We start from the raw sequence: 115,343 nt of genomic DNA, 5'->3' as shown, positions 1-115,343 counted from the left end.
CGTTGAGCGATGGCCCTTCCATACAGAACCACCGGATCACTAAGACCTACTTTCGTACCTGCTCGACGTGTCTGTCTCGCAGTCAAGCGCGCTTTTGCCTTTATACTCTACGACCGATTTCCGACCGGCCTGAGCGCACCTTCGTACTCCTCCGTTACTCTTTAGGAGGAGACCGCCCCAGTCAAACTACCCACCATACACTGTCCTCGATCCGGATAACGGACCAGAGTTAGAACCTCAAAGTTGCCAGGGTGGTATTTCAAGATTGGCTCCACGCGAACTGGCGTCCACGCTTCAAAGCCTCCCACCTATCCTACACAAGCAAATTCAAAGTCCAGTGCAAAGCTATAGTAAAGGTTCACGGGGTCTTTCCGTCTAGCCGCGGATACACTGCATCTTCACAGCGATTTCAATTTCACTGAGTCTCGGGTGGAGACAGCGCCGCCATCGTTACGCCATTCGTGCAGGTCGGAACTTACCCGACAAGGAATTTCGCTACCTTAGGACCGTTATAGTTACGGCCGCCGTTTACCGGGGCTTCGATCAAGAGCTTCGCGTTAGCTAACCCCATCAATTAACCTTCCGGCACCGGGCAGGCGTCACACCCTATACGTCCACTTTCGTGTTTGCAGAGTGCTGTGTTTTTAATAAACAGTCGCAGCGGCCTGGTATCTTCGACCGGCATGAGCTTACGCAGTAAATGCTTCACCCTCACCGGCGCACCTTCTCCCGAAGTTACGGTGCCATTTTGCCTAGTTCCTTCACCCGAGTTCTCTCAAGCGCCTTGGTATTCTCTACCCAACCACCTGTGTCGGTTTGGGGTACGGTTCCTAGTTATCTGAAGCTTAGAGGCTTTTCTTGGAAGCATGGCATCAACCACTTCGCGCTCTAATGAGCACTCGTCATCAGTTCTCAGCCTTAACCGCCCGGATTTACCTAAGCAGTCAGCCTACAACCTTAAACTTGGACAACCAACGCCAAGCTGGCCTAGCCTTCTCCGTCCCCCCATCGCAATAACTAGAAGTACAGGAATATTAACCTGTTTTCCATCGACTACGCTTTTCAGCCTCGCCTTAGGGACCGACTAACCCTGCGTCGATTAACGTTGCGCAGGAAACCTTGGTCTTTCGGCGTGGGTGTTTTTCACACCCATTGTCGTTACTCATGTCAGCATTCGCACTTCTGATACCTCCAGCAAGCTTCTCAACTCACCTTCACAGGCTTACAGAACGCTCCTCTACCGCATCACCTAAGTGATACCCGTAGCTTCGGTGCATGGTTTGAGCCCCGTTACATCTTCCGCGCAGGCCGACTCGACTAGTGAGCTATTACGCTTTCTTTAAAGGGTGGCTGCTTCTAAGCCAACCTCCTAGCTGTCTAAGCCTTCCCACATCGTTTCCCACTTAACCATGACTTTGGGACCTTAGCTGACGGTCTGGGTTGTTTCCCTTTTCACGACGGACGTTAGCACCCGCCGTGTGTCTCCCGTGCTCGCACTTGCTGGTATTCGGAGTTTGCATCGGTTTGGTAAGTCGGGATGACCCCCTAGCCGAAACAGTGCTCTACCCCCAGCAGTGATACACGAGGCGCTACCTAAATAGCTTTCGAGGAGAACCAGCTATCTCCGAGCTTGATTAGCCTTTCACTCCGATCCACAGGTCATCCGCTAACTTTTCAACGGTAGTCGGTTCGGTCCTCCAGTTAGTGTTACCCAACCTTCAACCTGCCCATGGATAGATCGCCCGGTTTCGGGTCTATACCCAGCGACTAAACGCCCTATTAAGACTCGCTTTCGCTACGCCTCCCCTATTCGGTTAAGCTCGCCACTGAATATAAGTCGCTGACCCATTATACAAAAGGTACGCAGTCACCCAACAAAGTGGGCTCCCACTGCTTGTACGCATACGGTTTCAGGATCTATTTCACTCCCCTCTCCGGGGTTCTTTTCGCCTTTCCCTCACGGTACTAGTTCACTATCGGTCAGTCAGTAGTATTTAGCCTTGGAGGATGGTCCCCCCATATTCAGACAAAGTTTCTCGTGCTCCGTCCTACTCGATTTCATTGATAAGAGATTTTCGCGTACAGGGCTATCACCCACTATGGCCGCACTTTCCAGAGCGTTCCGCTAATCTCAAATCAACTTAAGGGCTAGTCCCCGTTCGCTCGCCACTACTAAGGGAATCTCGGTTGATTTCTTTTCCTCAGGGTACTTAGATGTTTCAGTTCCCCTGGTTCGCTTCTTACACCTATGTATTCAGTGCAAGATACTTAACTTATGTTAAGTGGGTTCCCCCATTCAGACATCTCCGGATCAAAGTCTGTTTGCCGACTCCCCGAAGCTTTTCGCAGGCTACCACGTCTTTCATCGCCTCTGACTGCCAAGGCATCCACCGTATGCGCTTCTTCACTTGACCATATAACCCCAAGCAATCTGGTTATACTATGAAGACGACATTCGCCGAAAATTCGAAATACTCTTGATCTCTCAAGAGAACTCACAAATTTTACCTTAGCCTGAATAAACACCAGTGAAAGTGCTATCCAGTCTATCTTTCTATCACATACCCAAATTTTTAAAGAACGATAATACTTTCTAGTCAAAGACCAGAATTCAATATTCAACCAACAGGCGAATACTCAATTCTGAACTCTACATGTCGTCGTGGTGGAGCCAAACGGGATCGAACCGTTGACCTCCTGCGTGCAAGGCAGGCGCTCTCCCAGCTGAGCTATGGCCCCGTATCTGAGGCTTCTTCCACAACAATTGGTGGGTCTGGGCAGATTCGAACTGCCGACCTCACCCTTATCAGGGGTGCGCTCTAACCAACTGAGCTACAGACCCAATTGTTCGGGCTACTAGGCTGACAACTCGTCACTGATCCTCCTAAAACCTCTAGGACGACCCTATCGTCTTTCGCAATGAATCAAGCAATTCGTGTGGGAGCTTATAAGGAAGCTGATGTCGTCGATTAAGGAGGTGATCCAGCCGCAGGTTCCCCTACGGCTACCTTGTTACGACTTCACCCCAGTCATGAATCACACCGTGGTAACCGTCCTCCCGAAGGTTAGACTAGCTACTTCTGGTGCAACCCACTCCCATGGTGTGACGGGCGGTGTGTACAAGGCCCGGGAACGTATTCACCGTGACGTTCTGATTCACGATTACTAGCGATTCCGACTTCACGCAGTCGAGTTGCAGACTGCGATCCGGACTACGATCGGTTTTATGGGATTAGCTCCACCTCGCGGCTTGGCAACCCTTTGTACCGACCATTGTAGCACGTGTGTAGCCCTGGCCGTAAGGGCCATGATGACTTGACGTCATCCCCACCTTCCTCCGGTTTGTCACCGGCAGTCTCCTTAGAGTGCCCACCATAACGTGCTGGTAACTAAGGACAAGGGTTGCGCTCGTTACGGGACTTAACCCAACATCTCACGACACGAGCTGACGACAGCCATGCAGCACCTGTGTCTGAGTTCCCGAAGGCACCAATCCATCTCTGGAAAGTTCTCAGCATGTCAAGGCCAGGTAAGGTTCTTCGCGTTGCTTCGAATTAAACCACATGCTCCACCGCTTGTGCGGGCCCCCGTCAATTCATTTGAGTTTTAACCTTGCGGCCGTACTCCCCAGGCGGTCGACTTAATGCGTTAGCTGCGCCACTAAAGTCTCAAGGACCCCAACGGCTAGTCGACATCGTTTACGGCGTGGACTACCAGGGTATCTAATCCTGTTTGCTCCCCACGCTTTCGCACCTCAGTGTCAGTATCAGTCCAGGTGGTCGCCTTCGCCACTGGTGTTCCTTCCTATATCTACGCATTTCACCGCTACACAGGAAATTCCACCACCCTCTACCATACTCTAGCTCGACAGTTTTGAATGCAGTTCCCAGGTTGAGCCCGGGGATTTCACATCCAACTTAACGAACCACCTACGCGCGCTTTACGCCCAGTAATTCCGATTAACGCTTGCACCCTCTGTATTACCGCGGCTGCTGGCACAGAGTTAGCCGGTGCTTATTCTGTCGGTAACGTCAAAATTGCAGAGTATTAATCTACAACCCTTCCTCCCAACTTAAAGTGCTTTACAATCCGAAGACCTTCTTCACACACGCGGCATGGCTGGATCAGGCTTTCGCCCATTGTCCAATATTCCCCACTGCTGCCTCCCGTAGGAGTCTGGACCGTGTCTCAGTTCCAGTGTGACTGATCATCCTCTCAGACCAGTTACGGATCGTCGCCTTGGTGAGCCATTACCTCACCAACTAGCTAATCCGACCTAGGCTCATCTATTAGCGCAAGGCCCGAAGGTCCCCTGCTTTCTCCCGTAGGACGTATGCGGTATTAGCGTTCCTTTCGAAACGTTGTCCCCCACTAATAGGCAGATTCCTAGGCATTACTCACCCGTCCGCCGCTGAATCAAGGAGCAAGCTCCTCTCATCCGCTCGACTTGCATGTGTTAGGCCTGCCGCCAGCGTTCAATCTGAGCCATGATCAAACTCTTCAGTTCAAACATATCTGGGTTTTGTGAAAACCCTAAACTTGGCTCAGCAATCGCAAAAAACTCTCAAATTAACGAGTGTTACTTGTGATGCTGATAATCTGGTGACTATCAGTCTTACCTCACAAGCACCCACACGAATTGCTTGATTCAGTTGTTAAAGAACAGTTGGTTAAGCCTTTCGTCTCAACCGAGGCGCGCATTCTACAGCAGCCTCTTATTCCGTCAAGCGATTTCGAAAATTTCTTTTCAAACTCAACCGCTTGCGCTTCAGATCAACTTCAGTCTCTCGTCAGCGGGAGGCGAATTCTACAGCGTTTCAAACCGCTGTCAACCACCTCATTTACCGCTTTTCGATCAACTTACTCGACCGACCAACAAGACCAACCTTCAACCTTGTCAGCCCGGCGCATTCTACGCAGATCGCTCTGCTTTGCAACCTTCAATTTCAACCTAACCTATTGATTAGAAATAACTTTTAGAAGCCTTCCGCGCCGGAAGAGGTGCGAATTATAAGCACCTGGGAAACGCCGTCAAGGCATTAATTGACCTTTTACTCAGCTTTTAACGTAACCCGCGCAAAAGCCTTCTTACCGGCCTGACAAACATGGGCACTGCCGAGCTTGTATATAAAGGTGCGATCCACAACCTCACCATCTATACGTACGCTGCCAGCGCTCAGCAAATCACGCGCACCCGCAGCGTTCTTTACCAGCCCTGCTCTATTAAGTAGAGAAGCAATTGGTAAGTCCTCGGCCGATAACACCTCAACCTCAGGCAAATCGTCTGGCAGCTCACCTTCTTTCATGCGATTGCCGGCAGAGCGATGCGCACTCGCAGCTGCCTCGTCACCGTGAAAACGCGCAACGATCTCTTCCGCAAGCTTGATCTTGATGTCACGCGGATTCGCACCCGCAGCAACATCCGCCTTAAAGACCTCAATCTCCGCCATAGACCAGAAGCTCAGCAGCTCGAAATAACGCCACATCAGCGCGTCAGGAATGGATACCAGCTTATTGTACATAACCCCCGGCGCTTCCTGGATGCCGACGTAGTTGCCCAGCGATTTGGACATCTTCTTCACGCCATCCAACCCTTCCAGCAACGGCATGGTCAGGATGGTTTGCGCTTCTTGCCCATAAGCACGTTGCAGCTCGCGCCCCATGAGCAGGTTGAATTTCTGATCAGTACCGCCGAGCTCAACGTCTGCTTTCAGCGCAACCGAGTCATACCCCTGCACAAGGGGGTAGAGAAATTCATGAATAGCAATCGGCTGATTGGTGGAATAGCGCTTACTGAAGTCATCACGCTCAAGCATCCGCGCCACGGTGTATTGCGAAGCAAGGCGGATGAAGTCGGCCGGGGTCAACTGATCCATCCAGGTGGAATTGAACGCCACCTCGGTTTTCGCCGGATCGAGAATTTTGAAGACCTGAGTCTTGTAGGTTTCAGCGTTATCCAGCACTTGCGCACGGGTGAGCGGTGGACGAGTGGCGCTCTTGCCGCTGGGGTCACCGATCATGCCGGTGAAGTCGCCAATGAGGAAAACGACCTGATGCCCCAACTCCTGAAACTGACGCAGCTTATTAATAAGCACGGTATGGCCAAGGTGCAGGTCCGGGGCGGTCGGGTCGAAACCAGCCTTAATGCGTAGCGGCTGGCCGCGCTTGAGTTTCTCGACCAACTCGGCCTCGACCAATACCTCTTCTGCGCCGCGCTTGATCAGCGCCAGCTGCTCTTCAACCGACTTCATACCCGCCCCGCTACCACCTGATTTTCGAAGGGAACCAACCATACAAGATCACCAACTAATTACAAGTTTGTGCCTGCCGCTTGTCCCTACGCTAAAACCCGGAAAACCATAGGCTTGCCTCGGGGTGATTTTGGTTATATTTTATACAGTTATTTCATATTCATGATTTTCTTCATCTCATCTTTTCATCTTTTCAAAGTCAAAATCACCTTATGACCTCTATTTCTAAAGCGCCTCCGCCGTATCCGAAAAGTCATCTGCTTGCGGCCAGCGGCATTGCCGCCCTTCTAAGCCTGGCGTTGCTGGTGTTTCCGTCTCGAGAAGTTGAAGCAAAAAAGACCACGCTCAATCTCGACCTCAACGCTAGTGAACAACTTCAAACCAATCCAAGCGAACAGCAGCCACGCTTGCCAGGCGAGACGTCGGCGTCGCCTTTTGCTCAAGTAGATCCACAGAACTCCGAGACACAACAAGCCGAGCAGCCTGCAGAAAAACTGCAAGCTCCAGTTGCGGAGGCCGCGCCGGTAGATCCCTACACCAAGCTCATCACCGTGGCGAACGGGGACACACTATCGACCGTTTTCCAGAAAGCCGGTCTGACACCCGCTCACCTCCACGAAGCGCTGAGCAGCAGCAACGACGCCAAGCGTTTCGGTCAGCTGAAGATCGGCCAAGTGCTTGAGGTCAAGCTCACCCAAGACGGCGGCTTGCAGCACCTGCAAAGCAAACTCAGCGACCTGGAAACAATCACGCTGGCAAAAACAGACAATGGCTTTGAGTTCAAACGCGAGCTGACCAAGCCGACCATCCGCACCGCCTACGCGCATGGCGTCATCGACAGCTCTCTTTTCGTATCGGCCAAGCGCGCCGGTCTGTCGCATAACATGACGATGGATTTGGCGAACGTGTTCGGCTACGACATCGATTTCGCGCAGGACCTTCGTGAAGGCGACGAATTCGAAGTGATCTACGAGCAGAAGGTGGTGAATGACAAGAAGGTCGGCGACGGCAACATCCTCGCTGCTCGCTTCGTCAACCGTGGCAAACCCTTCACCGCGGTCCGTTACACCAGCAAACAAGGCTCCACCAGCTACTACACCGCTGACGGCAACAGCATGCGCAAAGCGTTTATCCGCACGCCGGTGGACTTCGCGCGCATCAGCTCACGTTTTTCGATGGGTCGGTTCCATCCGATTCTGAACAAGATTCGCGCACACAAAGGCGTGGATTACGCCGCTCCGCGAGGCACGCCGATCAAAGCAGCCGGCGACGGTCGCGTGCAGCTGGCGGGCCGCCGTGGTGGTTACGGCAACACCATAATCATTCAGCACAACAAAACCTACACCACGCTGTACGGCCATATGCAGGGCTTCGCCAAAGGCATCAAAACCGGAAGCATGGTCAAACAGGGTCAAGTGATCGGTTACATCGGCACCACTGGCCTGTCGACCGGCCCGCACCTGCACTATGAGTTTCAGGTGAATGGCCAACATGTCGATCCGCTGAGCCAGAAGCTGGCCATGGCAGACCCGATTTCCGGCCCAGACAAAGCGCGCTTCATGCAAATGAGCAAACCGCTAATGGCGCAGATGGATCAAGAAAAGGCCACCATGCTGGCCTTGAACAAGCGTTAAGCCGTGCCGCGCTATATAGGAGTGATGTCCGGCACCAGCCTTGATGGGCTGGACATCGCTCTAATCGACCAAAGCGACACCACTACCCTTCTCGCCACTCGCTACCTGCCCATGCCGGACAACCTACGCGCCGACTTGCTAGCGCTTTGCAGCGCCGGCCCGGACGAGTTGGCCCGAAGCGCGGTCGCCGAAAACCAGTGGGCGAATCTCGCAGCTGACGGCATCCACGCGATGCTTAACGAACAGCAATTCACACCAAACGATATCCGCGCCATCGGGAGCCACGGCCAAACAGTTCGGCATGAACCCGCGCGCGGCTTCACCATTCAAATCGGCAACCCGCCACTTCTCACCGAACTGACCGGCATTACCGTCGTCGCCGATTTCCGCCGGCGCGACGTCGCCGCCGGCGGCCAGGGCGCACCATTGGTTCCCGCGTTCCACGATGCGCTGTTCAGTGACGGGTTCAGCCGTCAGGCCATCCTCAATATCGGTGGCTTCAGCAACCTCAGCCTGCTCGATCCGCAGCAGCCGGTGCACGGTTTCGACTCTGGCCCTGGAAACGTGCTGATGGACGCCTGGATTAGTCGTCACCAGGGCGTAAGTTACGACCGCAATGGCGATTGGGCAGCAAGCGGCACGGTGTCTGACGCGCTACTCGGTGCGCTCTTGAGTGACCCGTTCTTCACGACCAAAGGCCCAAAGAGCACCGGCCGTGAGCTATTCAACCTGCCCTGGCTGGACCAACACCTGAACGAGCGCCCAACGATCAACCCAGCGGATGTGCAGGCCACGCTGCTAGAGATGACGGCACAGAGCATCATCGGCGCGCTGACCAATGCCCAGCAGAATACGGAACGGCTTCTGGTCTGCGGCGGCGGTGCCCGCAACCTTACCTTGATGAAACGCCTCGGCGAATTGCTGCCCGGCTGCAGCGTGCAGAGCACTGATGAACACGGCGTGCCAGCCGACTGGGTAGAGGCCATGGCATTCGCCTGGCTTGCACATTGCTGCCTGGAAAACATTCCCAGCAATCGCCCAAGCGTCACCGGAGCCAAAGGACTGCGGGTGCTAGGCGCCATTTACCCGGCCTGATTGCAGAAACGAAAACGCCGCGCAATCGCGCGGCGTCGTTGTAACTACCATCACTCAGATCGAGAAGGACGACCCGCAGCCGCACGTGGTCGTTGCGTTCGGGTTTTTGATCACGAAACGCGAACCTTCCAGGCCTTCCTGATAATCAACTTCCGCACCTGCCAGGTACTGAAAGCTCATCGGGTCGACCACCAGGCTTACGCCTTCGCGCTCAACGATGGTGTCGTCATCGGCAACTTCTTCATCGAAGGTGAAGCCGTATTGGAAGCCGGAGCAACCGCCACCGGTGACGAACACACGCAATTTCAGACGTGGATTGCCTTCCTCATCGACCAGGTTTTTGACCTTGTTCGCCGCGCCGTGCGTGAATTGCAGCGGAGTGGGGGTGAAGGATTCGACGCTCATGCTGTCTTTCTCCCGGCCAGTGGCCGACGTGTTACTTGGGGACAGCGGCATTATCCGCTTCCCCTACCAAAATGGTCAACTATTGAACGGCGACCGCCAGCTGCATGCCGTGCGGTCGCTTGGTCTATTACGGCAGCAACGCAGCGTGGGACAGGCCCAAACGCTCGTCCAGCCCAAACAGAATGTTCATGTTCTGTACGGCCTGGCCCGACGCACCTTTGACCAGGTTGTCGATCACCGACAGCACCACCACCAAATCACCGCCTTGTGGGCGGTGCACTGCGATACGGCAGACGTTAGCGCCGCGTACGCTGCGCGTTTCCGGATGACTACCGGCCGGCATCACATCCACAAACGGCTCGTTGGCGTAACGTTTTTCAAACAATTCCTGCAGATTGACGGACTTATCCGTCACCGTGGCGTACAGCGTGGAGTGGATGCCGCGAATCATCGGCGTCAGGTGCGGCACGAAGGTCAGACCCACTTCACCGCCCGCAGCGCGACGCAAGCCTTGGCTGATTTCCGGCAAATGGCGATGACCTTTCACCGAATACGCCATCATACTTTCGCCGGCTTCGCAGAAGAGTGAGCCCACTTTCGCGCCGCGTCCGGCACCGCTAACACCCGATTTGCAGTCAGCGATCAAGCGGCTGTTATCGGCCAAACCGGCTTCCAGCAAGGGAAGAAAACCCAGCTGTGTGGCGGTCGGGTAGCAGCCGGGCACTGCAATCAGGCGAGCTGTTTTGATTTGCTCACGGTTCACTTCCGGCAGCCCGTACACCGCTTCGCCTAACAGATCCGGCGCGCCGTGGGGCTGGCCGTACCACTTGGCCCATTCCTCGGCATCTTGCAAACGGAAGTCGGCCGAGAGGTCGATCACCTTGGTGCCTGCCGCCAGCAATTCGCCGGCCAGGACATGCGCGACGCCGTGCGGGGTGGCGAAGAACACCACATCGCAAGCGCCCAGAGTAGCGGTGTCCGGAACGGTAAAGCTGAGGTTGTCGTAATGGCCGCGCAGGTTCGGGTACATCTCATCGACGCGGGTGCCCGCTTCCGAGCGCGAGGTGATGACCACCACCTCAGCCTGTGGATGCTGTGCCAACAGGCGCAACAACTCGACCCCGGTGTAGCCTGTGCCGCCGACGATACCGACCTTGACCATCACGAACCCCCTGTAAAACTGAATGCCCACTGCGCAACAGCGCTGCAGTCCTCCCCGAGTCGGGGAAAGCTGCCGATGATACGGCTGCATCCGTCAACGGCCAACCGCCTTGGTGACGTATGACCGGGATAACCTGTTTAATACGGCCACTTCAGGCGCTCAACCGCCGCTTCATTCCGCCGCTTAGGAAACCCCGAATGCTCTACCTTTGGGTCAAGGCCTTTCACATCATCGCCATGGTTTGTTGGTTCGCCGGGCTGTTCTACCTTCCCCGTCTGTTCGTCTATCACGCCATGAGCGAAGACAACGTCAGCAAAGAACGCTTCTGCGTGATGGAGCGCAAGCTCTATCGCGGCATCATGACACCCTCGATGCTCGCCACCGTTGGCCTTGGCATCTGGCTGCTGTGGCTCAACCCCGGCCTGCTCAGCCAAGGTTGGATGCACGCCAAGCTGACCTTGGTGGTGCTGCTGATTGGTTACCACCATATGTGCGGCGCCATGCGCAAACGCTTCGCCGCCGAGCAGCAAAGCCGCAGCCACGTGTTTTATCGCTGGTTTAACGAAGCGCCGGTACTGGCCTTGCTGGCCATCGTAATTCTGGTGGTCGTGCGTCCGTTCTAACTGCCTCCGTTGTAACTGTTACTGCTGCTGCCGCAGCATCCATGCGACCGATTTGGAGAACGCCCATGTCTTTGCCCGCCCTGCTCGACCAACGCCTGCGTTTACCGGTAGTTGCTGCACCGATGTTTCTGGTCTCCAACCCGCAACTGGTATTGGCGTGCTGTAACAACGGCATCGTTGGCAGCTTCCCCGCACTGAATCAACGCGAAAGCAGCGGTTTCAAAGCCTGGCTGGACGAGATTAACGCAGGCTTGAGCAGCGACGCCGCGCCTTACGCCGTCAACCTCATCGTGCACAACACCAACCCGCGCCTGCAGGCCGACTTGGCCATCTGCGTGAAGCAGCGCGTGCCCATCGTCATCACCAGCCTCGGTGCAGTAAAAGAAGTGGTCGACGCGGTGCACAGCTACGGCGGTCTGGTATTCCACGACGTCACCACCCGCCGCCATGCCGAGAAAGCCGCCGAGGCCGGCGTCGATGGTCTGATTGCCGTCGCGGCTGGCGCCGGCGGTCATGCCGGAACGTGGAGTCCCTTTGCCCTGGTCGCAGAAATTCGCCAGTTCTTCGACAAAACCGTGCTGCTGGCCGGCTGCCTCAACCACGGCCATGAAATTCTGGCCGCGCAAATGCTCGGGGCCGACCTCGCTTACCTCGGCACCCGCATGATCGCCGTTAAGGAAAACGACGCGCCGCAGGCCTACAAAGACATGATCCTCGGCGCCAAAGCTGCCGACATCGTGCACACGCCCGCTGTCTCTGGCGTGCCCGCCAGCTTTATGCGCCAGAGCCTGGAGCAAGGCGGCTTTGACCTGGCCAAGCTGCAAGACAAGGGCGCGGTGAACTACGGCGAAAAGCTCAAACCCATCAACGACGAAGCCAAAGCCTGGAAAACCGTGTGGTCGGCCGGCCAAGGCGTGGGCGACATCAACGACCTGCCCAGCGTCGCTGAGCTGATTCAGCGCCTGGACAGCGAATACCGCGCCGCCCAGCAACGCACCGTGCAACTGGGTCAGCGCTGGCCGCGATGAACCGTCGCCACCTGCTGGGCCTGGGCGCACTGGGCCTGCTGGGGGCCTGGGCCGCGCGTCCAGGCGACAACGGCCGCCCTTACGACGACTACTTCGCCACGCTCAACCGCCTGCTGAAACAGGACGGCGGCGGCGTGCCGCAGCTGGTAGTCGACATGCAACGCCTGGACGTCAACGCCGAGTTGCTGGCCCAGCGGTTAGGCCCGACGCTGCCATTGCGACTGGTCGCCAAGTCACTGGCCAGCGACGGTTTGCTCGGCTATCTCGCGCAAAAACTCGCCACGCGGCGCTTTATGGTCTTCCACCAGCCGCAGCTCAATGGCCTGGCGCGGCTGTTTGCGGATGCCGATTTGCTCGTCGGCAAACCGCTGCCGATAAACGCCGCCCTGAGTTTTTATCAGCAACTGGGCGCGGCCTCCTCGTTCGACCCGGCCCGCCAAGTCACCTGGCTTATCGACACGCCGCAGCGCCTGCAGCAATACGCGGACCTGGCCGCAGCCCTGAAACAACCCGTGCAGATTGCTTTGGAAATTGACCTTGGCCTGGCCCGCGGCGGCTTCTCGACCCCGCAAGCCCTTGGCGAGGCGCTCGCCGCGCTGCGGACCCGCAACACTGATGTACGCCTGCGCGGCCTGATGGGCTATGACGCCCACGTCGCTCATTCGCCGCCGTGGGTCGGCCGCGACCGCGCGTTCGCCGACAGCAATGCCCGCTACCGCGCCTTTCTCGCCGCCGCGCAAACCTTCACCGACCTCTGGCCCGCACAACCCCTGCTCAACGGCGGCGGCAGCCTGACGTATGCCCTGCACGCACGCGGCGACACGCCGCTCAACGAGGTGGCCGTTGGTTCAGCCCTGCTGAAACCCAGCGAGTTCGACACCGACTTGCTCAGCGGTCACACGCCCGCCCTGTGGATCGCCACCCCGGTGCTCAAAGCGCAGACCGGCGAATTGCCCTATTTGAGCGGTATGCAAACTGCGTTGCAGACCTGGGACCGCAACCGCCAACAGGCCTACTACTTATACGGCGGTCGGTGGCCGGCCGAACCGGTCGCCCCCGCCGGGCTGAGCTACGACAGCCTGTTCGGTCGCAGCGCCAACCAGGAGCGGGTGAACGGCTCGCGCGCCACAGATCTGCACGTCGACGACTGGGTGTTCCTGCGTCCGCAACTCAGCGAAGGCCTGTTGGACGACTTCAGCGCCCTGCGCCTGCTGCGCAATAACCGCTTCGTGGGGCGCTGGCTGCCAGAAAACATGGGCTGAAGCGTGATGCGCATCACGCCCGCGCTTGTCTGAACCTCACTCGGGCCAGTACGCTGTGCCCACTTCATCTCTAGTGCTGACAGGGACGTACGAATGACCGATCCACGCTTCAAAATCGTGTTCACCGGCGAACTGATGCCGGCGGCGGCATTGGATGCCGTCAAAGACAACCTGGCCCGCCTGTTCAAGAGCGACCGCGACAAAATTGACGCGCTATTCACCGGCAACCCGGTGGCGCTCAAACGCGACCTCACCGAGGCCGAAGCGGACAAATACGTCACGGCGCTGCAGAACGCAGGCGCCAAGGTTTACAAAGAGGCTGACTTGGCTTCCAGCCTCAGCCTGGTGGAAACCGACGACCACCGCACCACGCCTGCCGAGCCCACCGAAGAAACCACGCGCATGACCTGCCCCAAGTGTGGCCATGAGCAAGCCAAGGCCATCGAGTGCAGCGCGTGCGGCATCGTCATCGACAAATACGCTGCCCGTCAGACCCAACTGGCCGAAACCGCTCCCGTCGCGCCAGCGCCGAGCGTGGGCGCAGCAGCCGTTGCCACCGCGTCGCCTTACGCCACGCCGCAGGCTCAGGTGGGCGAAACCCTGCCGGAGTATTGCGAGCTGAACCTGTTCGGCATCGAAGGGCGAATCGGCCGCGTGCGCTATCTGGGCTGGAGCATGGGCCTGACCTTGCTGGCTCTGCCGGTGCTCGGCCTCGTCTTCGCCGGCGCCATGATGATCTCGCAAGTGCTCGCCATCGGCCTGATGGTGATCGGCTGGATCGCCTTGATGGTGGTCAGCGTCGGTTTCGGCGCCAAACGTTTGCACGACCTGGGCTGGTCGGCCTGGTTGCTCTTGCTGCTGCTGGTCCCGATTGTCGGCAGCGTTTTCCCGTTGCTCATGCTTATTTTACCGGGCACTCCTGGCGCCAACCGCTACGGTTCCCCGCCTCCGCCTAACAGCAAAGGCGTGGTGGTTATGGCGTGGTCAATGCTGATACTGCCAGTGGTGATCGGCATCCTGGCCGCGATTGCCATTCCGCAGTACCAGAGCTATATCCAGGGCACTGAGGACTCCAGCTACGCGCAGCCTTACTCCGACGAAGACAGCGAAGAAAGCGCCGAACCGTCTGCGGAGTACGCCGAACCTGCCGAGCCCGTCGAAGTGCCGGTCGAGCCAGCCGAAGACGCTGAATCTGACGAAGAGTAAGCACGCACCGTTGCACATCCCACTCGCCGCACGGAGAACGTTATGCCCCGTTATGCATTGGTAACCGGGGCCTCCAGCGGCATCGGTCTGGCCTTGGCGGAAGCCCTGGCCAGACGCGGTCGGAACCTGATTCTGGTAGCCCGCCAGCGCGACGTACTTGAAAGCGTCGCCTGCGAGTTCACCCAGCGCTTTGGCGTCGAGGTGCTATTTCGCACCTGCAACCTGGCCCACCCCACCCAACTCACCGGCCTGATCCTTGAGCTGGAACAGGGCGAGCTGCCTATCGACCTCTTGGTCAACAACGCCGGCCTCGGCACGTCCGGTCCTTTTCTGGACAGCGACTGGGGACGCGAACAGCAGCAGCTAGAAGTTAACGTGCTGGCCCTCACCCGCCTCAGCCACGCCCTCGGCAACAGCATGGCCGCGCTGGGCGGCGGGCAAATTCTCAACGTAGCGTCGATCGCCGCATTTCAGCCTGGCCCCTGGATGAGCAGCTACTACGCCAGCAAGGCGTTCGTGCTGCATTTTTCCGAGGGCCTGCGTGAGGAAATGAAAGGACGCGGCATCAAGGTGTCGGTGGTCTGCCCCGGTCCCACGCGCACTGCGTTTTTTCGCGGCGCCGACATGGAGGTGAGCAAGCTGGCCAACAGCAAGCTGATGATGAACCCAGAGGAACTGGCGCTCTACACCGTGCGGGCGCTGGAGAAAAACCGCGCGCTGATCATTCCCGGCTGGCGCAACCGACTGATCGCCAGAAGCTCACGGTTCGCCCCGCGCTGGCTGGTGCGCAAGCTGGCCGGCGTGGTCAACAAGCGCTTCAGTCGCCAGCCTTAACCCGCTGAAACCGTACGCCCCGCCGCCCACGCGCGAAGCGCCGCCAGGTCTTCGGCCATCACCACCGACAGCGGCGCCGTGCTGCTGATATTGCGCAGCAGCAAGCTCTGGTCGACCGCCTGTTGCTGTGCCTGGCCGGCGTACAGCGCACTGACCACCACTTGCTCGATTTCCGCGCCAGTAAACCCGTCGCTTACGGTCGCCAGTTGCGGCAAGTCGAAGGCGTTAGGGTCCAGCTCGCGACGCAGCAGGTGGATGCGGAAAATGTCGGCACGGGTCTCGGCGTCGGGCAGGTCGACGAAAAATAGCTCGTCGAAACGCCCCTTGCGCACCAGCTCCGGCGGCAGGCGGTCGATGGCATTGGCGGTCGCGACCATAAACACAGGCGCTTTGCGTTCGGCCATCCAGGTCAGCAAGGTGCCGAGCACGCGTTGGCTGACGCCGCCGTCGTGATCGCCGCTGGCCAGGCCTTTTTCCACTTCATCCATCCACAGCACGCATGGCGCCATCTGCTCGGCCAGGCGCAGCGCTTCGCGCAGGTTGCGCTCGGTTTCCCCGAAGAATTTGTTGTACAGGCAGGCGAAGTCCAACCGCAGCAACGGCAACCCCCACAGCCCGGCAACCGCTTTGGCCGCCAGGCTTTTACCGCCGCCTTGAACGCCGACCAGCAGCATGCCTTTGGGCAAATCGGCGGCTTTGCCGGCGAGAAAAATGTCTTGCCGCTCAGCCAGCCAACGCTTGAGGTTGAGCAAGCCGCCGACCTCGGCGAAGCGTGCCGTGTCGTGTTCGAAACTGAGTACGCCTTCGAGGTCGAGCAGTTTGAATTTGGTTTTGTTCAGCTCGGGCAAATCTTCCTGGGTGATGGCGCCGTCGTTGCAAATCACCCCGCGCGCCAGCACTCGCGCCTCGGCGTGACTCATGCCGCGAAGGTTTTTCACCACCTGCTGCAACGTGCGGTTGTCGGTACGCACGCGGGCGCCGCGGTTGCGCTCGCTCCAGCGGCCCGCTTCTTCGCGCACGATGGCCAGCAACTCATCTTCAGAAGGCAACGCCAGACTGAAGCGCGCGGCGTAGCGCTGAACTTCCGGTGGCAGCTTCAAGGCGTGAGACACCAACACCACCGTGGGTTTGTGCGCGCCCTCGGCCATGGCAATTTCTTTAAGCAGCCGCACCAGCTTGGGGTTGTCTTCCATAAACGGATGCAGATCGCACAGCACATACAGATTCGGCATAGGGTCGTGCTTGATCAGGCGCAGGGCCGCTTCCGGCTCGAAGCTCGGCGCGTCACCCTGCGGGTCGCCGCCAAAGCCAAGCTTCTGCATGCCCTCGGTAACCGCCCAGGTGAACAAGCCCAGCCCGCGTTTCACCGCCAGGCTGGTGAGGGTTTCCATCACCCGCTGCTCGTCCCAGGACTCGATCACCACCAGCTTCACCTTGGAATCGAGCACCAGCCCCAAGTCATGGATATCGTTCTTCACACCTGCTCCCTATCGTTGCCCGCCGCACGCGCACTCGCGGTGCCGCACCCGCCTGGTTAAACTCCGGCTTCCTATCGCCAGCTGGAGACCTGTCCGTGGACTGTCTGTTCTGCAAGATCGTCGCCGGGGACATTCCCGCGCGCAAGCTCTATGAAGACGACCATGTTGTCGCGTTTCACGATATCGGCCCACAAGCGCCCGTGCACTTTCTGGTGATTCCGAAAAACCACATCGCCACGCTCAATCACCTCACCGAAGACGACAGCGCCCTGACCGGCCACATGCTGTTCACCGCCCAGCGCCTGGCGAAAGAACAGGGCTGCGAGCAAGGCTTTCGCGTGGTGATGAATTGCAATGAGGATGGCGGGCAAACAGTCTTTCACATCCACATGCATGTGTTGGGTAAACGCCAACTGGCCTGGCCGCCGGGCTGATGCGGGGTTTTCTATTTGTGCTGGCGGCTCTGTTCGCCGGTCACGCTCATGCCGTTGAAGCGTTTCACGACACCCTTGCCAACAACGAACCCGGGCCAGAGCTGGTTGTGGTGCCGGCGGGCCAATTCGTATTCGGCGACAGTAGTGGGCGCGGCAACTACAACGAGCACCCCGCGCAGTCGATCACCATTGAGAAACCCTTCGCCATCGGCCGCTTCGAGCTGACCTTTGCTGACTGGCAGCGCTACGCCAGCGCGACCGGCAAAGCGTTGCCGGATAACGAGGGCTGGGGCTTGTCTGAGCAGCGGCCAGTAATTCACGTGTCCTGGTTTGATGTGCAGAGTTACCTGCAGTGGCTGTCGAAAAGTACCGGCCACCGCTATCGCTTGCCCACCGAAGCCGAATGGGAATACGCGGCCCGGGGCGGCAGCAGCACGTTTTACTGGTGGGGCGAGCAGCTCGACAGCCCGGAAGACCAACCGCGCGCCCATTGCCGCGGCTGCGGTTCGCCGCGTTCTGAGCAATACAAAACCAGCCAGGTCGGCCAGTTCGCGCCGAACGCCTTTGGCCTGTACGACACGGCCGGCAATGTGTGGGAATGGACCGCCTCGCGGTTTGTCACACCTTTTGATGGCAGCGAGCAACAGGCTGCCGGGCCGCTGGACCAAAGCCCTCGCGTGGTCCGCGGCGGCGCGTGGAACAGCGGGCCCACGTACCTGCGCAGCAGCTTCCGTGACCTGAAGCAGCCGGGCACCGACGACTATGCTTTAGGTTTTCGCGTGCTCCGCGAACTGCCCTAAGTACAACGGCGCGCCTTGCCAGCCGCCGTCTAGCAGATGAATTGGAGTAAACTGCCCTCAGACTTTTCCGGAGGTAATCCTATGACTACCGAACGCCACTACTCCCCTGTCGACCGCCTGTTGCTGCAAGCCGACGCCGCCCTGCGCACCTTGCTGCCGTTTAGCGGCCATCCGTATCGCCCCTCGCCAGGCCTCACCCAGCCGGACACCGAACTGAGCCGCGACGACACCCGCCACGTTGCCGGCCTGATGCGCGTCAACCACACCGGCGAGGTATGCGCCCAGGCGCTGTACCAAGGCCAGGCGCTGACCGCCAAGTTGCCCCACGTGCGCAAAGCCATGGAGCACGCCGCCGAAGAAGAAATCGACCACCTCGCCTGGTGCGAACAACGCATCCGCGAACTCGGCAGCCACACCAGCATTCTCAATCCAGTGTTCTACGGCTTGTCGTTTGGTGTTGGCGCGGTTGCCGGCTTGATCAGCGACAAAGTCAGCCTCGGCTTTGTCGCCGCCACTGAAGATCAGGTGTGCAAGCATCTGGACGAGCACCTGACGCAGATTCCCGCCGAAGACGAAAAGTCGCGGGCGATTCTGGAGCAAATGCTCACCGACGAAGCCCAACACTCCGCCAGCGCACTTGATGCCGGTGGCTTCCGTTTTCCGGCGCCGGTGAAGTTCGGGATGAGCTTGTTGTCGAAAGTGATGACCAAAAGTACGTATCGGATCTAGGTTTTGCCGAGCAATAAAAAGGCGCCTCCAGGGGCGCCTTTTTATTGCGTTGAAAAGCATCGCGGCTAAAGCCGCTCCCACAGGTTCACAGGTTCTGTGGGAGCGGCTTCAGCCGCGATCGGTCTTCAGACCGGAACATTCCTTGCGTAAAAGATTTCCAGCATCTCGTGCTTCACGCGCTTGGTAACGGTCTCACGCTGTTCGGCCGACAAGTTCTGCGTGGCGTCGCCAAACAGGTAGTTATCCAGCTCGAACTCTTTGAGCAGCATCTTGGTGTGGAACAGGTTCTCTTGGTACACGTTCACGTCGGTCATTTGATAGGCCGCTTGCGTGTCGTCCGAGAGGTAGTTCTGGATCGAGTTGATCTCGTGGTCGATGAAGTGCTTTTTGCCCTGCACGTCGCGGGTAAAACCGCGCACGCGGTAGTCGACGGTGACGATGTCGGAGTCGAACTGGTGGATCAGGTAGTTGAGCGCCTTGAGCGGTGAAATTACGCCGCAGGTCGACACGTCAATGTCCACACGGAAAGTCGCGATGCCATCTACCGGATGAATTTCCGGGTAGGTGTGCACGGTGATGTGGCTTTTATCCAAGTGCGCAAGGATGGTATCGGGCAGCGGGCCGGGGGATTCTTCGATCTGGCTGTCAGTCGGTGTGACCGGTTGCTCGGAGATCAGAATGGTCACGCTCGCGCCTTGCGGATCGTAATCCTGGCGGGCGATGTTGAGGATATTGGCACCAATAATGTCGACAACATCCGTGAGAATCTGCGTCAGCCGCGCTGCGTCGTACTCGGTATTGATGTACTGAACGTAGGCCTGCTGGTCTTCCGGCGTTTCCGCGTAGCAGATGTCATAAATGTTGAAGCTCAAGGTCTTCGTCAGGTTATTGAACCCGTGGAGCTTGAGTTTGCTTTTCACCGTTAGGAACTCTCTTTTTAACGATGCGGCGTGGCCGCGTGATCGAGCATGCCCGTCAGTTGTGAACAACACAGCTGCGTAGGACGGTTAACACCTCTTCGCTTTGGCGATTTTGGGTATGGGTGCGCGGCGCCGTGTCCAATAGACGACGCCCCGGAAAAAGGGGCGCCATTATGCAGAGGTCGGTTACCGGCTGCCAGCACCGTGTGACCCGCGCAATGCGGACCAGTGTGCGCTGGTTGTGTGAACGCTCGGTGTCGGGTTTCAGCCCAGTTCGATGATTTCGTAGTCGTGGGTAATTTCCACGCCACCGCGGCTGAGCATGATCGAGGCCGAGCAGTATTTTTCAGCGGAGAGTTCAACCGCGCGCTTGACCTGCGCTTCCTTCAAACCGCGGCCCTTCACCACAAAGTGCACGTGAATCTTGGTGAACACTTTTGGCTCTTCGCTCGCGCGTTCGGCTTCAAGAAACGCCTCGCAGCTTTCAACCGGTTGTCGGGATTTCTTCAGGATGCTGACGACGTCGTAGTTGGTGCAGCCGCCTAAGCCGATGAGCACCATCTCCATGGGACGCACGCCCAGGTTGCGTCCGCCGCTCTCGGGCGGGCCGTCCATGACAACAACATGGCCGCTGCCAGACTCACCGAGGAAAAGAGCTTCGCCAGCCCACTGAATCCGCGCTTTCATTGCCACGCCTCCGCTGTTAAAAGGGACGGGAGCTTATCACAAGCTCATAGACCAACTAGTTCAAGCCAGAAACGCTGATAGATAGCTGCCACTGTTAGCCACGTCTCAAAACCGATCAACGGCCATGAGTGTCTGTTAAGCTGGCGACAATTTACTGGCACACTTGCTCGAATAACTTATAAAAAAATTGCTGCTAGACAAAGGGTTGCATCTTATTTTTCTTCGGGGCTAGGGCATGGTAGCTATAACTCTCACACCAAAAATCAAGAACATCGACAAACTGCTCGCGCATTGTCATCGCCGTCGTTACACCGCCAAAAGCACCATCATCTACGCAGGCGATCGCGGCGAGACGTTGTTCTTTATTGTTAAAGGCTCGGTCACCATTCTTATCGAGGATGATGACGGTCGCGAAATGATCATCGCCTATCTCAACTCAGGCGACTTCTTCGGCGAAATGGGCCTGTTTGAAAAAGACGGCATCGAGAAAGAACGCAGCGCCTGGGTGCGGGCGAAAACCGAATGCGAAGTGGCTGAACTGAGCTACGCCAAATTCCGCGAACTGACCCAGCAAGACCCAGACATCCTCTACGCCCTCGGCAGCCAAATGGCGGAGCGTCTGCGCAACACCACCCGTAAAGTGGGCGACCTGGCGTTTCTTGATGTCACTGGCCGCGTTGCACGCACCTTGTTGGACCTGTGCAAACAGCCTGACGCCATGACTCACCCCGACGGTATGCAGATTAAAATCACTCGTCAGGAAATCGGCCGCATCGTCGGTTGCTCCCGTGAGATGGTCGGACGTGTCCTCAAGGCGCTTGAAGAACAAGGCCTGGTCAACGTCAAAGGTAAAACCATGGTGGTGTTCGGCACCCGCTAAGCCCATAAGGCTCGGATAAAAAACCGGACAATAAAAAGGCCAGCTGCGAGCTGGCCTTTTTATTGTCCGGTTTTTTATGTCTGTGGGAGCGGCTTTAGCCGCGATGCTTTTGACTTCAAGAGCATCGCGGCTAAAGCCGCTCCTACAAAGGCGCCACGATCAATCGATGCTGACCGGCCCCTTACGCTCCGGGAAGAACAAGCGCTGCAATTCCTGCCCCGGATTGGCCGCGCGCATAAACGCCTCGCCTACCAGGAAGCCGTACACGTTGCTGATTTCCATCAGTTCCACGTCGGCGCGATTGAGGATGCCGCTCTCGGTAATCACCATGCGGTCACGGGGAATACGCGGCAGTAAATCCAGCGTGGTTTCCAGGCTCACTTCAAAGGTGTGCAGGTTGCGGTTGTTCACGCCCACCAGTGGCGTGTCGAGCACCTTCAAGGCGCGGTCGAGTTCTTCGCCGTCGTGCACTTCCACCAGAACGTCGAGGTTGACCGACTTGGCCACCGCCGCCAGCTCGGCCATGCGCACGTCGTCCAGCGCCGAAACGATCAGCAGAATGCAATCCGCCCCCAGCGCGCGCGCTTCGACAACCTGATACGGGTCGATCATGAAATCTTTGCGAATCACCGGCAGGCCACAGGCCGCGCGGGCTTGCTGCAGGTAATGATCGGCGCCTTGGAAGAAGTCGATATCGGTGAGCACCGACAAGCACGCCGCGCCGCCGGCTTCGTAACTTTGGGCGATCGCCACCGGGTCGAAGTCTTCGCGCAGCACGCCTTTGCTAGGCGACGCCTTTTTGATTTCGGCAATCACGCCCGGCTCTTTGCGTTTGGCCGATTCCAGCAACGCCGCCGCAAAACCGCGCGGTGCATCGGCCGTACGGGCCTGTTGCTCCAGCTCGGCCAGGCTCACCACCGCACGGCGGGCGGCGACTTCTTCGACTTTACGGGCCAGAATTTTTTCCAGGACGGTAGGCACACTCACGCTTGATTCTCCTGGCGGAACACCGCCGTAAAGGACGCCAACTCTTCCATTTTTTCCCGCGCCAAACCGGTGTGCAGCGCGTCGTGGGCCAACTGCACCCCTTCATGCAGGCTAGTCGCTAAATCGGCGGCATACAGGGCCGCGCCGGCATTGAGCACAATCAAGTCGCCGGCTTTCCTGCCAGCCTCGGTTTTGCGACGACCCAGTGCGTCGCGGATCAGCTCCAGCGACGCCGCCGGGCTGGCGACTTCCAGCCCCATCAGCGTTTGGCTGGTAATGCCGAAATCTTCCGGACGTACATCGTATTCGCTGATCTGACCGTCTTTAAGTTCCGCCACATGGGTGGGCGCGGCCAGGCTGAATTCGTCCAGCCCATCACGCGAATGCACCACCAGAATGTGCTCACTGCCCAGACGCTTGAGCACCTCCGCGAGCGGACGGCACAGTTCCTGACTGAACACGCCGACCACCTGATGCTTCACCCCGGCAGGATTGGTCAGTGGGCCGAGCATGTTGAACAAGGTACGCAGCCCCATTTCACGGCGCGGGCCGGCGGCGTATTTCATCGCCTTGTGGTGCACCTGCGCGAACATAAAGCCAACACCCACGCTGTCGATGCAGCGCGCCACTTGTACCGGCGTCAATTCCAAAAAGATGCCGGCCGCTTCGAGCAGATCGGCGCTGCCGCTTTTCCCCGATACCGCGCGGTTGCCATGCTTGGCCACCTTGCCGCCGGCCGCCGCCACGACAAAAGCCGCTGCCGTGGAGACGTTGAAAATGTTGGCGCCATCGCCGCCGGTGCCGACCACGTCGACCACATGTTTGAGCGTCGGCAACTCAACGTGCGCCGCCAGCTCGCGCATGACCGCGACGGCGCCGACGATCTCGTCGATGGTTTCGCTCTTCATGCGCATGCCCATCAGAAAGGCACCGATCTGCGCGTCGGTGCACTGCCCGGTCATGATTTCACGCATGACGTCCTGCATTTCCTCGGTGGTCAGGTCGAGCTGAGCGACCACACGGTTGAGCGCTTCTTTGATGTTCATGCGCGCACGCCCCCGCTTTGTTTGAGGAAGTTGGCAAACAGTTCGTGGCCTTGTTCCGACAGAATCGACTCAGGGTGGAACTGCACGCCTTCGATATTCAGGGTCTTGTGACGCAGGCCCATGATTTCGTCCACCGTGCCGTCCTCGTGCTGAGTCCAGGCCGTCACTTCCAGGCAGTCGGGCAAGGTGTCCAGCTTGACCACCAACGAGTGGTAGCGGGTGACGGTCAGTGGGTTTTTCAAGCCTTCGAACACGCCGGTGTTGTTGTGGTACACCGCGCTGGTTTTGCCGTGCATCACCTGGCGGGCGCGCACTACGTCGCCGCCGAAGGCCTGACCAATGCTTTGGTGGCCCAGGCACACGCCGAGAATCGGCAGTTTGCCGCCGAAGTCCTCGATGGCTTCGATGGAAATACCCGCTTCGCTCGGCGTGCACGGGCCGGGCGATACCACGATGCGTTCCGGCTTCAACGCTTCGACGTCAGCCATGCTGAGCTCATCGTTGCGCACCACTTTCACGTCCGCGCCCAACTCGCCCAGGTACTGCACGACGTTGTAGGTAAAGGAGTCGTAGTTGTCGATCATTAACAGCATGGCAAGTGCTCCTTAGGCGTCGGTGGCGGTGGAAGAAGTGGGGACGGTCTGTTCAGCCAGGGCGACCGCGCGGAACATGGCGCGGCGCTTGTTCAGGGTTTCTTCCCACTCCAGCGCCGGCACCGAATCGGCGACGATGCCGCCACCGGCTTGCACATGCAGCTCACCGTTTTTGATCACGGCGGTACGAATGGCAATGGCGGTGTCCATGTTGCCGTTCCAGGCCAGGTAACCCACCGCGCCGCCGTACACGCCGCGCTTGACTGGCTCCAGCTCGTCGATGATTTCCATGGCGCGAATCTTCGGCGCACCAGACAACGTGCCCGCCGGCAGAATCGCCCGCAGCGCGTCCATGGCCGTCAGCCCGCTTTTCAATTGGCCGGTGACGTTGGAGACGATGTGCATCACGTTGGAATAGCGCTCGATCACCATTTTTTCGGTGAGCTTTACCGTGCCAATTTCCGAAACCCGACCGGTGTCGTTGCGACCCAGGTCGATCAGCATCAAGTGCTCGGCAATTTCCTTGGCGTCGGCCAGCAGGTCTTCTTCCAACGCGCGATCGGCCTCTTCGGTGGCGCCGCGCGGACGCGTGCCGGCAATGGGGCGCACGGTAATCAGGTTGTCTTCAACGCGCACCAGCACTTCCGGCGAACTGCCGACGACATGGAAATCGCCGAAGTTGAAGAAATACATGTAGGGCGTCGGGTTGAAGCAGCGCAGCGCCCGGTACAGGTCGATGGGCGCGGCTTTGAAGTCGATAGACATGCGCTGCGACGGCACCACCTGCATGCAGTCGCCCGCCAGGATGTATTCCTTGATGGTGTCGACCGAGCGCTCGTAATCCTCGCGGGTAAAGCTGGAGCGGAAATTCGGCTCGATGCCCGACTCTTTGGTGAAGTCCAGACCACGACGCGGGGTGATCGGCTGGCGCAGTTTTTCCAGCAGTTCTTCGAGACGCGCCAGGCCGTTTTCGTAAGCGTCGGCTTGCGCCGGGTCGGCCAGCACAATCGCGTGCATCTTGCCGGCCAGGTTGTCGAACACCACCACGGCGTCGGAGACCATCAGCAGAATGTCCGGCACGCCAATCGGGTCCGGATTCGGGCAGGCGCCCAGGCGTTTTTCCACATAGCGCACGCAGTCGTAGCCGAAGTAACCGACGAGGCCGCCGTTGAAGCGCGGCAGGCCAGCGATGGTCGGCACGTTGTAGCGGGCTTTAAAGGTTTCGACAAAGGCCAGCGGGTCTTCACTTTCCAGGCTTTCGATTTCGACGCCGTCGTGGGTCACGCTGATGTGATGGCCATGCACACGCAGCACCGTGCGGCACGGCAGGCCGATGATCGAGTAACGGCCCCACTTCTCGCCGCCCTGTACGGACTCAAGCAAATAGGAGTTGGGTTGGTCGGCCAGCTTGAGGTAGATCGACAGCGGTGTGTCGAAGTCGGCCAGGGTTTCACAGGCAAGGGGAATGCGGTTGTAGCCGTCAGCGGCCAGGCGCAGGAATTCTTCGCGGATCATGTAAACAGCCTCATGGCTTGAGGGTAAAAACCTGGCCGGGATCGCGAGCCGCTCGGGCTATTGGCAGTTACTCACTGCGCGCCCTGTAGGGGGTACTCGCGTCCGTCTTGCTCAGGTTTAGGGTCGTAATGGCAAACACGCAGGCCTTGCGGCCAGGCTCGGATCAGGCGCGCCAACGCCAGCGGGCCAGGGCCTTGAGGATTTTCATCCCGGATTTGACGAACCAGTGTTTGCGGGTGACCACCACGATGGCATCTCTTTGGCGGGGGGATTTGACGGCGTCGGGCAACATTATCTCAGCGGCCGATTCGGCGCAATCGGGCAGCAGTTCGCGCAGATCGTCGATCACCAGTGCCGGTTCTTCCTCGGCAATCGGCCGACCATGGTTATAGCCATAACTCAGCGCCACGCACAGCACACCGGCGGCTTTGGCGGCTTGCACATCGCTGCGCGAGTCGCCGACAAACACCGCTTCGCCCGGCGACACTTCGGCCATTTGCATCACCACATTCAGCGCAGCCGGATCGGGCTTTTGCTGAGGCAGCGTGTCGCCGCCAATGATCCAGCGGAAGTAACGGCCTATGCGCATTTCATCCAGCAGCGGACCGACAAAGCGCTCCGGCTTGTTGGTGATCAGCGCCATCTCGATGCCTTGGCTTTTCAGCCATTTCAGCGTTTCGCGCACGCCTGGGTAGAGCTTGGACAGCGAGTGGTTGTCGGCGTACAGCTCCATGAAAATCGCCAGCGCCTGCTCGGTGTCTTCATCGCTCACCGCTGCGTGGTCGATGCTGCCGGCCAGGGCGCGACGCACCAGCACACGCACGCCGTTGCCGACCCAAGTACGAACCTGCTCGGCACCCGCTGTCGGGCGGTTGAGCTGAATAAGCATGTGGTCAACGGCGGCGGCCAGGTCGGGCACCGAGTCGATCAGGGTGCCGTCCAGGTCGAACATCACCAGGCGCGGCAAGCGCCCGCCGAGCACCTGCGCAAAGCCACTCATGGGCGCGCGAGCGCCAGTTCGGCGCGCATCTGGGCGATGACGGCCGCGTAATCCGGTGTGTTGAAAATGGCCGAACCGGCTACAAAGGTGTCGGCACCTGCCGCTGCGATTTCGCGAATGTTCTGAACGTTCACGCCACCGTCGATTTCCAGGCGAATGTCGCGGCCAGAGGCTTCGATCAGGGCGCGGGCTTCGCGCAGTTTATCCAGCGTGCCGGGGATGAACTTCTGCCCACCAAAGCCTGGGTTCACGCTCATGAGCAGGATCATGTCGACCTTGTCCATCACGTACTTGAGGCTGTCCAGCGAGGTGGCAGGGTTGAACACCAGGCCCGCCTTGCAGCCGCCCGCCTTGATCAACTGCAACGAGCGGTCGATGTGCTGACTGGCTTCAGGGTGAAAGGTGATGTACGTGGCGCCGGCTTCGATAAAGTCGCCAATGATGCGATCAACCGGCGAGACCATCAGGTGCACATCGATAGGAGCTGTAACGCCGTACTTGCGCAGCGCCGAGCAGACCATCGGGCCGATGGTGAGGTTGGGCACGTAGTGGTTGTCCATGACATCGAAGTGCACGATGTCGGCGCCAGCGGCTAGAACGTTGTCCACCTCCTCGCCCAGGCGGGCGAAGTCGGCGGAGAGAATGGATGGGGCAATAGCGAAAGGTTGCATGGCGCACCTCGGACAAAATCAAGGCGCGCATTGTACCCGAGGTTTTACCAACCGACCTCCTGGGCGTCGGCCATGCAGGCTTAACAGGCAACCTCAACAGCATCGCGGCTGAAGCCGCTCCTACAGCTTTCAGTTTTCAGTTTTCAGTTTCCCCACGGCGAACGACCGCCCCCTGTGGGAGAGGCTTTAGCCTCGATTTCCTGGAACAGGCAAACCCAACCTTCCTACTCACTAGCCGAAGTCCGCAACTTCTCACTCCGCCCCCGCAACCACTCCAACGTCAGCAACAACACAATCGAAAACCCAATCAGCAACGTCGCCGCCGCCGCAATGGTGGGGCTGAGGTTTTCGCGGATGCCGCTGAACATCTGCCGAGGCAAGGTCGCCTGGCCAGGCCCGGCGAGGAACAGCGTCACCACCACTTCGTCAAACGAGGTGGCAAAGGCGAACAACGCACCGGAGATCACGCCCGGCGCAATCAGCGGCAAGGTCACACGACGAAACGCGGTAATCGGCGACGCACCGAGGCTGGCCGCCGCACGCACCAGGTTGTAGTTGAAACCCTGCAAGGTGGCCGACACGGTGATGATCACGAACGGCACACCCAACACCGCGTGCACCACGATCAGCGACAGGTAGCTGTTGCCCAAGCCCAGCGGCGCGAAGAACAAATAACTGGCCACGCCGACAATCACCACCGGCACCACCATCGGCGAAATCACCAGGCTCATCACCAGCGCCTTGCCGCGAAACTCGCCACGGGTCAGGCCGATGGCGGCGAGTGTGCCGAACACCATGGCCAGCACCGTGGCGGCGGGCGCTACGATCAGGCTGTTTTTCAGCGAGCGCATCCAGTCGGCCGAGGCGAAGAAGTCCTGGTACCAGTGCAGCGAGAACCCTTGCAGCGGGTACACCAGAAAGCTGCCCGAGTTAAACGACAACGGCACGATCACCAGCACCGGCAGAATCAGAAACAACAACACCAGCGCACACAGACCACGCAGCGTGTAGTACCAAACGCGCTCAATTGGAGACATATAAGGGCTTTGCATCAGAGGTTCTCCTAATCAGCTCAAGCGCAGGCGACTTGCGCCCACCAGCCAGCTGTACACCACGTAAAGGGCCAGGGTCGCGAACAGCAGCAGGCCGCCGAGCGCCGTGGCCATGCCCCAGTTGATGCTGGTGTTGGTGTAGAAGGCGACGAAGTAGCTGACCATCTGATCGCTCGGGCTGCCCAGCAGCGCCGGGGTGATGTAGTAGCCAATGGCGAGAATGAACACCAGCAGGCAACCGGCGCCGACACCGGCCAGGGTTTGCGGGAAGTACACGCGCCAGAAGCTGGCGAAGGGGTGGCAGCCGAGGGAAATTGCCGCACGCATGTAGGTGGGCGAGATGCCCTTCATCACGCTGTAGATCGGCAAAATCATAAACGGCAGCATGATATGCACCATGGCGATGTACACACCGGAACGGTTGAACACCAACTCCAACGGCTTATCAATAATGCCGACCGCCATCAGCGCGCTGTTGATCAGGCCGCCCGATTGCAGCAGCACAATCCACGCAGCCACGCGCACCAGAATCGACGTCCAGAACGGCAGCAGCACCAGAATCATCAACAGGTTGCTCTGGCGCGACGGCAGGTTGGCCAACAGATACGCCAGCGGATAGGCCAGCACCAGGCAGATGGCGGTGATCACCAGGCCCATCCAGAAGGTGCGGGCAAAAATATCGAGGTAAATAGCTTGGTCCGGCGTGGCGGGAGCCACTTCGCCGACGTCGTCGATACGGTGATCGACCGCCGCCAGCAAGTAGTACGGCGTGACGTTTGAGGTGTTGCGGCGAATCACCTGCCAGTAAGCCGGATCGCCCCAGCGCTCATCCAATCCTTCCAGCGCTTCTTTGTAAGAAGCCGGCGCTTCGGCGAACGGCAGCGCGCGGGCAGTTTTCATCAGCAGGCTGCGGTAGCCGGCCGATTCCATATTCAGACGCTTGGACAAATCGCCCAAGACTTGGTTTTTTCGGGCTTCGCCCAGGTCTTCGCTGATGGCCTTGTACACCGGCTCAGCTGGCAAACCTTTGCCATCCCAATCAGCCACCGCCACCACGGTGCGCGGCAGGCCGTTAACCACCTCGGGGTTGGCGACGCTTTTGTAGAGCAGCGCAACAATCGGCACCAGAAACACCAGGAGCAGAAACAGCACCAGCGGCGCGATCAGCGCTTGCGCCTTGAGGCGATTGACCCGCTCGGCACGCGCGAGGCGTTGCTTTAAGGTGGTTTCAGGAATGGCGACGGCCATATGGGCTACTCCAGAGAAATGAAACTACTGCGCTCGGCTATGCGGCGTTAAAAACAGACTCGCAATGCTCATTGGCTACAGCCAACTCCGCTTACTCGCCTGTTTTTGCCTTGCCTATCCTTCGCTCGCTACGTTTCGCGAGCATCGCTTAAGCGCCACCTGCATAAATGCAGGCGGCGTGCTTGCTAATACCCAGCAGATTACTTGGCAGCCCACGAGTTGAAGCGCTGCTCCAACTGCTCGCCGTTGTCGGCCCAGAAGGTCACGTCGATCTGCACTTGATCGGCGATGTTTTCCGGGGTGGTCGGCATGTCTTTCAGGATGCCTTTGTCCAGCAGGGCGACGGCTTTGGAGTTGGCCGGGCCGTAGGCGATGTTTTCCGAGTAGATTTTCTGTTGCTCAGGCTGCACGGAGTAGGCGATGAATTTCTTCGCTTCTTCGACGTTCTTCGAACCCTTCGGAATGGCCCAGGCGTCGAAGTCGTAGATGCCGCCGGTCCAGACCACTTTCAGGTTGCTCTCTTTCTGCACGGCGGCGATGCGACCGTTGTAGGCCGAGCTCATTACCACGTCACCGGAGGCGAGGTATTGCGGCGGCTGAGCGCCGGCTTCCCACCACTGAATGCTCGGTTTCAGCTCGTCGAGTTTTTTGAAGGCGCGGTTCTGGCCGTCTTTGCTGGCCAGTACTTTGTAGACGTCTTTCGGCGCAACGCCGTCGGCCATCAGGGCGAATTCCAGGGTGTACTTCGCGCCTTTACGCAGGCCACGTTTGCCGGGGAATTTTGTGGTGTCCCAGAAATCGGCCCAGCTGGTAGGTGCGGTTTTCAGTTTGTCGGCGTTGTAGGCCAGCACGGTGGACCATACGAAGAAGCCCACGCCGCAGCTTTGAATGGCGCCCGGCACGTAGTCGGCCTTGTTGCCGAACAGCGCAGGGTCGAGGGTTTCGAACATGTCTTCATCGCAGCCGCGCGACAGTTCCGGCGACTCCACTTCTACCAGGTCCCACGACACGCTGTTGGTGTCGACCATGGCTTTGACCTTGGCCATTTCGCCGTTGTACTCACCGGCCACGATCTTGCCTTTGCCGGCCGCTTCCCACGGCTCATAGAACGCTTTGACCTGCGCGGCCTTGTTCGCTCCCCCGAACGAGATCACGGTCAGATCGGCCGCCATGGCCTGGCTGGCAACGGCCAACCCGAGTGCCACGCTGACGAGTTTCAGTGCTTGTTTCATTGTTGTTTTCTCCACAGTGCTGGGTTGAATGACGCGTTATCAAACTGCGAACTTCAAAGCGGTCAGGCTGTTTCCAACAACGGATCCAACGCCCTGACGTGCTCCACCTGCCAACCGAGCGGAACCACGTCGCCCACCGCCAGCGCCGGATCGAGATCGGCGATGGGTTGCTTGACGTAGAAGTCGGCCTTGCCACACACCTCCAGGCGCACACGCACGTGGTCGCCCAGGTAGATAAATTCGGCCACGCGGCCGGAGAATCGGTTGCTGCACACGTCGCTGGCGCTGTTGATCAGCACGCGCTCGGGGCGCACCGACAAGGTCACCGGCTCGCCCGGCTGGCCCACATTGACGGCCAATGCATTGACCTTTTCGCCACGGCCCAGCTCGACCACGCAACGGTCGCCGTCGCGGCTGACCAGGCGGCCATTGAGGCGGTTGTTCTCGCCGATGAAGTTGGCGACAAAGGTGTTCTTCGGCTCTTCGTAGAGTTCACGCGGCGGCGCGATCTGCTGGATTTCGCCCTGGTGAAAGACCGCCACGCGGTCGGACATGGTCAGCGCTTCGCCCTGGTCGTGGGTCACGTACACCACGGTGACGCCCAGGCGCTGGTGCAGGTGTTTGATCTCCATCTGCATGTGCTCGCGCAGCTGTTTATCCAGCGCGCCTAGCGGTTCATCCATCAGCACCAGCTGCGGCTCGAACACCAGCGCGCGGGCCAATGCCACGCGTTGCTGCTGGCCGCCGGACAATTGGCCGGGGTAGCGATTGCGGAAGGTGTCGAGCTGCACCATCGACAACGCACGCTTCACGCGCTCGCTGACATCGGTTTTGTTCATGCCACGCACGGTCAGCGGAAACGCCAGGTTTTCCGCCACGGTCATGTGCGGGAACAAGGCGTAGTTCTGGAACACCATGCCAATGTCGCGCTTGTGCGGCGGCACGTTATTGATGGCGCGGCCCGCCAAAAGAATTTCGCCACTGGTAGGCGTTTCAAAGCCGGCGAGCATCATCAGGCTGGTGGTTTTGCCCGAGCCGGACGGCCCCAGCAGGGTGAGAAATTCGCCTTTGCGAATGTCCAGGTTGAGGTCTTTGACGATGAGGTTTTCGCCGTCGTAGCTTTTCTGAACGCCACGAAAGCTGACCAGCACATCGTTCACTTGCGACTCGCCCATGACCCCACCTTTTTTGATTTTGTACGTCGTGCCTTAAGGCTAGAGAAGCCTGGCGCGCGCGCAAATCGGCGGCTATGAGAGATTGCTATAAGCGCAGCGGAAGTCTGAGGGTAAGGATTGCCCTACCCCCGTGGCGCGTTTGAGTATTGCCAAACGCACGCGCCAGGAGCCAGAGCGGCGGCGCTGTTTGCTGAGGTCGCAAACAGGTAAACCGTGCGAAAAACGCGCCCTACCCCACCCGTTCCAATTCGGCGCGCAGCACGTGCAGGTGGTCGTCCAGCACATCGCGCAGCACCTCGAGCGCAATGTCGCCGCGCTGCGCGGCCAGGCTCTGACGCGCCAAACCGTGCAAGCCGAAGTTTGCCGCGCTGCCCTGCAAACGGTGCAGCAATGCACTGCGCCGCGCCTGCACCGCCTCGCTGCTCGGCGCAGTTAATAACTCCTGCACGCCTTCACGCACTTCCTCCAGCGAGGCCAGGAACGAGGGCAACAAGCGGTCGAACAAATTGGCGCCCAGCCACTGGCGCAACTGTTCGAAGCGCGGCGCGGCCAGGGCGCGTTCGTCGCCACTGGCGAGGTCGGCGGCCGACGGCGCGAACATGTCTTCGCCGCTCAGCAGCGCCTGCAAATGACGGCGTTGCAGCGGCTTGGCCAGCACGCCATCGAGCCCGGCCTGCAGGCAAGCCTGGCGGTCGAGATCTGTGGCGTTGGCGGTGAGCGCCACCATCAGCGGGCCAACGTCGCCTTGTTGCTGGCGGATCATGCGACTGGCTTCCAAGCCGTCCATGTCGGGCAAGCGCATGTCCATCAAAACCAGGTCGTAGTCATGCTCCTGGCAGCTGGCGATGGCGCCTTCGCCGTCGACCGCGGTGTCGACCAAACAGCCCCAACTGAGCAGCAGTTCGCGGGTTACTTCGCGGCTGACCGGCACGTCTTCCACCAGCAACACGTACAGGCCGTCCAGCGGCACGTCCAGATTCAGCTCCGGCTGGTGGCGCAGCAACGGCGGCCACGGCAACGCCAAACGGAAACACGAGCCGACGCCGACGCTGCTTTGCAGGCTGATTTCGCCACCGAGCAGCTGCACCAGCCGCCGCACGATGTACAAACCCAACCCCACGCCCGGCTGGTGGCTGTGCTGGTCAAGCCGGGTGAAGGCGGCGAACACTTGCGACTGCAAGTCATCGGGAATGCCCATGCCAGTGTCGGTGACCACCAGAATAAAACCTTCGCCTTGGGCGTCGGCCTGCACCCGCACATTGATGCCGCCCTGCTGGGTGAACTTGATCGCGTTACCGAGCAGGTTGTAGAGCACCTGCCGCACGCCCACCGGGCTGCCTTCCACCCAGCAGCGCTCCCCCAGGTCCATGTGCAAACTGAGCGCCAGCTGCTTGGCCCCGGCTTGCAGGCGCATCACCTCTACACACTCGCGCACCAGCGCGGCCAGGTCGAACGGCACGCGCAGCGGCAATTTCGCGGTTTCGCTGCGGGCCAGCGCCAGCAGGCCGTCGAGCACATCGGTGAGGTTGCGCGAGGCGTTCTGCACCGTGTCGAGCCGTCGGCGCATCGCCGCCTGCAGTTCATGCTGATCGAGCAGCAGGGAAATGTGTCCCTGAATCGCCACCAGCGGCGTGCGCAGTTCGTGGCTCAGCGTGGCGAGCAGTTCTTCGTTCTGCCGCGCCTCGCGCACGGCCTGGTCGCGCGCCTGTTCCAAGGCGAGCTGCGCGCACACCTCGCGGTCGATGTCTTCAATCACGCCAATCCAGTAACGCGGCCGCTGCGCACGGTCGAGAATGCAGCGCCCGCGCAGCGACACCCACAGCCAGTCGCCGTTGCTGTGGGCCAGGCGCAAGGTGCATTGCAGCTCGCCTTTACCGCGCCTCGCGCGCAGCACTTCGCTCAGTAACCGGCTGCGATCTTGCGGGTGGCTGAGGCTGAGCAAGTTGGGCATGCCGATGGCTTCGCTGTGATACCCCAGCATGCTCCAGCAGCGTTCCGTGCCCTCCAACTGGCGCTTGTGCACATCAAATTTCCAATGGCCAATGTCGCCGCCCTGCACGCCGAGTTCGGCCAAGCGCTGGCTAGTGACATCTTCAAAGGTTGACACCCAGCCGCCGTCCGCCAGCGAGCGCCGGCGCACATCGATAATCAGCCGATTAGCCAGCGGCAGGTCTTCACGGGCGCGCAACTCCTGACCAATCGCCGGCAACAGCAACGCGCATTCGCACGGGTCCAGCGCCAGCTCGGCTTGCTGCAAGCGCTCCAGCAACTGCTCGCGCGTGGTGACCTCGGCCGACATACCGAACAGCCGCCGAAAGCGCTGGTTGATTGCCAGAATGGTGCCCTGGCCGTCCACCGACAGCAGCGCGGCGTCCATGTGTTCGAGGGTGCGGTCGAGCAAGTCGCGGTTCTGTCGCAGCACGGCGGTGCGCTGTTCCACGCGTTGTTCCAGCGATGTGTTCAGGCGCTGCAAGTGGTCCGACAGCTCCACGTTGTGCCGCAGCGCCGCCAGCATCCGCTGCCCCAGCACCACGCCGTGGGACAACAGCAAACCGAGCACGCCCAGGGGAAATACGCTAACCGTCACCAGGCCTTCGGTGTACAGCAGCACGTCGTTGCACACCGCTGCGGTGACCACCAACATGCCCAGCAAAATGCTCTGCGCACCGTCGCGATGGCGCAGCACGGCGTGAATGATGTTGCTGAGAAAGTAGATACACGAGCCCACCACCAACACCGCCGCCAACTCGCGCGTGCCGGTGAACAGCGCGGGCGGCGTGAGCAGAATCAGCAGGGTGATCACCACCGCAATTGCCAACAGCGCGCGCGCCACAATCAGGCTCGACTCTTCCGGAAACAGCCGGCGCAGCAGCAGCGCGTAAATGGCGGGATAGAGAATCTGGCAGATGTATTTGATGTGATAGATCAGGCTGGTCGGCAGGTCGAGGCTGTCCATCAGGCTGCTGTTGGCCGCCGCGCTCATCGCCGCCAAACCGAGCATCAAGCTGAACGGGCCGCTGAGCATCTGCTGGCTGTTCCAACTGCCCAGCAGCAACAGATAGAACGCCATCAGAATGCAGCCGCCCAGCGTGAACAACTGCACGCCTTGGCCGATGGCGGCGCGGTGTTCGAGGTAATTGCGGGCGCCCACCAGAATCGGCATATCGATGCCGCCTTCACGATGGAAATGGTTCGACACCTCGATGCGCACCAACACGCTGTCGGCCCCGATGGGCAGAGGAATGAGCAACGGGCGGATGCGCGCCTGCTCGACATCGGCCTCACCGACACGGCCGGCGGTGGCCACCAGCTGACCGTCCACCCAAACGCGCCCGGCGGACTTCAGCGCATCGATATACAACGCCAGCGGTTCGTTGGAGACCGGCAGCAACAACTGCGTGCTGAACTCCACCCGGCCGAACCCAACCTCGCCCCACCACTTCGGCGTGCCGTTGTGCCAGGTAAACGGCAACGTCACCCGCTGCGGCGCGTGGGCACCGTCGCGCCAGGTCAGCAGCCATTGGCCATTCATAATGCGCATCGGCTCGGTGTCCGGCGACCAGGCGCGCAAATCCACCGACCCCGGATACCCCGCCCACGCAGAGGCAGAACACGCCAGCAACAGCGACAACAGCAGCAGACGAAGAGCAGCCACGGAGGCCTCGCAGCGTGGGGGATGTAGAGGAAATGCACGCTACGCAAAAGCGTGAATGGAGGCAAATTGATAGCAGCGTGTTAGCCACGGATTATCGTAGGAGCGGCCTTGGTCGCGAACCCTGCAAACACCATTCGCGACCGGCGTTTGCAGGGTTCGCCAGCAAGCTGGCTCCTACAAAACCGGTCGCGCTTTTGGCTAGCTACCCCGCTGCTGCAACCACGTCAGAAACTCTTCCTCACTCAACGGGTGACTGAAGTAGAACCCCTGCCCCAACGCGCAATCGAGCCCGCGCAGGCTCTCGAACTGTGCGGAGTTTTCGATGCCTTCGGCCACGCATTCCAGGCCGAGGTTGCGGGCGATCATCAGGATGGTTTCGACCAGCATCATTCCGCTGGCATCGTCGGGCAGGTCGTTGACGAAGCTGCGGTCCACTTTCAGCCGGTCCAGCGGCAAACGCTTGAGGTAGGTGAGCGAGGAATAGCCGGTGCCGAAATCGTCGATGGCGAAGCGCACGCCAAGCGCTTTCAGCGCCTGCATGGCGGCGATGCATTGGTCGACGTCTTCGAGCAGCACGCCTTCGGTAATTTCCAGCTCCAGCACGCTGGCGGGCAGGTCGTAGCGATTGAGGCAGTCGGCCACGCGTTGCACCACGTCGAACTGACGCAGTTCATGGGGGCTGAGGTTGACGGCCAGCACCAGCTCCGGCAATCGCCAGTGCCAACGCGCGAGCGCGGCGCACGCTTCATCAAGTACCCAGGCGCCGATGTCCAGAATCAGTCCGGTTTCTTCGGCCAGGGGAATGAACTGCGCGGGCGGAATTTCGCCGCGTTCGGGATGAGTCCAGCGCAGCAGGACTTCGGCGCCCACCACCTTGCCGGTCTTCAGGTCCAGCTGCGGCTGAAACGCCAGGTGCAGTTGGTCGCGGGCAATCGCTTGGCGCAGTTCGCCTTGCAGTTGCAGGCGCTGGTCGATGGCCGCCTGCATGGCCGGGGCAAAGAAGTGCAGCGCGTTGCGTCCGCCGCGCTTGGCGCGGTACATGGCGGTGTCGGCCTGTTTCAGCACATCGGCGGCGCCCTGGTCGCCCACCGGGTGCAGGGCAATGCCGATGCTGGCGCTGATGGACAGTTCGTGGCCGTCGATGTGGTAGCTGCCGAGCAAGCTTTGCAGCAGCTTTTCGCCGACGTCGGCGGCGTGTTCGCCGGCAATTTCCGGGTTGTCGCCAATGCTTTCCAGCAGCACCACGAACTCGTCGCCGCCCAGGCGTGCCAGGGTGTCTTCGGCGCGTAGGCAGCCGGCCAGGCGCGTGGTGACTTCGCGCAACAAGGCGTCGCCAACCGGATGGCCGAGGCTGTCGTTCACGGTTTTGAAGTGGTCGAGGTCGATAAACAGCAGCGCGCCAAACGAGCTGTCGCGAATTTCGCGGGTCATGGCGTGTTGCAAACGGTCGAGCAGCAAGCGGCGGTTGGGCAAGCCGGTCAATTCGTCGCTGTAGGCCAGGCGCTCGATTTCCCGCTGGTAGCGCTGGCGCTCGGAAATATCGGTGACGCTGGCGCGAATCAATTTCTGCTCGCCGGGCATGCGCACCAAGCGCACCTCGCACGGCAACTGGCGCCCGGCGCTGTCGCGGTGCAACCACTCGAATACCGGCGCCGCGCCTTCCAGCGCTGCTGTGGTGTAGCCATTGCCCGCTTGTACCGACAAGCGCCCATCGGCCTGGCGGGCCGGGCTCAGTTCCACGGGACGACGACCAATCAACTCGTTGCGGCTGAGTTTGAACAGGCGCTCGGCGTTTTCGTTTACATCAACCAGGCCGCCGTCTTCGGTGAACAGCAAGATGGCTTCCGGCGCGTGTTCCACCAGCGTGCGATAGCGTGCTTCGGCTTCGTAGCGGGCGGTGATGTCTTCGATCAGCGCCAGACACGCTTCCAGTTGCCCCTGCGGATCGCGCACTGCGCGCAGGCTCAGGCGCGTGTAAATGACGCTGCCGTCTTCGCGCAGGAAGCGTTTTTCCAGTTCGTAGTCGTCGCGCTCGCCCAGGGCCACGCTTTCAAACAGCGGTTGCTCGATCAGCAAATCGTCGGCGTGGGTGATTTGCGCCCAGCCGCAGTTGCGCAGGTAATCGCGCCCGCGCCCTAGTATCTGGCAAAGCTTGCTGTTGACCTCCAGCCACATGCCTTGCGGGCTGATCATGGCCATGCCGATCAGCGGCGCTTCGAAGAACAGTCGCAGCCATTCGTCCCGTTCGCGCAGTTGCTGCTCGGCGAGCTTGCGGGCCGAGATGTCTTGAATGGCGCCATAGATGCGGATCACCTGGCCTTCGTCCATTTCCGCCAGGCCCATCACGCGCAGGAACCGCGAGTTTCCTTTGGCGGTTATCAGCCGCACTTCCACATCGAACGGTCGGCCATCACTGAGGGTGTCGGTGACAGTCCGACGCGCAATGGCCTGGCCTTCTTTATCGAGGTAGCTGATGGCCTGCTCGAAGTTCGGCGTGGCGCCGGTGGGGTCGAGTTCGTAGAGGCGAAAGCAGCCTTCGCTCCAGAACATGTCCAGGCCCGGCACTTCGAGCACCCAGCCGCCGATATCGGCGATGGCTTCGGTCTGCGACAGCAGATGGGTTTGGCGCAGCAGTTCTTCGCGGCGTGCCGACACTTCGCTGGCCAGGCGCTCGCGGGATGTCACGTCGTTTTGCAGGGCGATGTAATGGCTGATGCCCTGGTCGTCGCGCAACGGCGACAAGGTGATTTCGTTCCAGAACGGCGTGCCGTTTTTGCGGTAGTTGCGCAGGATCACCTGCGTGGCCTCGCCGCGTTGCAGGGCGGCGCGCATGCGGTGCAGATCGGCCTGGTTGCGGTCGGTGCCTTGCAGGAATCGGCAGTTTCGGCCTTGCGCTTCGCTGCTGCTGTAGCCGGTGATGCGCTCGAACATCGGGTTGCAGTAGATCAGTGGCAGGTCGGGCTGGCGCGCGTCGGCAATGGTGATGCCCAGCGGGCTGGCTTCCAGCGCCAGGTTGGCCAGGGCCAGTTGCTGTTGCATGTGGGCGCTGCGGCTGAGGGCCAGGCGCAGATCGCTGAGGCTGCGGCCGATCAACAAGGTGGCGACCGTCAGCAGCAGCACGCTGAGGTGCAATTCGGTGAGCGGCGCGTTCAACAGGGCGGCGGGACTAGGGCGCTCTTGCAGCAGCGGCAGGGCGAGCACCACCAAGCTGCTCATGATGGCGCCGCACAAAGCGCCGGGATAACCCCAGAGCATGGCCAGGCTGAGCATCACCACGCCGAGCAACGGCAGCTGCAGGGGAGCCGGCAAGATGTCGAGCAGAAACGGCAAGCCGAACATCAAACTCACCAGCAGCCACCAGGGCGGCGAACGGCGCAGCGGTTCAGCCAGCAACTCCACGCGGTGATCGCTGCCCGTGCCGAACGGCGCCACCCAGCCGAGCCGGCGCAGGTACAGCGTGAGGTAACTGAGCATGGGCGTGACGATGACCAGCGTGCTGAAGCTGTCGGCCAGCCACATGTTCAGGCTGTCCATCGCCCAGTCGGTTTTCGGCGCGTGGAAGCAGACAAACAAGGCGGCCTGTTTGAGCAGCGCCAGCAGTGACACGGGCACCAGAACGCCCAACAGCAGATAGCGAATCACATGACTGAGGTCGGGCAAGGCGAAATCGAAGGGGCGCCGGTTTAGCAACCACCAGCCGCAGGCGACGGCGATCACCTCGGGTAAGCCAAACACCGGCCCCCATTGCCACGCCACACCCCACAACGGCGCGCTGGCGGCGGAGTTGATGTAGACGGCCAGCAACACCCGCGGCCCCCACCAATAGGTGAACACCAGACCGAGCGCAAACGGCAGGTACCACAGCGCGAGACCCGGTGTGAATTGGGTAGACAGCGAACACCACGTCGCCAGATGCAACAGTGGCAATGGCAGCCACCAGGTCCACTTCGGGGGATGATTGAAAACAGCCGGCATGCGGACCTCGGGACAAGACGCTGCCATAGCATAGAACAGCGCCACGAAAGGCGTGGTGCTGTTTTGCCAGTACCGATAAGTCCGATGGTCGTGTAGGAGCGACCTGGGTCGCGAACCGTGCAAACGGAGGTCTGACCGCTGTGGTTTGCAGGGTTCGCCAGCAAGCTGGCTCCTACAGGCAGACCGAGTCGGTGTTACACCGCGTCGCGCGGCAGCAGCAGGCCCAAGGGCAAGCACACCCGCGCTTCCAGCCCGCCGCCCGAGCGGTTGCGCAGTTCTACGCTGCCGCCGTGCTGAGCGGCGATGCGTTTAACGATGGCCAGGCCCAGGCCGGTGCCTTTGCCGCCACGGGCGCGGTCGCCTCGGATGAAGGGGTTGAAGATGTCGCCCAGTTCCGCCGGATCAATGCCGTTGCCCCGGTCGAGCACGCTGAGCACCACGTACGGCGCACTGCTATCGCCCGACACATACGCCGCCACTTCCACCGCATTGCCGCCATGGTGCAGGGCATTTTCGATCAGGTTGTTGAGCAGACGCTTCATCGACACCCGACGCAGCGGAAACGGCGGCACGGGTTCCAGGCACAGGCGCACGTTTTCTTTGTCGTGGTTGAACGGCGCCACGGCGTCCGCGACCAGGTCGGCGAGGTCCACTTCTTCCAGGCGCTCGTCGCGGCCGTCGCGGATAAAGGCCAGGAACTGGTCGAGGATGGCATCCATGTCTTCGATGTCGCGCACCATGTCTTCGACCAGCTCGGTGTCGCTGTTAAGCAACTCCAGGCCCAAACGCAAGCGCGTCAGCGGCGTACGCAAATCGTGGGAAACGCCAGCCAGCATCAGCTCACGCTCGCGGGCGGCTTGCTCCAGGCCATCGGCCATCTGGTTGAAGGCGCTGTAGACCTCGGTCATTTCGCTCGGCGTGTCGCTGATCGGCAAGCGTACGCTGCGGCCCTGCCCCAACTGGCGCGTCGCCGATACCAAGCGTTGCAGCGGCTGGTTGAGTTGACGCACGAAGATCCACGCCGCTGCCGTCGACAGCACGCCGATGGCCAGAAACCAGCCCAGCACACCCCAGATTTTCTGCCCGCGCAGCGGATGCGGGTACAGCGGCACTTCCACCCACCCATCGCCCAACGCCGGCGCCCGCACCCACAGCGCCGACGGTTGATGGATGCGCAGCCGCACCTCGGTGTCCGGCCCCAGCTCCATGCGCATTTGCCGCTGGAAGATGCCGGTGTACGGCCAATGCTGCTCGCCGGGCGGCTCTTCAGCGTCGGAGGTCCAGCGCAGGCCGGCGGCTTTTTCGATAACGGCGCGCTTGTCTTCCTCGGTTGCCCAATAGGCGCGCAGCGTCAGGGCGGCGCCGTGGCTGTACTGGCGGTCCACCAGCACATCCTCGTTCATCATCAGATAAACCAGGGTCAGCGCTTTGGAAAACAGCACCACCACCAACACCAACCACAGGGTGCGGGCGAAGAAGCTTTGGGGGAACCAGACGGGGGTTTTCATGGCAAGGCAGAGATTCTGGGGGAGAGGGTTTTGTAGGAGCGGCTTAAGCCGCGATGCTTTTAATCAAGCGCATCGCGGCTATAGCCGCTCCCACAAGGAGGGTGATGCAGCGTTACTTATTACCATCCGGCACAAACACATAACCCACGCCCCACACGGTCTGGATATACCGTGGTTTGGACGGGTCCGGCTCGATCAACCGGCGCAGGCGGGAAATCTGCACGTCGATGGAACGCTCCAGCGCGTCCCACTCACGGCCGCGGGCCAGGTTCATCAGTTTGTCGCGGGTCAGCGGCTCGCGGGCGTGTTGCACCAGCGCTTTGAGCACGGCGAACTCGCCGGTGGTGAGCATGTGCACTTCTTCGCCGCGCTTGAGTTCGCGGGTGGCGAGGAACAATTCGTAGTCGCCGAAGGTCACGGTTTCGTCTTCGCTGCCTGGCGCGCCCGGAACGGAAACGGTCTGGCGGCGCAGCACGGCTTTGATGCGTGCGAGCAATTCGCGAGGGTTGAACGGTTTGGCCAGGTAGTCGTCGGCGCCCTGTTCGAGGCCTTGAATCCGGCTGCTCTCATCGCCTTTGGCGGTGAGCATGATGATCGGCATCTGGTTGTTGGCTTCGCGCAAGCGTTTGCAGGCCGAGAGGCCGTCTTCGCCGGGAAGCATGAGGTCCAGAACCAGCAGTTGGAAGAGTTCACGCGAGAGCAGACGGTCCATCTGCTCCACATTTTCCACCGCCCGAACGCGGTAGCCTTGCTCTTCCAGGAAACGTTCCAACAGGCGTCGCAGACCGGGATCGTCATCGACGATCAGGATTTTTTCGCCTTCCAGCGGGGCCGTATTGCTCATAGGTGCTCCTTCAAATCGTCGCGCATTATGGCGCAGAGACCGCGCAGCAGTTGCGCACCATTCGTTAGCAGATTTTTCCCGGTTGCAACAAAAGGGCCTGGGTATAATGCCGGCCCTTCACGTTTTCATGTCAGCTCGTCTTATTAAAGTGGGTCTTTTATTAATGGATAGCATCAACAACCGTATCGCCCAGGAACTGGGTGTTCGCCCGCAGCAAGTCGCCGCTGCAGTCGCTTTGCTGGATGAAGGTTCCACGGTTCCCTTTATCGCCCGTTACCGTAAAGAAGTCACCGGCAGCCTGGATGACACCCAACTGCGAAACCTCGAAGAGCGCCTGCGCTACCTGCGCGAACTCGACGAGCGCCGCGCCAGCATCCTGGCCAGCATTGAAGAACAAGGCAAGCTCACCCCGGAGCTGACCCGCGAAATCAACCTCGCCGACACCAAGACCCGCCTCGAAGACCTGTACCTGCCTTATAAGCAGAAGCGCCGCACCAAGGGCCAGATCGCCCTGGAAGCCGGCATCGGCGAGTTGGCCGACGGCCTGTTCAACGACCCAACCCTTACGCCAGAAACCGAAGCCGCTCGTTTTGTCGACGCAGAGAAAGGCTTCGCCGATGTAAAAGCCGTGCTCGAAGGCGCCAAGTACATCCTCATGGAGCGCTTCGCCGAAGACGCCAAGCTGCTCGACAAACTGCGCAGCTTCCTCAAGCACGAAGCCATCCTCAGCGCCCGGGTAGTGGCTGGCAAAGAGGAAGAAGGCGCTAAATTCCGCGATTACTTCGAACACGACGAACCGCTGAAAAGCATGCCGTCGCACCGTGCGCTGGCCATTTTCCGTGGCCGCAACGAAGGCATTTTGAGCTCCGCACTGAAAGTCGGCGACGAGACGCCCGGCGCCCTGCACCCGTGCGAAGGCATGATCGGCGAGCATTTCAGCATTCGTAACGAAAACCGCGCCGCCGACAAATGGCTGGGCGAAGTGGTGCGCTGGACCTGGAAGGTCAAGCTCTACACGCACCTTGAAACCGACCTGCTCGGCGAGCTGCGCGACGGCGCCGAAACCGAGGCGATCAACGTCTTCGCCCACAACCTGCACGACCTGCTGTTGGCCGCACCGGCCGGCCCGCGCGCCACCTTGGGCCTGGACCCGGGCCTGCGCACCGGCTGCAAAATCGCCGTGGTCGATGCCACCGGCAAGCTGCTGGAATACGCCACCGTGTACCCCCACGTGCCGCAAAAGCAGTGGGACCAGACCTTGGCCATCCTCGGCGCGCTGTGCATCAAACACCGCGTCGACCTGATCTCCATCGGCAACGGCACCGCCAGCCGCGAGAGCGACAAACTGGCCGCCGAACTGATCAAAAAACTGCCCGAGCTGAAAATGACCAAAATCATGGTCAGCGAAGCCGGCGCCTCGGTGTATTCCGCCTCTGAATTGGCAGCCAAAGAATTCCCGGATCTGGACGTCTCGATTCGCGGCGCCGTGTCGATTGCCCGTCGCCTGCAAGACCCGCTGGCCGAGCTGGTGAAAATCGACCCGAAATCCATCGGCGTTGGCCAGTACCAGCACGACGTGTCGCAACTGAAACTGGCGCGCAGCCTGGACGCCGTGGTCGAAGACTGCGTGAACGCCGTGGGCGTGGACGTAAACACTGCCTCGGTGCCGCTGCTGGCGCGTATCTCCGGGCTGAACACCACGCTGGCGCAAAACATCGTTAACCACCGTGACGCCCACGGCGCGTTCAAAACCCGCGATGCGCTGAAAAAGGTGCCGCGCCTGGGCGATAAAACCTTCGAGCAAGCGGCCGGCTTCCTGCGCGTGATGAACGGCGACAACCCGCTCGACGCTTCCGCCGTGCACCCGGAAACCTACCCGCTGGTGGAACGCATTGCTGCGGACACCGGCCGCGACCTGCGCTCGCTGATTGGCGACGCCAGCTTCCTCAAGCGCCTGGACCCGAAGAAATTCACGGACGAAACCTTTGGTCTGGTGACCGTCAGCGACATTCTCGCCGAGCTGGAGAAGCCCGGCCGCGACCCGCGTCCAGAGTTCAAAACCGCTGAATTCCAGGACGGCGTGGAAACCCTGCAAGACCTGCAACTGGGCATGATCCTCGAAGGCGTGGTGACCAACGTCACCAACTTCGGCGCGTTCGTGGACATCGGCGTGCACCAGGACGGCCTGGTGCACATCTCGGCGCTGTCGGAGAAATTCGTCAAAGACCCGCGTGAAGCGGTGAAGGCCGGCGACGTGGTGAAGGTCAAGGTGATGGAAGTGGACATTCCGCGTAACCGCATCGCCTTGTCCATGCGCATGGGCGACACCCCCGGCGAGAAAATCGACGGCCCGCGCGGCGGCGAGAAACGTGGCGGCGGCAAGCCTCGCCCGCAGGCGCAACCGACCACACAGCCGGCGCCAAGCAACAACGCCATGGCTTCGCTGTTCGCCAACGCCAAGCAACTACGGAAATAAACCATGACCCAGCCAGCGGACCCGCTTTCCAATTCCGAAGAAGTCGGCAGTAAAAGCGCATTCGCCCGCTTGCTGGGCTTGCACATTCTCAAGGCCGACGGCGGCGAGGCGATTATTCGCCTGAGCATGCACGACGGCCTGCGCAACCTGCACGGCAAGCTGCACGGCGGCGCGTTGTTTTCGCTGATCGACACGGCCATGGGCCAGGCCAGCCACAGCGTGGTCGGCGGGCCGGGCACGGTGACGCTGGAGAGCAAGATCAACTACATCCGCCCGGTAGACGAGGGCGACATCCTCTGCCGCGCGTGGGTAGTGCACGCCGGCCGGCGCACGCAAGTGATCGAAGCCGAGGTGCACCAGGGCGACAAACTGGTGGCCAAAGCCCAAGCGACCTTCGCCTGCCTGTAAACGCCCCGCTCAACTACCGCCCGAGAGCGGCTAGGTGAGTTCCGCCTGCGGTGCGGGTAATCTGTTGCGAAATTGCGTAAACCAGGCGACCACGCCAGTTGTTTCCCATTGCCCTTGCAGACCGTTGATCTAGCCCCCATATAGGGCCGACTGACGCGAAGGAACACAAAATTGAGCGACCTCCTCTCCCGCCGTTTGGCACTGCTCAGCAAGCCCGCCCACCTGAATTTGCTTACCCAGTGCCTGCACGGGATCGAGCGCGAATGCCTGCGTGTCGACAGCCAGGGCCAACTGGCCCTGACGCCGCACCCCATTGCGCTGGGCTCGGCGCTTACCCATCCGCAAATCACCACGGATTATTCCGAGTCGCTGCTGGAGTTCATCACCCCAGCTGAAACAGACCCGGCCGTGACGCTGGAAGATCTGGAACAGATCCACCGCTTCGCCTACAGCAAACTCGACAATGAGTACCTGTGGAGCCCGTCGATGCCCTGCCCGTTGCCGGAAGAAGAGGTGATTCCGATTGCCCGCTACGGCAACTCGAACATTGGCCGGCTTAAATACGTGTACCGCAAAGGCTTGGCGCTGCGGTACGGCAAGACCATGCAGTGCATCGCCGGCATCCATTACAACTTCTCCCTGCCCGAAGCGCTGTGGCCGGTGCTGCAAGTGGCTGAAGACGACACGCAAAGCCTGCGCGACTACCAGTCAGAGCGTTACATCGCCCTGATCCGTAACTTCCGCCGCTACAGCTGGCTGTTGATGTACCTGTTCGGCGCCTCGCCGGCTCTGGACGCGGGCTTCCTGCGCGGCCGGCCGCACAAGCTCGAGCAACTGGACGCCGACAGCCTCTACCTGCCCTACGCCACCAGCCTGCGCATGAGCGACCTGGGTTACCAGAGCAGCGCCCAGGCCGGCCTTACTCCGTGCTACAACGACCTGGCCAGCTACACCGACAGCCTGCGCCAGGCGGTGTCGACGCCCTACCCGGCTTATGCCGAAGCGGGCACCAAGAAAGACGGCGAATGGCAGCAGCTGAACACCAACATCCTGCAGATCGAAAACGAGTACTACTCGAACATCCGCCCCAAGCGGGTGACGTACAGCGGCGAGCGGCCCATTCAGGCGTTGATGGCCCGCGGCGTGCAATACGTGGAAGTGCGCTGCCTGGACATCAACCCCTTCCTGCCAATGGGCATCGACCTGACCAGCGCGCGCTTTATCGACGCCTTCGTGCTGTTCTGCGCCCTGCAACACAGCCCGGAATTGGGCGGCGGCGAGTGCAGCGGCTGTACCGACAACTTCCTGACCGTGGTGAAAGAAGGCCGCAAACCGGGCCTGCAACTCTGTCGCAACGGCGAAACCATCAGCCTGCAAGACTGGGCCACGGACTTGCTGGACCAGATCGGCCAGATCAGCGTTTTGCTGGACCAAAGCCATGGCAGCGACTTGCATGTTCAGGCGCTTGAAGCCCAGCGCGCGAAAGTTGCCGACCCAGCCCTGACGCCCTCGGCGCAGGTACTGGCGAGCCTCAAGGCCAACAACGAAACGTTTGCGCAGTTCTCGTTCCGCCAGAGCCAGGCCCACGCCGAGTACTTCCGCAGCAAGCCGCTGAGCGATGAACAACGCGCAGCGTTTGAGCAATCGGTGCAGCAGTCGCTGGCCGATCAGGCCGCAACGGAAGCCGAACAGAGCGGTGATTTCGACACGTTCGTGGCCGCTTACCAGGCCAGTATTCTGGCCCTGGCGGTTTAGTCGATACCGTCACAAAAAAAGCCAGCGGGGTAAAAGCCGGGACCGACGGTCAGTCGCTCCTGGCCGGGCACGGCTAGCATTAGCCCAGTTCCCCAACGTGAGTTCACCCATGGCGCCGCCCGAGGCCATTCCCAAGGAAGACGAACCGCAATGGAGCCTGGAAAGCCTGAACAAGGCCTACCAACAGGGCTACATGGCCGGTTTAACTGGCAACCCGATCACCAACCAACCCCACGCCGCCGATGTATTGGCAGCTGCCTGGGAAGCGGGTTGGGATGATGGGGAAGAGCAGTATCAGCTGCTTGTGCAGAAGACGGCATAACAAACTCAACTGCTCTGCACCCCTCGCCCACTTGTGGGAGAGGGGCCGGGGGTGAGGGCCGGGCTTTACTCGATCCGCCCTTCTAAAAAGCCCCTCTCCCGCCCTTCGGGCACCCTCTCCCGCATGCGGGCGAGGGGAAATTTCACCACCGCGCTCGGCCTTTCTCCCTCGCCCACTTGCGGGAGAGGGGCATCCGGAACTCGCTCCATCAACGCTCACTTGTAGGAGCCAGCTTGCTGGCGAAAAATCTTCGCCAGCAAGCTGGCTCCTACAAGTGAAACGCGAAATCGGCAATCGCCGAATATGGCCTTACAGCTGCTTCTCAAATATCTGCGAATTACGCTGATAGTTATAAAGCGAAGCCCTCGCCGCTGGCAGGCGCTCTACACCACTTGGCTCAAAGCCGCGCTCGCGAAACCAATGGGCGGTGCGGGTTGTGAGCACGAACAAGGTTTTCAATCCCTGCGCCCGTGCCCGCTCTTCGATGCGTTCGAGCAGTTCGTCGCCGCGTCCGCCATGGCGGTATTCGGGGTTGACCGCCAAGCACGCTAACTCGCCACTGTCCGAATCGGCGATCTGATACAGCGCGGCACAGGCGATGATCAAACCGTCGCGCTCGACGATGGTGAATTGCTCAATCTCGCGCTCCAGCACCTCGCGTGAACGGCGTACCAGAATGCCCTGCTCTTCCAGCGGGCTGATCAGGTCGATCAGGCCGCCGACGTCTTCAATGCTGGCCTCACGCAATTGCTCGAACTGCTCCTGGTCCACCAGCGTGCCGCCGCCGTCTCGGGTGAACAGTTCGGTGAGCAGCGAGCCATCTTCGCTGTAGCTGACGATATGGGCGCGCTTCACCCCGCCCCGGCACGCTTGCGCCGCCGCATCCAGAAGCTCGGCCTGGTAGCTGTTGCCCAGGCGCTGCAAATGGGTGGGCACTTGCTGCGGGCGCAGTTCGCGCACCAGCTTGCCAGCGTCGTCCATCAGGCCTTGTTCATTGCCGAACAGAATGAGTTTGTCGGCGCCCAGGTCGATGGCGGCGCGCATGGCCACGTCTTCGCAGGCGAGGTTGAAAATCTCGCCGGTGGGCGAATAACCCAGCGGCGACAGCAGCACGATAGAGCGCTCGTCGAGCAAGCGGCCAATGCCTTTGCGGTCGACCCGCCGCACTTCGCCGGTGTGGTGGTAGTCCACGCCTTCAACCACGCCAATAGGCCGCGCCGTGACGAAGTTGCCGCCGGCCACTCGCAGGCGCGAGCCCTGCATGGGCGAGGCGGCCATGTCCATCGACAAACGCGCTTCGATGGCGATACGCAGCTGGCCAACGGCGTCGATCACGCATTCCAGCGTGGGGCCGTCGGTGATGCGCATGTCGCGGTGGTAATGCGGGGTCAGGCCACGGGCGGCCAGGCGCGCTTCAATTTGCGGGCGCGAGCCATGCACCAGCACCAGGCGCACGCCCAGGCTGTGCAGCAACACCAGGTCGTGAACGATGTTGCCGAAGTTAACGTGCGCAACGCCGTCGCCGGGCAGCATGACCACGAAGGTCCGGTCCCGGTGAGCGTTGATATAGGGGGAAGCGTGGCGAAGCCAATTGACGTATTCCGGCATAGCGCGAAGAGCCTTTTATTCGTGATGAGAAAGCCAGTGCAGGTACAGCGGGTCAGTCAGCTTTATCGTCGGAATTGGGGCTGCAACACGCGGGTGCTCCTTGTCATTGGGTTAACGGGGCGGTGGGGGTCAGGCAGTAATGCTGGATCAGTTCGCGCAGCACTTTCACGGTGGGCTGCAAACGTGACAGTTCCAAGAATTCGCCCGGCTGGTGCGCACAACTGATATCGCCGGGGCCGAGCACAATGGTCTCGCAACCAAGTTGCTGAAGATAAGGGGCTTCGGTGCCGAATGCCACTGCCTCGGCGCGATGGCCGGTCAGCCGTTCGGCCACGCGTACCAGCTCGGCGTCGGCGGCCTGTTCGAACGCCGGTACATGGGGAAACAGCGGGGCGAAGTCGATTTTCACCTGATGGCGCTCGGCAATCGGCTGAAGCTTCTCGCGAATGGCAGCGCGCAGGTGTTCGGCATCCATGCCCGGCAACGGCCGCAAATCGAATTCCAGCGAGCACTGGCCGCAGATACGGTTGGGGTTGTCGCCGCCATGGATGCAGCCGAAATTCAGGGTCGGCTGCGGCACGCTGAATTGCTCGTTGCGGTACAGCCGTTGCCACTTCTGGCGCAGCGTCATCAGCTCGGCCATGGTCGCGTGCATGGCTTCAAGGGCACTGTGGCCCAGGCTTGGGTCGGAAGAGTGGCCGCTCTGGCCGAGAATATCGATGCGCTCCATCATCACGCCCTTGTGCAAGCGAATCGGCCGCAGCCCTGTCGGCTCGCCAATCACCGCCGCCCGCCCGAGCGGCTGGCCAGCGGCGGCCAAGGCACGGGCGCCGGCCATGGAGCTTTCTTCGTCGCAGGTGGCCAGCACCAACAACGGCTGCTTGAACGGGTGGGCGAGTAGCGGCAGAACCGCTTCGATGACCAGCGCGAAGAAACTCTTCATGTCGCACACGCCAAGGCCGACCCAGGTGCCGTCCACTTCAGTGAGCTTCAGCGGATCACTTTTCCACAGGGCTTCGTCGAACGGCACGGTGTCGCTGTGCCCAGCCAGCACCAGGCCGCCAGGGCCGGAACCGAAGCTGGCGAGCAGGTTGAATTTGCCGGGAGAGACTTGCTGCACGTCGCAGCGAAAACCGAGGTCGCCCAGCCAGGTGCTGAGCAGATCGATCACCGCCTTGTTCGACAGGTCCAGGCTCGGCTGCGTACAGCTCACCGAAGGCGCGGCGATCAGCGCGGCGAATTGCTCTTTCAGGGTGGGTAGTGGCATGCCGGGTCTCCAAAGCGAGGCCCATCATAGGGCTATAACAGCGACGGAATAAACTGTGGGAGCGGCTTGAGCCGCGATTGGCCGGGCCTGAAACCGAAGTTTCCAGGCATCGCGGCTAAAGCCGCTCCCACAGTGCGGTACACTGCGCGCTCTCTTAAGTTCACCGCGTTTGGATTCCCCGGCCATGCAGAAAGAAACCGAAATCAAACTCCGCGTCAGCCGCGAAACCCTCACTGTGTTGCGCGACCACCCGTTGCTGAAGAAGCGCAACAAAGCCGGTTGGGAGCAGCGCGAACTGTTGAATCAATATTTCGACACCCCCGAGCGCGACCTGGCCAAGGCCCGCATCGCCCTGCGCATTCGCCGCGACGGTGATCAATTTATCCAGACCCTGAAAACCCGTGGTCAAAGCGTGGCCGGTTTGTCTGAGCGCAACGAGTACGACTGGTACCTGACCAAACCCAAGCTTGACCTGAAAAAGCTCGACGACAGCTGCTGGCCTGCCGCGCTGGCTGAGCTTGACAAGAAGACCCTGCAAGTCATTTTCACCACCGATTTCACCCGCCAACGCGCCGAAATCGCCTGGGGCCGTGGCAAGGCCAAGGTCGTGGTAGAAGCGGCGCTGGACCTCGGCAAAGTAGTCGCCGACGGCCAGGAAGAAGAAATCTGCGAACTCGAACTCGAGCTGCGCCAAGGCGAGCCGCAAGCGCTTCTGGAACTGGCCGCCGAGCTGGCCGCCGACGTCGCGCTGATGCCGTGCGACATCAGCAAAGCCGAACGCGGCTATCGCCTGTTCGATGCCGGCAGCTACTCGCTGAACCTGCCGCAGCCTGAACTGACCGTTGAGCAGCCGCTGGACTCGGCTTTCGCCGCGCTGGCCTGGAACCTGCTGGGCAGCAGCCAGCGCCTGGCTGAGCAATACCGCTTCAACGGCCACTGGCGTTTGCTGGTGGAATGGCTGGAAAACCTGGTGGACCTGCGCGCGCTGCTCAGCAGCCTGGGCCAGGCCGCGCCGCGTACCAGCAGCCATGACCTGCGCGAGCGCCTTGACGCGCTGCTGAACGACTGGCGCCCGCGTGTGGTCGCCGGTTTGAGCGACGATGACGCCCGTCAAGCCGCGCCAGCGCTGTTCCAAGCAGAGCTGCAAGGCACGCGTTGGGGCCAGTTCTCGCTCAATACGTCGCTATGGCTGATGTCCAACGCCTGGACTGCCGAGCGCAACAACCGTGGCAACCGCCAAGGCGCGGCGCCGCTGGGCAACTGGCTGCCGACCTTGTTGGCCGAAGAAGCGCGCAGTCTGCAACTGGGTCGTTACCAGCAACAGCCGGAAGATTTGGCTGAGCAACTGCCGCGTATCGAGCGCATCCAAGTGTGGTTGCGACTGGCGCGTCAGGTGCTGGTTGAAGTGCCAGAAGTGGACCGCCTGTACGGCGAGCTGAACAAACTGCGCGACCTCGCCCACCGCCCCATCGAAGACGACTGCCTCGATGCGCGCAGCCAGCAAGCGCAAACGGTGCTGACCACAAAAGCGTGGAAAACCTTGTTGCGCGGTTGAAGCCCCCTCCGACATTCTGCCCCCCCACCGCTCTCGACCCGTTCCCCTCGCCCGCTTGCGGGAGAGGGTGCCCGAAGGGCGGGAGAGGGGCTCTTCCCTGCAAATGCCAATAGCGCGCAAAACCTGTGGACTCGGTTTGGCGCCAGCCCACGCATTCGGGCATGCTTGCGACTATTCTTGATCTACCCCAGCACCGCGTTTAACAGGAGTTTGCATGTCTGCCTTCGCTTCTCAGGCCCAGGATCGCACGCTGGATCTCAATGATCTGCTGCGCGAGCTGGTGGCCCAAGGCCGCGTCGGCCAAGACACCGCCGAGCAGTTAATGGCGATTCGCCGCAGCTCCAGCAACACGCAACTGCATCCCCTCGAATTCATTGCCGCGCAGCAAGTCGACGACCTCACCCGCCCCGGCAAAAAGCTCGACCTCGAAAGCTTGACCATCTGGCTGGCCGCCCTCGCTGGCCAGCCGTATTTGCGCATCGACCCGCTGAAGATCAACGTGGCTGCGGTCACGCCGCTGATGTCGTATGCCTTCGCCCAGCGACATAAAATTCTCGCCGTGGCGGCGGATAACGAAGCCGTCACCATCGCCAGTGCCCAGCCGTTTGTGGCCAGTTGGGAAGCCAACCTGACCCACGTGCTCAAGCGCCCGATCAAGCGCGTGGTGGCCAATCCGGCAGATATCCAGCGCTTCACCGTGGAGTTTTTCCGCCTGGCCAAGTCGGTCAGCGGCGCCTCGGCTGTCGACACCAAAAGCACCAACATTGGCAACTTCGAACAATTGCTCAACCTCGGCGCCAGCGATCAGGAGCCGGACGCCAACGACTCGCACATCGTCAATATCGTCGACTGGCTGTTCCAGTACGCCTATCAGCAGCGCGCCAGCGACATTCATATCGAGCCGCGCCGCGAGCAAGGCACCGTGCGCTTTCGCATCGACGGCGTGCTGCACAACGTTTATCAATTCCCGCCACAGGTGACGATGGCCATCGTCAGCCGCCTGAAAACCCTGGGCCGCATGAACGTGGCAGAAAAACGCAAACCGCAGGACGGCCGGGTGAAGACCAAGACCCCGGACGGCGGCGAAGTGGAGCTGCGCCTGTCGACGCTGCCCACCGCGTTCGGCGAAAAGATGGTGATGCGGATTTTCGACCCGGAAGTGCTGCTGAAGAACTTCGACCAACTCGGTTTTTCGCCGGATGACTTGCGCCGCTGGCTGGAAATGACCGGCCAACCCAACGGCATCATCCTGGTCACCGGCCCCACCGGTTCGGGCAAAACCACCACGCTGTATACGTCGCTGAAAAAGCTCGCCACCTCCGAAGTGAACCTGTGCACCATCGAAGACCCGATCGAGATGATCGAGCCGGCCTTCAACCAGATGCAGGTGCAGCACAACATCGACCTCACGTTCGCCAGCGGCGTGCGCGCGCTCATGCGGCAAGACCCGGACATCATCATGGTCGGCGAGATTCGCGACCTGGAAACCGCCGAAATGGCCATCCAGGCCGCGCTCACCGGCCACTTGGTGCTGTCCACCTTGCACACCAACGACGCGCCGAGCGCGATTACGCGCTTGCTGGAATTGGGCGTGCCGTATTACCTGCTCAAGGCCACGTTACTCGGTGTCATGGCGCAGCGTCTGGTGCGCACGCTGTGTCCGCACTGCAAAGAGCCGGTCGAGATCAGTGAAGAAGACTGGCAATCACTGACACGCCCGTGGAGCGCGCCGCTACCCACCGGGGCGCACAAGGCGGTCGGTTGTCTGGAATGCCGCGACACCGGCTACCGTGGCCGTGCGGGCGTGTACGAAATCATGCAACTGAGCGACAGCCTGAAACCCTTTATCAGCGCCGACACCGATTTGCTGTCGCTGCGTCGCCAGGCGTTTAAAGAGGGAATGCGCAGTTTGCGTCTCTCCGGCGCACAGAAGGTTGCGGCCGGGCTCACCACCATCGAGGAAGTGTTGCGGGTGACGCCGCAGAGTGAACAAAAGTAAGGTTCAACGCGCAACATCACCCCCAACAACAAGGATCCGTTATGCAAATCGGCAGTGTGCTTTTCCTTTTCGTCGGCCTCGCGGTCGCCATTCTTTTCATGGGTTTCAAAGTGGTGCCGCAAGGTTTCGAGTGGACGGTGGAGCGCTTTGGTCGCTACACCAACACGCTGCGCCCAGGCCTGAACATTATCGTGCCGGTGATGGACCGCATCGGGCGGCGCATCAACGTGATGGAAAACGTGCTGGATATTCCGCCGCAAGAAGTCATCACCTCGGACAACGCCACCGTACAAATCGATGCCGTGTGCTTTTTCCAAGTGGTGAACACCGCCCAGGCGGCTTACGAGGTCAACAACCTCGAACACGCCATCCGCAACCTGCTGCAAACCAATATCCGCACCGTGCTGGGCTCCATGGAACTGGACGCCATGCTCGGCCAGCGCGACGTGATCAACGAACGGCTGCTGCGCACCGTTGACGAAGCCACGGCGCCATGGGGCATCAAGATCACTCGTATCGAAATCAAAGACATCAGCCCACCCGCCGACCTTATGGCCGCCATGTCCGGGCAAATGAAAGCCGAGCGGGTAAAGCGCGCGCAAATTTTGGAAGCCGAAGGCCTGCGCGCCGCGGCGATTCTGACCGCCGAAGGGAAAAAACAGGCGCAAATTCTTGAGGCCGAAGGCGAACGCCAAGCCGCGTTTCTGGAGTCTGAAGCGCGTGAGCGTCAGGCCGAAGCGGAAGCGCGGGCCACGCAAGTGGTATCCGAGGCCATCGCCACCGGCAACGTGCAGGCCATCAACTATTTCGTTGCGCAAAAGTACGTCGATGCCTTGGGCAAGCTGGCCTCGGCCAACAACAGCAAGGTGATCCTGATGCCGCTGGAAGCGAGCCAGGTGATCGGCGCGATCGGCGGTATTGGCGAAATCGTCAAAGCCACGTTTGATCAAAACAATAAAAAGGCCTGAGGACGCGCGTCAGATGATGGATTTTCTACAACACCTGTCCTTCTGGGACTGGCTCGCGCTGGGCACCTTGCTGCTGATTCTGGAAGTGTTCGGCGCTGGCGGTTATTTGCTCTGGACGGGCATGGCCGCTGCGGCGGTCGGTGTCATCAGTTACCTGTTCCCGGCCTTGCCGTGGCCGTGGCAATTTCTGCTGTTTGCCGTGCTTTCGCTGGCCACCGCCGTGCTCTGGTGGCAACGGCTGCGTGCCGGCAATAAAACCTCCCAGCAATCGGGCTTGAACCAACGCGGCCAGGAATTTCTCGGCCGTACGTTTGCGCTGCATGAGGCCATCGTCGGGGGACGCGGCAAGATCAAAGCAGGCGACACACTGTGGCTGGTGAGCGGGCCTGACTTGCCCGTCGGTACACCGGTGGAAGTAGTCGGCCAGGACGGCGTGGTGCTGAAAATAAAAGCCTGCGCCTGAACGCGCCCTGCGAAGCAATTGGAACTCGCGCGTTGGGCTTGGAGTCGTAACTTCAGGCTCCACACACCCACGCGTTATCAGCCAGTTATCGCAGGAGAATCACCATGCACCGCAGACTCGCTATTGCGTCCTTGTTGCTGATCGTCCCGGTTGCTTCGGCCACGGCCGACACGTTCTGGCGCAATGTGCTGTCATCTGGCGCCACCACCGGCTCGTTTTATCTGACCTCGCGCGACGACCACAAAGTGATCGTTAACGCCCAGGAAGACGCCGGCAGCTACATCGCCAGCAACGGCGCCATCCGTGGCCCGTACCTGGAAGCTGCACTGCAGAAAGTGCGCGCTGAGCACCCAGGCCTGAAAGCCTCGGACGACGAATTGGCCCAGGCCATTCTGACTGCCGAACCGGCAAGCAGCGCGCAGTAAGCTGATAGGGCTGGATTGCCTACCGCGTCCGGTTGCGGACGCGGTGAATATGCGAGCATCGCGCTTCACTTCTATCGACAAGGACCGTTGCCATGGGCAATCCCATCCCGACCCTCAAGGTCATTCTGATCCTGATCATTGCTGTGAACGCCATCTGGTTCACCGACCGTTTGGTGTCACTGATCGGCCTCGACATTTTGACGTACCTGCCAACCGCCGTTTGGCAATTGCTGAGCGCCTTTAGCACCGGCTTGCTGATCATCTTCAACGTGTTGCTGCTGGGGTTGCTGTCAAGGCTTCAGCTCAAAAACGAGTAAGCCGTTTGGATTTGTTGAGCAACGCGAAGCCCAACATAAGCCACACACAAAAAAGCCCCGACCATGTCGGGGCTTTTTGCATAGCGCGGATCGCTTAAGCGTCAGCGTCGGCGACAGCTTGGTAAGCGCCCGCATCGAGCAGCTTGTCCAATTCGCTCACATCGCTCGGCTGCAGCTTGTAGAACCAAGTGCCGTAGGGGTCGCCATTCACGCTTTCTGGCGCGTCGGCCAGGGCGTCGTTAACGGCGGTGACGGTGCCACTGACCGGCGAGTAGATGTCGGAGGCGGCTTTAACCGATTCCACTACACCGGCTTCTTGGCCTGCGGCCAGTTGCTTGCCGACTTCCGGCAGCTCGACGAATACCACGTCGCCCAGCGCTTCCTGCGCGTGGTCGGAGATGCCCACGGTCACGCTGCCATCGGCTTCAAGGCGGGCCCATTCGTGGCTGGCGGCGTAACGCAGGTCGCTGGGGATATTGCTCATGTCTTGGTCCTCAAGTCGGGAGGCGGAACGTCCGCCTGGAAAATTTAGCAGGTTGTGGCGCGTCGCCGAAACTGGCGTAGCACTGCATCACAACCGATCAGATCAACGCCTTGCCGTGGCGCACGAAATTAGGCCGAACCACCCGCACGGGATACCACTTGCCGCGAATTTCCACCTCGGCTCGTTCGCCAGTGCTCGCCGGAACCCGCGCCAGGGCAATGGATTTCCCCAGCGTAGGCGAAAAGCTGCCGCTGGTGATTTCGCCCTCGCCAACGCCTTCGACCCGCACCACTTGATGAGCACGTAACACGCCACGCTCCTCAAGCACCAGGCCCACCAGTTTGGACTGGTCGCCGGCGTCGCGCTGGGCTTGCAACGCCTCACGGCCGACGAACTGGCGAGTGGTCGGTTCCCAGGCGATGGTCCAGGCCATGTTGGCGGCCAGGGGCGAAACGCTTTCGTCCATGTCCTGACCATAGAGATTCATGCCCGCTTCCAGGCGCAGCGTGTCCCGTGCACCCAAGCCAATCGGGGCGATGCCGGCGCCGACCAGTTCGTTGAAGAAGCTCGACGCGTCCTCGACCGGCAACACAATTTCCAGGCCGTCTTCACCGGTATAGCCGGTGCGCGCGATAAACCATTCGCCATCGGCGAAGCCTTGGAACGGTTTGAGATCGGCAATCAACGTGGCACGGCTGGATGACACCAGCTCCGCCACCTTGGCGCGGGCGTGGGGGCCTTGAATCGCCAACATCGCCAGTTCGCTGCGCTCGTTGAGCTGCACGTCGAAGCCAGCGGTTTGCGCTTGCATCCAGGCGATGTCTTTGTCGCGGGTGGCGGCGTTGACCACCACGCGGTAGCCGTCAGCGGTGAGGTAGACGATCAGGTCGTCGATCACGCCGCCCTCATGGTTGAGCATGGCGCTGTAGAGGGCTTTGCCGAGGTCGTGCAGGCGCTCGACATCGTTGGCCAGCAAGTGCTGAAGATAGGCCTTGGCCTGGGCGCCGCTGACGTCGACCACCGTCATGTGCGACACATCGAAGACGCCGCAGTCGCGACGCACTTCATGGTGCTCCTCAACTTGCGAGCCGTAGTGCAGTGGCATATCCCAACCACCGAAATCGACCATCTTGGCACCCAATGCAAGGTGCAGATCATAGAGGGGCGTGCGCTGTCCCATGGGTTTCTCCTTCCGGGCTTGGCGAAGGTGTGGGCGAAGCGTGAAACGCGGCTGAGCCTACGGAAACGGGCACTTGCACGAGGTTTCAACACGACGGTCTGGATGACGTCCTACACCGAATGGCGCGCATTGTAGCCGCAAGACTCCCGCCTGCACACACGCCTTACAGACCAGGCGTTCAATGCCCGAAGCGGCGCGCTGAACGACGGATCAGGCCGATCACTGGCAGCAGGCCGACCAGTACCAGCGTCAGCGCAGGCAATGCGGCACGCGCCCATTCGCCCTCGCTGGTCATCTCGAAAATACGCACGGCGAGGGTGTCCCAGCCGAACGGGCGCATCAGCAAGGTGGCGGGCATTTCTTTCAACACATCGACAAATACCAATAGCGCCGCGCTCAGCGCACCCGGCACCAGCAGCGGCAGGTAGACGCGGAAGAACAACCCATAACCGGACACGCCCAGGCTGCGAGACGCTTCTGGCAGCGACGGACGAATGCGCGCCAGTGCGCCTTCGAGCGGCCCGTACGCCACGGTAATAAAGCGGATGAGATAGGCCAGTACCAGCGCCGACAAACTGCCCAACAGCAACGGTTTGCCGGCACCGCCCAGCCAGGCCGACAACGGCACCACCCACGCGCGGTCCAGGTAGCTGAACACCAGCATGATCGACACGGCGAGCACCGAGCCGGGCAAGGCGTAACCGAGATTGGCCAGGCTCACGGCGCTGCGGATCGGCCGCGTCGGCACCAGGCGGCGGGCAAACACCAGCAGCATCGCCACCGCAACCGTCACCGCCGCAGCGATGGCGCCCAAGTAGAGCGTGTGGAGAATCAGGCCGATGTAGCGCTCGTCGAGGTCAAAGCGCCCGCGCTGCCAGCACCACACCATCAACTGCAACAGCGGCACCACAAACGCGCAGGCGAATACCAGGCCACACCAACTGCTGGCCGCCAAGGCTTTCCAGCCGCGCAGGTGATAAAGCGCATACCCGCGCGGCCGCTCACTGGCCGGCCGGCTGGCGCCTCGGGCGCGGCGTTCGCCGTATACCACCAGCATCACCGCCAGTAGCAACAGGCTGGCGAGTTGCGTGGCGCTAGCCAGGCTGTAAAAGCCGTACCAGGTTTTGTAGATGGCCGTGGTGAAGGTGTCGAAATTGAACACCGACACGGCGCCGAAATCCGCCAGGGTTTCCATCAACGCCAAGGCGATGCCCGCACCAATCGCCGGCCGCGCCATGGGCATCGCCACCCGCCAGAACGCTTGCCACGGGGTTTGCCCGAGGATGCGCGCGGCCTCCATCAGCCCTTTGCCCTGAGCCAGAAACGCGCTGCGCGCGAGCAGGTAAACATAGGGGTAGAAAACCAGCACCAGCACCACAATCACGCCACCGGTGGAGCGCACCCGCGGCAAGCGCACACCGGTGCCGAACCACTCGCGCAACAGCGTTTGCAGCGGCCCGGCGAAATCCAGCAAGCCGACAAATACAAAGGCCAGGACGTAAGCGGGAATGGCAAACGGTAGCATCAGCGCCCAGTCGAGCCAGCGTCGACCGGGGAACTCACACAGACTGGTGAGCCAGGCCAGACTCACGCCGAGCAGCGTGACGCCAACGCCAACGCCGATGACCAGCACCAGCGTGTTGCCGAGCAGGCGTGGCATCTGGGTATCCCACAGGTGGGCCCAAATTTCATGGTCAATGGTTTGCCATGACAGCAGCAGAACGGAGAGCGGCAACAACACCAGCGCGGCGATGGCGAAAGAAATGAGGTACCAGCGACGTTGGTGAACCACGGGTGAGCCTGGTTGGAATGGAGTAAGGGCGCAACTATACGTTTGCAGGGATCCCGGCTAAAGCCGCTCCTACAGACGACGCAAACCCTGTAGGAGCGGCTTTAGCCGCGATGCTTTTAATACCAGCCAGCGCGGTCCATCAACTTAATGGCTTCGGCCTGGCGCTTTCCGGCGACCTCAACCGGAATGGTATCGGCCTTGAACGCTCCCCAACTCGCCACCTCATCCGACGGCTTAACGCTGGGATTAGCCGGATATTCCTGGTTAACACCGGCAAAAATCGCCTGCGCTTCGGGGCCCGTCATCCACTCAACCAGCGCCTTGGCGGCAGCCGGGTGCGGCGCGTGCTGGGTCAGGCCAATGCCGGACAAATTGACGTGCACGCCACGGTCGCCCTGGTTCGGCCAGAACAGCTTCACGGCCAGACTCGGGTCTTGCTTGTGCAGGCGGCCGTAGTAGTAGGTGTTGACGATGCCGACATCGCACTGCCCGGCATTGATGGCTTGCAGCACAGCGATGTCGTCGGAGAACACGTCGGTGGACAGGTTGTTCACCCAGCCCTTGAGAATTTCTTCGGTTTTGGCCGCGCCATGGGTTTCGATCAGCGTGGCGGTCAGCGATTGGTTGTAGACCTTTTTCGCCGTGCGCAGGCACAAACGCCCTTCCCACTCTTTGCCCGCCAGCGCTTCGTAGGTGGAAAGCTCTTCGGGCTTCACCCGGTCAGTGGCGTAGGCGATCGTGCGCGCGCGCAGCGACAGACCGGTCCAGCTGTCGGTGGAAGAACGATATTGGCTGGGAATATTGGCGTCGATAACCGGCGAGTCGAAGGGCTGCAAAATGCCCATATTCTCGGCCTGCCAGAGGTTGCCAGCATCGACGGTGAGCAGCAGGTCGGCGGTGGCGTTGCTGCCTTCGGCCTTGATGCGCTGCATCAGCGGCGCTTCCTTGTCGGTGATGAACTTGACCTTCACACCGGTTTTGGCGGTGTACGCGTCGAAGACCGGTTTGATCAGTTCATCGATACGGGAGGAATACACCACCACTTCATCGGCGGCTTGCGCGGTCGCTGCGGCCATCAGTACCAGCAGAGAAAAACAGGTGCGGCGAATCTGCACGGACAACGTCCTCGTAAAAACCAGAAGGTCGCAAATGATAGTTAACCTCAGTTGGCGACCGGCGATCGACGTGTGTCGGAATGTTGCGAGGCGCCGCTATGCCGCCTCAGGCCTTGGCTAACGCCGGAAGGTCACCGGACAACCCCAGCGCCTGGCGCACGAACAGCGCTTTGCCTTCGGCCAAGCCGTCCACCAGATTCAAACCGCTGTTGCGCAGCCAGCGCAGGGGCAGCGGATCGGCCTGGAACAAGCGCTCAAAGCCTTCCATCGCCGCCATCATCGCCAGGTTGTGCGGCATGCGCCGGCGCTCGAAACGGCTGAGCACACGCGTATCGGCCAGGCTTTCGCCACGCTCGACCGCATGCAGCAGCACTTCGGCCAGCACGGCGGCGTCGAGAAAGCCGAGGTTGACGCCCTGTCCCGCCAGCGGGTGGATCGTGTGCGCGGCATCGCCGATCAGCGCCAAGCCGGGCTCCACGTATCGCTTGGCGTGACGCTGGCGCAGCGGAATGCACAGACGCGGATCAACTTCCAGCACCTCGCCCAAGCGCCATTCGAAGGCTTTGCCAAGTTCAGTTCGGAAGGCTTCGTCGTCCAACGCCATCAAGCGTTCGGCTTGTGCCGGCGTGGTCGACCAGACGATGGAGCACCACTCCTCAGCCGCGCCGTCACGGGCCAGCGGCAAGAAGGCCAACGGGCCGTCATCGGTGAAGCGTTGCCAGGCGGTGCGTTGGTGCGGCTGGCTGCAGCGCACGCTGGTGACGATGGCGTGGTGCAGGTAATTCCATTCTCGGGTGGCGCAACCGGCCAGCCGCCGTACCGCCGAATTGGCGCCGTCAGCAGCGATAACCAGCGGCGTGCGCACCATGCGGCCGTCGGCCAGGGTAAGCAGCCAATCGTCGCCGGAATGGCGCAGTTGTTCGAGGCGGGCATCGGCCAGCAAGCCAATATCGGCATCGTGCAGGCACTCAAGCAACGCATCCTGAATCACGCGGTTTTCGACGATATGGCCAAGCACGTCGGCGTGCACGCTGGCGGCGGAGAAATGGATCTGGCCCGTTCCGGAACCGTCCCACACCTGCATGTCGCCATAGGGGCTGCTGCGCCTGGCTTCGATACCCGACCAGGCGCCGACACGTTCGAGAATGCGCTGGCTGGCCATGGACAACGCGCTGACACGCGGCTCGAACGCGGCGGTGTGGTCGAAAGGCTTAACGCTCAGGGGACTGCCATCGATCAGCAGAATATTCAGACCGCTATGTTGCAGCGCCAAACCCAGCGCACTGCCGACCATACCGGCCCCGACTATTACCAAATCTGCTCGCATTTCCATGCTGTGGGCCTATGCGTGGGCGGCTATTGGCCGCCAGAAAAAAAGAGTCAACCGTTGCTGCGAGTGCCAATGCCCATGGCTTGCCGGGCAAACCAACGCTTGGCGGGCGGCAGCATGTCGAGGCCCAACAGGCCCAGATTGCGGCCGGTGGCCAGCAGCGGTTCGGCGGTACTGAACAGACGCGTAACGCGGTCGGAAAAGCCGACGGTCAGGCTTTGGTCCAGTTGCTGCCGGGTGTAGTACTGCTGCAACGAGGCGAAGTCGCCCGGTATTGACGGCCCGGCGAGCAGCACCTCAGCCAGTGCTTGTACGTCACGCAACGCCAGGTTGTAACCCTGCCCCGCGATGGGGTGCAGGCTGTGCGCGGCGTTGCCAAGAATGACCAGATGCGGACGCACTTGTTCCTGCGCTTCGACCAGCGCCAGCGGGTAAACATGCCGCGCGCCGACTTTTCGCAATGCGCCGAGGCGGTAGCCAAAGGTGGTTTGCAGCTCGGCGAGAAACGCCCGGTCGTCTAGGGCCAGCAAGCGCTGAGCGTCGTCGCCAGGGCGGGTCCAGACCAGGGCGCTGCGGTTGTCCGAAAGCGGCAGCAAGGCCATGGGGCCTTCATCGGTGAAACGCTCGAACGCCTGACCGCCATGGGGCTGGCTGATGCTGACGTTGGCGATCAGCGCGTTTTGCTCATAAGCGGTGGTTTTGACTGTGACGCCCAACTGCTCGCGCAACCGGGAGCGGCCGCCGTCGGCCAGCACGGCCAGGTCGCAGTCCAGCAAGGTGTCGTCGTTCAGGGTCAGGCGGTAACCGCTGCGGCCTTCTTCGAGATCAACCGCTTGCATGGCCACCACTTCGGCCGGGCAGCGCCAGCTCACCACCTCAGGATCCAGCGCTTGCCAGAGGCAATGGCCGAGCCAGGCGTTTTCCGCCACATAGCCCAGCGCCGGAACGCCCTCTTCTTCCGCGCTCAATCGTGCGGCGGCGAAGCGCCCGCGGTCGGAGACGTGAATGTGCCGAATGGCTTCGGCGCGCTCGGCCACTTTCGGCCAGATGCCGAGGCGTTGGTAGATTTGCTGGGTGCCGTAGGACAACGCCGTAGAACGGGCGTCATAACTGGGCTGATAGGTGTCGCCGGGGGCGAACGGCTCGATCAGCACAATCGACCAGCCGCGCGCCTTTGCGCCGGCTTGCAGGGCCAGCGCCAGGCTGGCGCCCACCAGGCCGCCACCGATTATTGCGAGTTGGGCGCGGCCGCCAGTCACCGACGCGCTCACGCCGCCTGCACGCGAGCAGCGGCCATCAAGGCTTCGATTTCCGCCACGGTTTTCGGCGCGTCTTTGGTGATGATTTCGCAACCGGTTTTGGTCACCACCACGTCGTCTTCAATGCGCACACCGATGCCGCGCCATTTCTTCGCCACGTTCTGGTTATCGACGGCGATATAAATGCCCGGCTCAACGGTCAGCGCCATGCCCGGCTCCAGCACGCGCCATTCGCCGCCGACTTTGTAATCGCCGACGTCGTGAACGTCCATGCCCAGCCAGTGGCCGGCGCGGTGCATGTAAAACGGTTTGTAGGCTTCGCTGGCGATCAGCTCGTCAACGTCGCCTTCCAGCAGACCGAGCTCGACCAAACCGGCAGTAATGACCCGCACGGTCGCCTCGTGGGCTTCGTTCCAATGTTTGTCGGGGCCGATGGCGGCGAATGCCGCTTCTTGAGATTTCAGCACCAACTCGTAAATGGCTTTCTGCTCGGGTGAAAACTTGCCGCTCACCGGGAAGGTGCGGGTGATGTCGCTGGCGTAGCAATCGATTTCGCAGCCGGCATCAATCAGCACCAGATCGCCGTCTTTCAGCGGCGCGTCGTTTTCACGGTAGTGCAGGATGCAGGCGTTGCGGCCGGCGGCAACGATGGAACCGTACGCGGGCATTTTCGCGCCGCCTTTACGGAATTCGTAATCCAGCTCGGCTTCAAGGTGGTACTCGCTCAAGCCGGCGCGGCTGGCTTGCATGGCGCGGATGTGCGCGCGGGACGAGATTTGCGCGGCTTCGCGCATCACCTTCACTTCGTTGGCGGACTTGTACAAACGCATGTCGTGCAACAGATGGGTCAGGGCCACGAATTCGTTTGGCGGCTGAGCGCCCTGGCGGGCTTTGGAGCGGATGACGTTGATCCACTCCATCAGGTGCCGGTCGAACTCCTGGTTGGTGCCCATCGCGTAATACACGCGGTCACGGCCTTCGATCAGGCCGGGCAGAATTTCGTCGATGTCGCCGATGGGGAACGCATCGTCCGCACCATAGGTGGTGATGGCGCCGTCTTGCCCGGCACGCAGGCCGTCCCACAATTCGCGTTCCGGATCGCGCTCGCGGCAGAACAACACGTATTCGCCGTGCTCGCGGCCGGGGATCAAGGCAATTACCGCTTCCGGTTCAGGGAAACCGCTGAGGTACTGGAAGTCGCTGTCCTGACGGTACACATGCTCGACATCGCGATTGCGGATGTACACCGGCGCGGCCGGCAGAATGGCGATGCTGTTGGGTTCCATCTGCGCCATCAGCGCCTTGCGCCGACGAGCGTATTCCGACTTGGGGATGCTGATCATGGACGGACTCATCTGGTCAAAAGTCTGGGACGAAAATCAGTGCAGCGACGGTTTTGCAGCGGCGGGCGCAGCAGGTTTCACGCATTCGGTGAACAGCAGCAAAGGCGCAACGCGCAGGTATTCCATCACTTCCATATAGTCGTTTTCGCCGTCTTCGGATTCTTCCAGCGCTTCTTGCACCTGGGCGATGGCGGCGAGGTCTTGCAGCACTTCCATGGCCTCGCTGCTCAGCGCCGCATCACGTGCGGTCAGGCCGAAACCAGCGAGAAAGCCTTGGCACCACTGGCCCATGGCGGCGGCACGTTCGGCCAGCGGCGCGTCATCGGAGGGCAGCAGCAGAACCACGGCGATGTCTTCGCCAGTGAGTTCGGCTTTGACCATTTCCTGCAGACCGATCAGCGCGGCCTTGATGTTGTCTTGCGGCTCGGCGGTGAGCAGGTCGGCGGCGTCGACCAGCCAGGCATCCGTTTCGAAGCCGGCACCGGCGCAACTGCGACCGAGCAACAGGCCATGCAATTCAGCAGGCGAAACAGGTTGACCGCTGCTGGCAAGCAGGGTGGCGAAAGCGCTATACGGGGAATTTTGAGTGGGCATTGGCAACTAGGCGCCAGAGGGCGCAATGACTAGAATGGAGGCCTTGTATCCTAGCACCGGCAAGCGCGCCAAAACCATTGGCGGCTATCAACAGGTTTGTACCAACGTCGGCGCCTTCCGATATAGTTTCGCCGCTTCGACACTCCACCACTTGCATCACACACGCCCTAGCGAGAGCCCATGGAAGACGCCGATCTGCACGCGCTGACCATCAAGCTGGAACTGCTTATTCAACGCGTCGAGCAGCTCAAAGCGGACAACCGCGCCCTGCGCGCAAGCGAGCAGGCGTGGCGCGAAGAGCGCGCCCATCTGATCGAAAAGAACGAAATGGCCCGGCATAAGGTCGAATCGATGATTTCGCGCCTCAAAGCCCTGGAGCAGGACTAATGACCTCGAACACCGTTACCGTTCACATCCTCGACAAAGACTATTGCATCGCCTGCCCGGCGGACGAACGCGCCAACCTTGAGAGCGCCGCGCGCTACCTGGACGGCAAGATGCGTGAGATCCGCAGCGGCGGCAAAGTCATCGGCGCCGACCGCGTTGCCGTCATGGCCGCACTCAACATTACCCACGACCTGCTGCATAAACAGCAGCGCCTTGATCAGGACGTCAGCTCCACCCGCGCCCACGTGCGTGACTTGCTCGAGCGAGTCGACGGCGCCCTGGCCACCGATCAGGACAGCAGCCATAGCTGATTGCAGAGCGGTGGATTGGGTTATACTGCCCCCCGCTCCCTGGAGTGTGCGCCAGTCGGTGATGTCCCTGAGCCGATACGCACAAACCCGGGGGTTGCAAGTTGGAGCCGGTGTGCATGTCCGCCTGACGGAAAGCCTTAACGCTCCCTGCAACCTCCACCTTGAACTTTCGGGTTCAAGGGCTAAACCGACAGCGGCACGCCGGGGGGTCTTATTTTTTAGCGTTGTGCTCACGCCCTTGAGCCACGCCGCTTCTACCGGTTCGCGCCTGCGTACCGCAGCCAGCATCCCATGCTGAGCGCCGCTTCTCTTTCCCGTCCGCAACTTCGTCGCTTACTGCGCAAAACCCGTCGCGCCCTCAGCGCCAGCGCTCAACGCGCCGCCAGCGAAAATCTTTATCGCCAGTTGGCTCAGCATCCGTTGTTTCGTCGCGCGCGGCATATCGCCTTGTACTTGCCGGCCGACGGCGAAATTGATCCACGGCCGTTAATGCGCGCCGCACAACGGCGCGGCAAAGCCACGTACTTGCCCGTTCTCAGTGCATGGCCGCGAACCAAAATGGTGTTTCAACGGGTGCGCCCGAATGAGCGTTTGCGCCCCAATCGTTTCCGCATCGCCGAGCCTACGGCCAACCGAAATCGCCAACGCCAGCTGTGGGCGCTGGACGTCGTGATGCTGCCGTTGGTGGGCTTTGATGTTGAAGGCGGACGCTTGGGAATGGGCGGCGGCTTTTACGACCGCAGTCTGGCGTATTTGCAGAGGCGCAAAAATTGGCACAAGCCGACATTATTGGGCCTGGCCCACGAGTGTCAGAAGGTGGATCGCCTGGCGCTGGCCAGTTGGGATGTGAAGCTGCATGCGACGGTGACGGATAAAGCGTGGTATGCGGGCGCCGCACTCACTGCGACGTCCACAAACCCTGGCGAGTAGCGGTTAAGGCTGCTGCGATAGCGTGACGGGAGCCTCGTTCTGACGGTCCCAAAGACTCTGGGTGTAACCGGTGGTCACGACGCCCAGGCCAAATAAAATGACTAATACCCACAACAAATCTGGTTTACGTTTCTTCATCGATTGCCTCCCCCTTCCAGGCAAATTTCACACGATGGCCGGCGGCATTTCTTGTTCTTAGGCCGTCCGGCAGCGGTACATTCAGCAGGGCGGCATTGTCCTGCATGGTGTCTGCATGTGCAATTACGACGCCAACCGGCGGTCGCGTAGACGTGGGCAAATGCCCACAATGTTGTAACCCACGAGCGAAGAGCAAAGTTCATGCCTCACTGGCTGATGAAATCCGAACCTGAAGAACTTTCCATTCACGACCTGCAGCGCCTCGGTCACGCCCGGTGGGATGGCGTGCGCAATTACCAGGCTCGCAACTTCGTGCGCAGCATGGCGGTCGGCGATCTGTTCTTCTTCTATCACTCCAGTTGCCCAGAGCCGGGTATCGCGGGGATCGGCCGGATAATTGCTTCAGCCTACCCAGACCCAACCGCGCTCGACCCGAACAGCCATTACTTCGATGCAAAAGCCAGCGCCGAGAAAAATCCATGGAGCGCGCTGGACGTCGAGTTTGTAGAAGCGTTCGCCAAGGTGATCCCGCTGGCCACGTTGCGTGAAATGCCAGGCCTGGTTGATTTACCCTTGGTCAAAAAAGGCAGCCGGCTCTCGGTGATGCCAGTCAGTGCTAGCGAATGGGCGGCAATCTGCGCTCTGCATTAAGCAACACGGACCCGGTGCATGGAACAACATAGCTTGCACGTCGCCACGTCGCCCCCGACCGTGCGCCCCGCCTGGCGTGCTCGCTTGGCGTTGGTGGTTTTGGCCATATCGTTATTGGGCGCGAGCCTGCTGCTGTGGCAAAAAATGCTTACCATTGAGCGCGCCCACGCCAACGAACGCGTTGCCGCGCAAGCTCGCTTACTGACGCGACAATTGGAAAGCAGCCTGAACACCCAGGCGCAGGATCTCTATCGCCTTGCCGAACGCTGGAACCATCGGGGCCGTTTGAGCCGCGAAGAATGGGAGCTTGAGGCGCGATTTTCGCTCGACCATTTCCGCGGCTACCAAGCCATTCAATGGGCAGACAGCACCCTACGGCTGCGCTGGATCCTGCCTATCGCCGGCAATGAAGCGGCGTTGAACTTCCAGCTCACACCTGGCCATCCCAACTACCTGCTCGCCATGCAGGCCAAGACCCAGGGCACGGCGGTGTTTTCCAACAGTTTCGAACTGGTGCAAGGCGGCCGTGGCTTTGCGTTGTACACGCCGTTGTATGTGATCGACGAACAGGGAAACCGCGCCTTCGATGGCTTCGTTCAAGCCATCTTCCGCGTACAACCGCTGATGGATGAGCTGCTCGACACGGTCGACAGCGCTGGCTTCAACGTACGCCTTTCCGAGTTCGGCCATCCGTTATACAGCCGTGAGCAAGCTGACTTCAGCGCGGGCCTGCAACAGGAACTGCCGCTGCACCTGCTCAACAATCGCAACTTCACCCTGCAACTCAATCCCACGCGGCAATTAGCGCAGCAGCTCGCCAGCCCGCTGCCGCTGGTGGTGTTGATCGCAGGACTGACAACCACGTTCCTGCTGGTCGCGGCGTTATGGCTGGCATTGGAAAACGCCCGGCGCGCCTCGGCGTTGCTGGCCAGCAACAGCCGATTAAACGAAGAAGTCGGCAATCGGGAGCTGATCGAGCAAGTGCTGCGCGAAAGCCGCGAGCGCTTGCAGCTCGTGGTCGACCTCACCGACTCCAGCCGCGACGGGTTGTTTATCATCGATCCGCACAACCGCAACATTCTGCACATGAACAAGGCCACCTACAGCAGCCTGGGCTACAGCGCCGACGAGTTTCGCCAGCAGTTGCTCGATCAGCCGGAAAATCTGCTGCTGGGCTTTCACGCATGGGTGGATTTAGTGCGTCAGGCGCAGCAAGACAACCAAGGCAAAATCTTCCAACGCGAAATGCGCCGGCGTAACGGCACGCTGCAGCCCGCCGAAATCAGCGCACAACTGGTGCAGGTCAATGGCCACGAATACCTGATCGGTGTTTCGCGCGATAACAACGAGCGCCTGCAACTGGAAGCGCAGCTTCAGCATTTGTCCCAGCGCGACGGCCTCACGGGTCTGTATAACCGCCGTTTCTTCGACCATCAATTGCACAGCGAATGGCGCCGCTTGCAGCGCATCGGTGCGCCGATGAGTTTGCTGATGTTGGATGTCGATCACTTCAAAGCCTACAACGACCAACTCGGGCACCTGGCCGGCGACGATGCGCTACGCAAAGTGGCGGCGGCGTTGCAGGGCTGTTTGCTGCGCGATGGCGATGCGGTGTGCCGGTACGGCGGCGAAGAGTTTGCGGTGATTCTGGCCAACACCGACCAGGCCGGAGCCGAGGTAATCACTGCACGTATCCATGCGGCGCTGGCCGAGCTGCAGCTGCCGCATCCCGGCAGCCCGCTGTCGCGCTTAACCGCGAGTATCGGCCTGAGTACCGTTACGCCGAACCGTGACGGCCACCCCGATAGTTTGGTGGCCCACAGCGATCAGGCGCTGTACCAGGCCAAGCATCAGGGGCGCAACTGCACGTGCGTGTGGTCCACCACCTGAACGGCTTGCGGTGCTATTGAACGATGAGGTTATTGAAGAGCAGGTCGTCCACCAACGGCTTGCCCTCTTCCTGAGTCAGCACGTCCTGCACTTGCTTCAAGGCTTCCTGGCGCAGCTTTTCTTTTGACTCGACGTTGCCCATGGCATCGTCGGTCTGCTGAGAAAACAGCATCACCAGCTGATTGCGGATCAGCGGCTCGTGGTGTTCGACCTTGGCCTCCGCCTCGCTCCCTTTTACTTGCAGCGCAATGTCGGCTTTAAACACTTTCAGCCGCGGCCCTGTGCCGTAGTTGCCCACCAACGCGGGCACCAGGCTGATATAAGCCACCGCAGGTTCTTTTCCTTCTTTCTCGCCTTCACCGCCGCCCTCCTCGTTGGCCAACGCCGCAAACGGAAGAGACAGAGCCATCACCACTACAAACCAAGCTTTCACAGTGCGCATCCTCGACTGGGTATGTGCTCTAGCATAGCGATAGCCCGGCGCTTATACACCTTTATCAGGCCAGGCCATGCTCGTTGACCCTCGCGACCACGCACCTACACTGCCAAGCCATAACTCTGCGAGGAACACTCCAATGAAAGCCGTGTTGTGCAAAGCCTTCGGCCCTGCCGAAACCCTGGTACTGGAAGAAATCGCCAGCCCGGAACCGAAAAAGAACGAAGTGCTGCTCGACGTTCATGCCGCTGGCGTGAACTTCCCGGACACGCTGATCATTGAAGGCAAGTACCAATTCAAACCGCCGTTCCCGTTCTCGCCGGGCGGCGAAGCGGCGGGCGTTGTGGCGGCCGTTGGCGAAAAAGTCACCCACGTAAAACCCGGCGACCGCGTCATGGCGCTCACCGGCTGGGGCAGCTTTGCCGAGCAAGTGGCGGTGGCAGGCTACAGCGTGATGCCGATTCCGGCCGGCATGGACTTCGCCAGCGCGGCTGCTTTCGGCATGACGTACGGCACCTCGATCCACGCCCTGAAACAACGCGCCAACCTGCAACCCGGCGAAACCCTGCTGGTATTGGGCGCGTCCGGTGGCGTTGGCCTGGCCGCCGTGGAAATCGGTAAAGCCATGGGCGCCCGCGTCATCGCCGCCGCCAGCAGCGCCGAGAAATTGGAAGTGGCCAAAGCGGCCGGCGCCGACGAGCTGATCAACTACAGCGAAGGCGGCCTGAAAGAAAAACTCAAGGAATTGACCGGCGGCCAGGGCGTGGACGTGATCTACGACCCGGTCGGCGGCGACCTGTTCGAAGAAGCCTTCCGCTCCATCGCCTGGAACGGTCGCTTCCTGGTGGTCGGTTTCGCCAGCGGCACTATCCCCTCACTGCCGGCCAACCTGACGTTGCTTAAGGGCGCATCCCTGGTGGGTGTGTTCTGGGGCGCGTTCGCGCAGCGTCAACCAGCCGATAACGCCGCCAACTTCGAGCAGCTCTTCACGTGGTTCGCAGAAGGCAAAGTGAAGCCGCTGGTCTCGCAAACCTTCCCGCTGACCGATGCGGCCGGCGCGATCAATGCGCTTGGACAGCGCAAGGCCGTTGGCAAAGTGGTGGTGCAGGTGCGTTAAGCACCCCACCATCGGGCAGATCGCCGCCAAAAGCGGCGCTCTGTCTCACATCAAAAGCTGAGTGGCGCCACACGCCACACAAAACGAGCTGACTCTTCGGCTCTGCGACCTCGGGTACAAAGGCTTTCGGCGTCCGCCGATGCCCATCACGCCTCCCGAGCACAGCATGAAATCATTCATTCCCTTACTCGCCGCTTTAATGCTGCTTCCTTCTCTATGTGTGCACGCCGGGGAAACGTCCCAGCGGAGTTTTTGGCAGTTCCAGACCAGCGCCTATACGCGGCACTACCACGACGATCCTGACCACACCAATCATCAAAAACTGATAGGCATCGAATACGACGATGCGCACGCATGGCTCTATGGCGTGGGGCTTTTCCGCAACTCGTTTGATCAACCGACGCAGTACGCGTATTTCGGCAAACGCTTTGAAAGCGATCGCCTACCGATCTACTTGAAAATAACGGGCGGTCTGCTGCATGGCTATCGAGGGGAGTATCGCGACAAAATTCCGCTTAACCGCTTCGGCGTCGCGCCTGCGGTCGTTCCCGCGCTGGGCATGCATCTCGGCCCCGCCACCGCCGAGCTAAATATCCTCGGCGCAGCGGCATTGATGCTGAACATCGGCTGGCGCGTCTTCTAACCGCGCGGCGCGTAAGCGAACACGTCGGCACGCATCTGGTGCGCGTCCATTCCTGCTTCCACCAACGCATCCAGCGTGGCGTACACCATCATCGGCGAACCGCTGGCGTAAACATGCAGTGGTTTCAGATCGGCGAAATCTTCACGTACGGCTTCGTGCAGCAAGCCGCAGCGGCCTTGCCAACCACACACGTCGCTCACCACTTGGTGCAGGTGCAAATTGGGCATCGCCTGCCAATCTGCCCAATGCGGCAACTGATAAAAATCTTCCGGACGACGTGCGCCCCAGTACAAGTGCACCGGGTAGTCAAAGCCGGTGGCTCGGCAATGCTCGATCAGGCTGTGCATCTGCGCCATGCCGGTGCCGGCGGCAATCAGAATCAACGGCCCAGCGGGCAACTCGGCTAGGTGCGCGTCACCAAACGGCATCTGGATTTCCACCATCGGCTCTCGCTGCAGCTGTTCCAGCAAGCTCAGCGCACTGTCTTCACGCCCGAGAATGTGCAGCTCCAGCTCGCGCCCTTGAGAAGGCGCCGAAGCGAGGGAAAACGCCGATTGCTCGCCGTCATCCCGGCGCACCATCACGTATTGCCCTGCGTGATAACGCGGCACTTTGCCGGCCGGCGCACGCAGGTTCACCCGCCACACATCGCCGCCAACAGGCGTGCACGCCACCACCTGACAGCGCAGCGTGCGCACCGGCAATTCGCCGGGCGCCAATACGCCATCCCAATGCAACACGCAGTCTTCAAGCGGCTCGGCCAGGCAGGTGAACAGTTCCCCCTGGGTGCGCGCCTCGCCGTTTTGCTGCACGGCGCCCTCCACCAGCAGCGCCGCGCAGATGTGGCAGTTGCCGTTGCGACAGGCCTGCGGGCAGTCGTAGCCCAGACGCCGGGCGGCATCAAGGATGCGCTCGCCGGGGTTTACGTCGAGCACCGCGCCGGAGGGTTGCAGGGTTACTTTCATCACTCTATTCCAAGGTCCTTCCACATCGCATCGACGCGTTGGGTAACGGCGTCATCCTTGACGATCACACGGCCCCATTCACGCGTGGTTTCGCCGGGCCATTTGTGCGTGGCGTCCAGGCCCATCTTCGAACCCAAACCGGAAACCGGCGAGGCGAAGTCGAGGTAGTCGATCGGTGTGTTGTCGATCAATACCGTGTCACGCTTGGGGTCCATGCGTGTGGTAATGGCCCAGATCACGTCGTTCCAGTCCCGCGCATTGATGTCGTCGTCGGTCACAATAACGAATTTGGTGTACATGAACTGGCGCAAAAACGACCACACACCGAGCATTACGCGTTTGGCATGCCCCGGGTATTGCTTCTTCATGGTCACCACCGCCATGCGGTACGAACAGCCTTCAGGCGGCAGGTAGAAGTCGGTGATTTCCGGAAACTGCTTTTGCAGAATCGGCACAAACACTTCATTCAGCGCCACGCCAAGAATGGCCGGTTCATCCGGCGGGCGACCGGTGTAGGTGCTGTGGTAAATCGGCTTCTGCCGCCGGGTAATACGTTCGACGGTGAACACTGGGAAACGATCCACCTCGTTGTAATAGCCGGTGTGGTCGCCATACGGGCCTTCGTCCGCCATTTCGCCCGGATGGATTACGCCTTCCAACACAATTTCGGCACTGGCCGGCACTTGCAGTTCGCTGCCACGGCACTTGATCAACTCGGTGCGGTTGCCACGCAACAGCCCGGCGAAGGCATATTCGGAAAGGCTGTCGGGAACCGGCGTAACGGCGCCGAGAATGGTCGCCGGATCTGCGCCCAACGCCACGGCCACCGGGAACGGCTGACCGGGGTGCTTATCGCACCACTCTTTGAAATCCAGCGCGCCGCCGCGGTGGCTGAGCCAGCGCATGATCACCTTGTTGCGGCCGATTACTTGCTGGCGGTAGATGCCGAGGTTCTGCCGATCTTTATTCGGCCCTTTGGTGACGGTGAGGCCCCACGTGATCAACGGACCGACGTCGCCCGGCCAGCAGGTTTGCACCGGCAGGTTACCGAGATCGACCGCGTCGCCTTCTTCGATCACTTCCTGACAAGGTGCGTCTTTCACCACCTTGGGCGCCATGGAAATGATTTTTTTGAAAATCGGCAGCTTCGACCAAGCGTCTTTCAGGCCCTTCGGCGGCTCGGGCTCTTTGAGAAATGCCAGCAATTTGCCGATCTCGCGCAGCTCGCTTACCGCCTCTGCGCCCATGCCGAGCGCCACACGCTCAGGCGTGCCAAACAGGTTTCCGAGTACCGGCATATCGAAGCCGGTCGGGTTTTCGAACAACAGCGCTGGCCCTTTGCGCCGCAGGGTGCGGTCGCAGATTTCGGTCATTTCCAGCACGGGCGAGACGGGCACGGTGATGCGTTTGAGCTCGCCACGTTGTTCCAGGCCACGGATAAAGTCGCGCAGATCGCGATACTGCATGCTTGAGCCTCGTTTAGGGCGCTCGAGAGAGGGTGAAAAGTTTAGCCTGTTGGCACCGCACAATGCGCGCCGCGCAGGTAGCAAAAAGCCGGGTTTCCCCGGCTTTTGCCTGTCTTCACAATGTTACTTGCGCTTCATCGACTGGAAGAACTCGTCGTTGGTTTTGGTCGCCTTCAGGCGATCAAGCAAGAACTCGATAGCGGCGATTTCATCCATCGGGTGCAGCAACTTACGCAGAATCCACATGCGTTGCAGCTCGTCTTCGGCCGTCAGCAACTCTTCGCGGCGCGTGCCGGACCGGTTGATGTTGATGGCTGGGAAAACACGCTTCTCGGCAATGCGACGGTCCAGCGGCAGCTCCATGTTGCCGGTGCCTTTGAACTCTTCGTAAATCACTTCATCCATCTTCGAACCGGTTTCAACCAGCGCGGTGGCGATGATGGTCAGCGAGCCGCCTTCTTCGATGTTTCGCGCCGCACCGAAGAAACGTTTCGGCTTCTCCAACGCGTGGGCATCAACACCACCGGTGAGCACTTTGCCGGAGCTTGGAATCACGGTGTTGTAGGCGCGCGCCAGACGGGTGATGGAGTCGAGCAGGATGACCACGTCTTTCTTGTGCTCAACCAGGCGCTTGGCCTTTTCGATCACCATTTCGGCAACCTGCACGTGACGGGTTGGCGGCTCGTCAAAGGTCGAAGCAACCACTTCGCCGCGCACAGTGCGCTGCATTTCCGTCACTTCTTCCGGGCGCTCATCGATCAGCAGAACGATCAGATGGCACTCAGGGTTGTTGCGGGTGATGTTGGCCGCGATGTTCTGCAGCATGATCGTTTTACCGGCTTTCGGCGGTGCCACGATCAGACCGCGTTGACCCTTGCCGATAGGGGCACAGAGGTCGATAACACGGCCGGTCAGGTCTTCAGTTGAGCCGTTGCCGGCTTCCATGATCAGGCGCTTGTTGGGGAACAAGGGCGTGAGGTTTTCGAACAGGATTTTGTTCTTGGCGTTCTCGGGACGGTCGAAGTTGATGGTGTCGACCTTGAGCAACGCGAAGTAACGCTCGCCTTCTTTGGGCGGGCGAATCTTGCCAACGATGGTGTCGCCAGTGCGCAAATTGAAGCGGCGGATCTGGCTAGGTGAAACGTAGATGTCGTCCGGACCGGCCAGGTAAGAAGCATCGGCGGAACGAAGGAAGCCGAAGCCGTCCTGGAGGATCTCCAGCACGCCATCACCGGAGATTTCCTCGCCGCTCTTAGCGTGCTTTTTCAACAGGGAGAAAATCACGTCCTGCTTGCGCGAACGGGCCATATTTTCTATGCCCATCTGTTCGGCCATTTCGAGCAGTTCGGTAATCGGCTTTTGCTTGAGTTCAGTCAGATTCATATAGGAATGACGTATTCGAAAAGGAGGGGAAATAAGCGCTTAGCTTATGAGGCCGGACTGCGGAGAACGCAGCATGATCGCCTGCTTGTTTATCGATAGGTATCGAGTAGGAATGCGTCGGCGACGGCTTACAGAGAGCAACGGAGGAACCGTTGCGAGGCCGAATGTACCATCGGCTTTACGGAGCGTCTAGTGCTGGCGCAATGAAAAAGCCCCGCATAGGACGGGGCTTTCAGGCGCAAAGGAGAAAATCCTTACGACTTAGATGTTGCTGTCGAGGAACGCAGCCAGCTGCGATTTCGACAAGGCGCCTACTTTCGTCGCTTCGACCGCGCCATTCTTGAACAGCATCAGGGTCGGGATACCACGCACGTTATATTTAGGCGGAGTGTCCTGGTTCTCGTCGATGTTCAGTTTGCAGATTTTCAGTTTGCCTTGGTAAGTCTGGGCGATCTCGTCCAGAACCGGGGCGATCATTTTGCACGGGCCGCACCATTCAGCCCAATAATCGACCAGAACCGGGCCATCAGCCTGGAGCACATCCTGTTCAAAGCTGGCGTCGCTGACGTGGGTGATGAATTCGCTCATGGAAACTCTCCAGGGTCGCAAGGATGTAAAGTGGCGCCATCATAGCCCGGCTTTGCCAACACCGAAAGCGCCGACCGATTGAGCTTCGCTATCATGCTGCGCGCAAATACTGATCGCCCATTGAACTTAAAACTGCCGCCGTTGCTCCGTTTCTATACGCCTGGCGCATGACATTGGTCATAAATACGACGTACAGCACCGGCATACTGCGCGGCCAAAACCTTGTCACCGCCCGACCTGCGGCTATAAAGAACAACTCCAGCATCGACATCACACACTGCCGAATTGCCCGTCGCGTTGGCGCAATCGCCTGATCGTGGCACGATGTCGCGCTACAGCTCTGAGACCATCACACCATGCCGCAAAGCCCTGCCAAGCACTTCTCCATGATCGCTGCCATCGACCTTGGCTCGAACAGCTTCCATATCGTTCTGGCAAAAGCCGATCACGGCGAGATCCGCATTCTGGAGCGCATGGGCGAAAAGGTGCAGCTGGCCGCCGGGATCGATGAACAACGCGAGCTGAATGAAGAGGCCATGCAACGCGGCCTCGACTGCCTGCGCCGCTTCGCCCAACTGACCAACAGCCTGCCGCCCGGCGCGGTGCGCGTAGTGGGCACCAATGCCTTGCGCGAAGCTCGCAACCGTTCGGTGTTTATCCGCCGCGCAGAGGAAATTCTCGGCCATCCGGTGGAGGTGATTTCCGGGCGCGAAGAAGCGCGGCTTATTTATCTCGGCGTCTCCCACACCCTGGCCGACACCCCCGGTAAACGCCTGGTGGCCGACATCGGCGGCGGCAGCACCGAGTTCATCATCGGTCAGCGTTTCGAACCGCTGCTGCGCGAAAGCCTGCAGATGGGTTGCGTCAGCTTCACCCAACGATATTTCCGCGACGGCAAAATTACCCCTGCCCGCTACGCCCAGGCTTACACCGCCGCGCGCCTGGAGTTGATGGGCATTGAACACAGTCTGCGCCGCCTCGGCTGGGATGAAGCCGTGGGCGCCTCGGGCACCATTCGCGCGGTTGGCCTGGCCATCAAAGCCGGCGGCCACGGCAATGGCGAAGTGACCGCCGAAGGCCTGGCGTGGCTGAAGCGACGCGTGTTGAAACTGGGCGAAGCCGACAAGCTCGACATGGACGGCATCAAGCCCGACCGCCGCGCCATTTTCCCTGCGGGCTTGGCGATTCTCGAAGCCATCTTCGATGCCATGGACCTGCACACCATGACCCACTCCGAGGGCGCGCTGCGTGAAGGTGTGCTGTATGACCTGCTGGGTCGCCATCACCACGAAGATGTTCGCGAGCGCACCCTGAGCGCGCTGATGGAGCGTTACCACGTCGATCTGGAACAGGCGCAACGCGTCGAGGCCAAGGCACTGGAAGCGCTTGATGACGTCGCGGCCTCCTGGGGGCTTGAAGATGAGTGGCACCGCGAGCTGTTGAGCTGGGCCAGTAAAGTGCACGAAGTGGGGCTGGATATCGCCCACTACTCCTACCACAAGCACGGCGCTTACCTGGTCGAGCACTCGGACCTCGGCGGCTTCTCGCGCCAGGACCAACAGATGCTCGCCCTGCTGGTACGCGGCCATCGCCGCAATATTCCCAAAGACAAGTTCGGAGAATTCGGTGACCACGGCGTCAAGCTGATGCGCCTGTGCGTGCTGCTGCGCTTTGCCATCCTGTTCCACCACATTCGCGGAACGCAGGAAATGCCCAAGGTGAAGCTGCGGGCTAGCGACGACACCCTCGACCTTGAGTTCCCGGATGGCTGGCTAGCCGCCAACCCGCTTACCCAAGCGGACTTTGAAGCCGAAGCCGAGTGGCTCAAACGCATCGGGCTAACGCTCAGCGTGCGCTGAGGAGTTAAGCCACGAAAAAGCCGCTCAATTGAGCGGCTTTTTCTTGTGCAAAATTATCGAAGCCAAAGCCCCTCCCACAACAAGCAGGCTCCTGTGGGAGAGGCTTCAGCCTCGATGTTTACGGCCAGTGTCAACGCACGCTAAGCGGCGGATTGGTCAGTTTCTCCAACAGCCCAGCCTGCGCGCTGCGCGGGTTCTGGTTGCCGGTCGGGCTGGAGCGAACGTAACGGCCGTCCGGCTGCAGCACCCAGCTTTGAGTGTTGTCGGTCAGGTACGACTCCAGCTCTTTCTTCACCCGCGTAACCAACTTTTTGCCTTCGACCGGGAAGCAGGTTTCCACGCGCTTATCCAAGTTGCGCTCCATCCAGTCCGCGCTCGACAGGTAAATCTTCTCGTCGAAATCGTTGAGGAAATAGAACACGCGGGTGTGTTCAAGGAAGCGGCCAATGATCGAGCGCACGTGAATGTTGTGCGACACACCGGCGATACCCGGACGCAGGCAGCACATGCCGCGCACCACCAAATCGATGCGCACGCCGGTCTGGCTGGCTTTGTACAACGCGCGAATAATTTTCGGATCGGTCAGCGAGTTGAACTTGGCAATGATGTGCGCCGGCTTGCCTTCAGCGGCCAGCGCGGTCTCACGGGCGATCATGTCCAGCAGGGTTTTCTTCAGGGTGAACGGCGCATGCAGGAGCTTTTTCATGCGCAAGGTCTTACCCATGCCGATCAGCTGACTGAACAGTTTGGACACGTCTTCGCAGAGTGCGTCGTCAGAGGTGATCAAGCTGTAGTCGGTGTACAGACGCGCGTTGCCGGCATGGTAGTTACCGGTACCCAAATGGGCGTAACGCACGATCTCACCGGCTTCGCGGCGCAGAATCAGCATCATTTTGGCATGGGTCTTAAAGCCCACCACCCCGTAGATCACCACCGCTCCAGCGGCCTGTAACCGGCTGGCCAATTGCAAGTTGGATTCCTCGTCAAACCGCGCACGCAGTTCGATGACCGCCGTGACTTCCTTACCGTTACGGGCGGCGTCGACCAGCGCATCGACGATTTCCGAGTTGGCGCCGCTGCGGTACAGCGTCTGTTTGATAGCCAGCACGTGCGGGTCTTTGGCGGCTTGGCGCAGCAAGTCGACCACCGGGGTAAACGATTCAAACGGGTGCAGCAGCAAAATGTCTTGCTTGCTGACCACGTTGAACAGGTTGTCGCTGTTTTGCAGAAGCTTGGGAATGACCGGCGTAAAGGGCGCGTATTGCAGCTCCGGGTGGCTGTCCAGACCGGTGATGCTGAACAACCGCGTCAGGTTGACCGGGCCGTTAACGCGGTACAGCTCGCTTTCGCTAAGGCTGAATTGTTTGAGCAGGTAGTCGGCCAGATGCGCCGGGCAGGTATCCGCCACTTCAAGGCGCACCGCGTCACCGTAGCGACGGGAAAACAGCTCGCCGCGCAGTGCGCGCGCCAGGTCTTCCACGTCTTCGGAATCGAGGGAAAGGTCGGCGTTTCGCGTCAGCCGGAACTGATAGCAACCCTTCACTTTCATGCCTTGGAACAGGTCGTCCGCGTGGGCGTGAATCATCGACGACAGGAACACGTGGTTATCGCCAGGCCCGCCAACTTCTTCAGGCACCTTGATAACGCGCGGCAACAGGCGCGGTGCCGGAATAATCGCCAGACCGGAGTCGCGGCCGAAGGCATCGATACCTTCCAGCTCAACAATGAAGTTCAGGCTCTTGTTCACCAACAACGGGAACGGGTGCGTCGGGTCAAGGCCGATGGGCGTGATGATCGGCGCGATCTCGTCGCGGAAATAACGGCGCACCCACGCTTTGATTTTGGTCGTCCAGTAGCGACGACGAATAAAGGTGATGTTGTGCTTGGCCAACTCGGGAAACAGCACGTCGTTAAGAATCGCGTACTGGCGGTGCACTTGGTCGTGCACCAGCGTGCTGATCTGCGAAAGCACTTGGTGCGGCTGCAAGCCATCGGCACCGGCTTGTTCGCGGGCGAAGGTGATTTGTTTCTTCAGCCCGGCCACGCGAATTTCGAAAAATTCGTCGAGGTTGCTAGAGAAGATCAGCAGAAACTTCAGCCGCTCCAGCAACGGGTACGACTCATCCAGCGCCTGCTCCAGCACGCGGATATTGAACTGCAGCTGCGACAGCTCGCGATGGATATACAAGCTGCTGTCATCCAACCCTGGAATCGGCGGCGGCGCTGGTGCGGGCTCAGGAGCAGCGGCAATCGGCTCTTCGTGAGCCGGTTCGTGCGCCGGCTCAGCGACGGGCTTGTCAGTGGACGATTTGTCAGTGCCCGATTTATCGGCGCTGGCTTTTTCAGCTGCTGCCTTGGGCTCGGCCGCCTTTTCGGCACTGGCCTTGTCGACGCTGACTTTTTCAACGGCCGCTTTTTCCGCCGCCTTGCCGCTCGCGGCCTTCTCGATCACTGCCTGTCCCGCAACGGCTGAGTCTTTCAGCTCATCCGCTTTGCTGAGTCCTTCGCTGTTCATTACGTATTCCCGAACGGGCTCACTGCCCTTGTTTTAATAGTTGCGCCGCACGCACGGCGAAGTAGGTCAGGATGCCATCAGCACCGGCACGTTTGAACGCGGTCAGCGATTCCAGAATCACGGCCTCGCTGAGCCAGCCGTTCTGAATCGCAGCCATGTGCATCGCGTACTCGCCGCTGACCTGGTAGACAAAGGTGGGTACGCGGAATTCCTCCTTCACCCGGTGAAGAATATCGAGGTACGGCATACCTGGTTTAACCATGACCATGTCGGCGCCTTCAGCCAGGTCGGCGGCCACTTCATGCAGCGCTTCGTCGCTGTTGGCCGGGTCCATCTGGTACGACGCTTTGTTGGCCTTGCCCAAGTTCAACGACGAGCCGACCGCGTCGCGGAACGGGCCGTAATAGGCGCTGGCGTACTTGGCCGAGTAGGCCATGATTCGCACGTTAGTGTGGTCGGCCAGCTCCAGCGCTTCACGGATCGCCTGAATGCGGCCATCCATCATGTCCGAGGGCGCAACGACCTGCGCGCCCGCGTCAGCGTGGGACAACGCCTGGCGCACCAGCGCATCGACGGTGATGTCGTTTTGCACGTAACCGTGCTCATCGAGAATGCCGTCCTGACCGTGGGTGGTGAACGGGTCGAGGGCGACGTCGGCGATCACGCCCAGCTCCGGGAATTTTTCACGCAGCGCGCGAATGGCGCGTTGGGCGATACCGTCAGGGTTCCAGGCTTCACGGCCGTCGAGGGTTTTCTTCTCGGCAGGCGTCACCGGGAACAGCGCCACCGCAGGAATACCCAAGGCCACCCAGGCTTCAGCTTCCTTGAGCAGCAAATCGATAGACAAGCGCGCCACGCCGGGCATCGAGCTGACTTCTTCGCGGGCGTTTTCGCCGTCGAGCACGAATACCGGCAGGATCAGGTCATCAACGGTCAGCACATTTTCGCGCACCAGGCGGCGGGAAAAATCGTCGCGGCGATTACGGCGCAGGCGAGTGGCGGGAAACAAACGATTGGCGGGGGTAAAGCTCACGGCAGACTCCTGGGCCCGCACAGGCGGGCTAGCGTGACAGTTATAGGCGTCCATTATGACCAAAGAATGACACTTGCTGGCAGCTATGTGACCGCGCGCCGCAGCCGACGGCCATGAGCCTATGAATAGACTAAGGGCTTACGCGTCACGCTTTCCCCTGACGCGCCGTCAGGTTAGGCTGCGCGTTCATTTCGCCGTGCACGCTGACGATGCTCCAACAATTCCTGCAGGACTTCGGTTACCTCGCCTTATTTCTTGGCACCTTTTTCGAAGGCGAAACCATTCTGGTCTTGGCCGGCTTCCTCGCGTTCCGCGGCTACATGGACATCAACGCGGTGGTGGTCACAGCCTTCTTCGGCAGTTATGCCGGCGACCAACTCTGGTACTACCTGGGCCGCAAACATGGCCGCCGTTTACTGGCGCGCAAACCGCGGCTGCAGAAGATGGGCGACAAGGCGCTGGGCTACATCCAGCGTCATCCAGACTTGTGGGTACTGAGCTTCCGCTTTGTGTACGGCATGCGCACGGTGATGCCGGTGGCGATCGGTTTGTCCGGCTACCCGCCGCTGCGCTACCTCATCCTCAACGGTATCGGCGCCATCGTCTGGGCCATGGCGCTGGGTTACGCCTCGTTCCATTTCGGCTCGGTGATGGAAAGCATTCTGGGCAACGTGAAGAAATACGAGCTGTGGGTGCTCGGTGCGCTGCTGCTGCTCGGTGCGGCGCTGTGGTTGCGCCGCTACCTCAAATCCCGCAAGGGCTGATTACGCCGCCACGGCGCGAGCCGGCCGACGACTTATCATCAGCAATGCCACAGCGCTGACAGCGCTGTACCCCAACAGCACGCCCCAGCCCCATGCACTCATCGGCAGCAAACCCGCCTCCTCCGCCAGCCATAAAGCCGGCGCATTGAGCAGCAAGCGAAGCGCCTCCAGGCCCATCGCGTACGGACGGTTTTCCAGCCAGACACCCAGCACATACAAGCCAAACGCCATCCAGGCGCAACTGGCGAGCAGCACGCCCAACGCTTGCGTGTCGCCATTAGCCAGCAAAAAACCGCCCGCCGCGACATACCCGACAAATTGCAGCGCGACATATACCTGCTCGGATCGACGCAGCGGCACATGAAATTTCTCGAAGCCGGCGAGATCGGTCTTGGCCAGCGGGTAGCTCGCAGCCACATCGGCCGGTCGCCAACCGGTGCGCATAAACCAGATGCGGCCTTTGTCCCACCACGACCCGGCCCTAACCGCGTCACGCCAGAGCACCGCATAGAACTGCAGATTGGCCCACAGCGGATTCCAGCTCGCCAGCGGCGTGGTCACGCCGAACACCACCGGTTCCTCATCCAATTCTTCCTGGAATGTGCCGAACAGACGGTCCCACACGATGAAAACGCCACCGTAGTTGCGGTCCATGTACACCGCGTTCTGAGCATGATGCACGCGATGGTTCGACGGCGAGATAAACACCCACTCGAACCAGCCAAGCTTGGGAACGTGCCGCGTGTGAACCCAGAATTGATACAGCAGATTCAGCGCGGCGACCGTCAGAAACACTACCGGTGGAATGCCCAACAACGCCATCGGCAGATAAAAGATCCAGCCGAAAATCCAGCCCGTACTGGTCTGCCGCAATGCGGTGGAAAGGTTGTATTCCTCGCTCTGGTGATGCACCGAGTGCGCCGCCCACAGCACGTTGCGCTCGTGACCCAAGCGGTGATTCCAGTAGTAGCAAAAATCGTAGAACACAAACGCGAACAACCACACCCACAGTTGCTGCGCCGACAGCTCCAGAAATCCCCAGTGTTGCCAGGCAAACGTATACGTCAGCAACCCCACCACTTTGGTGAGCAAGCCAACGGTCGTCGACAACACACCCGCGCTAAGACTGTTAATGGCATCGGCCAGGCGATAGGTGCGAACGCCGCGCCAACGATCAGCCAGCAGTTCAAGGGCAATCAGCAGAAAGAAAAAAGGAACCGCATAGAGGACGTAATTCATGACTCACCCGTCTTTATTTTTGTTCGGTCACTTACGGGACCAGAGGGTGATGCTAGCGCCGAGGCTTGTAGTACCTCGTACCGTCGGGTGACAACACGAGCGGCATTTGACGACAGAAGCCTCTGAAACCGGTTGGCGCTCGGCAAAAATGACAATTTCATAACGCCGTTTCCTGCAAACTGCGGTCCAAACTTTTACCAGCCGGGCAGCGACGGCAGGTCGAGGGCGCCAAGCATTAACAGGCGCCCGGAACCCGCCGCTGCGCCACGTGCTAAGGGCCGCACGCTCGGCCAACCCATCGAGGAAGGGGAATCGCCATGCACAAAAAAGTCGCTGTAATTCTTTCTGGCTGCGGCGTCTACGACGGCGCGGAAATCTACGAAAGCGTGATTACCCTGCTGCGATTGGACCAGCGCGGCGTCGACGTTCAATGCTTCGCGCCCAACATCACTCAACACCATGTCATCAACCACCTGACCGGCGACGAAATGCCGGAAACACGCAACGTGCTGGTGGAAGCGGCCCGCATCGTGCGCGGCGAAATCAAAGACGTGCGCGAAGCCAGCGCCGATGAGTTCGATGCGCTGATCGTTCCTGGCGGCTTCGGCGCTGCGAAAAACCTTAGTGACTTCGCCGTCAATGGTGCGCAGCTGACCGTGCAGCCCGACGTGCTGGCCTTGGCGCAAGCCTTCGCCGCCGCGAACAAACCGGTCGGGCTGATCTGTATTGCACCGGCGATGGCCGCGAAAATCTTCGGCCCCGGCGTGATCTGCACCATTGGCAACGATGCCGACACCGCCGCCGCACTCGCCACCATGGGCGCTAAGCATGAAGAATGCGCCGTTGATGACATCGTCGAAGACCCGCAATACAAGCTCGTCACCACCCCCGCCTACATGCGCGCTCAGTCGATAAGCGAGGCCGCATCGGGCATCAACAAGCTCGTAGACCGCGTGCTTGAGCTCAGCAACAGCGAGGCCTGATTCGGTCGGTCCCACCTCACACGCTCCCTAAAAGGCCAGGACGGCCCCCAAAAACAAGGACGTTTCGCTATGCCACTCTTCCACGCCCGTGGTTTTTCCCTGACCGAGCTGCTGATCATTCTTTGCCTGGTGGCAATCGTCAGCAGCATGGCCTTGCCCAACCTCAATCAGCACGTGCAAAACAACCGCCAAGACAATCTCCGCCACAGCCTGCAAAGCCATCTGAAAACCACGCGAAGCGAAGCCATCAGCCTGATGCGTCGCGTTGAACTGTGCGGGTCCAGCACTGGCCAGCAATGCGATCACGCCTGGAACCAAGGCTGGTTGATCCGCGACGTAGCGACCGGCTCCACGCTCGCCTACACCCGCCAAGCCGAGCCCGCAAAAGGCGGCGGCCGCCTACGCTGGGCCGGAACGGGCGCCTCCAGCCAAACCATTCTGTATCAGGCCAACGGCACCACCGCCGCCAGCAACGGGCGCTTCATTCTGTGCGCTGGCGACGACACAGTGGTCTGGCAACTGGTCATCAACCGTCAGGGTCGCGTCCGCCATAACAGCGGTTTGGAAGCGGGTCAGAACGACGGCGCGCTGTGCCGCTGAATGCACCTTGGCTGCCCAAGACCTGAGCAATCGCTAAGAGGCTTCCTACGGGGGAAATGCAACCAGCCGGCATTTCCGCTCAGCCATTGGTAAACAATCGAGACGCCCGCCGGAGCTGACCAGCATCGGTGCAGCAAGGAGCTACACCTCGATTACCACTGGCACAGGGAGCGCCACGATGAACAGTCCATGGAAGGTTTCAGCAGCCACTCGCAACTCACCACCTCGCCCATCCCCACTTCTTGGGTTTAACGCATCAGGCTTCAGCCTGGTGGAAGTGCTGATAACCGCCTTACTGATCGGCATCGGCATGCTTGGCATGGCCGCCCTGCAAGGCCGGGCGATCGCCTATACCACCGAGACTGTGCAACGCACCACGGCGGCCATGTTGGCCAACGACATGCTGGAACTGGTGAGGGCCGCCCCAGACCACTGGACCCGCTACTTGCAAGCGGGCCTACCGCAGCCGGGAAACGCCTCGACGTGCCGACCCACGCCGACCCAACCGGCCGCACAGCTGGGGTGCTGGCTAAACGAAGTCGCCACGCTGTTGCCCGGCTCCAAGGACTTGCCCAACGGCACCTCCCACGTATGCCACGCCCCAACGCCCGGCACATGCGCAGCAAGCGGCTCGGTCATCGAAGTACAGGTGGCCTGGAAGGGCTCGCACGGTGAGTGTCTGGGCGCCGAAACGTACTGCCACCACCGCATTCGCAGCCAATTGTAGGAGTGCGCAGCATGAGAACAATGCAGCGTGGACTGTCCTTGGTTGAGCTGTTGGTAGCCCTGGCTATCGGCTCGTTTTTGATGCTCACCTCCGCCCAGGTCGTGATCGACAACAAACTCAGCTACCTCTTCCAACGGGCCCAGGCCGACAACCAGAACAACGCCCGTTTCACCATGCAATGGCTGGACAGGCAACTGGCCAGAACCGGGTTCAAGCGTCGGCCGGAGCAGACCATGGAGGCGGCTTTCCCGGCACTCGATGAAGCAGGTTCCGGCGTGCCAGGCTGCGTATTCGCCGCCGGCCAGGTGGTCGTTTCGGTAAACGCCAAAACCCTGTGCATCCGCTATCAACCCAGCGACCGGCAGGAACTCGACTGCCTGGGCAATAGCCGGCCAGCCAACACGGCGAGCCTGGCCATTCCGTATGCCGAACCGGTGGAAGCGTATGTCGAGAAACTGTCCATCAATGCCACCCAGCAACTGATGTGCACCAGCAAAGACGGCACCGCCACGCTGATCGAAGGCATCACCGATGCTCGCTTTGATTTCGGTGTAGCAGCACCCGGCGCGCTCGACGTTCTGGCCTACACCGCCACGCCTGCGTCTAACGACTTGGTTCGCAGCATTCGCTACGCGGCGCTTATGAGCGCAGCAGTGCCCGGTGGCACGGCAGCCAGCAACGCTCTGGCCTGGCGCTATTGGTACGAAAAGGACTTCCCCGCAGCGCCCACACTGCGGCTTTACCAAGTGGTGAAAGGCACCGCCACTTTAAGGAACGTCCTGCCATGAACCCCACCGACGAGCGAGGCAGCGTGCTGTTGATAACGCTGATTTTAATGGTGGTGGTTACCACGTTAGCGGTGTCCGGCGTTCACGATATCGCCATGGAAACACGCACCCTCACCCGCGACCTGGAGCAGCAACGCTTGCTCAACGCCGCCGAAGCCGGGTTGCGCGAAGCCGAGCGCCACATTAACCAGGCACTCGGCCCCCTACCAACGTGCGGCACGCAGCCATGCTTGCAAGGAATTGCCAGTCATAACGGCGTAGATTTTTCAGCAGCCACTCCCTATCAGGCGGCGCTGGGTCCGACACGCACCGGGGCCACTGCGCGCTGGTATATCCGCCAAATACCTTCGGCTAGCCAGCAGCCGGCCGAAGTTTCGTATGGCGACACCGCCAAGGCCGGCGGTACGTATTACTACGAAGTCAGCAGCCAGGCGTTTTTTGCGCACTTGGTATCGCCCAACCTGCCCCTTCATAACAACTGCGCGGTTGCGGCCATTTGTTTGCGTTCCGTCGTGGCGCGCACCTTTCTGGACGGCCGACCATGAGCACTTTTCATCTGCGATTTACCGCATGGGTACTTGCCGGGCTCAGCGGTCTGTTTGCCTCCAAAACCCTGGGCAACGGTGACGACTATTTCCGGAACCGGTTATGTATCCGTCCGCCCACGTCCACCAGCATGGTGACCTCGCTCGAACCCAGCGTCCGCTACTGGACGCACTTCAACCCTCTGAACTGGTCGGGCGAGCTGAGCAAAGAGCGGCTCGCCGCGGCGACGCCAGGCACGACACTGTGGCGCGCCAGCGAACACATGCCTCGGCCGCGCCGCCTACTACTCGCCGGCAGCCATGGACAATCTGGACTTAAAGATTTTCGTTGGTCAGCGCTTAATGAGGAGGAACGTGCGATGCTAAATCGTGGCGCCGATGGCGAGCCCGACGGATACGGCGCCGCCCGCGTGGCGTTGCTGAGCGGCGAATCATGCGAGGGGCTGGACGGTTGCGCGCTGCTGCGTCCGGGTTTACCCGAACTTGGCGACATCATAAATTCAGTCCCGCTGTTGGTCGGCTCGCCTGATCGTGTAGGCAAGGTCATGGACAGCTACGACGGCTCGCTCGGCGCATATGCCGCGTTCAGGGCCACGCCACGCCGAGCTCAAGTGTATGTGGGCGCGAATGACGGCCGGCTGCACGCATTCGATGCCGCGACGGGCGAAGAACGCTGGAGCGTTGTGCCCTCGGCGATATTGCCCAAGCTCGTAACATTGACGGCGGCCACCTACGGCATCCACCACGGTGACCCGCACCGTTTCTTCGTTGACGGCCCTTTAATTAGCCAGGACGTTTATTACGAAGGCGCTTGGCACACCGTTCTGCTCGTCAGCTTTGGCGCCGGCGGACGCGGGTTGCTGGCGCTGGATGTCAGCGACCCGAACCGGCCTGTTCACCTGTGGGAATACAGCGCCAGTAACGACCCGCATCTGGGCCATGTGTTGACCGCACCGACCATCGCCCGCCTGCATACCGGGCAGTGGGCCGTCGTTCTGGGCAACGGGGTCGACGTGCCAACCGATACGGCTGCCCTGCTGTTGCTCGACATTCGCACTGGAGCGCTTATCCGCCGAATCGTCACACCCCGACCAGCGCCCGGTCTGGCCATGCCGCGAGTGGTCGACACCAATGGCGATGGCAACGCTGATTACGCGTACGCCGGAGATAACCTCGGCAACCTGTGGCGTTTCGACTTATTCGATACAAGCGTGGGCGGGCTGGACAAGCCTGCGCCGCCACACACCGTCAGCCCCGACAATTTCCGCCTGGCGTTCGCCGGCACCCCGCTGTTCAGCGCACCGACACGTACGAGCGCCTCGGCTGCGCAGCCAATCACGATGGCGCCGTCCGTAGTCAGTCACCCTTCAGAGCAGGGTTACTTGATCCTGTTCGGCACAGGGCAAAACCACCTGAGTCCAGATGTCGACCAGCACAGCTTGTATGCCGTTTGGGACCGCCAAACCCAAGGTGAAAAAACCTCGGCTGCCGACGCTGTGCGTTTCGAGTCGCTTCAGGAACAGCAGATCAGCCCACCGCTGCGCTTAACCAACCATGCGGTGAGCTGGCAGCTTCCTGACGCTGCGACTGGTGACAAACACGGTTGGTATATCGAACTGCAACCCGGCACCGCAGGGGCCGGCAGCGAGCGCCTGACTGATCCGCCAGAGAAACATGGAGAGTTGCTGTTTGTGCGCACCCGCATCCCGTCCATTGCCCCCTGCCAGCGCGACGTCGAGCGCCGCCTTTACGCGATCAACTCAGGCACCGGTAGCGGCGCGCTGTTCCCCGTGTTTGACCTGAATGACGATGGCCGGGTAGACGAGCAAGACACACGAGAGGGTGACCTGCCCTCTGGTATCAACGTTGACGAAAACGTGCACATCGTCGTCGACCCTACGACCGGCGCGCCGTGTGTGCTGGGTAATAACGGCTGTGCATCGATTTCTCTCGGCCCTCGTGCGAACGGGCGGCAAAGCTGGAGGGTGATCACCGATGTCACACCGTGAACCAACCCTCGCGCGACGTTTCGCCGGCTTTAGCTTGTTGGAGCTGATGGTGGTGCTGACCATCATGGGCCTGCTGTATGCCTTCGCAATGCCGCAGTACCGCCAATACGTGCTGCGCACTAATCGCACCGAGGCGCAGGCTCTGCTGGTCGACACGGCTGCTCGCCAGGCCCGCTATTACGCGCAAAACCAGCTGTACGTCACCACGGTGGCGTCGCTGCGCGAGCTGCAATTGCCCCACACCGACGGCGACGTTGTGCTGAGCGCCAACGGCTTGTACCGCTTAATCGTCGAGCCGGGCGACGGCGGCTACCTGCTGCGGGCGGAACCGACTGGCACGCAGCAGGCAGACTCTGCTTGCGCCTCGCTGCTGCTGAACGGCGCAGGCGTGACCGGCTCGACCGGCACGGCCACCCCGCAGGAATGCTGGAAGTAATGGCCAAAACGTCCCTACAACGGCGATGGCGGATGCCGGCGGCTTGCGGCAGGCTAAGCCCCACACCTTGGAGCGAACACGCCATGCCCGACTCGACATTCGAACTCACCCCGGAACTCAAGCAAGCCGTGCAGAGCTTCTTTGAGCGCATTCCGTTTAATCAAATGCTGGGGATACGTATCGACGATCTCTCCACCGAGCAGGTGTTGATGTCGTTACCGATGCAGCCGGGGCTGGTGGGCAACTTTGTTCACGGCATTCTTCACGGCGGCGTGATCTCGGCTTTGCTGGATGTCACCGGCGGTGCCATGGCCTTGATCGGCGCGTTTGAGCGGCATCAGAACCTGGGCACTGCCGAGCGTATGGAGCGGTTGTCCAAGCTCGGCACCATCGATTTACGTGTGGACTATCTGCGGCCGGGACGCGGTGAGCACTTCGTCGCCAAAGCCGTGCTCCTGCGCTCCGGCAACAAAGTCGCGGTGGTACGCTCGGAACTGCATGCCGACGATGGCACGCTGGTGGCGGTGGGGACGGGAACTTACCTGTGCGGATAACGGGATCAAAACGCCGTTTAGCGCACGCTGTCGGAGCCGACCAAAAGCGTGGCGTCCACTCGTGCCGCCCTTTAAGATGCCGAAAAATGGCAATGCGCCACTATTGATGGCCGTGCCGCCTAATCTTGGTTGGAGCTTGTGATGCCCTTGCTGCACTTCCTCGCGGACATGCCGGCCAACCAGACGGTCCTCCTCGACTGCCGACACGATCCCAGCCTGGTGTTATTGGCCTATCTGGTCGCCAGCGCCGCCGGTTTCACTGCCCTGGCCATGGCCAATCGGGTGAGCAGCAGCCGTACCATGGGAGGACGCGAACTGTGGCGCTGGATCGGCGCCTTCGCTCTGGGCGGCGGTATCTGGTCGATGCACTTTATCGCCATGCTGTCCTTCAGCGCGCCGCTGCACATCGGCTACAACTTCCACATCACCCTGCTCTCGCTGCTCATCGCGGTCGCCGTGTCGTATGCGGTGATGTGGGTGATCAGCCGCAAACGGTTGGCGCCATGGCAGTACGTGGCGGCCGCAGTCACGGCGGGCGTCGGCATCGCCACCATGCATTACAGCGGCATGGCGGCCATTGAGTCTGCCGCCACGCTGTACTACGACCCCACGCTGTTTGCCGTGTCGATACTGATCGCCATCGGCGCTTCGCTCGCCGCCCTGGTGCTGGCGTTCTATTTTCGCGGCAAGACTGGCGAGCGCGCACACTGGCTGCGCATCCTGGCCAGCCTGGTGATGGGCGGCGCGATTGCCTCAATGCATTTCACCGGCATGGCCGCCATGACCCTGGCCGTGCCGTCAGACCTGTATGCCCACGTGCTGCGCCCCGTGGCGGAAACCGGCGAGCAAACGGTTCTGGCTGTGTCAATTGGCCTGATTGCGCTGATGATCATCGTCGCCGGCATTGGTGCCAGTTGGGCCGACCAGCGCCTGCGCGAACAACACGCCAAGTTGCGCCAGGTGGCGCAGGAACTGAACGCCGTTACGCAGTACGACCCCCTGACCAACCTGTTCAATGGCCGTGCGTTCACCCAGTTGGCCAACCGCGCATTGGGCGCCGTAGAGCCACAGCAGCGTTGGGCGCTGCTGTTTATTGATCTGGATAATTTCAAACGCATCAACGACAGCCTCGGCCACGCTACCGGCGACCATTTGCTGCAACTGGTTGCCCAGCGCATTCGCTCCGCGTTGGGTGGCGAGGATGTACTGGCGCGTTTTTCTGGTGACGAGTTTTGCGTGCTCGCCCGCGTTGAGCACGGCTACCAGGCTGAACAGTTAGCCAGCCGCATCGTCGACCAACTGCAAACGCCGTTCAGCCTGGCCTGCGGCCAGATTACCCAAACCGCCAGCATTGGCCTGAGCCTGTTCCCGCAGGACAGCGCCGACTACGACGCCCTGTTCAAACACGCCGGCCTGGCCGTGGGCTATTGCAAGCAGAACGGGCGCAACCGCAGCCTGCGTTTTAGTCCGGATCTGGAGCGCCGCGCCCATATGGACCTGACGCTGGAGCAGGACTTGCGGCGCGCGCTGAACGAAGACGGGCTTCACGTTCACTATCAGCCCATCGTCTCCAGCGAGACCGGGCAGGTGATGAGTCTCGAAGCACTCGCGCGCTGGGATCACCCGGAACGCGGCGCCGTCAGCCCGGAGGTGTTCGCGCCGCTGGCCGAGCAGCATGGCTTTATCGTCGAACTGGATTTGTGGGTGGCCGAACGCGCTTGCCGCGATTTGATGGCGCTGCGCAAGGCTGGCTTCCCCGAGTTGCGCGTGGCGTTCAACTGCTCCGCCCTAAACCTGTCGAACCGGGCGCTGCCTGCCGCCATCGGTCACATTCTGGCGCGCACCGGACTGGATTCTTCCGGGTTGGTGATGGAAGTGACCGAGAATGCGCTGATGAACAACCTCAATACGGCGGTCGAAATACTCGAAGAAATCCGCCGGCTCGGGGTGAAAATTTCCATCGACGACTTTGGCAGCGGCTATTCCTCGCTGGCCTACCTGCGCAAGTTGCCGGTTAACAGTCTGAAAGTGGATCGCTCGTTTATCCGTGAAATTCCGGCACAACCGAACGACATGGCGATTACCGCCGCGATTATCGCCATGGCCCACAAGCTCCAGTTGAAAGTAGTCGCTGAGGGCGTAGAGACCGAAGAGCAGTTGGACTTTCTGCGCGCCAACGACTGCGATCTGATTCAGGGCTATCTGTTCAGCCGCCCCCTGTCGATGGAGGCGCTGCAGCTGTGGCTGACGCCGCCGCAAGCCTCGCCTCAGCTCAGCGCCTGACGACTCAGGCGCGTGAGAATGCGGTCCAGGCTGTTGGCGAATGCCTGCTTTTCGCGCTCGCCGTAAGGGCCTTGCCCGCCGCCAACCTGGCCTTGCTCACGCAGGTCGGTGAATAGATTCCGTACGGCCAAACGCTCGCCCATATTGCCGGCATCGAACTCGCGGCCTCGGGGGTCCAGCGCTGCCACGCCCTTTTTCACCAGGCGGTCGGCCAGCGGTACGTCGCTGCAAATAACCAAGTCACCCGGCGCCGCGTGTTCGACCAGGTAGTCGTCGGCCGCATCCGGGCCGCTGGGCACCACGATCAGCCGCACGCAGGCAAACGCCGGCTTGGTCTGGCTTTGGCCTGCAACCATCAGCACCTCGAACTGGCGTTTCAAGGCGAACTTGACCACCTGATCTTTGGCCGCTTTGGGACACGCATCGGCATCGATCCACACGCGCATACAACACTCCTGCCATTCGAAAACGAAAACGGGCGAGCAGTGTGACACTGCTCGCCCGTTCGCCTAACCGCTGCGTTTAGCTGGCGCTAGCCGCCTGCTCACGCTGGCGCGCCGTGACGAAACTGCGGCCATAGAGCAAGGCGATGGCGATAAGAGCAATCGCCTGCGCCGACAACGAGTAAAGATCGGCATGAATACCCAGCCACTCGAATTCGATAAATGGAACCGGGTGCGTGCCGAACACGCCTGCTTCTTGTAGCGCTTTTACGCCGTGGCCAGCGAACACTACCGACAGCGCGCAAAGCAACGCGGCGTTGATGCCGAAGAACACGCCCAGCGGCAGACGCGCCGAACCGCGCAAAATCACCCAGGCCAGGCCGACCAGCAGCACACACGCCGTGGCGCCACCGGCCAACACCGCCGTGTGCCCGGCTGGACCGGCCTGCAGCCAGAGGGTTTCGTAAAACAGGATGACTTCGAACAGCTCGCGGTACACCGAGAAGAACGCCAGGATGGCAAAGCCGAAACGCCCGCCGCCGCCCACCAGGCTGCTCTTGATGTAATCCTGCCAGGCAGCAGCGTGACGACGGTCGTGCATCCACACGCCCAGCCACAACACCATCACGGCGGCGAACAACGCCGTGCAGCCTTCGAGCAGTTCACGCTGTGCGCCGCTGACGTCGAACAGATAAGCCGCCGCCGCCCAGGTGAACACGCCAGCCAACATCGCCAAGCCCCAACCAATGTGCACGCTACGCTCGGCCGATTGCTGACCGGTGTTGCGCAGGAACGCGAGGATGGCAGCCAGCACCAGAATCGCTTCCAGGCCTTCGCGCAGCAGAATCAACAGCGCCGAGATAAAGCTCAGCGACTGGCTCAAGCCATCGCTGCCCAAGAGCTTGGCCGACTCCTGCAGTTTGGTTTTGGCGAACTCGAGCTTCTGTGCAGCCTGGGGCAGTGGAAGGCCGTCTTGCAGCGATTGCCGATAGGCCATGAGCGCTTTTTCGGTGTCTTTGCGTACTTGCGCGTCGACGTTGTCGAGCGAGCTTTCTACCAGCTCGAAACCTTCCAAATAGGCAGCCACCGACAGGTCGTAAGCCTGGTCGTGATCACCGGCACCGTACGCAGCGAGACTCTTGTCCAGGGTGACGCTGGTGTAGTCGAGCAGTTGCTGCGGACCACGTTGCACCACCGGAGGCTGTGCGCGCTGACTGCGGAACAACGCAGCCGCCGGTTCGCCTTGGCTGGCAGCGATCTCGTCGGGGGTTTGGCGAGCCAGTTCGGCGAGGTCGAAGGTTTTCCCTTTCGCGCCGTCGGCAGCCGGGGCTGTTTTCGCCGCGCTGAAGCTTGCGATGTACACAGCCAAGTCCCAACGCTGGCGCTCATCCAACTGGTCAGCAAAGGCCGGCATGTCGGTGCCTTCGATGCCCAGGGTGGTGGCGCTGTAAAGGTCGTACAGGCTGAGGCGACCGAGGCGTTTGGCATCCGTCAGGTTTGACGGCGCAGGCTCCAGGCCGATGCCGGCGGGGCCATCACCCAGCCCGGCATCACCGTGGCAGACCGCACATTGCTGCGCGTAAATGGGTGCGCCGCGGGTGGGGTCCGGCGTGATCACCGGTGCCTGGCTAACTTCGTAAGCCGCTGCCACCTGGGCGCTGAGCTGACGCGCCTGACGGCTCACCGTGGCGGGTTGTTGCTGCTTGGCCATGGCGTCGTGCAGGGCTTGTGCGCCTTGCTCGATGTCACCGCGCTGCGGGCGCGCCGGCAGGGCGACGATCAAGCCTTGCAGCGTGCTCAGGGCATCAAGTTGTTTTTGGTAGCCGTCGGCGTTGATGACCTGTCCGGCATTCACCGAATCGGCATAGTCGGCGCTGATGTAATCCAGCAAATGTATGGCTTGGGCGGTTCCTTCCACCGGGTCAGCGAATGCGTTCAGGCTCAAAAGAGACAACAGCGAGAGGAGGCATAACAACACGCGGGAAGAGGTAAACATGATTCCATCCCAAATAAGAATGGCTGACATTGTTACCTTCCTATCGTTCTCACTCAAGCCTTGTAACAAAGCTTTTCGTAATCGCGGTGATTAGGAATTTGCGGAATTCGAGTACGTAGAAGCGAAAAGGGCGCGATCCGCTTGAAACGCGCCTGCAAAAAGCATAAGACAGCCTTAGCTCACCGCTCGGCGGACGCTAGCCAGCAACCCAGCCGCGCCAATGAACAGCGCACCGAACGTGCGGTTCATCACCCGCTGCTGACGTGGCGTGCGCAGCAAGCGCAGCACGCGAGACGCCAAGCCGGTGTAGCCCGCCATGACAATCAGGTCGACCGTAATCATGGTCGCGCCCATGGTCAGGTACTGCATCAGCTGCGGGGCTTTGGGGTCGATGAATTGCGGCAGCACCGCCAGCATGAACACGACGGCCTTGGGGTTGCTGACGTTCACCAGAAACCCGCGCAGCACCAACGTCAATGGACGACCAGAAGGACGCACCGCCGCTTCATCCGCCAGGTCGCTTGGCAGCGCGCGCCACTGTTTGATTCCCAGGTACACCAGGTAAATCACGCCGAACCATTTGATCAGGCTAAAGGCCAATTCCGATGCCGAGAGAATCGCACCGACGCCCGCAGCGACAATAGCAATTTGCACGGCCAGGCCAAGCTGCAAGCCCAAGGCGTTCCAGTAGCCGCGCCAAAACCCGTATTGCAGGCCGGCCGACATCGAGGCGATTGCGCCTGCGCCAGGGGAAAGACTGATTAACCAACAGGCCACGAAAAACGCCAACCAGGTTTCGAGCAACATGGCTGCGAACCTCAGAGATAGGGGGGCGCTTACGGTAACGCGCTGTGTGATGACTGACTAGCACAGTCACCACACAGTTGAGGAGCACAGCGCCGTTTAGGCGTCCGGGCTGTTCTTGCGCAGTTGCACGGCGTCAACATTCTTGCTGGCCGCCCGAGCCCGGGCGGTGCGCATTTTGATGTTGATGGCTTCTACCGCCAGCGAGAACGCCATGGCGAAGTAGACGTAGCCTTTTGGTACATGCACTTCGAAGGCTTCGGCGATCAGCACGGTGCCGACCACGATCAGGAACGACAGCGCGAGCATCTTCAGCGAAGGGTGCTTGTCGATGTATTCGCTGATGGTGCTGGCGGCCAGCATCATGACGCCCACGGAAATCACGATGGCCGCGATCATCACTGGTACATGCTGCACCAGGCCGACGGCGGTGATTACCGAGTCGAGGGAGAAGATGATGTCGATGATGGCGATCTGCGTGATGATCCCCATAAAGCCGTACACCTTGCCGCCGGCTTTGGCCTCTTCTTCAGCGCCTTCAAGGCCGTGATAAATCTCGGCGGTGCTTTTGAACAGCAGGAACAGGCCACCAAAGAACAGAATCAGGTCACGCCCGGAAATGCCTTGCTCGAACACGGTGAACAGATCCGTGGTCAGGCGCATCACCCAGGTGATCGACAGCAGCAACAGAATTCGGGTGCCCATGGCCAGGGCTAGGCCGAAGAAGCGTGCTTTGGGTTGTTGCTCGATCGGCAGTCGGCTGACCAAAATCGAGATGAAGATGATGTTGTCGATGCCAAGGACGATTTCCAAAGCGGTCAAGGTCAGAAACGCGACCCAGATCTCTGGACTCATTAGCCATTCCATAGTGTTGCCTCAAAAGGGGTAAGTGGTGGTCCGTCAGGTTCTTTGCTTTCAGTCGACTTGGGCCAGTTGTTGCTCGAGGCTTTCCAGGTGTTCCAGCGCCAGCATCCAAGCCTCTTCCAGCTCGCCTTCACGGACCTTCATTTTGGCTTGTTCGGCAAGAAGATCGCGCAATTCGTCTTTACGCGATGTTTCATAAATCGCCGCATCACCGAGTCGCTCTTGAACCTTAGCGAGCTTTTCGTGCAGCAGCCCCAGCTCTTTTTCCAGCTTTTCTGCTTCACGCTTGTGCGGCGCCAGTTGCTGACGCAACGCAGCAGCGGCTTGGCGTTGGGCGCGCTTGTCGGTCTTGTCACCGGCCGGCGCGCTGCTGCTGACGGGCGCCTGGCGCGCACGGTAGTCGACGAGCCAACGCGCGTAATCTTCTAGATCGCCATCGAACTCCTGAATGCGCCCTTCGGCGACCAGCAGGAATTCATCGGTGGTGCTCTTGAGCAAGTGGCGATCGTGAGACACCACCACCACGGCGCCCTCGAACTCTTGCAAGGCCATGGTCAAGGCCAGGCGCATTTCCAGATCGAGGTGGTTGGTGGGTTCGTCGAGTAGCAGCAGGTTAGGCTTTTCCCAGGCGATCAGCGCCAAGGCCAAGCGTGCTTTTTCGCCGCCTGAGAAATTCACTACCGGTTCGTCGCAGCGCGGGCCACGGAAGTCGAAGCCGCCGAGGAAATCGCGCAGCGTTTGCTCACGCTCAGTCGGTGCCAGGCGTTGCAGGTGCAACAGCGGGCTGGCTTTGTTGTCCAGCGAGTCCAACTGGTGCTGGGCGAAGTAGCCAACCACCAGGTTCTCGCCCCGCACAAGCCGCCCACCAATCACCGGCAATTCGCCGACCAGGGTTTTAATCAACGTCGACTTGCCCGCACCGTTTGGCCCGAGCAAACCAATGCGCGCGCCCGGCACCAGGCCGAGTTTTACTTTCTCCAACACCACCTTATCGCCGTAGCCCAGGCGGCCATCGGACAGGTTAAGCAGCGGGCTGGAAATCTTGTCGGCTTCACGGAAGGTGAAGTCGAACGGCGAGTCGACATGGGCAGCCGACAGCTCCTCCATGCGCTCCAACGCTTTGATTCGGCTCTGTGCCTGACGCGCTTTGGTCGCCTGCGCTTTGAAGCGGGCGATGTACTTTTCCATGTGCGCGCGCTGCGCCTGCTGCTTCTCATACGCCTGTTGCTGCTGCGCCAGACGCTCAGCCCGGGCGCGCTCAAACGCGGTATAGCCGCCGCGATACAGCACAAGTTTGCGCTGATCGACATGGGCAACGTGATCGACCACAGCGTCGAGGAAGTCGCGGTCGTGGGAAATCAGCAGCAGCGTGCCGGGATAACTCTTCAGCCACTCTTCAAGCCAGAGAATGGCGTCGAGATCCAAGTGGTTGGTGGGCTCGTCGAGCAAAAGCAAATCGGACGGACACATCAGCGCCTGGGCGAGGTTCAGGCGCATCCGCCAGCCGCCGGAAAAACTGCCGACCGGGCGATCCATCTGTTCATTGCTAAAGCCTAAGCCTGCGAGCAATTTGCGCGCGCGGGCATCGGCGGTGTAGCCGTCGGCAGCGTCCAGCTCGGCGTGCAGCCGCGCCTGCGCAGCGCCATCATGCGAGGCTTCGGCGGCGGCCAGGTCGGTTTGTACCTGGCGCAAACGCACATCGCCATCAAGCACATAGTCCACGGCGATACGCTCAAGGGTATCGACCTCTTGGCGCATGTGCGCGATACGCCAATCGGCTGGTAGGAAGCAGTCGCCCGAATCGGGCGTTAACTCGCCGCGCAGCAAGGCGAACAGGCTGGATTTGCCGGCGCCGTTGGCACCGATTAAGCCGGCTTTGTGGCCGGCGTGCAGCGTGAGCTCGGCGTCTTCTAACAAACGCTGCGGGCCACGCTGTAAAGTGAGGTTTTGTAGTCGAATCATAATGGCGGCGGAGTCTACCAGCTTCGTTCGCACATCGCCTGGAAAGACCATGCCCTCTGACCTGTGGAGTTTTGCCAGTACCTTGTACGCCGGCGCTGGCGTCGAAACCGCGTGCCTGCGTTTGCAAGCGCAAGGTGCCGATGTGTGCCTGGTGTTGTGCGCCGCATGGCTGGAACGACGCCGCGTCGCCTGCACACCATTACGTATTCGGGCGTTAACGGATCTGGCCACGCCCTGGCAGCAAACCGTAATCACGCCACTGCGCCATCTACGGCAACGCTGGCGCGAAACAGCGGCCCACGATCATGCCGTCGCCGACCTGCGCGAGCACATTAAACAGTTGGAATTGCAGAGTGAGCGTGAGCTGCTCGAACGCTTGCAGCAATTAGCGAGCGAATGGCCAACAGGGGAAACAGAGGACGATTGGCTGACTGCCGTGGCCGGCCAGCATGACCGCGACGCGCTGGCTTTGCTGCGCGTCGCGGCCACTCACACTTAGGACAGGCTCGGCACGCCGCTACCGTTGGTAGTAGGTGTTGCGGCAGCGGGTGCTGCCGGAGCAGCCACTGGCGCAGGCGCCGCGGCCGGTTTTACCGGTGCCGCTGGTTTGGCTGCGACCGGCTTGGCAGCAGGTTTGGCTGCGGCAGGTTTCGCCGGCGCCTTGGCAGCGGGCTTCGCAGCAGGTTTAGCGACCGCTTTGGCCGGCGCTTTTACCGCTGGTTTAGCAGCCGGTTTTGCGGCGACTTTGGCAGCTGCAGGCTTAGCAGCAGCGGCTGGTTTGGCTGCTGGTTTAGCTGCGGCAGGCTTGGCGGCGGCCTTCGACGCTGGTTTGGCGGCTGCCTTGGCGGGTGCTTTAGCAGCAGGTTTTGCTGCTGGCTTAGCAGCCGGTTTGGCGGCGGCTTTCACCGGTGCTTTGGCGGCAGGTTTGGCGGCGGTCGACGCGGCCTTCGCGGCCGGTTTCGCGGCAGCTTTCACGGGCGCTTTTTTCGCAACGGGTTTGGCCGGTGCTTTGGCAGCTGGTTTAGCAGCGGCTTTTGCGGGTGCTTTGGTGGCGGGCTTGGCGGCGGCTTTTACCGGCGCTTTGGCGGCTGGTTTGGCAGCAGGCTTGGCCGCCGCTTTGGCTGCAGGCGCTTTGGCTGCGGGTTTAGCGGCCACTGGTTTTGGCGCCGCGCTGCGTGCGCTCAACGCTTTGGCAACGGACTCTTTAACCTTGCCAACGCCTTGGGCCAATTTCAGGCTTTCCTGGGCATCGCGCTTGAGCTGCACGATGTAGTTACGCGTTTCGGCCTGGCTGGCTTTAAGGGTGTCGAGCAGCGCCTCCAGTTCGGCGACGGCTTGCTTGGCTTTGTTCTGTGCTTTGTTCTTGCCTGCGGTGGTCGCGGCTTGCAGCAAGCTGCGCGCGTCGTGCAGTTTTTCCTGTGCCTTGCCGCGCTGCTTTTCCAGTTTGGCGAGAAGCTTTTCAGCGTCGACCAAAGCCTGGGAACAAGCACTTTCGAGATGATCCAGCAGGCTTTGAGAAAGCTGCTGCAGCAGATGCAAAGGAGTGGTTACCGATTTCTTATTGGCCGACATGACGCGCCTCCTGGCGAACGTTGGTGCGGCCATACTAGCCGGCCGTTTCGCCGCTCGCCAGTTCCGCGATGAGTGCTGGCATAATCGCCGCACTCGTCGCTCGGAGAACGCCCATGTCGCGTTATCTTTTACCGCTGTTTTTCCTGCTCGCGCCGCTCGCAGTCAGCGCCACACCGGCGCAGGAAAACCAGCACGACCTGGCTTACAGCCTGGGCGTAAAACTGGGTCAGCGTCTGCGCGAAGAAGTGCCCGATTTGCAACTGCAAGCGTTGCTCGATGGACTGCGCCAGTCCTATCGCGGCGAGCCGTTGCAGCTCGATGCCAAGCGCATGGAACAGCTACTGGCCGAGCACGAAGCCCAACTCGCCGAAGCACCTGTCGATGATCAAAAAGCGCGGCAGGCGGAAACGCGCTTTATGGTCAATGAAAAGGCCAAGAATGGGGTACGAGAATTGCCAGGCGGCGTGCTGTACAACGAACTGCATCGCGGACAGGGGCGTGTGCCGAATGCGAACGGTCGCGTACGAGTGAAGTACGTGGGGCGTTTTGCCGATGGCAGCGTGTTTGACGAGAGTGCGCAGCCAGTGTGGTTCAAGCTCGACAGCGTGATAACCGGGTGGCGAATTGCGCTGCGGGAAATGCCGGTGGGCAGCAAATGGCGTTTGGTGATTCCGTCTGCCCAGGCCTATGGCGCCGAAGGGGCCGGCGATTTGATTGCGCCCTACTCGCCCTTGGTATTTGAACTGGAATTGCTTGAGGCCGCCGACTGAGCGACGGCCCCGTTAATCACTCAACAACGGCTTAGACGACTGGCGCCGCTTGTTGCTGATGGGCGTTGTGCAGCACTTCGATCAAACAGTCTTCAAGCTCGAAGCGCTCGTGAAGCAATTGCCCCAAACGCTTCAATTCAGCGTTCACCAGAGCGGCGTCGCTGCAGTCGCCTTTGTCGCAACGATCATTGAAGGCCAGCGCCACTTCGGTAATGGCTTCAATGCGTGGATAAATCTGCTTGGCCAACTCCAGCCCGCGATCATCACCGAACGCCTTGGCTTCATTGGTGAGTTGTTCGTAGACCTCGAAGTGACCAGCCGACACGTAATCTACCAACACTTCACAAAACCGTTGCAGGGCCTGTTCGTTGGCTTCCTTCGAAGCGGCTTCGTCGTGCAATACATCAAAACTACGGACCAATTCGTGGCGTTCTTGCAGCCAGCGGTCGATTAGTAGATGCACCCCACCCCAGCGTTCTTGGGCGTTCTGACAGCTCTCGAGCATGATGACTCACTCCCCTTGATTCAATGCTGTTTCTACGTCTGCTCCGAGACGGTTTTTTGTCATTCGGCGCTTTACAACGGCATTTAACCGACGCTTTGTGCTGGCCAGATTATGCCCGCCCGCTACGCCCTACAAGGCGCCAAAGGAGAAAGTTTCATACGCCCGTTTGATCGCAATGCCGCATGCGGCTTGGCCTGAGCAAACGCACAGGCCGGGAACACAGCGACTTTGAGCCGCTGAGAAGGGTGGGGTCAGGCGCGACGCAGGAACTGATACGCCGAGAAAATCACCATGCCGACAAACGCCAGTAGGCACCATTCGGCGAGGCTCATGCCGAACAGTGTCCAGGTCACTTCGGCGCAGTCGGCGGTGCCGTGGAGCACGCGGGAGACGAATTCCTGAAAGGGCAGGTTTTGCAGCATGTAGTCGAAATTGCTCGGCATGCACGATGCCATGGGATCGGGAGGTGTGTTCTGAATCCAAATCTGCCGGCAGGCAGCAGCCGCGCCGGCCGCAGCGGATAAGAATGTCAGCGAGGCATATACCCGACGCGCGCCACGGCCGGGGTTGTGCAAGGCGGCCAGCAACGCAAAGGCGCCGAACGCCATCACGCACAGGCGCTGCACGATGCACAGCGGACAGGGCTCCAGGCCCACGACATGTTCCAGATACAGCGCGCCGCCCATCATGGCGACGCAGGCAAGAAAGGCGAGGAAGAACAGCGAACGCGGGCTAGCCAGCGACATGACAACTCCGGAGGAGGCGAGGAAAGGCGGTACGTTAGTGGAAAGCGCCTCGCCGATACAAGCCGGCACCGCAGTGCAACCATCGCCCTGCTGGCACCGCACGTCCAGTCGCGGGTCGCCGCGTCAGTCACGTCGCGGCGCCGCGAGCCTCAAGCGTTTTTGCCCGCAGACAAATTGTCGCGGCTTCAGGTGCCGGCAGTGGCTGGAACAGGAGCGGGAGTGAGCCGCCGATCCAGCAGCCCCATGCCTTCTTCGTACAACTCGTTGCTGCGTTGCAACTCACCTTGCTGCGCCAACAGGCGCGCCAACTCTGCGCACGTTTGCGGCGTACGGGCGAAGCTCAGGCTGCTTTCAAAGTACTCGCGAGCCTTGCCCCACAGGTTGTTATGCAAACACAGACGCCCCAAGCAGAGCAGTAACACGGGGTCGGTCGGATTGGTCTTCAACCAACCTTCGGCCGTCTGCACTTGCTTGGCGACATCGCGGCCACGCACCTGACCGTAAAGCTCGACCAGGCGACTGTCGTATTGCCGCGAAATGGCAGCACGCAGCACCTCTTCCGCTTCCTCCGGCGCGCCCAGCACACGCAACTGCTCGGCGTACACGGCCACCAATTGCGGTTCACTGCGCTGCGCTTTGGACAGGTGCTGCCACGCCTGGGTCAGCGGCTGCAGCGCGATCTCGCCATTGTTCAAACCGTCGGTGGCAGCGCTGGCCAATCGCGCGCTCCAGGCTTGTTGTTCGAGGGCGCTGAGTTCGGCATCACCGAGCACTTTGTCTTTGCGAAGGTCCGGCAACAGGGCAATCACCGCTGGCCAATCGCCGCGCTGCTGGTGCACCTGCTGAAGATGTTTGAGCACTTGGCGATGGTGGGGGTGGCGGTCGCGCATGACCTGCAGCGTTTCCAATGCAGCTTCAGTCTGCCCGCGCGCCTGCTGCAACTCGGCATGGGCCAATGCAATCGCCAGCTCGGCGTGGGGCTGGCGCTCCAAGGCCTTTTCCAAGAAGCCATCGCTCTGTTCGTAGTCACCCAATTCGTTCGCGGCACGCGCCGCACCGAGGTAATAAATCAGTGGTTGTTGCTCGCCCTCGGCCGCGCGTTGCAGGTGTCGCACAGCGCGTGCCCAGCGCCCTTCGGCGAGGTCGAGCAAGCCCTGTTCGCTGGCCAGTTGCACGCGGCGTTTGCGGTTGCGCCGCGACCATGGATTGACCACGCCGCCCGACACAAACACCAAACTCAGCAGCAAGCGAATCAGGTAAACCGCCAGCCACACCACGGCGATCAGCGCAACCGCAGCCCACAAGCTGGACTCGTAGCGGAAGTTTTTGTAGGCGATCAGCACGTAGCCGGGGTCTTCAACCACGGCCAAGCCAATCAACACGGCCGTCGCGACCAGCAACAGCAGAATCAGCAGCGCACGTCTCATGGGCTGACTTCCTCCAGCTCGTTATCAGCCGCCGGCTGATCGCTCTGGGACTGCCGCTCTTCTTGCAGTTTCTGGCTCGCGTTCTGACGTTTCTGCACGTAGGCGCGCACGGCGTCTGTGGCCGGCGTGAGGTCCGGCATCGTCACCGCCACTGGTTGGCCGATGAGCTCGTCGATCCGCGCCAGCAGCGCCTGGCTGTCGGGATTCTGCGCATTGAAGTAGCTGTCGAGCACGTTGCGCGCCTGGGTCATGGCTTGGCGATAAACCTCAGGTTTGCCATTCAAGGCGGCCCATTGCGCTTGTTCAAGGGCAAGAGTCAACGCGAGGCGAACTTGCGTCAGGCTCTGGCCGGCCAACAATGGCCGCACGTTCTGGTCGGCATGGAAGTCGATGCGGATGTAGCGCGACAGTTTTTCCAGCCACTCTGACCACCAGCCCTGCCCGTCACCTTCAGCGGCGAAATTGAATTGCTCGCCTTTGCTGGTGAACGCTGGCACCAGCGAATTAAGCTCCGCCGCTTGCTCGCGCATGGCGCCCAGTTGCAAGAACAGGCCGGTGCGATCCAACGCCGTAATGCCGCGCAATGCCACCAAGGCCTTGGCCAGCTGTTCGCGAGCGGCATAGGAGCCGGAGTCGTCCTGGTCACGCAGAATCTCGTCGGCGCCCTGTACCAGCACGGCGGCGCTACCCACATCCTGCAATGCCGAGAGGCGCAACGCGGCCAGACGCAGCAAGTGCTCAGCTTCGGCCAGACGCCAATCTTGGCGACTCGCGCCCAACACGCTTTCGACGCGCTGACTGAGCTGCTGTTGATCGCCTTGCAATTGGGCCAACAAACGGCGGCGACTTTCGAGTTCTTGAGGGTCGGGCAGCGCCGCGACGCGGTCGGTCAGGCCCTGCTCACGTTGCGATAACAATTGGGTTTGGCTGCGAGCCTGTTCGAGTTGCGACAGTTGCTCCCGATCATGGCTTTGCAGCATTCGAACCTGCCAGACGCTCCAGCCGCCGGCCGCTATACCCGCAGCACCAATCAACAGCGCCAGGGCTGCCAACCCCGTGCCCCGTCCTTTTGCAGGCGGCGGGGCAACCGGTTCGGTGCGGGGAGAAGTGGGCGCAGTAAGCGCAGGTTGAGTGTCATCTTTCGGGGAGGTTGCTTCGCTCACGTATCCGTCCTGTGCATCAGAGGGCAGCCGGGGCATGGTCCCGCAAAGCTGCCAGCAACGCCGCGGCACTCGCACCACGGCAGTCCACAACCGCACGAGCCCCGGCGGCAGTCGCCATTTCGGCAACCCGCGGGCTCGGTACAAACAAGGGTAGCCGCGCCAGTGTCGGCCATTCGGCGCCAGCCAGGGTCAGCAGGTGTTGAAAACCCTGCCCACTGCTGACCACCAGACCATTCAAGCGTTCAGCGTAAACACGCTCTGGCAAGGCCGCCACCGCATAGTGCGGCAGCGAGCGGCGATACAGTGGCAGATAATCGACCGCTACGCCTTGGCCGCGCAAGCATTCAGCCAGGGCTTCACGGCCACCCTCTCCACGCAGAATCAGTACGCGTGGTGAGGCGCTAGTGGCCAATGCGGCTTGCAATTCCCGCAACGCCAATAAGGCTTCGCTGTCATCACCCCGGGGGGGATAGCTTACGGTCAAGCCATGCTCGGTCAGTATCTGGCCAGTGGCGGCACCAACAGTGAACCACGCGACATGCGCGGGCGGCTGCGGCCAGTAGCGGTTGAGCAAGGCCAGCCCCAGTCGAGCAGCCGGCTTGCTCACGACGATAACCGCGCAGTAGCGATCCAGGTGTTCCATCAAGCGGTGCTGTTCAGGCGATTCAGCAAGCGGCTGTATATCCAGCAATGGCAGGCTGCTGCTGAATACGCCGTGCTCGGCGAGCGTGACGGCCAGGGCCGCGCACTCTTCAGCCGGGCGGGTGAGCAGCAACCGCCAGCGGGTCACTCGGGCTTAGCCTCACCGTAGACGGCTTGCAGAATGGCGGCGGCGCCTTGTTGCAGCAGGTCTTGCGCGACGCTGACGCCCAGGGCGTTAGGGTCTTTCACCGTGCCCATGGCTTCGGCCCGCAGCAACAAACCACCATCGGGCTGGCCGACCAGACCACGCAGCCAGATGTGCTCGCCCTGCAGTTCGGCATAGCAGGCGATGGGCACCTGACAGCCGCCATTCAAGGTTTTGTTCAGGGCTCGTTCGGCGGTCACGCGCAGTGCGGTTTCATGGTGATGGAGGGCGGCGAGCAGCACGTGGATGTCGCTGTCAGCGCTGCGGCATTCAATACCAACCGCGCCTTGGCCACCGGCCGGCAGGCTGTCGATGACGCTGATGCTGGAGCGGATGCGGTCGGCGAAGCCCAGACGGATAAGACCGGCCGCCGCGAGGATGATGGCGTCGTACTCGCCAGCATCAAGCTTGGCCAGACGGGTGTTGACGTTGCCGCGCAGGAAGCGGATTTGCAGGTCCGGGCGCATCGCCAACAGTTGGGTTTGACGGCGCAAGCTGGAGGTGCCGACCACGGCGCCTTGCGGCAAGGCGGCGATGCTTTCGTAGGTGTTGGAAACGAAGGCGTCACGCGGATCTTCGCGCTCGCAAATGCAGTACAGGCCCAGGCCTTCGGGGAAATCCATCGGCACGTCCTTCATCGAATGCACGGCGATGTCGGCTTCGTTTTCCAACAACGCGGTTTCGAGTTCTTTGACGAAAAGGCCTTTTCCGCCGATTTTCGACAGCGGTGAATCAAGCAGCTTGTCGCCACGACTCACCATTGGCACAAGGCTGACGACGAGCCCTGGGTGCGCCGCTTCCAGGCGAGCTTTAACGTATTCGGCCTGCCAGAGGGCCAAGGCACTTTTGCGGGTAGCGATGCGGATTTCGCGGGACGACATGACGGCTCTCGAACGGAATTAACCCGCGCATAGTAAGGCAGCCGCGCAGGTGGTGCACCCGCCGTCAGGGTGACGGGCTGCCGCAGCAGCCGTTCGGGTGGGTTAGCTCAGAGGCTGTTCATTAGCTTGCGTACACCGGCCACGTGCCGGCGACTGACGATCAGGGCATCGCCATTCAAGCCTTTGAGGTACAGCTGGAAATGACCGAGCGGGGTGCGTTGCAAGCGTTCGATACGCTCACGGGCCACCAGCGCGTTGCGGTGAATACGCACAAAGCGATCACCGAATTCGTCTTCCAGAGCTTTAAGGGGTTCGTCCAGCAGCACCTCACCGCCCTCGTGACGCAGCGTCACGTACTTATGGTCGGCGATGAAATAAATGACTTGGTCCAGGGGAATCAGCTCGATGCCTTTGCGGGTGCGGGCGCTGATATGGGTGCGCGGACCGCTACCGCTCTCGGCGGCTGGCCGGGTCAGCGCCACCAGCTGCACGCGATTGGGACGTTCGGCTTTTTTCAGCGCTTCGATTAGGCTTTCTGGGCGCACCGGCTTGACCAGATAACCCACGGCGCTGACCTGAAACGCATCGATGGCGAACTCATCGTGCGCGGTGCAGAAAATTACCGCTGGCGGCGCCTCGCGCTCGCAGAGTTTGGCGGCCACCTGCAAGCCATCCAGACCCGGCATGCGAATGTCGAGTAACACCACATCGGGTTTAAGACTATCGATCAGGGTCAACGCCTCTTCGCCATTGCTGGCACAGGGCTCCAACACTCGGTAACCATCGAGCTCACCGACCATACGGCTGAGGCGCTCGCGGGCTAGGGGTTCATCGTCGACGATCAGGACATTCATATTGCTCGGGCTTCCTGCGTGAGTCTCGCACAAGGATAGCGTAGACAGGTGAAGTGGCGCCCGTCACGGCGATCCACGCTGAGACTCGCGCGAGGGCCAAAAAGTGCCGCAAGACGCGCATCTATATTCACCAACGCTTGCTGTGTACCACGAGAGGGTTTGTGCTCACTGCCCTCCTTCTCCGGGTCATAAGGGTTGCTGACACTCAGCTCGAACACCCCGTCTTTGTAATCTGCTTCTATGCGTACCACGCCCCCTTCGATGCGCGGCTGAATACCGTAGATCAAAGCGTTCTCCAACAATGGCTGCAAGGTGAGCTGCGGAATTGGCAGGTCGGGCGGAACATTGTCGACCTGCCACTGCAACTGTAGACGCTCACCAAGACGATATTGTTCGATAGAAAGATAGCGCTTGCTCAGCTCCAGCTCCTCACTCCACGTCACCAGGCTGCCGGGCTTGGCCAGGCTGGCGCGAAACAGATCGGATAAATCCAGCACCGCTTGTTCAGCTTTATAGGGATCAATTACGACCAGGCTGGCGATGCTATTCAAACTGTTGAACAGGAAATGCGGACGGATCCGTGCCTGCAATGACTCGATTCTTGCTGACAGTTCCGCTTGCTGCTGTCGCCGCCATTGGCTCTGCAGGTAGAAGTAGCGTAGCAGCAGCGCCGACATGATCAGACTAATCAGCGCATGGCGCAGATACAGGTTCACCTCGCCGGTACGCGGCAACGGTCCGCCCAGGCTGTAAAAGTCGGCAATGGCCGTGCAGGTCAGCGTCAGTCCTACTACCAAAAGGCAGCACAGCAGCCCCGCCAGGGCTGCCGGCAAGCGCGCCAACAGCGGCCGCAATTGGCACATGAGGCCCGCTGAGAGCAGCACGATCCATTGCACGAATAGCGAGGTGAGTGCCAGACGAATCCAGTTGAAGCCCGGCTGCATCGGCTCGGCCAATACCAGCACCAGCACTAGCAGCTCGGCCAGCAGCACCAGCACCAGCAACGCTTCGGGCAGGCACAGCTCGGGCAAGAAGAATTCGCCGGGTGCGGTTTTTTTCGATTTAAGCCATGAGATACGCATCGACACAGTTTCCGGGGCGACTTGCGCGGCAGCAAGCGGGCGGGCGCTGCACGGACTAAATAAAGCAGCAAATGGCCATCGCGTCGGCAAAACTGTGACCAGTCCTACATTGCCGTCGCCCTTCGCCGACGGCGCCGGGCATAACGGCACGACTAACCGGTGCCGCGAAGTTGCTGTCTACCCTGCTATTATCCGCACACTTTTTACGCTGGCCGCTTCCCGTGGCCTCCCGTTTTGCGCACCAGCCGAGTCATTGCCATGAGCACCGAAAAGACCAACCAATCGTGGGGCGGCCGCTTCAGCGAACCTGTCGACGCCTTTGTTGCCCGCTTTACTGCCTCGGTCAATTTCGACCAGCGCCTGTACCGCCACGACATCATGGGCTCCATTGCCCACGCCACCATGCTGGCCAAGGTCGGCGTGCTCACGGCGGATGAGCGCGACGCCATCGAAAATGGCTTGAAACAGATTCAGAGCGAAATCGAGGCCGGCACCTTTGAGTGGCGCGTGGACCTGGAAGACGTGCACATGAATATCGAGGCGCGGCTGACCGACCGCATCGGCGTCACCGGTAAAAAACTGCACACCGGCCGCTCGCGCAACGACCAAGTCGCTACCGACATCCGCCTGTGGCTGCGCGATGAAATCGACCTGATCCTCAGCGAAATTACCCGTCTGCAACAGGGTTTGCTGGAGCAGGCCGAACGCGAAGCCGGCACCATCATGCCCGGCTTCACGCACCTGCAAACCGCCCAGCCGGTCACCTTCGGCCACCACCTGCTGGCCTGGTTCGAAATGCTCTCGCGTGACTATGAGCGGCTGGTCGACTGCCGCAAACGCACCAACCGCATGCCATTGGGTTCGGCCGCATTGGCCGGCACCACGTACCCGATTCAGCGGGAAGTCACCGCCGAACTGCTGGGTTTCGATGCGGTAGGTGGCAACTCGCTGGACGGCGTGTCTGACCGCGACTTCGCCATCGAATTCTGCGCAGCAGCTTCGCTGGCGATGATGCACCTGTCGCGCTTCTCCGAAGAGCTGGTGCTATGGACCAGCGCGCAGTTCCAGTTCATCGATTTGCCTGACCGCTTCTGCACCGGCAGCTCAATCATGCCGCAGAAGAAAAACCCTGATGTGCCAGAGCTGGTACGCGGCAAATCCGGGCGCGTATTCGGCGCGCTGATGGGCCTGCTGACCTTGATGAAAGGGCAACCGCTGGCCTACAACAAAGACAATCAGGAAGACAAAGAGCCGCTGTTCGACGCCGCCGACACCCTGCGCGACAGCCTGCGTGCGTTCGCCGACATGGTGCCGGCGATTAAGCCGAAAACCGCCGTCATGCGTGAAGCTGCCCTGCGTGGTTTTTCCACGGCCACGGACCTCGCCGACTACCTGGTTCGCAAGGGCCTGCCCTTCCGTGATTGCCATGAAATTGTTGGCCATGCGGTGAAGTACGGCGTGCAAACCGGTAAAGACCTGGCGGAAATGAGCCTCGAGGAGCTGCGCACGTTTAGTGAGCAAATCGAGCAGGACGTGTTCGCCGTGTTGACCCTCGAAGGTTCGGTGAACGCCCGCGACCATATCGGTGGCACAGCGCCGAATCAAGTCAAGGCTGCAGTTGTTCGCGGCAAGGCGCTGTTGGCCAGCCGCTAACCGCATTTCCCATCGCGGCGGATCGGGCAATCCGATCCGCCGCGAGCGGTTGGTTTACTTCTTGCCCCGCGCCATCGCCAAAAACTGCTCCATCTCGGCGTCTTTGTCGGCCGCCACCTTCTGCACATTCGGATTCTGGTTCAGCAGCTTGAACAGCGCGGCCGCCTGCGGGAAATCGGCCAGCACATCCGTGGCGAAGAGCTTGCCCATAACCGTGCTCGCCAAGTCCAGGCTGTACAGAAAATAAAGGTCAGCCAGGCTCAAGGTGTCACCGGCCAGGTACGGCGAAAACGCGCCGTGACGTTTCAGGCTGGCCAGCCCAAGGTTCAAATCTTCCAAGCTTTTGGCTTTGATCGCCGGATCCACTTTGCCGCCGAAAAACGCCTCCAGGTAACAGGCGCGCGCCGGCAGCTCGATATACAGCTCAATCTCGCGCATCAGCGAACGCACGTAGGCGCGCGCCTGCGAGTCGCTCGGCAGCAAAGGCTTGGCGGGGTGGGTTTCTTCCAGGTACTCGAGAATGACGCTGGTCTCGTTGATGAAACCTTTCTCGGTTTGCAGCACCGGCACTTTGCCGCGCGGGCTGATGGCCAGAAACTCTTCGCGCTGGCCGCCGTGAACGGCGACCGCTTCGAAGGGGATGCCTTTTTCCAACAAGGCCAGTTTCACCATGTTGTAGTAGTTGCTGACCGAAAAACCGTGCAGTTTGAGCATGTCAATCTCCGTTCCTGGTGGAGTGGGCGTTGCACCTTATAAACCGTGACGAGCCAGGCGCCCAGCCGAATCCACCCCATGAATGCGTACGCCATTGCGCACGGACCATGGCACACTGCGGCCTTGTTTTCCGAGGAGCGCGCCATGAGCGACATTGATGAGAGCGAAGAATCCTTCGCTGAAGCAACTCTGGTCCAAGCCATTGAAAATCAGCTCGAAACCGACACCCCGCCTGCCGCTAACGCCGCCTTCAACAAGCTGACGCTGGTGGGCTATCCGCGTGAAGAGGCGTTGCGTTTGATGGCGCTGGTGTTGGCCTTCGAAATTGACGCCATGCTGGATGAAGACCGCCCGTTCGACACGGTCTGGTACGAACAAGCCCTTCGCGCGCTGCCCGAATTACCTGAAGGTTCGGAAGACACTGACTAATACCTAAGCAGCGCTTGCCTTGACTCAGCGCAGCGGATTAGCCTCGTGGTCATAGCATCCTGCCATGGTCCCGCCCAACACTTGGGCGGTCCCCGAGCCTGAATCGATGACCCATCGCGTCTATTTCAGCAGTTGGACAACCTTGTGTGCGGCCCTGCTGGTCGCCGCCCTCGGCATTTCCCGCGCTCAGGCCGAACCCATCCAGATCGGCGCCGAAGACGATTGGTATCCCTATACGGCGCTTCGCGATGGTGAAATTGCCGGTATGTCGGTGGACATCGTCAAAGCGGCATTCGCCGCGACCGGCACCGACATTCAACTCGTTTCCTTCCCCTACACCCGCTGCATGCAACTGGCGCTGCGCGGGCATATTGTGGCGTGCTTCAACACCTCGCCCAATGCGCAAATCGCTGCCGACTACCGCTTGCCCACTCACCCCTTGTTCAGCGAGTCGGTTTTATTGTGGGCGCGCAATGACAGCGCCAAGCCGGTGAGCAATCTGGACCAGTTGGTGGGCAAAACCGTGGCGGTCACCAATGGCTACGAATATGGCGCCGACTTCGACAATGACACGCGCCTGACCCGCATCATGGTGCGCAAAGACCTCAACGGGTTTTTGATGTTGCAACGCTCGCGCGTCGATTACATGCTGGCATTTCGAGGAACCGCGCTGCAGCTATTCGAGGAGCACCCGGAGCTGCGTGGGCAATTTATCCCGGTCATGACCGTGCACCGCCCTGATCTTTATCTATCCTTTTCCCGACACCATCCAGACGCTGAAAACCTGCTCAAACGTTTCGATCAAGGAATGCGCGTAATCGAAAGCGACGGCCGCTATCAACAGATCATCGACACCTGGAGGAACAAACAGAACGCCGCGAAGTAAGCGGCAACCACCCACCACCCCCTGCCCGCTAGTTGGGGTCCACGCTGCCACCGACTCAATGCTGAGCGTTGGCGCACTACAAGAAATCTGGAGCAAACATGTCATTTACACCCGAACTGATTGCTGAGCTGGAAATTCTTGCCCTGTACAACCTTTCCAACACCAAGGAAGGCCTCAAGGTTCACCATATCGCCTCGCCCACGGCCATTGCCGCGACCCAGCGCCTGCACGAAAAAGGCCTGGTGACGCTGCCCGATGGCGGCTACCTGACCAGCCTCGGGCTAGACGCCGCGCAACATGCCCAAGACCTGCTGACCATTCTCACCGTTGAAGAAGCGGCCTAACCTTCTGTGACTCAGGCAAAGGCGGCGCCCCGCTGCTTTTGCCTGCTCCGCCTCACCGCCGTAAATCAAGCCACAGCCCCCTGCCCCCGGCGTTTCGCGGCTGCTAATCTAGCCCCACCAACCGGCAAGAGTTAGCTATGACGCGCACCCAGGAAATTCGTCCCGACATCGACGAGGGTATCGACCGCAAGGTGCTGACGCAGCTGCGCGCGCGCTTTCTCAAGGTCAACAGCGGGCGCCTGGACCGCGCCATGCAAGGGCTGTCGACGCGTCAGCAATTGGTGCTCAAGCTGTTGCCGTTGTTGTTCCACGTTAACCACCCGCTGCTTCCGGGCTACGTCTCCGGCCAGACGCCGGCCGGCGTATCCGGTTATGAACCCGACGACGAACTGCTGAGCGAAGCCCAACGCCTGACCCGCTCGTTCGTGTACAAGGCGCGGCGCGGCAATCCGCCGTTGCCAATTCATGGTCTGTTTCTGATGGGCAGCCTCGGCACCGTGGCGCAGGCCGAGCAGAGCGACATGGACGTGTGGGTGTGCCATGCGCCGAACCTGAGCGCTCAAGAACTGCAAGAGCTGGCGCGCAAATGCACGCTGCTGGAAGTATGGGCGGCGACCCAAGGCGCCGAGGCGCATTTCTTTCTGATCGATCCGGCGCGCTTCACCGTCGGTGACCGCGAAGCCCAACTGACCTCCGACGATTGCGGCACCACGCAACATTACTTGTTGCTGGACGAGTTCTACCGCACCGCCATCTGGCTGGCAGGGCGCACGCCGCTGTGGTGGCTGGTGCCGGTGTACGAAGAGAAACGCTATGCCGAATACACCCATCAGTTGCTGAGCAAACGGTTTATTCGTGCGGATGAAGTGCTGGATCTTGGCCATCTGGCCACCATTCCGCCGGGCGAATTTATCGGCGCTGGCATGTGGCAGTTGTTCAAGGGCATCGAGTCGCCTTACAAGTCGGCGCTCAAATTGCTGCTGACCGAGGTGTACGCCAGCGAACACCCGAACGTTGAATGTCTGAGCCTGCGTTTCAAACAAGCGGTGTTCAGCAACCAGCTCGACCTCGACGAGCTCGACCCGTACGTCGTGGTGTACCGCCGCCTCGAGGAATACCTCAGTGGCCGCGGCGAAACCGAGCGCCTGGAACTGATCCGGCGCTGCCTGTACCTCAAGGTGAACAAAAAAATCAGCAACCCGCCGCGCAACCGGCGCAAAAGCTGGCAGCGTCTGTTGCTGGAGAAACTCACTGCAGGCTGGGGCTGGCAGCAGCGGCAACTGGCGATGCTCGATAGCCGCAGCCAATGGAAGGTTCGGCAGGTCAGCGCCGAACGCCGCGTGCTGGTCAACGAGCTGACCTACAGCTACCGGTTCCTGTCGCAGTTCGCCCGCACCCAACAGGTCGCCAGCTCACTCAACAGTCGCGACCTTGGCGTGTTGGGCCGACGCTTGTACGCCGCCTTCGAGCGCAAGGCCGGCAAAATCGAATTCATCAACCCCGGCATTGCCCCGGACCTGGCCGAAGACAACCTGACTTTGGTGTTCAACAGCGACAGCACCGATGACAGCCAATGGGCATTGTTCAACGGCAGCCTCAGCGGCCAGGAATGGCGTGATTTTGCCCCGCTGAAACGGGCGCGCGAACTGATTGAGCTGCTGGCCTGGTGTCACCGCAATGGCGTGATCGACAGCAGCACGCGCATCGCCCTGCACCCTGGCGACAGCGACCTCACCGAATTCGAGCTGGCCAATCTGCTCACCAGCTTGCAACAAGCCGTGCCGCTGCCATTGCCGAGCGTGAGCGAAGAAGCGTTGTTGCACAGCAGCGCGCCGAGCGAGGTGTTGTTGCTGGTTAACGTCGGCATCGACCCGCTCAAACAGCACAGCCAGCTCAACGTGCACATGACCACGGGCCGCACGGATTCCCTAGGCTATTCGGGTGTGCGCGAGAATCTGGTGCTGACCCTCGACCAGGTGAGTTTGAACAGCTGGAACGAGTTGTCAGTCAGTCGTTACGACGGCACCCATGCGCTGCTCGACTGCTTGCGTGACTTCCTCAATAGCCTGCCGCCCGGCGGGGCGTTGCCGATATTGAAAGTGCGGTGCTTCTGTCGCAACCGTGCCCAGGCCATTGCCGAGCGTGTTGAAGAATTATTCCGCGATATTCTTTCGCACTTCGTGGGCGAACGCGGCCAGCGCTATTTGGTGCAGATTCAGCAGCAATACCACGTGCTGCAATTAACGCCCGGCCATGTCGACCATGTGGCGCTAAACAACCTGCCGGCATTGCTGGAGCAGTTGGGCAGCGAGCTGAACAGCTACAGTCCGCTGCACTTGGATCGCCATGCGTTGGAAGGCGAAGACCTGGCGATGATTCTGCCGCTGGGCCGACCCGACTGCATTCAGGTGTTCTATCGCTTGCACGAAGACACCGCCGAGCTGACCGCGCTGGATGAACGCAACGCGCTCTGGCGCCAGCGTCTTCCGTTCCGGGATGAGCAAAGCTTGCTGACGCCGCTGCACCGTTTTCTACAGTCGGTGCTGTACCGCCGCAACGCGCAGCTGCCGCTGGATACCGACCCGGTTTTGACCGACAACTTGGAAATTCTGTATTACGAAGTGCTGCCGCCGGCGCCTTCCCGGGCTCAATTTCTGGAGCGCCGCGCGGCGCCGCAGTCGGCGGTCAGCCATCCGTTTTACGACGTTCAGGCGATTGTCGAACCCGCCGAGCAAGGACGGGTGCACGTCACCCTGTTCTGTAACCACCGGGAATTCTCCGAGTTGGAATACGGCAATGAACTGTTCAGCGCCGTGGCCCGCCACATCCTTTCGCAACGTAGCGGCCACGAGCGTTATCCGTGCTACATCACCGACCTGGATCTGTCGCGGGTGCTTGGTGAGGGGCAAACGCAGACCATCCATTACCTGCGCTACAAAACCCGGCTGGAGGCTGCGCTCAATAGCGCGCTGCAACGTGCGTAACGTGCTCGCCCGTTTGGCCCATCGCGGCTGAAGCCGCTGCCGCAGTGAAAAACAGTGAGTCTCGGCTTACGCCTTCATGGGCGCCTGTGGGTTTTTCAGCGCGTACAGGTAGCTGCCTGCCAGGCTGTGGTCGCCCAGCACGCTGGCGTAGCTGGCGGTGAACGTAATCGCCTGGCCAACATGCTGGTAGAGCCACGTGCCGCTGACGCCCGGCGGCACTTCGGGAACCAGGTCGCTGTCGTTCACAACCCGAAAGGTCGGCACCTGCAGGCCGTTGTAGTACGCGGCGAACGAGGGAGACGCCAGGCGCGGGCTGGCAAAGTTGTAGTGTTGCAGCGCTAAGCCGGGCCAGCGTTCGCGCATATCAGGAACCGCCAGCGTGGACAAACTGCTGCCCAAACTGTGCCCGCATACCCACAGCGCACCTTCGGGGCGCATATCGTCGAGCGCTTGCAAGGCCAGGTCGCGCAGTGAGGTGTAGAGCTTCAAAAAGCCGTCGTGCACCAGGCCAACGTCGCTTTTCCACGGGTAGCTGCGCTGCGGCACATCCAGATCATCCAGCCAGTCTTGCGCCGTGTCAGTGCCGCG

Annotated in this window: 100 protein-coding genes, 2 tRNA genes, 2 rRNA genes and 1 other RNA gene (2 of these 105 running past the window's edge); 47 read left to right on the top strand and 58 right to left on the bottom strand. The window is 60.7% G+C overall.

Annotated features, from left to right (window positions below; translation table 11 throughout):
- The 5 genes from ACZZZU_RS16730 to tyrS form a co-directional block, all read right to left on the bottom strand.
- Positions 1-2,414 (bottom strand): 23S ribosomal RNA (locus ACZZZU_RS16730); it reaches 476 nt to the left of the window's first position.
- 249 nt (positions 2,415-2,663) lie between these two features.
- Positions 2,664-2,739 (bottom strand) — tRNA-Ala (locus ACZZZU_RS16725).
- 26 nt (positions 2,740-2,765) lie between these two features.
- Positions 2,766-2,842: transfer RNA gene (locus ACZZZU_RS16720), tRNA-Ile, on the bottom strand.
- A 128-nt stretch (positions 2,843-2,970) separates the two neighbouring features.
- Positions 2,971-4,507 (bottom strand): 16S ribosomal RNA (locus ACZZZU_RS16715).
- The 16S and 23S rRNA genes sit together here with 2 tRNA genes alongside, the layout of an rRNA operon.
- Positions 4,508-5,051: 544 nt before the next feature.
- On the bottom strand, positions 5,052-6,251 hold the full coding sequence (gene tyrS, locus ACZZZU_RS16710) for a tyrosine--tRNA ligase (protein ID WP_463551248.1): 1,200 nt from the start codon (positions 6,249-6,251) through the stop codon (positions 5,052-5,054).
- 212 nt (positions 6,252-6,463) lie between these two features.
- On the opposite strand from tyrS, the gene ACZZZU_RS16705 reads away from it, so the two are divergent.
- Both ACZZZU_RS16705 and ACZZZU_RS16700 read left to right on the top strand, forming a co-directional pair.
- Positions 6,464-7,885, top strand: a complete 1,422-nt coding sequence (locus ACZZZU_RS16705) for a peptidoglycan DD-metalloendopeptidase family protein (protein ID WP_463551247.1) — start codon at positions 6,464-6,466, stop codon at positions 7,883-7,885.
- A 3-nt stretch (positions 7,886-7,888) separates the two neighbouring features.
- A complete protein-coding gene (locus tag ACZZZU_RS16700; protein WP_463551246.1) occupies positions 7,889-8,980 on the top strand; it encodes an anhydro-N-acetylmuramic acid kinase in 1,092 nt (363 codons plus the stop codon).
- Positions 8,981-9,034: 54 nt separating this feature from the next.
- Here the strand turns inward: ACZZZU_RS16700 and erpA are convergent, their stop codons facing one another.
- Positions 9,035-9,385, bottom strand: coding sequence for an iron-sulfur cluster insertion protein ErpA (erpA, locus tag ACZZZU_RS16695; RefSeq protein ID WP_108099340.1), 351 nt, complete (start codon positions 9,383-9,385; stop codon positions 9,035-9,037).
- Between the two features lie 127 nt (positions 9,386-9,512).
- On the bottom strand, positions 9,513-10,547 hold the full coding sequence (argC, locus tag ACZZZU_RS16690; RefSeq protein ID WP_463551245.1) for an N-acetyl-gamma-glutamyl-phosphate reductase: 1,035 nt from the start codon (positions 10,545-10,547) through the stop codon (positions 9,513-9,515).
- Between the two features lie 197 nt (positions 10,548-10,744).
- Here argC and hemJ point away from each other — a divergent pair, with 197 nt between their 5' ends.
- From hemJ to ACZZZU_RS16665, 5 genes are all read left to right on the top strand, one after another.
- On the top strand, positions 10,745-11,170 hold the full coding sequence (gene hemJ / locus ACZZZU_RS16685) for a protoporphyrinogen oxidase HemJ (RefSeq protein ID WP_463551244.1): 426 nt from the start codon (positions 10,745-10,747) through the stop codon (positions 11,168-11,170).
- Between the two features lie 65 nt (positions 11,171-11,235).
- A complete protein-coding gene (locus ACZZZU_RS16680; protein WP_463551243.1) occupies positions 11,236-12,198 on the top strand; it encodes an NAD(P)H-dependent flavin oxidoreductase in 963 nt (320 codons plus the stop codon).
- Positions 12,195-13,460, top strand: a complete 1,266-nt coding sequence (locus ACZZZU_RS16675; RefSeq protein ID WP_463551242.1) for an alanine racemase — start codon at positions 12,195-12,197, stop codon at positions 13,458-13,460. The genes ACZZZU_RS16680 and ACZZZU_RS16675 overlap by 4 nt, the downstream gene beginning before the upstream one ends.
- 93 nt (positions 13,461-13,553) lie before the next feature.
- The gene (locus tag ACZZZU_RS16670) at positions 13,554-14,666 is read left to right on the top strand and encodes a DUF805 domain-containing protein (protein ID WP_463551241.1); all 1,113 of its coding nucleotides are present in this window, start codon (positions 13,554-13,556) and stop codon (positions 14,664-14,666) included.
- 42 nt (positions 14,667-14,708) lie between these two features.
- Positions 14,709-15,500 (top strand): SDR family NAD(P)-dependent oxidoreductase, encoded by a 792-nt coding sequence (locus ACZZZU_RS16665; RefSeq protein ID WP_463551240.1) that lies wholly within the window; start codon positions 14,709-14,711, stop codon positions 15,498-15,500.
- On the opposite strand, the gene ACZZZU_RS16660 is transcribed toward ACZZZU_RS16665, so the two are convergent.
- Positions 15,497-16,978: an AAA family ATPase gene (locus ACZZZU_RS16660; protein WP_463551239.1), complete on the bottom strand. Its 1,482-nt coding sequence runs from the start codon at positions 16,976-16,978 to the stop codon at positions 15,497-15,499. The two genes, ACZZZU_RS16665 and ACZZZU_RS16660, sit on opposite strands and share 4 nt — an antisense overlap.
- A 95-nt stretch (positions 16,979-17,073) precedes the next feature.
- Here ACZZZU_RS16660 and ACZZZU_RS16655 point away from each other — a divergent pair, with 95 nt between their 5' ends.
- From ACZZZU_RS16655 to coq7, 3 genes are all read left to right on the top strand, one after another.
- Positions 17,074-17,412 (top strand): histidine triad nucleotide-binding protein, encoded by a 339-nt coding sequence (locus ACZZZU_RS16655; RefSeq protein WP_463551238.1) that lies wholly within the window; start codon positions 17,074-17,076, stop codon positions 17,410-17,412.
- A complete protein-coding gene (locus ACZZZU_RS16650; protein WP_463551237.1) occupies positions 17,412-18,212 on the top strand; it encodes a formylglycine-generating enzyme family protein in 801 nt (266 codons plus the stop codon). The genes ACZZZU_RS16655 and ACZZZU_RS16650 overlap by 1 nt, the downstream gene beginning before the upstream one ends.
- 81 nt (positions 18,213-18,293) lie before the next feature.
- A complete protein-coding gene (gene coq7 / locus ACZZZU_RS16645) occupies positions 18,294-18,941 on the top strand; it encodes a 2-polyprenyl-3-methyl-6-methoxy-1,4-benzoquinone monooxygenase (protein WP_122497352.1) in 648 nt (215 codons plus the stop codon).
- A gap of 125 nt (positions 18,942-19,066) precedes the next feature.
- On the opposite strand, the gene speD is transcribed toward coq7, so the two are convergent.
- Both speD and ACZZZU_RS16635 read right to left on the bottom strand, forming a co-directional pair.
- Positions 19,067-19,861, bottom strand: a complete 795-nt coding sequence (speD, locus tag ACZZZU_RS16640) for an adenosylmethionine decarboxylase (protein WP_122497355.1) — start codon at positions 19,859-19,861, stop codon at positions 19,067-19,069.
- A gap of 264 nt (positions 19,862-20,125) precedes the next feature.
- Positions 20,126-20,548, bottom strand: coding sequence for an OsmC family protein (locus ACZZZU_RS16635; protein WP_108099318.1), 423 nt, complete (start codon positions 20,546-20,548; stop codon positions 20,126-20,128).
- A gap of 235 nt (positions 20,549-20,783) precedes the next feature.
- Between ACZZZU_RS16635 and crp the strand changes: the two genes are divergently transcribed.
- On the top strand, positions 20,784-21,428 hold the full coding sequence (crp, locus tag ACZZZU_RS16630) for a cAMP-activated global transcriptional regulator CRP (RefSeq protein WP_108099316.1): 645 nt from the start codon (positions 20,784-20,786) through the stop codon (positions 21,426-21,428).
- A gap of 159 nt (positions 21,429-21,587) precedes the next feature.
- On the opposite strand, the gene trpC is transcribed toward crp, so the two are convergent.
- The 14 genes from trpC to ompR all read right to left on the bottom strand — a co-directional run bounded on the left by trpC (position 21,588) and on the right by ompR (position 41,929).
- On the bottom strand, positions 21,588-22,415 hold the full coding sequence (trpC, locus tag ACZZZU_RS16625) for an indole-3-glycerol phosphate synthase TrpC (protein WP_463551236.1): 828 nt from the start codon (positions 22,413-22,415) through the stop codon (positions 21,588-21,590).
- On the bottom strand, positions 22,412-23,461 hold the full coding sequence (gene trpD / locus ACZZZU_RS16620) for an anthranilate phosphoribosyltransferase (RefSeq protein WP_463551235.1): 1,050 nt from the start codon (positions 23,459-23,461) through the stop codon (positions 22,412-22,414). The genes trpC and trpD overlap by 4 nt, the downstream gene beginning before the upstream one ends.
- Entirely contained in the window at positions 23,458-24,054 is a 597-nt protein-coding gene (locus ACZZZU_RS16615; protein ID WP_463551234.1) for an aminodeoxychorismate/anthranilate synthase component II, read from the bottom strand. Before ACZZZU_RS16615 ends, trpD begins: the two co-directional genes overlap by 4 nt.
- 12 nt (positions 24,055-24,066) lie before the next feature.
- Positions 24,067-25,569, bottom strand: coding sequence for an anthranilate synthase component I (trpE, locus tag ACZZZU_RS16610; RefSeq protein WP_463551233.1), 1,503 nt, complete (start codon positions 25,567-25,569; stop codon positions 24,067-24,069).
- Between the two features lie 163 nt (positions 25,570-25,732).
- Entirely contained in the window at positions 25,733-26,569 is an 837-nt protein-coding gene (locus tag ACZZZU_RS16605; protein ID WP_463551232.1) for a phosphoglycolate phosphatase, read from the bottom strand.
- Positions 26,566-27,240: a ribulose-phosphate 3-epimerase gene (gene rpe, locus ACZZZU_RS16600; RefSeq protein ID WP_122497366.1), complete on the bottom strand. Its 675-nt coding sequence runs from the start codon at positions 27,238-27,240 to the stop codon at positions 26,566-26,568. Before rpe ends, ACZZZU_RS16605 begins: the two co-directional genes overlap by 4 nt.
- Positions 27,241-27,464: 224 nt before the next feature.
- Positions 27,465-28,292: an ABC transporter permease gene (locus tag ACZZZU_RS16595; protein WP_463551231.1), complete on the bottom strand. Its 828-nt coding sequence runs from the start codon at positions 28,290-28,292 to the stop codon at positions 27,465-27,467.
- A gap of 15 nt (positions 28,293-28,307) precedes the next feature.
- On the bottom strand, positions 28,308-29,540 hold the full coding sequence (locus ACZZZU_RS16590; RefSeq protein WP_463551230.1) for an ABC transporter permease: 1,233 nt from the start codon (positions 29,538-29,540) through the stop codon (positions 28,308-28,310).
- Positions 29,541-29,740: 200 nt separating this feature from the next.
- Positions 29,741-30,772 (bottom strand): ABC transporter substrate-binding protein, encoded by a 1,032-nt coding sequence (locus tag ACZZZU_RS16585; RefSeq protein WP_122497379.1) that lies wholly within the window; start codon positions 30,770-30,772, stop codon positions 29,741-29,743.
- A gap of 62 nt (positions 30,773-30,834) precedes the next feature.
- The gene (locus tag ACZZZU_RS16580) at positions 30,835-31,947 is read right to left on the bottom strand and encodes an ABC transporter ATP-binding protein (protein ID WP_463551229.1); all 1,113 of its coding nucleotides are present in this window, start codon (positions 31,945-31,947) and stop codon (positions 30,835-30,837) included.
- A 229-nt stretch (positions 31,948-32,176) separates the two neighbouring features.
- Complete coding sequence (locus ACZZZU_RS16575) at positions 32,177-35,602, bottom strand: ATP-binding protein (protein WP_463551228.1); 3,426 nt, start codon at positions 35,600-35,602, stop codon at positions 32,177-32,179.
- Between the two features lie 198 nt (positions 35,603-35,800).
- Entirely contained in the window at positions 35,801-39,577 is a 3,777-nt protein-coding gene (locus tag ACZZZU_RS16570; protein ID WP_463551227.1) for an EAL domain-containing protein, read from the bottom strand.
- A 194-nt stretch (positions 39,578-39,771) separates the two neighbouring features.
- Positions 39,772-41,085: an ATP-binding protein gene (locus ACZZZU_RS16565; protein ID WP_122497387.1), complete on the bottom strand. Its 1,314-nt coding sequence runs from the start codon at positions 41,083-41,085 to the stop codon at positions 39,772-39,774.
- Between the two features lie 112 nt (positions 41,086-41,197).
- Positions 41,198-41,929 carry an osmolarity response regulator transcription factor OmpR gene (gene ompR / locus ACZZZU_RS16560; protein ID WP_122497389.1) on the bottom strand — a complete coding sequence of 244 codons (732 nt, stop codon included), beginning with the start codon at positions 41,927-41,929 and terminating at the stop codon, positions 41,198-41,200.
- A gap of 163 nt (positions 41,930-42,092) precedes the next feature.
- Between ompR and ACZZZU_RS16555 the strand changes: the two genes are divergently transcribed.
- The 4 genes from ACZZZU_RS16555 to rmf all read left to right on the top strand — a co-directional run bounded on the left by ACZZZU_RS16555 (position 42,093) and on the right by rmf (position 46,890).
- Positions 42,093-44,405, top strand: coding sequence for a Tex family protein (locus tag ACZZZU_RS16555; RefSeq protein ID WP_463551226.1), 2,313 nt, complete (start codon positions 42,093-42,095; stop codon positions 44,403-44,405).
- A 3-nt stretch (positions 44,406-44,408) separates the two neighbouring features.
- Complete coding sequence (locus ACZZZU_RS16550; RefSeq protein ID WP_122497393.1) at positions 44,409-44,813, top strand: PaaI family thioesterase; 405 nt, start codon at positions 44,409-44,411, stop codon at positions 44,811-44,813.
- A gap of 171 nt (positions 44,814-44,984) precedes the next feature.
- The gene (gene gshA, locus ACZZZU_RS16545) at positions 44,985-46,568 is read left to right on the top strand and encodes a glutamate--cysteine ligase (protein ID WP_463551225.1); all 1,584 of its coding nucleotides are present in this window, start codon (positions 44,985-44,987) and stop codon (positions 46,566-46,568) included.
- 109 nt (positions 46,569-46,677) lie between these two features.
- Positions 46,678-46,890 (top strand): ribosome modulation factor, encoded by a 213-nt coding sequence (rmf, locus tag ACZZZU_RS16540; RefSeq protein WP_122497397.1) that lies wholly within the window; start codon positions 46,678-46,680, stop codon positions 46,888-46,890.
- Between the two features lie 309 nt (positions 46,891-47,199).
- Here the strand turns inward: rmf and argA are convergent, their stop codons facing one another.
- Entirely contained in the window at positions 47,200-48,498 is a 1,299-nt protein-coding gene (argA, locus tag ACZZZU_RS16535) for an amino-acid N-acetyltransferase (protein ID WP_463551224.1), read from the bottom strand.
- Positions 48,499-48,601: 103 nt separating this feature from the next.
- Positions 48,602-49,765, bottom strand: coding sequence for an acetylornithine deacetylase (argE, locus tag ACZZZU_RS16530; RefSeq protein WP_463551223.1), 1,164 nt, complete (start codon positions 49,763-49,765; stop codon positions 48,602-48,604).
- Between the two features lie 184 nt (positions 49,766-49,949).
- Between argE and ACZZZU_RS16525 the strand changes: the two genes are divergently transcribed.
- The 6 genes from ACZZZU_RS16525 (at position 49,950) to ACZZZU_RS16500 (ending at position 55,492) form a co-directional block, all read left to right on the top strand.
- Positions 49,950-51,320: a CYTH domain-containing protein gene (locus ACZZZU_RS16525; protein ID WP_463551222.1), complete on the top strand. Its 1,371-nt coding sequence runs from the start codon at positions 49,950-49,952 to the stop codon at positions 51,318-51,320.
- A 214-nt stretch (positions 51,321-51,534) separates the two neighbouring features.
- On the top strand, positions 51,535-53,319 hold the full coding sequence (tfpB, locus tag ACZZZU_RS16520; RefSeq protein WP_122497404.1) for a type IV pilus assembly ATPase TfpB: 1,785 nt from the start codon (positions 51,535-51,537) through the stop codon (positions 53,317-53,319).
- 41 nt (positions 53,320-53,360) lie between these two features.
- Entirely contained in the window at positions 53,361-54,287 is a 927-nt protein-coding gene (locus ACZZZU_RS16515) for an SPFH domain-containing protein (protein WP_122449711.1), read from the top strand.
- A 13-nt stretch (positions 54,288-54,300) separates the two neighbouring features.
- Entirely contained in the window at positions 54,301-54,750 is a 450-nt protein-coding gene (locus ACZZZU_RS16510; RefSeq protein ID WP_122497406.1) for an NfeD family protein, read from the top strand.
- Positions 54,751-54,854: 104 nt separating this feature from the next.
- Positions 54,855-55,175, top strand: a complete 321-nt coding sequence (locus tag ACZZZU_RS16505) for a DUF2388 domain-containing protein (protein WP_463551221.1) — start codon at positions 54,855-54,857, stop codon at positions 55,173-55,175.
- A gap of 92 nt (positions 55,176-55,267) precedes the next feature.
- On the top strand, positions 55,268-55,492 hold the full coding sequence (locus ACZZZU_RS16500; protein ID WP_463551220.1) for a hypothetical protein: 225 nt from the start codon (positions 55,268-55,270) through the stop codon (positions 55,490-55,492).
- A 94-nt stretch (positions 55,493-55,586) separates the two neighbouring features.
- Here ACZZZU_RS16500 and gcvH read toward each other — a convergent pair whose 3' ends face one another.
- From gcvH to ACZZZU_RS16460, 8 genes are all read right to left on the bottom strand, one after another.
- Positions 55,587-55,976 (bottom strand): glycine cleavage system protein GcvH, encoded by a 390-nt coding sequence (gcvH, locus tag ACZZZU_RS16495; protein ID WP_122497420.1) that lies wholly within the window; start codon positions 55,974-55,976, stop codon positions 55,587-55,589.
- A 97-nt stretch (positions 55,977-56,073) separates the two neighbouring features.
- Positions 56,074-57,156, bottom strand: coding sequence for a glycine cleavage system aminomethyltransferase GcvT (gcvT, locus tag ACZZZU_RS16490; protein WP_463551219.1), 1,083 nt, complete (start codon positions 57,154-57,156; stop codon positions 56,074-56,076).
- Between the two features lie 178 nt (positions 57,157-57,334).
- Entirely contained in the window at positions 57,335-58,948 is a 1,614-nt protein-coding gene (locus tag ACZZZU_RS16485; RefSeq protein WP_463551218.1) for an ABC transporter permease, read from the bottom strand.
- Positions 58,949-59,064: 116 nt separating this feature from the next.
- Positions 59,065-60,024, bottom strand: coding sequence for an extracellular solute-binding protein (locus tag ACZZZU_RS16480; protein ID WP_122497708.1), 960 nt, complete (start codon positions 60,022-60,024; stop codon positions 59,065-59,067).
- A gap of 145 nt (positions 60,025-60,169) precedes the next feature.
- On the bottom strand, positions 60,170-61,390 hold the full coding sequence (locus ACZZZU_RS16475; protein WP_463552145.1) for a 2-octaprenyl-3-methyl-6-methoxy-1,4-benzoquinol hydroxylase: 1,221 nt from the start codon (positions 61,388-61,390) through the stop codon (positions 60,170-60,172).
- 53 nt (positions 61,391-61,443) lie between these two features.
- Positions 61,444-62,652 carry a 2-octaprenyl-6-methoxyphenyl hydroxylase gene (gene ubiH, locus ACZZZU_RS16470; RefSeq protein WP_463552144.1) on the bottom strand — a complete coding sequence of 403 codons (1,209 nt, stop codon included), beginning with the start codon at positions 62,650-62,652 and terminating at the stop codon, positions 61,444-61,446.
- Positions 62,653-62,660: 8 nt separating this feature from the next.
- Positions 62,661-63,995, bottom strand: coding sequence for a Xaa-Pro aminopeptidase (gene pepP / locus ACZZZU_RS16465; protein WP_463551217.1), 1,335 nt, complete (start codon positions 63,993-63,995; stop codon positions 62,661-62,663).
- Between the two features lie 36 nt (positions 63,996-64,031).
- Complete coding sequence (locus ACZZZU_RS16460; RefSeq protein ID WP_463551216.1) at positions 64,032-64,589, bottom strand: YecA/YgfB family protein; 558 nt, start codon at positions 64,587-64,589, stop codon at positions 64,032-64,034.
- Between the two features lie 180 nt (positions 64,590-64,769).
- Here ACZZZU_RS16460 and ACZZZU_RS16455 point away from each other — a divergent pair, with 180 nt between their 5' ends.
- The 6 genes from ACZZZU_RS16455 (at position 64,770) to ACZZZU_RS16430 (ending at position 68,896) form a co-directional block, all read left to right on the top strand.
- Entirely contained in the window at positions 64,770-64,976 is a 207-nt protein-coding gene (locus ACZZZU_RS16455; RefSeq protein WP_122449701.1) for a TIGR02449 family protein, read from the top strand.
- Positions 64,976-65,287 (top strand): cell division protein ZapA, encoded by a 312-nt coding sequence (locus ACZZZU_RS16450; protein ID WP_108097941.1) that lies wholly within the window; start codon positions 64,976-64,978, stop codon positions 65,285-65,287. Before ACZZZU_RS16455 ends, ACZZZU_RS16450 begins: the two co-directional genes overlap by 1 nt.
- A 33-nt stretch (positions 65,288-65,320) precedes the next feature.
- Positions 65,321-65,499: non-coding RNA, 6S RNA (ssrS, locus tag ACZZZU_RS16445), on the top strand.
- A 79-nt stretch (positions 65,500-65,578) separates the two neighbouring features.
- On the top strand, positions 65,579-66,217 hold the full coding sequence (locus tag ACZZZU_RS16440; RefSeq protein ID WP_463551215.1) for a 5-formyltetrahydrofolate cyclo-ligase: 639 nt from the start codon (positions 65,579-65,581) through the stop codon (positions 66,215-66,217).
- Positions 66,218-66,556: 339 nt separating this feature from the next.
- A complete protein-coding gene (locus ACZZZU_RS16435; protein WP_463551214.1) occupies positions 66,557-67,006 on the top strand; it encodes an EVE domain-containing protein in 450 nt (149 codons plus the stop codon).
- Positions 67,007-67,024: 18 nt separating this feature from the next.
- Positions 67,025-68,896 (top strand): sensor domain-containing diguanylate cyclase, encoded by a 1,872-nt coding sequence (locus ACZZZU_RS16430; protein ID WP_463384543.1) that lies wholly within the window; start codon positions 67,025-67,027, stop codon positions 68,894-68,896.
- 13 nt (positions 68,897-68,909) lie between these two features.
- Here the strand turns inward: ACZZZU_RS16430 and ACZZZU_RS16425 are convergent, their stop codons facing one another.
- Complete coding sequence (locus ACZZZU_RS16425; RefSeq protein WP_122497712.1) at positions 68,910-69,329, bottom strand: flagellar basal body-associated protein FliL; 420 nt, start codon at positions 69,327-69,329, stop codon at positions 68,910-68,912.
- A gap of 142 nt (positions 69,330-69,471) precedes the next feature.
- Between ACZZZU_RS16425 and ACZZZU_RS16420 the strand changes: the two genes are divergently transcribed.
- Positions 69,472-70,449 (top strand): NADPH:quinone oxidoreductase family protein, encoded by a 978-nt coding sequence (locus tag ACZZZU_RS16420; protein WP_463551213.1) that lies wholly within the window; start codon positions 69,472-69,474, stop codon positions 70,447-70,449.
- A gap of 166 nt (positions 70,450-70,615) precedes the next feature.
- Positions 70,616-71,092 carry a sn-glycerol-3-phosphate transporter gene (locus tag ACZZZU_RS16415; RefSeq protein ID WP_463551212.1) on the top strand — a complete coding sequence of 159 codons (477 nt, stop codon included), beginning with the start codon at positions 70,616-70,618 and terminating at the stop codon, positions 71,090-71,092.
- On the opposite strand, the gene ACZZZU_RS16410 is transcribed toward ACZZZU_RS16415, so the two are convergent.
- From ACZZZU_RS16410 to trxA, 4 genes are all read right to left on the bottom strand, one after another.
- Positions 71,089-72,057 carry a CDP-6-deoxy-delta-3,4-glucoseen reductase gene (locus tag ACZZZU_RS16410; protein WP_463551211.1) on the bottom strand — a complete coding sequence of 323 codons (969 nt, stop codon included), beginning with the start codon at positions 72,055-72,057 and terminating at the stop codon, positions 71,089-71,091. The genes ACZZZU_RS16415 and ACZZZU_RS16410 overlap by 4 nt on opposite strands.
- The gene (gene ubiD / locus ACZZZU_RS16405) at positions 72,057-73,523 is read right to left on the bottom strand and encodes a 4-hydroxy-3-polyprenylbenzoate decarboxylase (protein WP_463551210.1); all 1,467 of its coding nucleotides are present in this window, start codon (positions 73,521-73,523) and stop codon (positions 72,057-72,059) included. Before ubiD ends, ACZZZU_RS16410 begins: the two co-directional genes overlap by 1 nt.
- Positions 73,524-73,646: 123 nt before the next feature.
- Complete coding sequence (rho, locus tag ACZZZU_RS16400; protein ID WP_122449691.1) at positions 73,647-74,906, bottom strand: transcription termination factor Rho; 1,260 nt, start codon at positions 74,904-74,906, stop codon at positions 73,647-73,649.
- A gap of 261 nt (positions 74,907-75,167) precedes the next feature.
- On the bottom strand, positions 75,168-75,494 hold the full coding sequence (trxA, locus tag ACZZZU_RS16395) for a thioredoxin TrxA (RefSeq protein ID WP_122449690.1): 327 nt from the start codon (positions 75,492-75,494) through the stop codon (positions 75,168-75,170).
- Between the two features lie 356 nt (positions 75,495-75,850).
- Here trxA and ppx point away from each other — a divergent pair, with 356 nt between their 5' ends.
- Positions 75,851-77,353 (top strand): exopolyphosphatase, encoded by a 1,503-nt coding sequence (gene ppx, locus ACZZZU_RS16390; RefSeq protein ID WP_463384539.1) that lies wholly within the window; start codon positions 75,851-75,853, stop codon positions 77,351-77,353.
- 130 nt (positions 77,354-77,483) lie between these two features.
- On the opposite strand, the gene ppk1 is transcribed toward ppx, so the two are convergent.
- Together ppk1 and hemB are read right to left on the bottom strand one after the other, a co-directional pair.
- Entirely contained in the window at positions 77,484-79,868 is a 2,385-nt protein-coding gene (ppk1, locus tag ACZZZU_RS16385) for a polyphosphate kinase 1 (protein WP_463551209.1), read from the bottom strand.
- A 19-nt stretch (positions 79,869-79,887) separates the two neighbouring features.
- A complete protein-coding gene (hemB, locus tag ACZZZU_RS16380) occupies positions 79,888-80,901 on the bottom strand; it encodes a porphobilinogen synthase (RefSeq protein WP_463551208.1) in 1,014 nt (337 codons plus the stop codon).
- A gap of 209 nt (positions 80,902-81,110) precedes the next feature.
- Between hemB and ACZZZU_RS16375 the strand changes: the two genes are divergently transcribed.
- Entirely contained in the window at positions 81,111-81,665 is a 555-nt protein-coding gene (locus ACZZZU_RS16375; RefSeq protein ID WP_122497447.1) for a DedA family protein, read from the top strand.
- Here ACZZZU_RS16375 and ACZZZU_RS16370 read toward each other — a convergent pair whose 3' ends face one another.
- Positions 81,666-82,904, bottom strand: coding sequence for a sterol desaturase family protein (locus tag ACZZZU_RS16370; protein WP_463551207.1), 1,239 nt, complete (start codon positions 82,902-82,904; stop codon positions 81,666-81,668).
- A 317-nt stretch (positions 82,905-83,221) separates the two neighbouring features.
- On the opposite strand from ACZZZU_RS16370, the gene elbB reads away from it, so the two are divergent.
- From elbB to ACZZZU_RS16325, 9 genes are all read left to right on the top strand, one after another.
- Positions 83,222-83,887, top strand: coding sequence for an isoprenoid biosynthesis glyoxalase ElbB (elbB, locus tag ACZZZU_RS16365; RefSeq protein ID WP_463551206.1), 666 nt, complete (start codon positions 83,222-83,224; stop codon positions 83,885-83,887).
- A gap of 69 nt (positions 83,888-83,956) precedes the next feature.
- Entirely contained in the window at positions 83,957-84,487 is a 531-nt protein-coding gene (locus ACZZZU_RS16360; protein WP_463551205.1) for a GspH/FimT family pseudopilin, read from the top strand.
- 178 nt (positions 84,488-84,665) lie between these two features.
- On the top strand, positions 84,666-85,214 hold the full coding sequence (pilV, locus tag ACZZZU_RS16355; protein WP_463551204.1) for a type IV pilus modification protein PilV: 549 nt from the start codon (positions 84,666-84,668) through the stop codon (positions 85,212-85,214).
- An 11-nt stretch (positions 85,215-85,225) separates the two neighbouring features.
- Complete coding sequence (locus tag ACZZZU_RS16350) at positions 85,226-86,002, top strand: prepilin-type N-terminal cleavage/methylation domain-containing protein (RefSeq protein WP_463551203.1); 777 nt, start codon at positions 85,226-85,228, stop codon at positions 86,000-86,002.
- On the top strand, positions 85,999-86,547 hold the full coding sequence (locus ACZZZU_RS16345; protein WP_463551202.1) for a pilus assembly PilX family protein: 549 nt from the start codon (positions 85,999-86,001) through the stop codon (positions 86,545-86,547). Before ACZZZU_RS16350 ends, ACZZZU_RS16345 begins: the two co-directional genes overlap by 4 nt.
- The gene (locus ACZZZU_RS16340) at positions 86,544-88,556 is read left to right on the top strand and encodes a pilus assembly protein (RefSeq protein ID WP_463551201.1); all 2,013 of its coding nucleotides are present in this window, start codon (positions 86,544-86,546) and stop codon (positions 88,554-88,556) included. Before ACZZZU_RS16345 ends, ACZZZU_RS16340 begins: the two co-directional genes overlap by 4 nt.
- The gene (locus ACZZZU_RS16335; RefSeq protein ID WP_463551200.1) at positions 88,543-88,992 is read left to right on the top strand and encodes a type IV pilin protein; all 450 of its coding nucleotides are present in this window, start codon (positions 88,543-88,545) and stop codon (positions 88,990-88,992) included. Before ACZZZU_RS16340 ends, ACZZZU_RS16335 begins: the two co-directional genes overlap by 14 nt.
- Before the next feature lie 83 nt (positions 88,993-89,075).
- On the top strand, positions 89,076-89,546 hold the full coding sequence (locus ACZZZU_RS16330) for a thioesterase family protein (RefSeq protein ID WP_463551199.1): 471 nt from the start codon (positions 89,076-89,078) through the stop codon (positions 89,544-89,546).
- A gap of 141 nt (positions 89,547-89,687) precedes the next feature.
- The gene (locus tag ACZZZU_RS16325; RefSeq protein ID WP_463551198.1) at positions 89,688-91,829 is read left to right on the top strand and encodes a putative bifunctional diguanylate cyclase/phosphodiesterase; all 2,142 of its coding nucleotides are present in this window, start codon (positions 89,688-89,690) and stop codon (positions 91,827-91,829) included.
- Here ACZZZU_RS16325 and ACZZZU_RS16320 read toward each other — a convergent pair.
- The 5 genes from ACZZZU_RS16320 to ACZZZU_RS16300 form a co-directional block, all read right to left on the bottom strand.
- Positions 91,814-92,275, bottom strand: a complete 462-nt coding sequence (locus ACZZZU_RS16320) for a YaiI/YqxD family protein (protein ID WP_463536186.1) — start codon at positions 92,273-92,275, stop codon at positions 91,814-91,816. The genes ACZZZU_RS16325 and ACZZZU_RS16320 overlap by 16 nt on opposite strands.
- Before the next feature lie 76 nt (positions 92,276-92,351).
- Positions 92,352-94,268, bottom strand: coding sequence for an FTR1 family protein (locus tag ACZZZU_RS16315; protein ID WP_463551197.1), 1,917 nt, complete (start codon positions 94,266-94,268; stop codon positions 92,352-92,354).
- A gap of 174 nt (positions 94,269-94,442) precedes the next feature.
- Positions 94,443-95,075: a homoserine/homoserine lactone efflux protein gene (gene rhtB, locus ACZZZU_RS16310; RefSeq protein ID WP_122497471.1), complete on the bottom strand. Its 633-nt coding sequence runs from the start codon at positions 95,073-95,075 to the stop codon at positions 94,443-94,445.
- A 96-nt stretch (positions 95,076-95,171) separates the two neighbouring features.
- Positions 95,172-95,939, bottom strand: a complete 768-nt coding sequence (locus tag ACZZZU_RS16305; protein ID WP_122497473.1) for a TerC family protein — start codon at positions 95,937-95,939, stop codon at positions 95,172-95,174.
- A 48-nt stretch (positions 95,940-95,987) separates the two neighbouring features.
- Positions 95,988-97,898: an ATP-binding cassette domain-containing protein gene (locus ACZZZU_RS16300; RefSeq protein WP_463384527.1), complete on the bottom strand. Its 1,911-nt coding sequence runs from the start codon at positions 97,896-97,898 to the stop codon at positions 95,988-95,990.
- Positions 97,899-97,947: 49 nt separating this feature from the next.
- On the opposite strand from ACZZZU_RS16300, the gene ACZZZU_RS16295 reads away from it, so the two are divergent.
- Entirely contained in the window at positions 97,948-98,397 is a 450-nt protein-coding gene (locus ACZZZU_RS16295) for a TIGR02444 family protein (protein ID WP_463384526.1), read from the top strand.
- On the opposite strand, the gene ACZZZU_RS16290 is transcribed toward ACZZZU_RS16295, so the two are convergent.
- A complete protein-coding gene (locus tag ACZZZU_RS16290; protein ID WP_463551196.1) occupies positions 98,394-99,470 on the bottom strand; it encodes an AlgP family protein in 1,077 nt (358 codons plus the stop codon). The genes ACZZZU_RS16295 and ACZZZU_RS16290 overlap by 4 nt on opposite strands.
- A 113-nt stretch (positions 99,471-99,583) precedes the next feature.
- On the opposite strand from ACZZZU_RS16290, the gene ACZZZU_RS16285 reads away from it, so the two are divergent.
- Positions 99,584-100,240, top strand: coding sequence for an FKBP-type peptidyl-prolyl cis-trans isomerase (locus tag ACZZZU_RS16285; protein WP_463551195.1), 657 nt, complete (start codon positions 99,584-99,586; stop codon positions 100,238-100,240).
- Between the two features lie 31 nt (positions 100,241-100,271).
- Here ACZZZU_RS16285 and rsd read toward each other — a convergent pair whose 3' ends face one another.
- The 8 genes from rsd to ACZZZU_RS16245 all read right to left on the bottom strand — a co-directional run bounded on the left by rsd (position 100,272) and on the right by ACZZZU_RS16245 (position 107,745).
- Positions 100,272-100,745 carry a sigma D regulator gene (rsd, locus tag ACZZZU_RS16280; RefSeq protein ID WP_122497481.1) on the bottom strand — a complete coding sequence of 158 codons (474 nt, stop codon included), beginning with the start codon at positions 100,743-100,745 and terminating at the stop codon, positions 100,272-100,274.
- A gap of 251 nt (positions 100,746-100,996) precedes the next feature.
- Positions 100,997-101,491 (bottom strand): disulfide bond formation protein B, encoded by a 495-nt coding sequence (locus tag ACZZZU_RS16275; protein WP_463551194.1) that lies wholly within the window; start codon positions 101,489-101,491, stop codon positions 100,997-100,999.
- A gap of 185 nt (positions 101,492-101,676) precedes the next feature.
- Positions 101,677-102,918 carry a heme biosynthesis HemY N-terminal domain-containing protein gene (locus ACZZZU_RS16270; protein ID WP_463551193.1) on the bottom strand — a complete coding sequence of 414 codons (1,242 nt, stop codon included), beginning with the start codon at positions 102,916-102,918 and terminating at the stop codon, positions 101,677-101,679.
- Entirely contained in the window at positions 102,915-104,081 is a 1,167-nt protein-coding gene (locus ACZZZU_RS16265) for a uroporphyrinogen-III C-methyltransferase (RefSeq protein WP_463551192.1), read from the bottom strand. Before ACZZZU_RS16265 ends, ACZZZU_RS16270 begins: the two co-directional genes overlap by 4 nt.
- Before the next feature lie 16 nt (positions 104,082-104,097).
- Positions 104,098-104,871, bottom strand: coding sequence for a uroporphyrinogen-III synthase (locus tag ACZZZU_RS16260; protein ID WP_463551191.1), 774 nt, complete (start codon positions 104,869-104,871; stop codon positions 104,098-104,100).
- Positions 104,868-105,809 (bottom strand): hydroxymethylbilane synthase, encoded by a 942-nt coding sequence (hemC, locus tag ACZZZU_RS16255; protein ID WP_463551190.1) that lies wholly within the window; start codon positions 105,807-105,809, stop codon positions 104,868-104,870. The genes ACZZZU_RS16260 and hemC overlap by 4 nt, the downstream gene beginning before the upstream one ends.
- Positions 105,810-105,916: 107 nt before the next feature.
- On the bottom strand, positions 105,917-106,663 hold the full coding sequence (locus tag ACZZZU_RS16250) for a LytR/AlgR family response regulator transcription factor (RefSeq protein ID WP_122497493.1): 747 nt from the start codon (positions 106,661-106,663) through the stop codon (positions 105,917-105,919).
- Complete coding sequence (locus tag ACZZZU_RS16245) at positions 106,660-107,745, bottom strand: sensor histidine kinase (RefSeq protein WP_122497495.1); 1,086 nt, start codon at positions 107,743-107,745, stop codon at positions 106,660-106,662. The genes ACZZZU_RS16250 and ACZZZU_RS16245 overlap by 4 nt, the downstream gene beginning before the upstream one ends.
- Positions 107,746-108,003: 258 nt before the next feature.
- On the opposite strand from ACZZZU_RS16245, the gene argH reads away from it, so the two are divergent.
- A complete protein-coding gene (argH, locus tag ACZZZU_RS16240) occupies positions 108,004-109,398 on the top strand; it encodes an argininosuccinate lyase (RefSeq protein WP_122497498.1) in 1,395 nt (464 codons plus the stop codon).
- Positions 109,399-109,452: 54 nt separating this feature from the next.
- Here argH and ACZZZU_RS16235 read toward each other — a convergent pair whose 3' ends face one another.
- Positions 109,453-110,112 carry a glutathione S-transferase family protein gene (locus ACZZZU_RS16235; RefSeq protein WP_122497500.1) on the bottom strand — a complete coding sequence of 220 codons (660 nt, stop codon included), beginning with the start codon at positions 110,110-110,112 and terminating at the stop codon, positions 109,453-109,455.
- Positions 110,113-110,256: 144 nt separating this feature from the next.
- Between ACZZZU_RS16235 and ACZZZU_RS16230 the strand changes: the two genes are divergently transcribed.
- The 4 genes from ACZZZU_RS16230 to ACZZZU_RS16215 all read left to right on the top strand — a co-directional run bounded on the left by ACZZZU_RS16230 (position 110,257) and on the right by ACZZZU_RS16215 (position 114,755).
- Entirely contained in the window at positions 110,257-110,541 is a 285-nt protein-coding gene (locus ACZZZU_RS16230; protein ID WP_463551189.1) for a hypothetical protein, read from the top strand.
- A gap of 106 nt (positions 110,542-110,647) precedes the next feature.
- Positions 110,648-111,427, top strand: a complete 780-nt coding sequence (locus ACZZZU_RS16225; RefSeq protein ID WP_463551188.1) for a substrate-binding periplasmic protein — start codon at positions 110,648-110,650, stop codon at positions 111,425-111,427.
- Between the two features lie 98 nt (positions 111,428-111,525).
- On the top strand, positions 111,526-111,771 hold the full coding sequence (locus ACZZZU_RS16220; protein WP_122449656.1) for a TIGR02647 family protein: 246 nt from the start codon (positions 111,526-111,528) through the stop codon (positions 111,769-111,771).
- A gap of 137 nt (positions 111,772-111,908) precedes the next feature.
- Positions 111,909-114,755, top strand: a complete 2,847-nt coding sequence (locus ACZZZU_RS16215; RefSeq protein WP_463551187.1) for a class I adenylate cyclase — start codon at positions 111,909-111,911, stop codon at positions 114,753-114,755.
- 66 nt (positions 114,756-114,821) lie between these two features.
- On the opposite strand, the gene ACZZZU_RS16210 is transcribed toward ACZZZU_RS16215, so the two are convergent.
- A protein-coding gene (locus ACZZZU_RS16210) for a lipase family protein (protein WP_122497508.1) crosses the window boundary here: on the bottom strand, positions 114,822-115,343 show its 3' portion. Its footprint extends 279 nt past the window's final position; 522 of the gene's 801 nt are visible here — the last part of the coding sequence; the start codon falls outside the window, past its right edge — the gene reads right to left on this strand; it ends in the stop codon at positions 114,822-114,824.

The organism is Pseudomonas sp. AC136 (genome assembly GCF_979258585.1).
Note: the sequence above shows the minus strand (reverse complement) of the source record. Positions and strands in the feature narration are given on the sequence as shown.

Excerpts from the sequence above, each read along its gene's own strand:
- ACZZZU_RS16635 (WP_108099318.1), bottom strand. The coding sequence starts at position 20,548 with ATGAAAGCGCGGATTCAGTGGGCTGGCGAAGCTCTTTTCCTCGGTGAG.
- ACZZZU_RS16215 (WP_463551187.1), top strand. The coding sequence starts at position 111,909 with ATGACGCGCACCCAGGAAATTCGTCCCGACATCGACGAGGGTATCGAC.
- ACZZZU_RS16450 (WP_108097941.1), top strand. The coding sequence starts at position 64,976 with ATGACCTCGAACACCGTTACCGTTCACATCCTCGACAAAGACTATTGC.
- hemJ (WP_463551244.1), top strand. The coding sequence starts at position 10,745 with ATGCTCTACCTTTGGGTCAAGGCCTTTCACATCATCGCCATGGTTTGT.
- ACZZZU_RS16245 (WP_122497495.1), bottom strand. The coding sequence starts at position 107,745 with ATGCGTATCTCATGGCTTAAATCGAAAAAAACCGCACCCGGCGAATTC.
- rho (WP_122449691.1), bottom strand. The coding sequence starts at position 74,906 with ATGAATCTGACTGAACTCAAGCAAAAGCCGATTACCGAACTGCTCGAA.
- ACZZZU_RS16580 (WP_463551229.1), bottom strand. The coding sequence starts at position 31,947 with ATGGGCGAGTCGCAAGTGAACGATGTGCTGGTCAGCTTTCGTGGCGTT.
- ACZZZU_RS16670 (WP_463551241.1), top strand. The coding sequence starts at position 13,554 with ATGACCGATCCACGCTTCAAAATCGTGTTCACCGGCGAACTGATGCCG.
- ACZZZU_RS16460 (WP_463551216.1), bottom strand. The coding sequence starts at position 64,589 with ATGCCCACTCAAAATTCCCCGTATAGCGCTTTCGCCACCCTGCTTGCC.
- rhtB (WP_122497471.1), bottom strand. The coding sequence starts at position 95,075 with ATGTTGCTCGAAACCTGGTTGGCGTTTTTCGTGGCCTGTTGGTTAATC.
- ACZZZU_RS16270 (WP_463551193.1), bottom strand. The coding sequence starts at position 102,918 with ATGAGACGTGCGCTGCTGATTCTGCTGTTGCTGGTCGCGACGGCCGTG.
- ACZZZU_RS16480 (WP_122497708.1), bottom strand. The coding sequence starts at position 60,024 with ATGGCCGCAGCGACCGCGCAAGCCGCCGATGAAGTGGTGGTGTATTCC.
- ACZZZU_RS16675 (WP_463551242.1), top strand. The coding sequence starts at position 12,195 with ATGAACCGTCGCCACCTGCTGGGCCTGGGCGCACTGGGCCTGCTGGGG.
- argC (WP_463551245.1), bottom strand. The coding sequence starts at position 10,547 with ATGGTCAAGGTCGGTATCGTCGGCGGCACAGGCTACACCGGGGTCGAG.
- ACZZZU_RS16305 (WP_122497473.1), bottom strand. The coding sequence starts at position 95,939 with ATGGAATGGCTAATGAGTCCAGAGATCTGGGTCGCGTTTCTGACCTTG.
- erpA (WP_108099340.1), bottom strand. The coding sequence starts at position 9,385 with ATGAGCGTCGAATCCTTCACCCCCACTCCGCTGCAATTCACGCACGGC.
- ACZZZU_RS16320 (WP_463536186.1), bottom strand. The coding sequence starts at position 92,275 with ATGCGCGTGTGGATCGATGCCGATGCGTGTCCCAAAGCGGCCAAAGAT.
- ACZZZU_RS16420 (WP_463551213.1), top strand. The coding sequence starts at position 69,472 with ATGAAAGCCGTGTTGTGCAAAGCCTTCGGCCCTGCCGAAACCCTGGTA.
- ACZZZU_RS16370 (WP_463551207.1), bottom strand. The coding sequence starts at position 82,904 with ATGAATTACGTCCTCTATGCGGTTCCTTTTTTCTTTCTGCTGATTGCC.
- ACZZZU_RS16410 (WP_463551211.1), bottom strand. The coding sequence starts at position 72,057 with ATGAAAGTAACCCTGCAACCCTCCGGCGCGGTGCTCGACGTAAACCCC.
- ACZZZU_RS16345 (WP_463551202.1), top strand. The coding sequence starts at position 85,999 with ATGAACCCCACCGACGAGCGAGGCAGCGTGCTGTTGATAACGCTGATT.
- hemC (WP_463551190.1), bottom strand. The coding sequence starts at position 105,809 with ATGTCGTCCCGCGAAATCCGCATCGCTACCCGCAAAAGTGCCTTGGCC.
- ubiD (WP_463551210.1), bottom strand. The coding sequence starts at position 73,523 with ATGCAGTATCGCGATCTGCGCGACTTTATCCGTGGCCTGGAACAACGT.
- ACZZZU_RS16415 (WP_463551212.1), top strand. The coding sequence starts at position 70,616 with ATGAAATCATTCATTCCCTTACTCGCCGCTTTAATGCTGCTTCCTTCT.
- argA (WP_463551224.1), bottom strand. The coding sequence starts at position 48,498 with ATGCCGGAATACGTCAATTGGCTTCGCCACGCTTCCCCCTATATCAAC.
- ACZZZU_RS16455 (WP_122449701.1), top strand. The coding sequence starts at position 64,770 with ATGGAAGACGCCGATCTGCACGCGCTGACCATCAAGCTGGAACTGCTT.
- ACZZZU_RS16330 (WP_463551199.1), top strand. The coding sequence starts at position 89,076 with ATGCCCGACTCGACATTCGAACTCACCCCGGAACTCAAGCAAGCCGTG.
- ACZZZU_RS16435 (WP_463551214.1), top strand. The coding sequence starts at position 66,557 with ATGCCTCACTGGCTGATGAAATCCGAACCTGAAGAACTTTCCATTCAC.
- ACZZZU_RS16350 (WP_463551203.1), top strand. The coding sequence starts at position 85,226 with ATGAGAACAATGCAGCGTGGACTGTCCTTGGTTGAGCTGTTGGTAGCC.
- ACZZZU_RS16615 (WP_463551234.1), bottom strand. The coding sequence starts at position 24,054 with ATGCTGTTAATGATCGACAACTACGACTCCTTTACCTACAACGTCGTG.
- ACZZZU_RS16595 (WP_463551231.1), bottom strand. The coding sequence starts at position 28,292 with ATGCAAAGCCCTTATATGTCTCCAATTGAGCGCGTTTGGTACTACACG.
- ACZZZU_RS16225 (WP_463551188.1), top strand. The coding sequence starts at position 110,648 with ATGACCCATCGCGTCTATTTCAGCAGTTGGACAACCTTGTGTGCGGCC.
- ACZZZU_RS16335 (WP_463551200.1), top strand. The coding sequence starts at position 88,543 with ATGTCACACCGTGAACCAACCCTCGCGCGACGTTTCGCCGGCTTTAGC.
- tfpB (WP_122497404.1), top strand. The coding sequence starts at position 51,535 with ATGTCTGCCTTCGCTTCTCAGGCCCAGGATCGCACGCTGGATCTCAAT.
- ACZZZU_RS16230 (WP_463551189.1), top strand. The coding sequence starts at position 110,257 with ATGAGCGACATTGATGAGAGCGAAGAATCCTTCGCTGAAGCAACTCTG.
- ACZZZU_RS16705 (WP_463551247.1), top strand. The coding sequence starts at position 6,464 with ATGACCTCTATTTCTAAAGCGCCTCCGCCGTATCCGAAAAGTCATCTG.
- trxA (WP_122449690.1), bottom strand. The coding sequence starts at position 75,494 with ATGAGCGAATTCATCACCCACGTCAGCGACGCCAGCTTTGAACAGGAT.
- ACZZZU_RS16555 (WP_463551226.1), top strand. The coding sequence starts at position 42,093 with ATGGATAGCATCAACAACCGTATCGCCCAGGAACTGGGTGTTCGCCCG.
- ACZZZU_RS16360 (WP_463551205.1), top strand. The coding sequence starts at position 83,957 with ATGCCACTCTTCCACGCCCGTGGTTTTTCCCTGACCGAGCTGCTGATC.
- ACZZZU_RS16315 (WP_463551197.1), bottom strand. The coding sequence starts at position 94,268 with ATGTTTACCTCTTCCCGCGTGTTGTTATGCCTCCTCTCGCTGTTGTCT.
- ACZZZU_RS16440 (WP_463551215.1), top strand. The coding sequence starts at position 65,579 with ATGCTGAGCGCCGCTTCTCTTTCCCGTCCGCAACTTCGTCGCTTACTG.
- trpE (WP_463551233.1), bottom strand. The coding sequence starts at position 25,569 with ATGATCCGCGAAGAATTCCTGCGCCTGGCCGCTGACGGCTACAACCGC.
- tyrS (WP_463551248.1), bottom strand. The coding sequence starts at position 6,251 with ATGAAGTCGGTTGAAGAGCAGCTGGCGCTGATCAAGCGCGGCGCAGAA.
- ACZZZU_RS16340 (WP_463551201.1), top strand. The coding sequence starts at position 86,544 with ATGAGCACTTTTCATCTGCGATTTACCGCATGGGTACTTGCCGGGCTC.
- trpD (WP_463551235.1), bottom strand. The coding sequence starts at position 23,461 with ATGAACATCAAAGAAGCGCTCAACCGTGTGGTCGCTCAGCTCGACCTG.
- pepP (WP_463551217.1), bottom strand. The coding sequence starts at position 63,995 with ATGATCAGCATCCCCAAGTCGGAATACGCTCGTCGGCGCAAGGCGCTG.
- argE (WP_463551223.1), bottom strand. The coding sequence starts at position 49,765 with ATGCCACTACCCACCCTGAAAGAGCAATTCGCCGCGCTGATCGCCGCG.
- gcvT (WP_463551219.1), bottom strand. The coding sequence starts at position 57,156 with ATGGGACAGCGCACGCCCCTCTATGATCTGCACCTTGCATTGGGTGCC.
- coq7 (WP_122497352.1), top strand. The coding sequence starts at position 18,294 with ATGACTACCGAACGCCACTACTCCCCTGTCGACCGCCTGTTGCTGCAA.
- ACZZZU_RS16570 (WP_463551227.1), bottom strand. The coding sequence starts at position 39,577 with ATGCCGGCTGTTTTCAATCATCCCCCGAAGTGGACCTGGTGGCTGCCA.
- ompR (WP_122497389.1), bottom strand. The coding sequence starts at position 41,929 with ATGAGCAATACGGCCCCGCTGGAAGGCGAAAAAATCCTGATCGTCGAT.
- ACZZZU_RS16515 (WP_122449711.1), top strand. The coding sequence starts at position 53,361 with ATGCAAATCGGCAGTGTGCTTTTCCTTTTCGTCGGCCTCGCGGTCGCC.
- crp (WP_108099316.1), top strand. The coding sequence starts at position 20,784 with ATGGTAGCTATAACTCTCACACCAAAAATCAAGAACATCGACAAACTG.
- ACZZZU_RS16510 (WP_122497406.1), top strand. The coding sequence starts at position 54,301 with ATGATGGATTTTCTACAACACCTGTCCTTCTGGGACTGGCTCGCGCTG.
- ACZZZU_RS16585 (WP_122497379.1), bottom strand. The coding sequence starts at position 30,772 with ATGAAACAAGCACTGAAACTCGTCAGCGTGGCACTCGGGTTGGCCGTT.
- ACZZZU_RS16325 (WP_463551198.1), top strand. The coding sequence starts at position 89,688 with ATGCCCTTGCTGCACTTCCTCGCGGACATGCCGGCCAACCAGACGGTC.
- ACZZZU_RS16295 (WP_463384526.1), top strand. The coding sequence starts at position 97,948 with ATGCCCTCTGACCTGTGGAGTTTTGCCAGTACCTTGTACGCCGGCGCT.
- ppk1 (WP_463551209.1), bottom strand. The coding sequence starts at position 79,868 with ATGAACAGCGAAGGACTCAGCAAAGCGGATGAGCTGAAAGACTCAGCC.
- ACZZZU_RS16525 (WP_463551222.1), top strand. The coding sequence starts at position 49,950 with ATGCAGAAAGAAACCGAAATCAAACTCCGCGTCAGCCGCGAAACCCTC.
- ACZZZU_RS16550 (WP_122497393.1), top strand. The coding sequence starts at position 44,409 with ATGACCCAGCCAGCGGACCCGCTTTCCAATTCCGAAGAAGTCGGCAGT.
- ACZZZU_RS16250 (WP_122497493.1), bottom strand. The coding sequence starts at position 106,663 with ATGAATGTCCTGATCGTCGACGATGAACCCCTAGCCCGCGAGCGCCTC.
- ACZZZU_RS16590 (WP_463551230.1), bottom strand. The coding sequence starts at position 29,540 with ATGGCCGTCGCCATTCCTGAAACCACCTTAAAGCAACGCCTCGCGCGT.
- ACZZZU_RS16375 (WP_122497447.1), top strand. The coding sequence starts at position 81,111 with ATGCTCCAACAATTCCTGCAGGACTTCGGTTACCTCGCCTTATTTCTT.
- ACZZZU_RS16235 (WP_122497500.1), bottom strand. The coding sequence starts at position 110,112 with ATGCTCAAACTGCACGGTTTTTCGGTCAGCAACTACTACAACATGGTG.
- pilV (WP_463551204.1), top strand. The coding sequence starts at position 84,666 with ATGAACAGTCCATGGAAGGTTTCAGCAGCCACTCGCAACTCACCACCT.
- ACZZZU_RS16500 (WP_463551220.1), top strand. The coding sequence starts at position 55,268 with ATGGGCAATCCCATCCCGACCCTCAAGGTCATTCTGATCCTGATCATT.
- ACZZZU_RS16275 (WP_463551194.1), bottom strand. The coding sequence starts at position 101,491 with ATGTCGCTGGCTAGCCCGCGTTCGCTGTTCTTCCTCGCCTTTCTTGCC.
- ACZZZU_RS16430 (WP_463384543.1), top strand. The coding sequence starts at position 67,025 with ATGGAACAACATAGCTTGCACGTCGCCACGTCGCCCCCGACCGTGCGC.
- gcvH (WP_122497420.1), bottom strand. The coding sequence starts at position 55,976 with ATGAGCAATATCCCCAGCGACCTGCGTTACGCCGCCAGCCACGAATGG.
- ppx (WP_463384539.1), top strand. The coding sequence starts at position 75,851 with ATGCCGCAAAGCCCTGCCAAGCACTTCTCCATGATCGCTGCCATCGAC.
- ACZZZU_RS16475 (WP_463552145.1), bottom strand. The coding sequence starts at position 61,390 with ATGCGAGCAGATTTGGTAATAGTCGGGGCCGGTATGGTCGGCAGTGCG.
- argH (WP_122497498.1), top strand. The coding sequence starts at position 108,004 with ATGAGCACCGAAAAGACCAACCAATCGTGGGGCGGCCGCTTCAGCGAA.
- ACZZZU_RS16220 (WP_122449656.1), top strand. The coding sequence starts at position 111,526 with ATGTCATTTACACCCGAACTGATTGCTGAGCTGGAAATTCTTGCCCTG.
- rpe (WP_122497366.1), bottom strand. The coding sequence starts at position 27,240 with ATGCAACCTTTCGCTATTGCCCCATCCATTCTCTCCGCCGACTTCGCC.
- ACZZZU_RS16665 (WP_463551240.1), top strand. The coding sequence starts at position 14,709 with ATGCCCCGTTATGCATTGGTAACCGGGGCCTCCAGCGGCATCGGTCTG.
- ACZZZU_RS16650 (WP_463551237.1), top strand. The coding sequence starts at position 17,412 with ATGCGGGGTTTTCTATTTGTGCTGGCGGCTCTGTTCGCCGGTCACGCT.
- rmf (WP_122497397.1), top strand. The coding sequence starts at position 46,678 with ATGGCGCCGCCCGAGGCCATTCCCAAGGAAGACGAACCGCAATGGAGC.
- rsd (WP_122497481.1), bottom strand. The coding sequence starts at position 100,745 with ATGCTCGAGAGCTGTCAGAACGCCCAAGAACGCTGGGGTGGGGTGCAT.
- ACZZZU_RS16300 (WP_463384527.1), bottom strand. The coding sequence starts at position 97,898 with ATGATTCGACTACAAAACCTCACTTTACAGCGTGGCCCGCAGCGTTTG.
- ACZZZU_RS16290 (WP_463551196.1), bottom strand. The coding sequence starts at position 99,470 with ATGTCGGCCAATAAGAAATCGGTAACCACTCCTTTGCATCTGCTGCAG.
- ACZZZU_RS16285 (WP_463551195.1), top strand. The coding sequence starts at position 99,584 with ATGTCGCGTTATCTTTTACCGCTGTTTTTCCTGCTCGCGCCGCTCGCA.
- elbB (WP_463551206.1), top strand. The coding sequence starts at position 83,222 with ATGCACAAAAAAGTCGCTGTAATTCTTTCTGGCTGCGGCGTCTACGAC.
- ACZZZU_RS16505 (WP_463551221.1), top strand. The coding sequence starts at position 54,855 with ATGCACCGCAGACTCGCTATTGCGTCCTTGTTGCTGATCGTCCCGGTT.
- ACZZZU_RS16565 (WP_122497387.1), bottom strand. The coding sequence starts at position 41,085 with ATGAAAACCCCCGTCTGGTTCCCCCAAAGCTTCTTCGCCCGCACCCTG.
- ACZZZU_RS16605 (WP_463551232.1), bottom strand. The coding sequence starts at position 26,569 with ATGAGTGGCTTTGCGCAGGTGCTCGGCGGGCGCTTGCCGCGCCTGGTG.
- ACZZZU_RS16680 (WP_463551243.1), top strand. The coding sequence starts at position 11,236 with ATGTCTTTGCCCGCCCTGCTCGACCAACGCCTGCGTTTACCGGTAGTT.